102 protein-coding genes and 1 tRNA gene (2 of these 103 running past the window's edge) are annotated in these 115,343 nt (G+C 57.2%); 67 read left to right on the plus strand and 36 right to left on the minus strand.

The features are described 5' to 3' along the window. Positions 1-106 carry the beginning of an extracellular solute-binding protein gene (locus FrondiHNR_RS02030; RefSeq protein ID WP_279353582.1) on the minus strand. Its footprint begins 1,187 nt before the window's first position, so 106 of the gene's 1,293 nt are visible here — the first part of the coding sequence; the start codon lies at positions 104-106; its stop codon lies off the left edge, out of view. A 274-nt stretch (positions 107-380) separates the two neighbouring features. Here FrondiHNR_RS02030 and FrondiHNR_RS02035 point away from each other — a divergent pair, with 274 nt between their 5' ends. Next, entirely contained in the window at positions 381-1,415 is a 1,035-nt protein-coding gene (locus tag FrondiHNR_RS02035; protein WP_279353583.1) for a LacI family DNA-binding transcriptional regulator, read from the plus strand. A 49-nt stretch (positions 1,416-1,464) separates the two neighbouring features. Here the strand turns inward: FrondiHNR_RS02035 and FrondiHNR_RS02040 are convergent, their stop codons facing one another. From FrondiHNR_RS02040 to FrondiHNR_RS02075, 8 genes are all read right to left on the minus strand, one after another. After that, the gene (locus FrondiHNR_RS02040; RefSeq protein WP_279353584.1) at positions 1,465-2,292 is read right to left on the minus strand and encodes an RNA methyltransferase; all 828 of its coding nucleotides are present in this window, start codon (positions 2,290-2,292) and stop codon (positions 1,465-1,467) included. A gap of 30 nt (positions 2,293-2,322) precedes the next feature. Then, positions 2,323-3,024 (minus strand): phosphoribosylformylglycinamidine synthase subunit PurQ, encoded by a 702-nt coding sequence (gene purQ, locus FrondiHNR_RS02045; RefSeq protein ID WP_279353585.1) that lies wholly within the window; start codon positions 3,022-3,024, stop codon positions 2,323-2,325. Then, the gene (gene purS / locus FrondiHNR_RS02050) at positions 3,024-3,290 is read right to left on the minus strand and encodes a phosphoribosylformylglycinamidine synthase subunit PurS (RefSeq protein ID WP_279353586.1); all 267 of its coding nucleotides are present in this window, start codon (positions 3,288-3,290) and stop codon (positions 3,024-3,026) included. The genes purQ and purS overlap by 1 nt, the downstream gene beginning before the upstream one ends. 79 nt (positions 3,291-3,369) lie before the next feature. Further along, entirely contained in the window at positions 3,370-4,596 is a 1,227-nt protein-coding gene (locus tag FrondiHNR_RS02055; protein ID WP_279353587.1) for a hypothetical protein, read from the minus strand. Between the two features lie 217 nt (positions 4,597-4,813). Continuing rightward, positions 4,814-5,644, minus strand: coding sequence for a heme ABC transporter ATP-binding protein (locus FrondiHNR_RS02060; protein ID WP_279353588.1), 831 nt, complete (start codon positions 5,642-5,644; stop codon positions 4,814-4,816). Further along, a complete protein-coding gene (locus FrondiHNR_RS02065) occupies positions 5,641-6,669 on the minus strand; it encodes an iron ABC transporter permease (RefSeq protein WP_279353589.1) in 1,029 nt (342 codons plus the stop codon). Before FrondiHNR_RS02065 ends, FrondiHNR_RS02060 begins: the two co-directional genes overlap by 4 nt. Positions 6,670-6,716: 47 nt before the next feature. Next, positions 6,717-7,547 (minus strand): VOC family protein, encoded by an 831-nt coding sequence (locus tag FrondiHNR_RS02070; RefSeq protein WP_279354449.1) that lies wholly within the window; start codon positions 7,545-7,547, stop codon positions 6,717-6,719. A 158-nt stretch (positions 7,548-7,705) separates the two neighbouring features. Next, positions 7,706-8,584 carry a phosphoribosylaminoimidazolesuccinocarboxamide synthase gene (locus FrondiHNR_RS02075; RefSeq protein WP_279353590.1) on the minus strand — a complete coding sequence of 293 codons (879 nt, stop codon included), beginning with the start codon at positions 8,582-8,584 and terminating at the stop codon, positions 7,706-7,708. Positions 8,585-8,680: 96 nt separating this feature from the next. On the opposite strand from FrondiHNR_RS02075, the gene FrondiHNR_RS02080 reads away from it, so the two are divergent. Next, positions 8,681-9,235, plus strand: a complete 555-nt coding sequence (locus tag FrondiHNR_RS02080; RefSeq protein ID WP_279353591.1) for an SRPBCC domain-containing protein — start codon at positions 8,681-8,683, stop codon at positions 9,233-9,235. Positions 9,236-9,282: 47 nt separating this feature from the next. On the opposite strand, the gene FrondiHNR_RS02085 is transcribed toward FrondiHNR_RS02080, so the two are convergent. Together FrondiHNR_RS02085 and purD are read right to left on the minus strand one after the other, a co-directional pair. Beyond that, entirely contained in the window at positions 9,283-10,503 is a 1,221-nt protein-coding gene (locus tag FrondiHNR_RS02085; RefSeq protein ID WP_279353592.1) for a hypothetical protein, read from the minus strand. 205 nt (positions 10,504-10,708) lie between these two features. Continuing rightward, complete coding sequence (purD, locus tag FrondiHNR_RS02090; RefSeq protein ID WP_279353593.1) at positions 10,709-11,953, minus strand: phosphoribosylamine--glycine ligase; 1,245 nt, start codon at positions 11,951-11,953, stop codon at positions 10,709-10,711. Positions 11,954-12,039: 86 nt separating this feature from the next. On the opposite strand from purD, the gene FrondiHNR_RS02095 reads away from it, so the two are divergent. Together FrondiHNR_RS02095 and FrondiHNR_RS02100 are read left to right on the plus strand one after the other, a co-directional pair. Further along, the gene (locus FrondiHNR_RS02095; protein WP_279353594.1) at positions 12,040-12,414 is read left to right on the plus strand and encodes a sterol carrier family protein; all 375 of its coding nucleotides are present in this window, start codon (positions 12,040-12,042) and stop codon (positions 12,412-12,414) included. Continuing rightward, positions 12,411-12,905, plus strand: coding sequence for a hypothetical protein (locus tag FrondiHNR_RS02100; RefSeq protein ID WP_279353595.1), 495 nt, complete (start codon positions 12,411-12,413; stop codon positions 12,903-12,905). The genes FrondiHNR_RS02095 and FrondiHNR_RS02100 overlap by 4 nt, the downstream gene beginning before the upstream one ends. Here the strand turns inward: FrondiHNR_RS02100 and FrondiHNR_RS02105 are convergent. Beyond that, positions 12,902-13,951 carry an aldose 1-epimerase family protein gene (locus FrondiHNR_RS02105; RefSeq protein ID WP_279353596.1) on the minus strand — a complete coding sequence of 350 codons (1,050 nt, stop codon included), beginning with the start codon at positions 13,949-13,951 and terminating at the stop codon, positions 12,902-12,904. The two genes, FrondiHNR_RS02100 and FrondiHNR_RS02105, sit on opposite strands and share 4 nt — an antisense overlap. 11 nt (positions 13,952-13,962) lie before the next feature. Further along, entirely contained in the window at positions 13,963-15,423 is a 1,461-nt protein-coding gene (gene purF / locus FrondiHNR_RS02110) for an amidophosphoribosyltransferase (protein WP_279353597.1), read from the minus strand. A gap of 185 nt (positions 15,424-15,608) precedes the next feature. Between purF and purM the strand changes: the two genes are divergently transcribed. After that, positions 15,609-16,715, plus strand: coding sequence for a phosphoribosylformylglycinamidine cyclo-ligase (purM, locus tag FrondiHNR_RS02115; protein WP_279353598.1), 1,107 nt, complete (start codon positions 15,609-15,611; stop codon positions 16,713-16,715). A gap of 333 nt (positions 16,716-17,048) precedes the next feature. Here the strand turns inward: purM and FrondiHNR_RS02120 are convergent, their stop codons facing one another. Then, on the minus strand, positions 17,049-17,240 hold the full coding sequence (locus tag FrondiHNR_RS02120; protein ID WP_279353599.1) for a DUF3073 domain-containing protein: 192 nt from the start codon (positions 17,238-17,240) through the stop codon (positions 17,049-17,051). A 213-nt stretch (positions 17,241-17,453) separates the two neighbouring features. Between FrondiHNR_RS02120 and FrondiHNR_RS02125 the strand changes: the two genes are divergently transcribed. From FrondiHNR_RS02125 to FrondiHNR_RS02135, 3 genes are all read left to right on the plus strand, one after another. Further along, the gene (locus FrondiHNR_RS02125) at positions 17,454-18,095 is read left to right on the plus strand and encodes a hypothetical protein (RefSeq protein WP_279353600.1); all 642 of its coding nucleotides are present in this window, start codon (positions 17,454-17,456) and stop codon (positions 18,093-18,095) included. Positions 18,096-18,625: 530 nt separating this feature from the next. Continuing rightward, complete coding sequence (locus FrondiHNR_RS02130; protein ID WP_279353601.1) at positions 18,626-20,626, plus strand: Ig-like domain-containing protein; 2,001 nt, start codon at positions 18,626-18,628, stop codon at positions 20,624-20,626. A gap of 185 nt (positions 20,627-20,811) precedes the next feature. Next, complete coding sequence (locus FrondiHNR_RS02135) at positions 20,812-23,301, plus strand: Ig-like domain-containing protein (RefSeq protein WP_279353602.1); 2,490 nt, start codon at positions 20,812-20,814, stop codon at positions 23,299-23,301. Positions 23,302-23,713: 412 nt separating this feature from the next. Here the strand turns inward: FrondiHNR_RS02135 and FrondiHNR_RS02140 are convergent, their stop codons facing one another. After that, positions 23,714-25,699, minus strand: a complete 1,986-nt coding sequence (locus FrondiHNR_RS02140; protein WP_279353603.1) for a sigma-70 family RNA polymerase sigma factor — start codon at positions 25,697-25,699, stop codon at positions 23,714-23,716. Positions 25,700-25,999: 300 nt separating this feature from the next. Here FrondiHNR_RS02140 and FrondiHNR_RS02145 point away from each other — a divergent pair, with 300 nt between their 5' ends. After that, a complete protein-coding gene (locus FrondiHNR_RS02145) occupies positions 26,000-28,720 on the plus strand; it encodes a leucine-rich repeat domain-containing protein (RefSeq protein ID WP_279353604.1) in 2,721 nt (906 codons plus the stop codon). 140 nt (positions 28,721-28,860) lie between these two features. Here the strand turns inward: FrondiHNR_RS02145 and FrondiHNR_RS02150 are convergent, their stop codons facing one another. Next, on the minus strand, positions 28,861-29,103 hold the full coding sequence (locus FrondiHNR_RS02150; protein WP_279353605.1) for a LuxR C-terminal-related transcriptional regulator: 243 nt from the start codon (positions 29,101-29,103) through the stop codon (positions 28,861-28,863). A 214-nt stretch (positions 29,104-29,317) separates the two neighbouring features. Between FrondiHNR_RS02150 and hutU the strand changes: the two genes are divergently transcribed. Together hutU and hutI are read left to right on the plus strand one after the other, a co-directional pair. After that, complete coding sequence (gene hutU / locus FrondiHNR_RS02155) at positions 29,318-30,988, plus strand: urocanate hydratase (RefSeq protein ID WP_279353606.1); 1,671 nt, start codon at positions 29,318-29,320, stop codon at positions 30,986-30,988. A 139-nt stretch (positions 30,989-31,127) separates the two neighbouring features. Next, positions 31,128-32,315: an imidazolonepropionase gene (hutI, locus tag FrondiHNR_RS02160; protein WP_279353607.1), complete on the plus strand. Its 1,188-nt coding sequence runs from the start codon at positions 31,128-31,130 to the stop codon at positions 32,313-32,315. Here hutI and FrondiHNR_RS02165 read toward each other — a convergent pair. The 3 genes from FrondiHNR_RS02165 to FrondiHNR_RS02175 form a co-directional block, all read right to left on the minus strand. After that, on the minus strand, positions 32,312-33,475 hold the full coding sequence (locus tag FrondiHNR_RS02165; RefSeq protein ID WP_279353608.1) for a globin domain-containing protein: 1,164 nt from the start codon (positions 33,473-33,475) through the stop codon (positions 32,312-32,314). The genes hutI and FrondiHNR_RS02165 overlap by 4 nt on opposite strands. Before the next feature lie 309 nt (positions 33,476-33,784). Then, a complete protein-coding gene (locus FrondiHNR_RS02170; protein ID WP_279354450.1) occupies positions 33,785-34,234 on the minus strand; it encodes an Rrf2 family transcriptional regulator in 450 nt (149 codons plus the stop codon). A gap of 85 nt (positions 34,235-34,319) precedes the next feature. Then, the gene (locus FrondiHNR_RS02175) at positions 34,320-35,351 is read right to left on the minus strand and encodes an arginase family protein (RefSeq protein WP_279353609.1); all 1,032 of its coding nucleotides are present in this window, start codon (positions 35,349-35,351) and stop codon (positions 34,320-34,322) included. Between the two features lie 127 nt (positions 35,352-35,478). Between FrondiHNR_RS02175 and hutH the strand changes: the two genes are divergently transcribed. The 18 genes from hutH to FrondiHNR_RS02265 all read left to right on the plus strand — a co-directional run bounded on the left by hutH (position 35,479) and on the right by FrondiHNR_RS02265 (position 53,163). Then, positions 35,479-37,098: a histidine ammonia-lyase gene (hutH, locus tag FrondiHNR_RS02180; RefSeq protein ID WP_279353610.1), complete on the plus strand. Its 1,620-nt coding sequence runs from the start codon at positions 35,479-35,481 to the stop codon at positions 37,096-37,098. A 193-nt stretch (positions 37,099-37,291) separates the two neighbouring features. Next, positions 37,292-38,080, plus strand: coding sequence for an IclR family transcriptional regulator (locus FrondiHNR_RS02185; protein ID WP_279353611.1), 789 nt, complete (start codon positions 37,292-37,294; stop codon positions 38,078-38,080). Between the two features lie 70 nt (positions 38,081-38,150). After that, positions 38,151-38,636: a glutathione peroxidase gene (locus tag FrondiHNR_RS02190; protein WP_279353612.1), complete on the plus strand. Its 486-nt coding sequence runs from the start codon at positions 38,151-38,153 to the stop codon at positions 38,634-38,636. 54 nt (positions 38,637-38,690) lie between these two features. After that, on the plus strand, positions 38,691-39,089 hold the full coding sequence (locus tag FrondiHNR_RS02195; protein ID WP_279353613.1) for an MmcQ/YjbR family DNA-binding protein: 399 nt from the start codon (positions 38,691-38,693) through the stop codon (positions 39,087-39,089). A 106-nt stretch (positions 39,090-39,195) separates the two neighbouring features. Then, positions 39,196-39,268: transfer RNA gene (locus tag FrondiHNR_RS02200), tRNA-Trp, on the plus strand. Between the two features lie 50 nt (positions 39,269-39,318). Then, positions 39,319-39,594, plus strand: coding sequence for a preprotein translocase subunit SecE (secE, locus tag FrondiHNR_RS02205; protein ID WP_279353614.1), 276 nt, complete (start codon positions 39,319-39,321; stop codon positions 39,592-39,594). Positions 39,595-39,654: 60 nt separating this feature from the next. Beyond that, on the plus strand, positions 39,655-40,446 hold the full coding sequence (gene nusG, locus FrondiHNR_RS02210) for a transcription termination/antitermination protein NusG (protein WP_279353615.1): 792 nt from the start codon (positions 39,655-39,657) through the stop codon (positions 40,444-40,446). A gap of 126 nt (positions 40,447-40,572) precedes the next feature. Continuing rightward, entirely contained in the window at positions 40,573-41,001 is a 429-nt protein-coding gene (gene rplK / locus FrondiHNR_RS02215) for a 50S ribosomal protein L11 (RefSeq protein ID WP_279353616.1), read from the plus strand. 17 nt (positions 41,002-41,018) lie between these two features. Continuing rightward, positions 41,019-41,708: a 50S ribosomal protein L1 gene (rplA, locus tag FrondiHNR_RS02220; protein WP_279353617.1), complete on the plus strand. Its 690-nt coding sequence runs from the start codon at positions 41,019-41,021 to the stop codon at positions 41,706-41,708. Positions 41,709-42,256: 548 nt separating this feature from the next. Then, positions 42,257-42,844: a PadR family transcriptional regulator gene (locus FrondiHNR_RS02225; protein ID WP_279353618.1), complete on the plus strand. Its 588-nt coding sequence runs from the start codon at positions 42,257-42,259 to the stop codon at positions 42,842-42,844. Positions 42,845-42,894: 50 nt separating this feature from the next. Further along, on the plus strand, positions 42,895-44,409 hold the full coding sequence (locus tag FrondiHNR_RS02230; protein WP_279353619.1) for a DHA2 family efflux MFS transporter permease subunit: 1,515 nt from the start codon (positions 42,895-42,897) through the stop codon (positions 44,407-44,409). A 284-nt stretch (positions 44,410-44,693) separates the two neighbouring features. After that, positions 44,694-45,035, plus strand: a complete 342-nt coding sequence (locus FrondiHNR_RS02235; protein WP_279353620.1) for an IS3 family transposase — start codon at positions 44,694-44,696, stop codon at positions 45,033-45,035. A gap of 253 nt (positions 45,036-45,288) precedes the next feature. Next, positions 45,289-45,867, plus strand: a complete 579-nt coding sequence (locus FrondiHNR_RS02240) for a hypothetical protein (RefSeq protein WP_279353621.1) — start codon at positions 45,289-45,291, stop codon at positions 45,865-45,867. A 121-nt stretch (positions 45,868-45,988) separates the two neighbouring features. Then, positions 45,989-46,447, plus strand: a complete 459-nt coding sequence (locus FrondiHNR_RS02245; protein ID WP_279353622.1) for a hypothetical protein — start codon at positions 45,989-45,991, stop codon at positions 46,445-46,447. A gap of 660 nt (positions 46,448-47,107) precedes the next feature. Beyond that, on the plus strand, positions 47,108-47,896 hold the full coding sequence (locus FrondiHNR_RS02250) for a DeoR/GlpR family DNA-binding transcription regulator (protein WP_279353623.1): 789 nt from the start codon (positions 47,108-47,110) through the stop codon (positions 47,894-47,896). Continuing rightward, positions 47,893-48,831, plus strand: a complete 939-nt coding sequence (locus tag FrondiHNR_RS02255; RefSeq protein WP_279353624.1) for a 1-phosphofructokinase family hexose kinase — start codon at positions 47,893-47,895, stop codon at positions 48,829-48,831. The genes FrondiHNR_RS02250 and FrondiHNR_RS02255 overlap by 4 nt, the downstream gene beginning before the upstream one ends. 30 nt (positions 48,832-48,861) lie before the next feature. Further along, positions 48,862-50,934, plus strand: a complete 2,073-nt coding sequence (locus FrondiHNR_RS02260) for a fructose-specific PTS transporter subunit EIIC (protein WP_279353625.1) — start codon at positions 48,862-48,864, stop codon at positions 50,932-50,934. A gap of 252 nt (positions 50,935-51,186) precedes the next feature. Continuing rightward, the gene (locus tag FrondiHNR_RS02265) at positions 51,187-53,163 is read left to right on the plus strand and encodes a hypothetical protein (RefSeq protein WP_279353626.1); all 1,977 of its coding nucleotides are present in this window, start codon (positions 51,187-51,189) and stop codon (positions 53,161-53,163) included. Positions 53,164-53,488: 325 nt separating this feature from the next. Here FrondiHNR_RS02265 and FrondiHNR_RS02270 read toward each other — a convergent pair whose 3' ends face one another. The 5 genes from FrondiHNR_RS02270 to FrondiHNR_RS02290 form a co-directional block, all read right to left on the minus strand. After that, positions 53,489-54,874, minus strand: coding sequence for an MFS transporter (locus FrondiHNR_RS02270; RefSeq protein WP_279353627.1), 1,386 nt, complete (start codon positions 54,872-54,874; stop codon positions 53,489-53,491). Continuing rightward, a complete protein-coding gene (locus FrondiHNR_RS02275; RefSeq protein WP_279353628.1) occupies positions 54,871-55,839 on the minus strand; it encodes a nucleoside hydrolase in 969 nt (322 codons plus the stop codon). Before FrondiHNR_RS02275 ends, FrondiHNR_RS02270 begins: the two co-directional genes overlap by 4 nt. Before the next feature lie 51 nt (positions 55,840-55,890). Beyond that, positions 55,891-56,649 (minus strand): GntR family transcriptional regulator, encoded by a 759-nt coding sequence (locus FrondiHNR_RS02280; protein WP_279353629.1) that lies wholly within the window; start codon positions 56,647-56,649, stop codon positions 55,891-55,893. Positions 56,650-56,719: 70 nt separating this feature from the next. Beyond that, positions 56,720-57,421 (minus strand): deoxyribose-phosphate aldolase, encoded by a 702-nt coding sequence (deoC, locus tag FrondiHNR_RS02285; RefSeq protein ID WP_279353630.1) that lies wholly within the window; start codon positions 57,419-57,421, stop codon positions 56,720-56,722. A gap of 112 nt (positions 57,422-57,533) precedes the next feature. Then, the gene (locus tag FrondiHNR_RS02290; RefSeq protein ID WP_279353631.1) at positions 57,534-58,448 is read right to left on the minus strand and encodes a ribokinase; all 915 of its coding nucleotides are present in this window, start codon (positions 58,446-58,448) and stop codon (positions 57,534-57,536) included. Between the two features lie 404 nt (positions 58,449-58,852). Here FrondiHNR_RS02290 and FrondiHNR_RS02295 point away from each other — a divergent pair, with 404 nt between their 5' ends. Further along, complete coding sequence (locus FrondiHNR_RS02295) at positions 58,853-59,260, plus strand: hypothetical protein (RefSeq protein WP_279353632.1); 408 nt, start codon at positions 58,853-58,855, stop codon at positions 59,258-59,260. A gap of 427 nt (positions 59,261-59,687) precedes the next feature. Here FrondiHNR_RS02295 and FrondiHNR_RS02300 read toward each other — a convergent pair whose 3' ends face one another. After that, complete coding sequence (locus FrondiHNR_RS02300; RefSeq protein WP_279353633.1) at positions 59,688-59,966, minus strand: hypothetical protein; 279 nt, start codon at positions 59,964-59,966, stop codon at positions 59,688-59,690. A gap of 1,041 nt (positions 59,967-61,007) precedes the next feature. Between FrondiHNR_RS02300 and FrondiHNR_RS02305 the strand changes: the two genes are divergently transcribed. The 10 genes from FrondiHNR_RS02305 (at position 61,008) to FrondiHNR_RS02350 (ending at position 72,234) form a co-directional block, all read left to right on the plus strand. Next, positions 61,008-61,763, plus strand: a complete 756-nt coding sequence (locus FrondiHNR_RS02305) for a sugar phosphate isomerase/epimerase (RefSeq protein WP_279353634.1) — start codon at positions 61,008-61,010, stop codon at positions 61,761-61,763. Then, a complete protein-coding gene (locus FrondiHNR_RS02310) occupies positions 61,760-62,869 on the plus strand; it encodes a Gfo/Idh/MocA family oxidoreductase (RefSeq protein WP_279353635.1) in 1,110 nt (369 codons plus the stop codon). The genes FrondiHNR_RS02305 and FrondiHNR_RS02310 overlap by 4 nt, the downstream gene beginning before the upstream one ends. 151 nt (positions 62,870-63,020) lie before the next feature. After that, entirely contained in the window at positions 63,021-64,352 is a 1,332-nt protein-coding gene (locus tag FrondiHNR_RS02315; protein ID WP_279353636.1) for a sugar ABC transporter substrate-binding protein, read from the plus strand. An 83-nt stretch (positions 64,353-64,435) separates the two neighbouring features. Next, on the plus strand, positions 64,436-65,431 hold the full coding sequence (locus FrondiHNR_RS02320; RefSeq protein ID WP_279353637.1) for a sugar ABC transporter permease: 996 nt from the start codon (positions 64,436-64,438) through the stop codon (positions 65,429-65,431). Further along, entirely contained in the window at positions 65,424-66,263 is an 840-nt protein-coding gene (locus FrondiHNR_RS02325; protein ID WP_279353638.1) for a carbohydrate ABC transporter permease, read from the plus strand. Before FrondiHNR_RS02320 ends, FrondiHNR_RS02325 begins: the two co-directional genes overlap by 8 nt. Positions 66,264-66,286: 23 nt before the next feature. Then, on the plus strand, positions 66,287-67,384 hold the full coding sequence (locus tag FrondiHNR_RS02330; RefSeq protein ID WP_279353639.1) for a Gfo/Idh/MocA family oxidoreductase: 1,098 nt from the start codon (positions 66,287-66,289) through the stop codon (positions 67,382-67,384). Then, the gene (locus tag FrondiHNR_RS02335; protein WP_279353640.1) at positions 67,381-68,409 is read left to right on the plus strand and encodes a sugar phosphate isomerase/epimerase; all 1,029 of its coding nucleotides are present in this window, start codon (positions 67,381-67,383) and stop codon (positions 68,407-68,409) included. The genes FrondiHNR_RS02330 and FrondiHNR_RS02335 overlap by 4 nt, the downstream gene beginning before the upstream one ends. 610 nt (positions 68,410-69,019) lie before the next feature. After that, the gene (locus tag FrondiHNR_RS02340) at positions 69,020-69,568 is read left to right on the plus strand and encodes a YqaJ viral recombinase family protein (protein WP_279354451.1); all 549 of its coding nucleotides are present in this window, start codon (positions 69,020-69,022) and stop codon (positions 69,566-69,568) included. A 196-nt stretch (positions 69,569-69,764) separates the two neighbouring features. Further along, positions 69,765-70,517, plus strand: coding sequence for a response regulator transcription factor (locus FrondiHNR_RS02345; protein ID WP_279353641.1), 753 nt, complete (start codon positions 69,765-69,767; stop codon positions 70,515-70,517). Next, positions 70,510-72,234: a HAMP domain-containing sensor histidine kinase gene (locus FrondiHNR_RS02350; RefSeq protein WP_279353642.1), complete on the plus strand. Its 1,725-nt coding sequence runs from the start codon at positions 70,510-70,512 to the stop codon at positions 72,232-72,234. The genes FrondiHNR_RS02345 and FrondiHNR_RS02350 overlap by 8 nt, the downstream gene beginning before the upstream one ends. Positions 72,235-72,353: 119 nt before the next feature. Here the strand turns inward: FrondiHNR_RS02350 and FrondiHNR_RS02355 are convergent, their stop codons facing one another. Beyond that, a complete protein-coding gene (locus FrondiHNR_RS02355; RefSeq protein ID WP_279353643.1) occupies positions 72,354-73,994 on the minus strand; it encodes an amidohydrolase in 1,641 nt (546 codons plus the stop codon). Positions 73,995-74,188: 194 nt separating this feature from the next. On the opposite strand from FrondiHNR_RS02355, the gene FrondiHNR_RS02360 reads away from it, so the two are divergent. Both FrondiHNR_RS02360 and FrondiHNR_RS02365 read left to right on the plus strand, forming a co-directional pair. Further along, on the plus strand, positions 74,189-74,788 hold the full coding sequence (locus tag FrondiHNR_RS02360) for a TetR family transcriptional regulator (RefSeq protein WP_279353644.1): 600 nt from the start codon (positions 74,189-74,191) through the stop codon (positions 74,786-74,788). A gap of 218 nt (positions 74,789-75,006) precedes the next feature. Beyond that, on the plus strand, positions 75,007-75,768 hold the full coding sequence (locus tag FrondiHNR_RS02365) for a nuclear transport factor 2 family protein (RefSeq protein WP_279353645.1): 762 nt from the start codon (positions 75,007-75,009) through the stop codon (positions 75,766-75,768). A 388-nt stretch (positions 75,769-76,156) separates the two neighbouring features. Here the strand turns inward: FrondiHNR_RS02365 and FrondiHNR_RS02370 are convergent, their stop codons facing one another. After that, positions 76,157-76,774 carry a TetR/AcrR family transcriptional regulator gene (locus tag FrondiHNR_RS02370; RefSeq protein ID WP_279353646.1) on the minus strand — a complete coding sequence of 206 codons (618 nt, stop codon included), beginning with the start codon at positions 76,772-76,774 and terminating at the stop codon, positions 76,157-76,159. A 77-nt stretch (positions 76,775-76,851) separates the two neighbouring features. On the opposite strand from FrondiHNR_RS02370, the gene FrondiHNR_RS02375 reads away from it, so the two are divergent. The 8 genes from FrondiHNR_RS02375 to FrondiHNR_RS02410 all read left to right on the plus strand — a co-directional run bounded on the left by FrondiHNR_RS02375 (position 76,852) and on the right by FrondiHNR_RS02410 (position 84,883). Next, entirely contained in the window at positions 76,852-77,604 is a 753-nt protein-coding gene (locus FrondiHNR_RS02375) for an SDR family oxidoreductase (RefSeq protein ID WP_279353647.1), read from the plus strand. A gap of 330 nt (positions 77,605-77,934) precedes the next feature. Continuing rightward, positions 77,935-78,204 carry a hypothetical protein gene (locus FrondiHNR_RS02380; protein WP_279353648.1) on the plus strand — a complete coding sequence of 90 codons (270 nt, stop codon included), beginning with the start codon at positions 77,935-77,937 and terminating at the stop codon, positions 78,202-78,204. A 363-nt stretch (positions 78,205-78,567) separates the two neighbouring features. Continuing rightward, entirely contained in the window at positions 78,568-79,083 is a 516-nt protein-coding gene (rplJ, locus tag FrondiHNR_RS02385) for a 50S ribosomal protein L10 (RefSeq protein WP_279353649.1), read from the plus strand. Between the two features lie 86 nt (positions 79,084-79,169). After that, complete coding sequence (rplL, locus tag FrondiHNR_RS02390) at positions 79,170-79,562, plus strand: 50S ribosomal protein L7/L12 (RefSeq protein WP_279353650.1); 393 nt, start codon at positions 79,170-79,172, stop codon at positions 79,560-79,562. Positions 79,563-79,830: 268 nt separating this feature from the next. After that, a complete protein-coding gene (locus FrondiHNR_RS02395; protein WP_279353651.1) occupies positions 79,831-81,162 on the plus strand; it encodes a sigma-70 family RNA polymerase sigma factor in 1,332 nt (443 codons plus the stop codon). A 295-nt stretch (positions 81,163-81,457) separates the two neighbouring features. Next, positions 81,458-82,798, plus strand: coding sequence for an extracellular solute-binding protein (locus FrondiHNR_RS02400; RefSeq protein WP_279353652.1), 1,341 nt, complete (start codon positions 81,458-81,460; stop codon positions 82,796-82,798). A 139-nt stretch (positions 82,799-82,937) separates the two neighbouring features. Then, entirely contained in the window at positions 82,938-83,873 is a 936-nt protein-coding gene (locus FrondiHNR_RS02405; protein ID WP_279354452.1) for a sugar ABC transporter permease, read from the plus strand. Then, positions 83,870-84,883 carry a carbohydrate ABC transporter permease gene (locus FrondiHNR_RS02410; protein WP_279353653.1) on the plus strand — a complete coding sequence of 338 codons (1,014 nt, stop codon included), beginning with the start codon at positions 83,870-83,872 and terminating at the stop codon, positions 84,881-84,883. The genes FrondiHNR_RS02405 and FrondiHNR_RS02410 overlap by 4 nt, the downstream gene beginning before the upstream one ends. 18 nt (positions 84,884-84,901) lie before the next feature. Here FrondiHNR_RS02410 and FrondiHNR_RS02415 read toward each other — a convergent pair whose 3' ends face one another. From FrondiHNR_RS02415 to FrondiHNR_RS02440, 6 genes are all read right to left on the minus strand, one after another. Next, positions 84,902-87,142, minus strand: coding sequence for an ABC transporter ATP-binding protein (locus tag FrondiHNR_RS02415; protein ID WP_347567118.1), 2,241 nt, complete (start codon positions 87,140-87,142; stop codon positions 84,902-84,904). 63 nt (positions 87,143-87,205) lie between these two features. After that, positions 87,206-88,204: an ABC transporter permease gene (locus FrondiHNR_RS02420; RefSeq protein ID WP_279353655.1), complete on the minus strand. Its 999-nt coding sequence runs from the start codon at positions 88,202-88,204 to the stop codon at positions 87,206-87,208. A gap of 5 nt (positions 88,205-88,209) precedes the next feature. Beyond that, positions 88,210-89,190 carry an ABC transporter permease gene (locus tag FrondiHNR_RS02425; protein ID WP_279353656.1) on the minus strand — a complete coding sequence of 327 codons (981 nt, stop codon included), beginning with the start codon at positions 89,188-89,190 and terminating at the stop codon, positions 88,210-88,212. A gap of 30 nt (positions 89,191-89,220) precedes the next feature. Then, on the minus strand, positions 89,221-90,897 hold the full coding sequence (locus tag FrondiHNR_RS02430) for an ABC transporter family substrate-binding protein (protein ID WP_279353657.1): 1,677 nt from the start codon (positions 90,895-90,897) through the stop codon (positions 89,221-89,223). Between the two features lie 405 nt (positions 90,898-91,302). Next, a complete protein-coding gene (gene aspS / locus FrondiHNR_RS02435; RefSeq protein WP_279353658.1) occupies positions 91,303-92,643 on the minus strand; it encodes an aspartate--tRNA(Asn) ligase in 1,341 nt (446 codons plus the stop codon). Between the two features lie 191 nt (positions 92,644-92,834). After that, positions 92,835-93,764, minus strand: coding sequence for a hypothetical protein (locus FrondiHNR_RS02440; RefSeq protein WP_279353659.1), 930 nt, complete (start codon positions 93,762-93,764; stop codon positions 92,835-92,837). Between the two features lie 354 nt (positions 93,765-94,118). Between FrondiHNR_RS02440 and FrondiHNR_RS02445 the strand changes: the two genes are divergently transcribed. From FrondiHNR_RS02445 to ccsB, 5 genes are all read left to right on the plus strand, one after another. Beyond that, entirely contained in the window at positions 94,119-94,799 is a 681-nt protein-coding gene (locus tag FrondiHNR_RS02445; protein WP_279353660.1) for a histidine phosphatase family protein, read from the plus strand. Further along, complete coding sequence (locus FrondiHNR_RS02450; protein ID WP_279353661.1) at positions 94,796-95,431, plus strand: TlpA disulfide reductase family protein; 636 nt, start codon at positions 94,796-94,798, stop codon at positions 95,429-95,431. The genes FrondiHNR_RS02445 and FrondiHNR_RS02450 overlap by 4 nt, the downstream gene beginning before the upstream one ends. A 6-nt stretch (positions 95,432-95,437) precedes the next feature. Next, positions 95,438-96,193 (plus strand): cytochrome c biogenesis CcdA family protein, encoded by a 756-nt coding sequence (locus FrondiHNR_RS02455; RefSeq protein ID WP_279353662.1) that lies wholly within the window; start codon positions 95,438-95,440, stop codon positions 96,191-96,193. After that, complete coding sequence (locus FrondiHNR_RS02460; RefSeq protein ID WP_279353663.1) at positions 96,177-97,805, plus strand: cytochrome c biogenesis protein ResB; 1,629 nt, start codon at positions 96,177-96,179, stop codon at positions 97,803-97,805. The genes FrondiHNR_RS02455 and FrondiHNR_RS02460 overlap by 17 nt, the downstream gene beginning before the upstream one ends. 85 nt (positions 97,806-97,890) lie before the next feature. Next, on the plus strand, positions 97,891-99,027 hold the full coding sequence (ccsB, locus tag FrondiHNR_RS02465) for a c-type cytochrome biogenesis protein CcsB (RefSeq protein ID WP_279353664.1): 1,137 nt from the start codon (positions 97,891-97,893) through the stop codon (positions 99,025-99,027). A 61-nt stretch (positions 99,028-99,088) separates the two neighbouring features. Here ccsB and FrondiHNR_RS02470 read toward each other — a convergent pair whose 3' ends face one another. Beyond that, positions 99,089-100,075 (minus strand): o-succinylbenzoate synthase, encoded by a 987-nt coding sequence (locus FrondiHNR_RS02470; protein WP_279353665.1) that lies wholly within the window; start codon positions 100,073-100,075, stop codon positions 99,089-99,091. Between the two features lie 104 nt (positions 100,076-100,179). Between FrondiHNR_RS02470 and FrondiHNR_RS02475 the strand changes: the two genes are divergently transcribed. Together FrondiHNR_RS02475 and FrondiHNR_RS02480 are read left to right on the plus strand one after the other, a co-directional pair. Next, positions 100,180-101,085, plus strand: a complete 906-nt coding sequence (locus tag FrondiHNR_RS02475) for a 1,4-dihydroxy-2-naphthoyl-CoA synthase (protein WP_279353666.1) — start codon at positions 100,180-100,182, stop codon at positions 101,083-101,085. A gap of 43 nt (positions 101,086-101,128) precedes the next feature. Beyond that, complete coding sequence (locus FrondiHNR_RS02480; protein ID WP_279353667.1) at positions 101,129-103,408, plus strand: MMPL family transporter; 2,280 nt, start codon at positions 101,129-101,131, stop codon at positions 103,406-103,408. Between the two features lie 60 nt (positions 103,409-103,468). On the opposite strand, the gene FrondiHNR_RS02485 is transcribed toward FrondiHNR_RS02480, so the two are convergent. Further along, positions 103,469-103,690, minus strand: a complete 222-nt coding sequence (locus FrondiHNR_RS02485; protein WP_279353668.1) for a PLDc N-terminal domain-containing protein — start codon at positions 103,688-103,690, stop codon at positions 103,469-103,471. A gap of 266 nt (positions 103,691-103,956) precedes the next feature. Here FrondiHNR_RS02485 and FrondiHNR_RS02490 point away from each other — a divergent pair, with 266 nt between their 5' ends. Then, positions 103,957-105,174 carry an AMP-binding protein gene (locus FrondiHNR_RS02490; protein ID WP_279353669.1) on the plus strand — a complete coding sequence of 406 codons (1,218 nt, stop codon included), beginning with the start codon at positions 103,957-103,959 and terminating at the stop codon, positions 105,172-105,174. A 156-nt stretch (positions 105,175-105,330) separates the two neighbouring features. Then, complete coding sequence (locus tag FrondiHNR_RS02495) at positions 105,331-106,206, plus strand: 1,4-dihydroxy-2-naphthoate polyprenyltransferase (RefSeq protein WP_279354453.1); 876 nt, start codon at positions 105,331-105,333, stop codon at positions 106,204-106,206. On the opposite strand, the gene FrondiHNR_RS02500 is transcribed toward FrondiHNR_RS02495, so the two are convergent. Further along, positions 106,203-106,517 (minus strand): DUF4229 domain-containing protein, encoded by a 315-nt coding sequence (locus FrondiHNR_RS02500; protein WP_279353670.1) that lies wholly within the window; start codon positions 106,515-106,517, stop codon positions 106,203-106,205. The two genes, FrondiHNR_RS02495 and FrondiHNR_RS02500, sit on opposite strands and share 4 nt — an antisense overlap. 54 nt (positions 106,518-106,571) lie before the next feature. Between FrondiHNR_RS02500 and FrondiHNR_RS02505 the strand changes: the two genes are divergently transcribed. From FrondiHNR_RS02505 to FrondiHNR_RS02540, 8 genes are all read left to right on the plus strand, one after another. Further along, positions 106,572-107,105, plus strand: a complete 534-nt coding sequence (locus tag FrondiHNR_RS02505; RefSeq protein ID WP_279353671.1) for a PLD nuclease N-terminal domain-containing protein — start codon at positions 106,572-106,574, stop codon at positions 107,103-107,105. Between the two features lie 4 nt (positions 107,106-107,109). Further along, on the plus strand, positions 107,110-108,993 hold the full coding sequence (menD, locus tag FrondiHNR_RS02510; protein WP_279353672.1) for a 2-succinyl-5-enolpyruvyl-6-hydroxy-3-cyclohexene-1-carboxylic-acid synthase: 1,884 nt from the start codon (positions 107,110-107,112) through the stop codon (positions 108,991-108,993). Positions 108,994-109,180: 187 nt separating this feature from the next. After that, on the plus strand, positions 109,181-110,563 hold the full coding sequence (locus FrondiHNR_RS02515; RefSeq protein ID WP_279353673.1) for an amidase family protein: 1,383 nt from the start codon (positions 109,181-109,183) through the stop codon (positions 110,561-110,563). 16 nt (positions 110,564-110,579) lie between these two features. Then, positions 110,580-110,828, plus strand: coding sequence for a hypothetical protein (locus FrondiHNR_RS02520; RefSeq protein WP_279353674.1), 249 nt, complete (start codon positions 110,580-110,582; stop codon positions 110,826-110,828). After that, positions 110,825-112,294: a sodium:solute symporter family protein gene (locus FrondiHNR_RS02525; RefSeq protein ID WP_279353675.1), complete on the plus strand. Its 1,470-nt coding sequence runs from the start codon at positions 110,825-110,827 to the stop codon at positions 112,292-112,294. The genes FrondiHNR_RS02520 and FrondiHNR_RS02525 overlap by 4 nt, the downstream gene beginning before the upstream one ends. Further along, complete coding sequence (locus tag FrondiHNR_RS02530) at positions 112,291-113,493, plus strand: CoA transferase (RefSeq protein WP_279353676.1); 1,203 nt, start codon at positions 112,291-112,293, stop codon at positions 113,491-113,493. Before FrondiHNR_RS02525 ends, FrondiHNR_RS02530 begins: the two co-directional genes overlap by 4 nt. 12 nt (positions 113,494-113,505) lie before the next feature. Then, a complete protein-coding gene (locus FrondiHNR_RS02535; RefSeq protein WP_279353677.1) occupies positions 113,506-115,020 on the plus strand; it encodes a carboxyl transferase domain-containing protein in 1,515 nt (504 codons plus the stop codon). A 175-nt stretch (positions 115,021-115,195) separates the two neighbouring features. Next, positions 115,196-115,343, plus strand: the 5' portion of a protein-coding gene (locus FrondiHNR_RS02540; protein WP_279353678.1) for a hypothetical protein. 140 nt of this gene lie beyond the right edge of the window; only the first 148 of its 288 coding nucleotides appear in the window; the start codon lies at positions 115,196-115,198; its stop codon lies off the right edge, out of view.

Below are 115,343 nucleotides of genomic sequence, written 5' to 3' on the forward strand. Positions count from 1 at the left end.
TCTTTCCGCCGGTGTTTGTGTCGGTATTTGCGCCGCATCCCGTGAGGAGCAGGGTCGTGCTTGCCAATAGGCCGAGCATGGCTGCAGTGTATTTTTTCCTCTTCATTGTGGAGTCTCCTTGCGTTTCTCTCAGAATAGAAAACGATATCGATATCGTTTTCTATTCTGATTTTTGATAACGCTATCACGCATTTGTAAAAGGACACAAACGGTTGTACAGCTTTGACGCTCCCACCCTCCCGCAAAACGTTCGAAATGTGGGCTGCAGTACTGACTCTGTTAGCAACAGCGCGGCTCTATAACGTCCTGCTAATTCAGAATTGTGGGGATATCCTCGCTATACACAAATGTAGGAGACGCATCCTAGTAGTATGGGCATCATGTCCGGGCCTAGCGATCAACCTCATTCTCCGGGGCGTGTAACGATCGGTGATGTTGCTCGTCTAGCTGGGGTTTCTATACCAACCGTCTCCAAGGCGATTAACGGGCGTTACGGCGTGGCTCCGGCCACGCTCAAGCGTGTGTTGTCTGTTGTCGATGAGCTTGGTTACGAAACCTCTATTGTGGCAAGCAGTCTGCGTCGGCAGCGCACCAATGTTCTGGGGATACTGGTTGCCGAGTTTGAACCGTTCTCGGTAGAGCTTCTCAAGGGCGCGTCTACGGCTTCCTCCGAAAAAGGGTATGAGCTATTGGCCTACTCGAGCCTGTCGAGAGGAAAATCCGCTATCGGATGGGAGCGACGTTCCCTCTCCCGTTTGGCAGGGACCCTCATCGACGGGGCAATCATCGTTACTCCAACGGTGCTCGCGCCCATAGAGTCGATACCCGTTGTGATGATTGACCCGCACACGGGCCAAGAGGGATCCGCAACGATTAATTCCGATAGTTTTGGTGGCGCGCAAATTGCCACTCAACACCTTATTGACCTGGGGCACCGCAATATTGCTCATATCCGTGGCAGAGGTGACCTCATCTCCGCACGGTTACGCGAGGACGGCTACCGAGATGCTCTCCTGAGGGCGGGCTTGCAGCCTCGTCCCGAAAACGTTCGCGACGGGGGATATCAATTCCGACAGAGCGCGCAGGCCACGCAAGAGCTGCTGACACTCACAGATCGTCCCACCGCCATATTTGCCGCTAACGATATGTCAGCACTCGGAGCTATGAGTGCTGCGCAGGAGTTGGGCCTGACCGTCCCCCGGGATCTGTCTATTGTGGGTTTTGACGATATTCCTGAGGCTAGAAGCTCAACACCCCCGCTCACGACCCTGGTTCAGCCGCTCCAAGAGATTGGAGTTCGTGCAGTTCATATGCTGAGCGATTTGCTTGAGGGAGAGGATCCCCCTCAACCAACCTATCTCTCTGCCCGGTTAGTTGTGCGAGGAAGCACTGCGCCACCGCCGGATCTTTATTGAGGTGGTACCGGTGAGTTATGTGTGCACGAGTGTGAATATTTTCCCGTGATTAAGTACCCAGTGCCCAGATAGCCACTGCGCTGGCCGCCGCCACGTTGAGCGAGTCTATGCCGTGCCGCATGGGAATCTGCACAACCGAGTCCGCCGCGCCTATGGCCTCGTCGGTCAGACCGCTTCCCTCGGCACCGAGTACCAGGGCAACCCGGCGCGTGACCCCCGCCCGGGTCAGGGCCTCCTGCTCCGCCGAAAAATCGCGCAGGCTCACCGCGTCCTCCGTGAGGGCCAGGGCCGCTACATGGAAACCCGTCTCTGCGAGTAGCGCCCGCCCGCTGCCCCACTCGGGGAAACGGGTCCAGGGAACCTGGAGAACTGTTCCCATGCTCACACGAATGGAGCGACGATAAAACGGATCGGAGCATCGCTGCGTCACCAAGACGGCATCCGCCCCGATCGCCCCCACGGAGCGAAAGATAGCCCCCACATTGGTGGGATCTGCCACATTCTCAATCACCACAACCAGCCGTGCGCCGGCAAGAATATCCCGTGGGTCGGGCAGTGGTGGCCGGTGAAATGAAGCGATCAGACCGCGATGCAGTTCGTAACCGGTAAGTTCCGCCAGGAGCTCACCCGGGCCGGTAAAGATGGGTACCTCGGGGTGGTGCGCCAGGAGCCGTTCCGCCTCACGGGTTGACCCTCCGAGCGATAATACGGCCCGAGGAAGATGGCCCGCGTGAAGTGCCCGCTCCATGACGAGCGCCGACTCCGCAATGTAGATCCCGTGCCTCGTCTTTTGGTCGTGTTTCAACGCGACATCGGTGCGATGAGCAAAGTCGGTGAGCCGGGCATCTGAGAGCTCCGTGATGGGAACGATATTCACGCGTAATCTCGATACGTGAAGATGAAAGCGTTAGACCGCGGCGAGCGCGCGAAGGGCGCTTGTAAAGAAGCGCAGCCCGTCAACGCCGGAGCGCATGGCTTGCGGGGTATCCGGGCCGAATCCTGGTTCAACCGCGTGCTCGGGGTGGGGCATGAGACCCACCACATTACCGCGCTCATTGGTGAGGCCCGCGATATCGTTGAGGGAGCCGTTGGGGTTGAGCCCCGCGTAGCGGAATGCTACCAGACCCTCGCCCTCAACCCGCTTGAGCGTTTCGGCGTCGGCAATATAGCCTCCGTCGCCGTTTTTGAGCGGGATAATGATTTCTTCGCCGACCGAAAAGTCGTTTGTCCAGGATGTTGAGGTGTTCTCAACGGTGAGGGCCTGGTCGCGGCGAATAAACTGCTGGTGGTTGTTGCGGATGAGACCGCCGGGAAGCAGGTGCGCCTCAACCAGCATCTGAAAACCGTTGCAGATGCCGAGCACGGGCATGCCTCGCCCGGCCGCATCAATAATCTCGCGCATGATGGGGGAGAACGCGGCGATGGCCCCGGCGCGCAGATAATCACCGTAGCTGAATCCACCGGGTAGCACGACGGCGTCAACGTTCCGGAGATCGTGGTCGCCGTGCCAGAGCTCCACTGCCTCGGCGCCCGCCAGGTGGATGGCGCGCTGCGCATCCTGCTCATCGAGCGAGCCGGGGAAAGTAACAACACCGATTGTGAACGACACTATGCGCGCTCCCCGTCGGTGTTCTCTACGGTGATGTTCACAACATCTTCAATGATGGAGTTTGACAAGATATTGCGGGCGATATCGCGCACCTGTGCTTGTAGCTCGTCGGTGAGGTCACCCTCGATCGTAAGCTCGAAGCGCTTTCCGATGCGCACCTCGCTGATTTCGCTTTTGCCGAGTCGAGCGAGCGCACCCCCCACCGCCTTTCCCTGGGGGTCGAGCAGTTCGGCCTTGGGCATGACATCAACAACAATCTTGGGCATGAAACTATCTTAGCGGCTGAGCCAGAGAGGACTGCACCCACTGCGGTGCTCGGAACGGCACCACTCGGGGTATCATCGCCTAGATCGATTGAGGGTCTTTGGGGGTGGGTGAAACGGGGTGGGGTGCCCGTATCATCGTGCACAGTTTGACTATGGGCCACACCAGCAGAACAACAAGAAGAACGTTGCGTACGGTGAGAAGAGTCACAGCATAGAACTCTCCCGCCACAAGCGGCATGTAAAAAATGGGAAAGATCAGGGTGGTGAGCAGAGCGATAACGGCGGTGATTATGGCGGGAAAACGCCAGAATTGCACGCTGTAAACCAGACCAACCGCGATCACGGGGGTGACCCACAGCACGTATTGCGGCGATCCCACCTTGTTAAAAACGAAGAACGCCGTCACCATTCCGAGCGCTCCCACCAGGATGAGCGGGGTGCGGTCACTCTGCTTCCGCAGGGCCAGGAGCATCAGCACGAGGATCGCCCCGATGGCGGCAAACATGATGGGGTTCATCAGGGCCGAGACCAGCTCGGTTCCCGGGCCGCTCACCTCGCGGGTTGAGATCTCATGGTTGAAGTAGCTCCGTATCTGAGGAACGCCGAGTGAGTAGAGCCATACCCAGGGGGTAGTAATCGGCGCTTCGAGCTGGAGTGCACGATCCGTTTGCATGGTGGCGAAACTGGTGAGGTTGGCAGCCCCGCCGGCCAGGATGACGATTATCGAGATGAGGCCGGAGAGCGCAGCCCCCGCCGCGATAATGGCGATTCTTTTCTTGGCGGCCGTTACCACGGCGAGCATGACCGCCGCCGGCCACACCTTGATCCAGGTGGCAAGTGTGAGAACCAGGCTTGCCACGACGGGGCGCCGCGCCAGGATGATCAGACCCAGCACAACTATGGGCGAGGTGATTCCCTCCAGCCGCAGTAGGGCTACCGGGCTGAGTAGAACGTTGAGGAGCAGGAACCACCAGGCGGCCGTGAAGCCCTCTTTGTTGTGTCCTTTATTTGTCAGGGCGAGTACGCCCACCCCGTTCAGAACGGTTGTCATCACGAACCAGAGTGCGAGATAGAGGTGTGAGCCGAGGAGCTGTGCCCCGACGATAGGAATCAACGCTCCCGCCGGGTAGACCCAGGGGACGTCGATTCCCTGCCAGTGATTGTTATTGAGGGCCTGTTCCGCCCACCAGCGGTAGAGCGGGAGGTCGCCGAGCGTGTTACCGGTAATAATTGTGGGGAGCAGGGCTGCCAGAAAAACGACATGGATGATCACAAATCCAATGATGAGCGCTCGCGTGTTCAGCAATTGCTGACTCGCTCGGGAAGAAAATGTGCCCGGGGTGGTTGGTATTTGGGAGATCTTGGGAGATTTTGTGTGGGTGTCTATGAGTATGCCTTTGCAATCTGGTGCTGCGGTTCATTTTAGAGGGATTGGCTGAAGTTTGGAAGGCTAGGCACTCTGTAGCTGGTTAATATATTTGGCATCGCTTTGTGTGAAAAAACTCAGCAAGATCTTCTGAACCTCAGTGACGCAGGGGTTGTATGATGAGTTGTCCACTCACCGGATGGGGGAAAACCTCAACGGGATGGTGGTAAACGCTGGTGATCCGCTCGGCTGTGAGAACCTGCTCGGGGGTACCCGTAGCAACCACTTTTCCCTCGCTCAGGAGGGTTATCGTGTCGGCATAGGCTGCCGCAAGTCCCAGGTCGTGAAGAACCACCACCACGGCATCCCCTCGGCGTGCTCTTTCTGCCGCCAGGGTGAGAACATCTTCCTGGTGTTTAAGGTCGAGGGCGGCCGTTGGCTCATCGAGGAGCAGGATGCCCGTCCTGCCTGCAATAACGCGGGCAAACGCTGTGCGGGCTCTCTCTCCTCCCGAGAGCGACGGCACCTGTCTGCTGCGAAGATGCGTGATGTCGGTGGCCGCAATGGCGGAGGTTATGGCGTCCTTGTCATCGTTGTCGCGTGATGTTCCCTGCCAGGGTGCTCGACCCATTTCCACCACCTCCTCCACCGTAAAGGGGAAGAAAACCCCGTTGTCCTGGAGAAGAACACCGCGGCGGCGGGCAAGCTGTTTGAGTGTCCAGTCCGACAGAGGTATACCGGTTATGGTGATGTGTCCGGTGGTGATGTGGTTGTCTCCCGTGAGCGCACCAAGGAGGGTTGATTTTCCCGCGCCGTTGGGGCCGATGAGGGCCAAAATCTCACCCGCTCGAACCGTGAGATCGACGTTGCTAATGAGGTTGCGACCCGCCGTGTGCACGGTGATGTTGTGGGCCTCAACGGCCGCCTCACCCGGCGTGAGGGGTGCGGGTATGGGCGGGTGCGCGTGGTTTTTGCGGGGAATCATCATGCCCAGCCTCCCGATTTCTTGCGGGTGCGTCGGAGGAGCCAGAAGAAGAACGGGCCGCCCACGAGTGCGGTGAGCATGCCGATGGGAAGGTCGGCATTGGCCACGGCGGTGCGGGCCACAAGATCCGCCGCAAGAAGCAGCACTGCCCCGCCGACCAGGCTGGAAAAGAGTAGGGGACGGTGTGCCGGGCCGAGGATCATCCGCATCAGATGGGGAACTACCAGTCCAACAAAGCTGATGATGCCGGAGAAGGCGACCGCCGCGCAGACCAGAAGCGCAACAACAACGATGACACACATGCGCAGCAGCTCCACGTTAACCCCGAGGTGCCTGGCGGTGCGCTCGCCGAGCGAGAGGAGGTCGAGTCTGCGGGCCACAAAAGCGGCCACGAGGAGTCCCACGATCACGAGGGGAAGAACGATGACCACCTGATCCCAGCGCGAGCCGTTGAGGCTGCCTAATTGCCAGAACACAATTTGTTCGCGTGATGCGGAATCGCCCAGGAAGGTGAAGAGCGCAAGTCCCGCCCCGGCAAAGGCATTCACCGCAATACCGGTGAGGATGAGCGTGACCACCTCGGTTTTACCGTTTGCTCGGCTCATCAGGTACACCAGTAGTGTGGCAAAGAGCCCCGTGACAAACGCGGTGGCCGCGATGGTCCAGTTGCCCCAGAAAGTCCACCCAAAGACTATCGTGGCGGCTGCCCCCAGGGCTGCACCCGAGGAGATACCCACTACGCCGGGCTCCGCTAGAGGGTTGCCAAAGATGGCCTGCATGAGTAGACCCGCCGTGGCCAGGGCGGCCCCCACCAGGATGGCCATGATGATGCGGGGAAAACGCACTGTCCACAGCGCAAGTTCTGCGGTTTCGCTGGCAGGAAGCGGGCCGAGGGGGATGCCGATCCGGTGCATCACCGAGCCAAAGACCTCGGAGGGGCTAATGTTGAGCTGGCCCGCGCTGGCCGATACCAAGATGAGCACGACAAGCGCAGCGATAAGACCCAGGTTGAGAAGGGAACGGCGCACCCGACCAGCTTAGCGAACTAAACTGCTCAGGTTAGCCATACCTATCCCTAATAATCCACTCGGATGCGGACCGTGTTCTGCCAGGGGTCGTTAAAGAGGAGCTCTTGACCGTCGTAGCGGGTGGCCACGCCGCGGTCGCGGAGGCGCTGTTCCAGGGCGGTAATGTCGTCGATGCGTGGGAGGCGAACCGACACCTCGCCGAGTCCCAGGGCGGGGGTGCGGTCTCCCGCCCCTCTGCTCTGCCAGGTATTCATCGCGAGATGGTGGTGATACCCGCCCGCCGCCACAAAGAGGGCCTGTGAGCCGTAGCGGGCGGTCGCCTCAAAGCCGACGGTGTGCACATAGAATTTCTCGGCGGTGCTGATATCTCCCACTTTGAGGTGCACATGCCCCACGCTGGCTGCCGTGTCGGCAACCGTTTCGCTTCCCTCTGCTGTGAGGTTTTCGCGGAGGAAGACATTGGGGTCGAGCCGGTTTGTAGCCATGGCAATTGCGCCATTTTCCCACGTCCACTCACTACGCGGGCGATCCCAGTAAAGCTCAACACCGTTGCCCTCGGGGTCATCAAAGTAGAGCGCCTTGCTCACGAGGTGGTCGCTGCTGCCCGTGAATGATGTGTCAAAGTTGCGCGCGACTGAGAAGACAGAGGAGGCAAGTTCCGATTGTTGCGGAAAGAGGAAGGCTGTGTGGAAAAGCCCGGCTGCGCTTGCGGGAGCGTGCTTGAGTGAGGGTTTATGCTCGAGGATCAGACTGGGGACTCCCTGCCTTCCCAGAGCTGCGCTTGAGGTTCCGTGCTCCAGAACCTGGAGGCCGATTCCGCGATGGTAGTAGTCGATCATGGTGTCGAGGTTCCCTACGGAGAGGGTAACCGCTCCCATTCTGGTGTTGGCTGCGAGCAGGTCGTCGGGAGCCTGTCCGCCGTGCGCACTGGGCGTGGTGGCATTGGACTGTGTTTGGTTGGACACGGTGCGCTCTCTTTCGGCAGGAGGAGAATTTGTCAGGGATGTGTCCAGGATAACTTAACTTGAAGCTTCAATCAATAGGTGATGAGTCTGGCGAGGAGCTCGCGGTATCGCTCCTCCGTCTGTTGCACGATTGTGTCGGGCAGTGGCGGAGCCTCACCAGTTCCATCCCAGTGCGTGCTGATCCAGTCACGCACGATCTGCTTATCGAAGCTGGCGAGCCGCTCTCGCAGAGTGGCCCCGCTGCGATAGGTTTCCGCATCCCAGTAGCGGCTGGAATCGCTTGTGAGTACCTCATCTCCGAGGGTGAGGATCCCGGTAGCGGGGTGTGCTCCAAATTCAAACTTGGTGTCGGCGAGTATGATCCCGCGCGAGTAGGCAAGCTCAGACGCCCGAGAAAAAATTGCGAGCGAACTATCGCGCAGGGCCGCGGCTACGTTCGGTCCCACCAGTTGCACACTCTGTTCAAAGCTAATGTTTTCATCGTGTGCACCGAGCGGAGCCTTGTAGGCCGGTGTGTAGATCGGCTCAGGGAGGCGGTCACCATCGGTCAGACCGGAGGGGAGCGGCACGCCGCATACACTCTGCGTCCGCTGGTACTCTGCCCAACCGCTACCCGTCAGGTACCCCCGAACCACGCACTCGATCGGGTACATATTGAGTTTGACGGTGACCATCGCACGGTCAGCCACCTCCTGCGGCGGAGCGGTGTCTCTGAGATGATTGGGAAAATCACTGAGCTGCCCAAACCACCAGCGAGAAAGTTCGGTGAGTAGGGAGCCCTTGTGGGGGATACCCGGTTCGAGAACCGTATCAAATGCGCTCACCCTGTCGCTCGCCACCACAAGCAGACTGTTATCGAGCGGGTTAACTGGTTCATAGAGATCGCGTACTTTTCCCGAGTAGATGTGCTTCCATCCGGGAATGGCAGGGGTGCTGTTGGGGCTGGTCACTCGACTATTCTCGCACTCAAACTGCGTAGTGGGTGCTTGTGGTACTAATCTGGATAGTAAGAACCTGTTCACTATCTAAGATGAGGAATCGCTATCATGTCTGTTGGCCCGGTTATCGCTCACACTGTGTTGTCGGCACCGCGTGAAACGGCGTGGCAATCCCTCGTGGACCCGCAAAATACAGAGATCTGGTGGCCTGACCTGACACTTGAAGCATCAATCGGCGGTGGCATCAGTGAGATCTGGGAAGAGGAAGACACAGTTCGTCACGCAACCGGCACGGTAGACATTATGATTGCGGGCCACTCGCTGGGGTTCACCTGGCAGGATGTTCAGGACAAATACCCCACGTCGGTGCTCATTGTTCTGCGCTCCGAAGGAGATAAAACGCGAATAACTGTTACCGAGACCGGTCTCGATATGCTCGAAGATGCTGCTCACCGCGCGTTGGAATACCAGGAGGTCTGGGGTTATCATCTCGAGGATCTGCGGGCGTTTGTTGCGGGCGAACTGGTAGGGGACGAGGAACAAGGTGAGGGTCAAGAAGACCTGAATGGTGCAGATGTTCAGGCTGACGCAGATGGCGAAGACCGGGACGAGGTCGACGCTGACACCGAAGAGGGCGATAGCTCGGCAGCCAAGGGCGTGTGAAGGGTGAGCGTGGGACCCCGTGAACGTTCATGGGGTCCCACGGACGCTCACTGGTGACGATGCACATCCGAGATATCGCGTAGGAGAGCCAAGCGTCCGTCTTGTTCCTGGCGAATCACAAGTGCCTCTCCTCGGTCTTCAACCGCAAGTATCCAGACGCCCGGAGAGGCAATGAACGCCACCTCACCCGTTGTCTCATCGTATGCCTCGCGAGCCGTGGGGACCGCGATCCAGAAGGCCTGAGTGCTCTCCGAGTCGCCCCGGGTAGTTTCCACCGGGGCACCACCGTGGATGTCTTGTGATGCAGAGTTCTGGGTTGCGGGGTCGTGGACACTCTGCGCCGTAGCCTCCTGGATTGCCTGTGACGTTGTATCCGCAGCTACGGGATGCGCTGTTGTGCTGTGCGTGATATCGGGTGTTTCACCATGACCAACCGGTGTTTCATAGCCGGTCTGTTGTGCATCGTAACCGCTCGGCTGCGTACCGTAGGAGGGCGTGTGGTGCGGTGCAGGTGTGTGATGCGGTGCAGCCGTTGCGAAGCGCGCTTGCGGGTGGGCAATGGACTCCGGTCGGGACGTGAACTCGCCGCGGAAAAATGGAAGAAAGTGTGCGCACGTGGTGAGAAAAACATAACCCAGGGAGAGGAGAAGCCCAATAACCAGGGAGGGGCCGGGGGCGAAGAGCGAACCAAATGTTGAATCGGTGTTGCGTATAAAGGAACCCATCTGGGCAATGAGGGTAAAGACCTCAGAGAGCCACATCCAGATGACGATGTATATCACGAGCGTGGCAATTGAGACCACGGACGCATACTGATCAATAGAGAGCGAACCCACTCTCCACTTTATGTGCGGGGCGAGGCGGCGCAGCAGAATGAGCACAGCCGCCGAGAGAGGAAGTAGTGCACAAAAAAGCACGAGTGTAAAACCAAACAGGGGGGTGGTCCAGAAATTAATCAGGGGCGAGTAGCTCTGCATGAAGGCGGTGATCACGAGCATGGGTAAAAATGAATTGATCAGGAAGAGTATGCCCAGGAGGAGCACCAGCGACTCGCGAAGGGTGAAGGGGCCCATCATCGCAGAAGGAACAGATGGTTTCTTAGGCTCGTGTGGCGCGGCGGTTGAGTGCTGAGTGTGAGTGTGCGTCCCAGCGTGTTCTGCCGAAGAGTTATGGCCGTGTAGATATGCCCCGTTCTGTTCGGGGGTAGGGCTGTTGGCGTGGCCCTCGTGTCCGACACCGTGTGCTTCGGAGGGGGTCTGTGCTGACATGACGATAGTGCCTTTCGGTTGTCAGATCGTAAGATTCCTGGATGCTTTTACTACTGTAATCCCTGAGGTTATGTAATCGACACTACAGGGGTACAAAAACTTGTGATTAAGAAATGGGACAGCGGTAGCATTCCACAGGTAACTGTGGGTTTGTTCTTAGCCGACTCATAGGTATAAAAGACCTATGAGTCGTTGAGAGGTTACCCTACATACGTTCCGCAATATCACGGCGGTAGTGTCCGCCCTCAAGGGTGATAAGACTCATGGCGTGATACGCGCGTTTGCGGGCCTCTGTAAAGTTTTCTCCGCGGGCAACCACACTCAGTACTCGGCCGCCGGTGGCGATCATCACGCCGTTGTCTTCTGCAGTAGCGGCGTATGCGAGTTGCACTCCGGGAACGGCGGCGGCATCGTCAAGTCCTCCGAGGGGGCGGCCTGTCATGGGAGCATCCGGGTAATTTTCGCTGGCAAGAACCACCGTTACAGCAACCTCCGAAGAGAACACGGGGGAGGGGATATCCTGAAGAGTGCCGGTGGCGGTGGCATAGAGAAGGGAGCTGAGTGGTGTGTCTAGTCGGGGAAGAACCACCTGAGTTTCGGGGTCGCCAAAGCGAGCGTTGAACTCGATCACGCGAACTCCGCTGTCTGTGACGATGAGGCCGCAGTAGAGCAGGCCCACAAAAGGTGTTCCCTCCGCCTCAAGCTGCCGGATTGTGGGTAGGGCAATGTTTGAGACCACCTCGTTGACAAACGTGTCTGATAACCACGGTAGGGGTGAGTACGCCCCCATCCCTCCCGTATTGGGTCCCGTGTCACCGTCTCCGAGGCGTTTGTAATCCTGGGCGGGGGAGAGGGGAAGCACATTGTGCCCGTCGGAGAGTACGAAGAGTGATACTTCCGGTCCCGCGAGAAATTCTTCAACAAGAACATCGCCCCGACCGGCCCAGTGTTGGACATGCGCGAGGGCAGCCTCACGATCCTCCGTCACCAACACCCCCTTACCGGCGGCTAGCCCGTCGGCCTTGACCACATAGGGTGCGCCAAACTCGTCTAGCGCGGAGGACGCGGAAGCCAGGTCAGCGACCACGCGGGCCCGGCCGGTGGGAATGCTTGCCGCCTCCATGATGCGCTTGGCAAAGCCCTTACTGCCCTCGAGGGCAGCGGCGGCCTTATCCGGACCAAAAACGGGAATACGTTTGCGACGAAGCAGGTCGGCAACACCCGCCACCAGGGGGGCTTCGGGGCCAACAATGACCAAATCCACCTCTTCTGCGAGTGCAAATTCCGTGACAATCTTGGGATTACTCGCGTCGAGGGCGATAACGGTGGTGTCCTGGGCTATACCGGCATTACCGGGAGCGCAGATGATATCGTGTCCCGCATCTTCCGCAAGAAGAGCAAGAACGATAGCGTGTTCACGGGCTCCTGGGCCAAGCACTAGAATCTTCACGGTGTCTAGCCTATTGGAATTAGCTCGGGGTATCCTCCCAGGGTCATTATTTTATTGATTGCACGGGGCCGCGTAGGCTTGCCGGTATGGCTCGCAGAAATATTTCGGATGCGGATGGGGCGGCAGCCCTCCGCGCTTTTCACGAGGGGAACACAACACCATCTCTCCTGGCAACCGCCGTGCGATGGACCCTGCAGACTCTTGCCATCACTGCCCCGGGTAACACCGTCGAGGTCAGGGTGCCACCCTATGCGGCGGTACAGTGTATCGAGGGGCCCCGGCACACGAGGGGAACCCCGCCCAACGTTGTGGAAACAGACGCGGAGACGTGGTTGAGCCTGTGGCTAGGTGAACTTTCATGGACTTCCGCGCTCGTCGATGCTCGGGTGCGTGCCTCCGGGCAGCGCGCGGATCTCTCTGCGCACCTTCCCGGACAAAACCCTGAAAGAATAGAAGAATGACAGTTCCGAACCCGCATGATTCTGACGGCCTCTCTCGGGAAGCCCAAACCGGGGATAGCGAGTTTTCCTCCGAGGACCTTCCTGCGAGGGTAGAGAGCTCGGAGGAGCACGTCACAATTCGTCGTACGGTGCGGTATGTGCGGTTGATGGTGACGGGAGGAGTTGTCGGTGTGGTCATCGGCTGCACCGTGACGCTTCTTTTTCCCGTGGGTGAGGATTACACCCTAGCTCAGATTCTGGGTTTCACCGCCCTACTATCTGGCACCATTGGGTTTGCGGTCGGTGCCCTTATCGCCCTGATACTGGCTCGTGTGGTGCGCAAGAGCGAAGGGGAAGCAACGGTGATGCGGGTCATTACCCACACCGCCCCCTCGGAAGAGACCGCGACTGCCCCCGCCGTTTCGTTCCCGGATTCCTCGGGTCCCTCTTCTACTGTCCCCGAGACCCCCTCGAATCCTTCGACCGGACCTACTACCCCGCCCGTCGATTAGAAATTTGCCTCTAGCGCGTCTATCGTCCAGGAGGCCGGTGCTGATTCCCCGGGCTGTAACACTATGAGGTTTGTTCCGGAGTTGTAGGCATCGGGTGGGCAGGTCATCGGTTCGACGGCCAGCCCGATTCGGTCTGCGGGGGTTCCCGGGCGATCTGACGTATAGATGTGAACCCAGGGGCACTCCTGCCCCAGGATGAGCCGCACTCCGGTTCCCTGTGGGGCCCTGGCAACAACGGTCGTGTGCGCGTGCGAGTCCCGAGCAAGTTCAGTAAAAGCGTGGTCTATTTGTGTTGATCCGATATTTCGAGAGTGCCGAAAATCGAAGTATCCCTCACGAGCGGAGGACACTTCCTCAACTCCTGCGGGGATCAAACGCTCTCCCACCACGGTGAGTATGCGCGAGGCGGGCAGGGTGAGTTCCCACTCGTCTAGCCTTCCCGAGCCAGCGATGAGGTAGGGGTGGGCTCCGAGACCCCAGGGGGCCTCGGTATCACCAAGGTTGGTTCCCACGACTGTGGTGTGCAGGCCCGCAGTATCAACCGTGTATGTTGCCCGCACCTTCACCCGGTGAGGATAACCCGTTTGAGCAACGATCTCGGCCTCCAGGGTGACTGAGGAGTGTGATTGATCAACCACTGTAAAGTCGAGCCATGCCGCGAGACCGTGCAGTGCGTGCCGTCGAGCGGGTTCGGTGAGTGCCAGTTGTTGCGTTTGCCCGTTAAATGCGTATGCGCCATCAATCACGCGGTTAGGCCAGGGTGCAAGCAGGGCTCCGCGATAGGCGGGACGTACCTCGTCAGCCGCAAAGGGAACTATCAGGTCGCGGCCCGCGCTGTTATCGGGGGGTAAGTTCTCGTGAGGGCTTGAGTCGTGTCTGAGCTCCGTACCGTGCTGGGAACTTACGGTTTTTCTGAGGTATTGAAGACTGCGTAGTGTTGCGCCAATGCTTGCAATAGTGGCGGTGTAATCACCTCCGGAGATGGTGATGTTATGACCGGACACAGATACCGGCGATGATGTGGATGCTGAACTTGACGCGGGCATGTGATTACTCATTAGCTTTGTTGGTGGGTCTCGACCCAGCCGAGGTATTCTTCCGTGATATTCCCCGCCAGGTATTCTCCTGTGAAGCAGCTGGTTTCTAACTGCTTCACTCGGGTCTGTCCTTCAAGGATAGCCTTGGTCATATCTTCGACCTCCTGGTAGATGAGATGATCGCTGCCCATCTCCCGATTGATCTCGGGTATTTTGCGGCCGTGTGCGATCAGTTCGTATCGTGAGGGCATATTGATGCCATACACGTGAGGGTATCGCACGGGAGGCGCCGCCGAGGCAAAAGTAACTTTATTGGCCCCCGCCGCGCGCGCCATCTCGATAATCTCTTTTGAGGTGGTTCCACGCACAATCGAATCATCCACAATAAGCACGTTCTTCCCCGCGAACTCAACCCCCATGGCGTTCAGTTTTTGCCGCACGGACTTTTTCCGCACGGCCTGCCCCGGCATGATAAAGGTGCGGCCAACGTAGCGGTTTTTAAAGAACCCTTCGCGGTAGTCCACACCGAGTTTTTGTGCCACCTGCATGGCCGAGGGTCTTGCGGAGTCGGGTATTGGCATGACCACATCGATGTCGCCGAGTGGCGCGTAGCTGGCAACGGTATCCGCCAGATAATTTCCTAGCCGCAGCCGCGCGTCGTACACCGAAATTCCGTCGAGGGTAGAGTCGGGGCGGGCCAGGTAAACATACTCAAACGCGCAGGGAATGAGGCGCGGGTTTGCCGCGCACTGGCGGGAGTACATTTCGCCACCCGCGCTGATATAGACGGCCTCCCCGGGCATCAGGTCGCGGACAATCTCGTATCCGCCGGATTCGAGCACCAGGGACTCGGAAGCGACGATGTAGTCTTCGCCGATCATTCCCCGCTGCTTTTTACCGAGAACAAGCGGGCGTATACCGTGCGGATCACGGAAGGCTAGTAGCCCGTGCCCGGCGATCAAAGCGATCACCGCGTAGGAACCCTCGATGCGCTTATGCACGTTCTCAACCGCCGTAAAAACCTCATCCGGGCCGAGGTCGAGTCCCGACACCTGGGATTGGAGTTCGGTGGCGAGAACGTTGAGAAGTAGTTCCGTATCGGAGTGGGTATTGAGGTGCCGACGGTCTATTCGGAAAAGGTCGTTGGTGAGTTCACGGGTATTGGTGAGATTACCGTTGTGAACGAGGATGATGCCGTAGGGGGCGTTCACGTAGAAAGGCTGGGCCTCTTCTTCGGAGGCGGCCTGCCCGGATGTTGCGTAGCGCACGTGCCCTAAGCCTAGATTACCGGTGAGGCTCCGCATATCGCGCGTGCGATACGCCTCACGCACCTGGCCTCGCGCTTTCACGAGGTTAAAAACGCTGCCGTTCGCGGTAGCGATTCCTGTGGAGTCTTGGCCCCTGTGTTGAAGCAGCAGGAGACTGTCGTAGATTTGTTGGTTGACGGGGTCTGCTGAAACGATGCCAACGATGCCGCACATATGTACAAGAACTCCTGAGGTTGGAGGGCTGGTTAGGCATCAATCATTGCATAGTTTTGAGGCGGAAATGTGCACAACGTGGTAATCAATGGCGGGTATTCAGCAAGCTTTCACCCCGAGGTTCGGGAGGCTCTGAGAAAGTTCCCGTTATCTTTCCCGTTTCTAATACTTGATAGTCTTGTCGGGTGACTGAGAACCCCTCAATTTATGCTCGAGCCGGTGTCGATACCGTGGCCGGTGATGTGGCCGTTGAACTGATGAAAGAGTCCGTAGCGCGAACGCATGGTTCGCAAGTTATGGGCGGCGTGGGGGGATTTGCTGGCCTGTTTGATGCGTCAGAGCTCAAAAACTACCGGAGACCCCTCCTTGCCACCTCAACAGACGGGGTGGGAACCAAGGTTGCGATTGCACAGGCAATCGATAAACACGACACCATCGGGCAGGATCTGGTTGCCATGGTGGTGGACGACATCGTGGTTGTGGGAGCAAAACCGCTCGTGATGACCGACTACATTGCCTGCGGCAGGGTGGTTCCTCAGCGCATCGCCGATATCGTGCGAGGTATTGCCCTGGCCTGTGAACAGACGGGGACCGCGCTGGTTGGTGGTGAAACTGCCGAGCATCCGGGCCTGTTGGGGGAGGATGATTACGATGTGGCTGGTGCCGCCGTGGGGGTTGTCGAAGCGGAGAAGCTTCTGGGACCGCAGCGAGTACAGCACGACGATGTGGTCATTGCTCTTGGTTCTTCGGGCCTGCACTCGAACGGCTTCTCACTGGTTCGTCAGATTCTTGCCAGCAATAATATCTCGTACACAGATCACTCCGACAGTCTGGGAGGTATCTACGGCGAGGTGTTACTGGAACCAACCCGCCTCTACACTGGGCCACTGCTCGATATTGTGAATGACCCTGTCCTGGGCTCGGGGGTTCACGCTATGAGTCACGTGACGGGTGGTGGCATTGCGGCTAACCTGGCCCGCGTTTTACCGGAGGGTTACTGGAGCGAGGTTGATCGCTCGTCATGGTCGCCGCTCCCGGTGTTTCAGCACCTGGCAAACCTGGGTAGGCACAAACTTGAGGATCTTGAGGGTGCCTGGAATCTTGGAGTTGGGATGTTTGTAATCACCTCTCCTCAGGTTGCAGAAGCCGTTATTAAGCGTCTGGAAGAGCGTGGTATCGCCTCCTGGAAAACGGGATCTGTTTCCCGCCTCACCCGTGACTTTGCGGGCTTTGAGCAGGGTGCAAAGGGTGTGAGCGGTGGTGCGGTGCGCCTCGTAGACTCCTACCGTTAGGGTGTTTCGAGTTCACGCCTCGGGAAGCAACCGCCCGATTAGTAGCCGTTGTGTGCTTGTCTCCGAAAATTAGTCCGGTCAAGCCTCGATTTGTTACCCGTATGTTTTGACCGGTAGGAAGCAGAAGCTTTTGGTATTGCGTGGGGAATAAATAAGATGCTTGGCCCTGTGCTGAGACCGGCCTGAGTTTCCCACTGCCGGGTGGGCCTTACGACGCTTCGAGAGGACACGAGTAAACATTAGTAGGGTCCCGCCCAGGTGGGGGAGGGACCCTACTAATGTTTCTACCGTGCTGAGGATTTCTCAGGCTGCTAACGAGCTGATGTTGTGCTCTTAGTCTTCATCGGTGTTGTATTTGTCGTTATTGTATTTATCGGCGTACTCAGCCCACGTCTCAGAGTCGTCTCCGCTGTTTTTTTTCGCGGTGAGTTCACGCTCTAGCTCAGAGTAGTTGGTATCCGGGCTAAAGTATTTGAGTTCGCGTGCGACCTTGGTGTGTTTCGCCTTTTGACGGCCACGACCCATGCGAGACCCCCTTATAGTGTCGGGCTTTGCGGGAAATGAGCCGCAAAGCAGTTATTGCCAATGAGGGACAAAATCAACTTACAGCCTATCATGAGCAAGGGCGGGTGAGCATCATAGCTTCCTGATTAGGGGCGTCGATTGTGTTTCACAGTGTCTTTCGTCCGGTCTCTCGTAGAATTGGTACGTCGGGTAATAAACAGGGAGGCTTTGTTCATGGCTCATAAGCGCCGTATCGCTCGGTGGTTTTTGTGGGCAATCATGGGGGTGGTTGCAGTGAGCCTTATCGTTGCCTCCGCCGTTATCATTCCCATTGTGACCCATGTGGACGCGGGGCCAGCCCAGCCTATTGAGCAGGAGGCGGAACGTCCTTTTACCGCCTCTGCTGTTGGTCCTGATGGGCGAACCCGCACGCTATCGGTTTTTCAATCCGATGGTGTCACCCCGGCGGATGTGGGCTCGTTAACTCCGGGGGACAGGCTTGTGGTGAGGGGCAGCGGGTTTGATTCCCAGCAGGGAATCTATGTTGCTCTGTGTAAGAACCCCGAGGATCAGAAGGTCACCCCTTCGCCCTGTCTGGGAGGAATTCCCGAGGACGCCACGGAGGAAAAATCGGAGGGTGACGCCCAAGAGTTTATTGAGTCAACGTGGATCACGGACAATTGGGCGTGGCGAGCATTTGCAACTAGAGGATTTGAAGATTCGAATTCGGGAACTTTTACCGCCTACCTTCGTGTTCCCGAGATGAGTGACGACTCGGTTGACTGCTCGGTCGATCAGTGTGCAATCGTGACCCGAAACGACCATACAGCGCTTTCTGATCGATCACAGGACGTGCTTCTCAACGTGTCTTACTAGGGTGTCGTCCCCTGAGGCTTGCTCCGAGACTGTGTGCGCAGGGGTGAGTTCGTGGTAGAGCTGTGGTGGGTGTTGCTGCTGGCGAAGTGTTGCCGGTATTCGCCACGCATAATCCAGTGGTTTTGAGGCTTATCCCTGTTCGTAACCTCCCTGAATTCCGGTTGAGGGCACCATTATGTTGGTGCGCCCTCTTATATAACTTGTCATACTACTGTACTGTGATTTGTCGAAAATATATTGCACTGTGTTACACGCACAAAAAATAGGGCAAAAAAGCCATTTTAAAAAATTGTTTTTTACACTTATAACCTTTATTTATCAGGGAAAAAGAAGATTTATGGATGTTTTTCAGCCGAATTTTAAATTATTTTTTGCTAAGAGAAAATGAGAAGGCCCTCTATGATCTCTTAATATGTGTGGGGGTTTTCGTTATCTGTAATCTTCCACGCATGGAATACAGATACTCAATAATTGCCGGTAGCCAACGGGGGAAGCTCAGGCAATGTAACTAACAGTTAGGGGAAAGATAAATGACTATTGATCATAAGGATCGAGTGAGAGTGCGAGGGAAATCATCCCTTCGTGCTCTGGCGCTAGCCGCAATTGGAGCGGTGTTCGCTTCCGGGCTTGTTATCGGCACGGGTGGCAGCGATGCTGAGGCCGTGGACTGGCAGAATGACCCGACCGTATCGCCACGTTACGAGGTGGTTGATGTTCTCGGTGCAAATGAGCGTGTTGCGTACGGAACCGCCGAGATGAGGGCTGACTTTGTTGTGAGGGTTCCGCGCGGCGAAAGACCTACCGGGGTGAGATACAACCTTTACCTGGAGAAAGGCGGGACACAGGTCTCAACGGTTCTTACGCCAGTGACCAATATCCAGGCAGTTGTCGGACAAAACTATCAGGTTGTTGGTAGTCGGGTCGTTGGTAGTGACGAATTCCTGGCCATTAGTGCACGAGGAGACTCGATTACTCAGGAGTACAGGGCAGACGCGATAAAGGTTCAAGCCTTTTACCTGAATTTCCCCTCGGGAGTTATTTCCTTCCACTACAAGGTAAACTCAATGACCCGTTACGGCAATGGGGGACGTCCTCATGCCCTGAACGTTTGGGACTACACGACAAAGCATCGCTTTGGTTATGTGGGTCCAAACAGCCAGACGGGTTGGGGTAATGTGACCACTTCGCCGACCCAAACCCTGCACGGTGGACTCTTCTCCATTGATGCCCTGACCTCAGGACGAACCGCCGCTGCGGGTTGTGACATCACGGACTCGCTCTACTATCAGTTTGTGCGTGGCGACAACGGTAAGCCGGCATCCGTTACGCCTGAGCCTCGTCACCTGTCCATTACCAGTCACGCGAGCGGTGTGATTGGCGAAACTCTTGCGGCACACCTGGGGCAGTTCCAGCTGGATGACCCCGGATACTACAAATTGCTGGTGTGGCCTCAGGCCCGCAGCTCGCGCTCACCTTTTGTAGGCTGTGAAGGAATCTCCTGGAACCCTGCGGACCCTGCTCAGGGGACCCAAGTTGGTTCGGTCTTTTGGCAGTATGACTTCGGTGCCAGCACGGTTGCCCCGAAGGAAAGCAGCTTTGCCGTGACCACGGGAACTCGCCTCGCAAACGGAACGGATGCCCATCAGGCAACCGTCACGCTGCGTAACTCTTCCGGTCAACCGATTGCCGGAAAAACGGTTGACTTCTCAGCATCTGATCCCGCACGGGTAAGTGTGCCCGCAACCGCTGTGACTAACGCTAACGGTCAGGCTCAGGTAAATGTCACAAGCAGAGAGCCTGGAACGTATAACATAAAGGCATCTGTAGCCGGTGTCACCATAGGTAATGCGGCAGGTTTGCCCGTGAGCTTTATTGCGGATGGGCCGCGGATAGACTTTACCCAGACCGCGCTGCGTACAACCGCAGGAAACCGGGTTCCCGACGGGGTCGACTTCCACCGGGTAACAGTGACCGTTATCGATCAGAATGGTGCCCCGATTCCAGGCGTCGACGTTGCGTTTGCGGCGGTGGGTGATCCAGTGAGCCTGAACACCACCACGGCACGCTCGAACGCAAACGGTGTTGCTGCGGTGAGGGTAACCTCGACCGCGGACGCAACCGCCAGGATAAGTGCCACCATTGGTGGGGTGCCGGTGACGCAGCCTAGCCCGACGGTGACCGTTTCTTTTGCTCGGGTGATTGATTTTAACGCGACTCGTCTCTCCGTCACGAAGGATTTTGCTCTCTCAGACGGAATCGATAGCCAGACAATCAACGTGCAGGTGCTTGATACCAGTGGAAATCCAATGCCCGGTGTTGAGGTTCAATTCACAGGTCAGGCGGGATTGCGCCCCGTCAGTGGACGGATCATAACCGATGTAAACGGTGATGCCGATTGGTTGGTAACAGCGCGTACCCCGGGAGACTACGAGGTGCGAGCCACGATTAACGGAACTGCCGTGAGGGTTACCGGCGGAACGGGAACCGTGGGTATCGCTACTTTCTTGGAACGCGATCCGCGATCCAACTAGTTAATCGCTAGTTTCCCCCTGGGCGGCGGTCAGCTGCGATGACTTGAAAAAAGTTTTGGTATAAGGCACCTGCTGACCGCTGCTCTTTACGTATCGAGCACATAGGTTTTCAATACTTGCATTCGAGTATTGAAAGGTTTCAGTACTCATCTCGGGGTATTGAAAGTCAGAAAAGAAAGAAAAAGATGACGAGTATTAGAAGACAAATCTGGAAACAGGCTGTCGCGGTGGGTGTTCTCTCCGCCAGTATGTTTGCACTATCCGGGGTGACGGCGGCAACAGCATATGGTGGTGCCGCGGTAGAGACACAGCGTGTCAATACCAAGGTCAAGGCGGCCGCTACTATTTCCGTTGCAAATTCCTCTGTAACAACAACAGAGGGTGTGGTCCGCTCATACAATAACCAGGGGGCTTTCCCCGGCCCGGAGGATGGGGTTCATGCGGTCACCTTGAACCTTAAAGACAGCAATAATAACCCGGTTGTGGGTCTTGCAGGTGCCTTGTCGGGTAGCAACTCCCCGGTAAAGGTGTGGGCTACACTTGACCAGGTTGATGCGGGAATCACCCCTCCTCGGGCCTATTTCGACCGTTTCCTTGAGTTGGCTCCGGGGCAATACCGGGCAGAAATCCAGGTTCCCTATTCCGGAACCTATACGGTCCAGGCCAAAATAAATGATGTTGACATTCCGGGAGCTCCGAGCACCGGTAGGATCACCTTCATCAAGTCTTATGTTGAGGTTGTCAAGAATGATGCGTTGGCAGACGGCACGGACAGTAACATCGTTCGTGTTTATCCCATGTATCTTGATGGAAGGCCAATTCCCGGCTATCGCGCAAATCTGACAAGTGCCTATCCCTTTGAAATTCAAGGTGCCACACTGGGGCGCTCTACAGAACGTACCGACTTGGGAGTGGGAGTCTACGATGTTCCCGTGCGGTCTAACCTAGTGGGAACCCATAATCTCACGGTCAAGCTACCCGCAAACTCTCAGCTGAGTGGTGTTCCGCTTGCTGGTGGAACGAACATTGCCCTCAACTTTAGAGGGGATGTTTCTTTCGACGAGACAACTCTGAGTGTTACTCAGGGAACACGCTTTGCAGACGGGACAGATTTCCACACCGCAACGGTCACGGTTCGTGACCCTGACGGTGAACCCATACCCAACGTTCGTGTGGATTTCTCTGCAAGCACACCCAGCCGTCTCAATTTCTCCTCCACGGATACGATTAGTGACAGCAACGGTGTGGCTTCGGTTGACATTACTACTTTACGTGCGGGTGAATACCGTATTGGGGCCAGCATCAGTGGAACCTTTGTATCCCAGCCGAGCCCCGTGCAAACTATCCGATTCATCAATCCGATTAGCTTTGCTACGACAGACTGGAGCGTAACTGCTGGCGATAAGGTAGCGAACGGAAACGACAAGCATACAGCCACCGTGACCGTACGGGATAGCAGCAACAACCCGATTCCGGGTGCAACGGTTGTCGTCTCCAGCACGTCTAGTGATGTGGCGCTGTCGCCGACAAGCGCAACGTCTAATGCCAACGGTGTTGCCACCGTGGATGTCACAACCAGGGTTCCGGGAACCTACACACTGAGCGCAACTGTGAACGGAACGGCCGTGACCGTCCCCAGCAGTACCCTTGATGTGAACTTCATTCCTGAAACTCCGCCGGTTTCCTTCACTGAGACCACGCTACTTGCATCAACGGGTGACCGTTTTGCAGACGGTGTTGATTCACACGAGGCAACAGTGACGGTTCGCGATGCCCAGGGCAATCCGATTTCCGGTGTTGAGGTAGCATTTGCCTCAACAAACCAGTCAGCGGTTGACTTCTCCGCTCCAACAGCTGTTTCCGGTGCTGACGGTACTGCACGTATCACCATCACCTCAACAACAATAGGAAGCTACGATATCTCCGCTACGATTGGTGGACAGGCCGTCACCAGGCCAGCCGCAAGCCAGCAAATCAGGTTTGTTGCTCCTATCGACTACAGCCGAACCACGCTCAGCGCCACTACCGGTCCGAAGATTGCAAACGGAGTTGCCGCACATCAGGCAACCGTGACCGTCGTGAACACCCTGGGTCTTCCCGTGGTGGGCACACCGGTATCCTTCGCAAGCACCCCGGCCGGAGCAACGCTTTCGCCCGCGGTTGCAACGACGGACTCCGCCGGAGTAGCTGTCATCAATATCACCAGCTCCACCGTAAACGACTACGCAATTAGCGCAACCGTTGGTGGAAACCCCGTGACACAACCGAACCCGACCGTAACGGTGTCGTTTGTGAGCTCGACCTCTGTTGATAAAGATGCTAGCGTCATCGTCATTTCGGATAACTACGCTTTGGCTAACGGTCGAGACATCTTGACGGCAACGGTTTACGTTGTTGACATGACTGGCGCTCCTGCACCCGGTGTAACGGTGGACTTCACACGGATACCCGGTCTTGACCTGATTGGTGCAACCAGGCTCGTTACGGATGCTAACGGTGTTGTCGTATACAGTGCGACATCAACCCAGTCGGGAACATACACCCTCGACATAAAGGTTGATACCAACGGTGACGGCATTGGCGACGCGACGCTTGATACCGCTCAAGGTGAACCGGACGTGATGTTCTACGGTGAGTCTGATCCGCGATCTCTGCGTCCCCGTCCCAGAGGATAACTCTTAAAGAAAGGTAAAGCATAAGGGCCGGGTGGACTCTGCGTGAGTTCACCCGGCCCTTGTGTTCCCTGTGTGTTTGTGTGACCCGAGTTGGCTCGGGGCTTCAGATGTTTATGCGGTGTGCACGGTCTTGAAGCGGGGTTTATGCAGGATCGTGTTTTGCTGTGGTTGAGGTGGCACAAAGAACGTTCTGGGTGAACAAAGAGCAGTTAGGGTGTGTCTCCTCTATCTGTACACACTGCGGTGCGCCAGAAAGTCGCGCTCGCTGCTGTTATCCTCGACTTTGCCACCAGCGAAGCCTTTCTCTTTACGCCTTGCGATCACGAGTTTCTGACACATCCTCGCTATGCACAGATAGAGGAGGCACACCCTAGTGAGAGCACTTCGTCGTTAACAAAAATGAGGAGTGCGACTAGAGCGGGTCAATACGAACGGTATGCTTCGCGCCCACTCGTGAACCGTCTCCGGAAAGATACCTTACGGTTGTAGAAAACGGCAAGAGTGGGTCGAAGCCCAGGTTGCCGGATTTAACGGTGATGAGATCCTGTCCGGTGCTCTGCCTGAGGTGATGGCTGAGAGAGCGGGGACCAATAAGGATCTCGACCCCGCTTCCCGGTAGCGAGCTCACCTCAAACGTGAGTGTTTGTGCTCCCGTGCTCTGTGAGACTCCCGGTACGGACAGGATAAATTCTTGTTCGGGAGTCGGCTGAGACTCGGCGCGACTTGCCCTATTCCTCTGAATTGCGGTGAGGATGTTTGTGCCGGGGAGTATCCCCTCACTGGTCACGATTCGCCACTCGCCCAGCTCAGAGACGGATGTTTTGTGAGGGATTCCGTTAATCATTACGGTAACCCGGTATCCAGGCTCTCCTGTTCCCGTAACGATGGGTGAATAAATACCGTTCTCGGTGTCTACTGCCCGGATAGAGGGGAGAGGGACCACCGTGGTGCTGTCGATTGAAAACTGGGTACTTGCCAAATTCGACCGAAGATTACCATGATCAATCTGATAAGCGTGGGCGCTGTAGCTGCTGTTTTGCAACTCTTTTAACTGTACTTTCCAGCCTCCCGCGGCATTGGCAGTTGTGCTGTAAATGGTGGGGGTGGTGCGTGCGGTTTCAGATCCGGAGACTATGAGGGTCACGAGAGCATTGGGCAGAGCTTGACCACTCAGCACGGGGGCGGCAACGTGAAATGAGGTTCCGTTGACAAAATTGAAAGTGGGAGCGTCGGGGAAAAGCATCGGTAGCAGAAGGCTGTTCTGCGTGAGTGTTGGTGGTAAAAACGGTGGTTGAGCGGGAAGCAAGAGCATTGTCTCGGCGTTGTCAACGGTGTTGCTCTCGGCATCGGCGTCGGTGCCGTTTGGTGCTGACGCGCGAGTGGGGGTCTGAGGTTTGGGGGAGGGTGTAGATCCTGCTGCTTCGGGCTGTGATGGAGGTGGAGTTTCCTGCTGCGGGAGCAAGAAAGGGGTAACCGCAATCGCGATCACGGCAAGCCCACCGAGGACTGGGGCGATAAAGGATGGCGCACTCACCGCAGAGGCGGTTGTGCCGCCGGAGGATGCACTGATCGCTCCAGCCGCCGAGGCTAAAGGCTTGCCCGCGAGGAGGGCAGCAGCGGAGGCTCCGGAGACAACCGTCAGCGGTATTAAGAAGCTATTGAGGTTTGTCGCGACATTTTTTGCTTCCCGGAGGATTGACGGACAGCTGGGGCAAGTCTCCAGGTGTTGGAGAATTTTTTGATGGTCTCTTTTACGGTGTTTCCCGCGAGAGAAGGCTCCTAAACGCGCAATAGTCCACGTACACTCCGGGGACCTCTTGTGGTCTCTCAGGTGTGCCTGGATCCAGGCTTGCCGCAGTGATTCACGTGCACGAAATGTGGCGCCGCTTGCCGCATTGGGAGTAAGACCAAGTTTTGTTCCCAATTCCGAGGGGGTGAGCCCTTCAACCTCTGAGGCCCAGAGAACCTGTCTTTCAACTGGTGTGAGAGATTCAAATGCGTTTTTCATGAGGATTCTGTTGGCGAGGCGGGTTTCAGGCGCCTCCTCATCAAACTCGAGCATCTGATCGTCAAAAATTGTGTGGCCGCCGTCGTTCTCTGTAACATCAACCGGTATCTCAAGATTTTTACGGCCCCAGGTTCGAGCCGTGTTGCGAATCGTTGCAACCAGGTAGGGGCGGAAATCAACCGTTGGTCCCTTTCCTCCCTGGATGGCAGATAAAATTCTGAGGTATGATTCGGCTACTAAATCCTCAGGATCAAAGTCTTTTGTGAATGTGCGGGCATGGTTCAAGCCGTCCTCCGCGTGGCGCAGCCACAGGGCAGCGTACGACGCTGAGTCTCCGTTACGAGTTGCCTGTATGAGTTCTTCATCGCTGAGTTCTGCGTAAGCGTTCATGGTTCCCCTTCCCCATTTGGGTTTCCGTACACGATGGATCACTGATCTGTGTGGTGAATAACCCCTGTTTAACTTAAATAACCCTTTAAATAAAGAGTCATTTAGTGTGAATCTATTTTTCGCTCATCAGATTTTTTGTTTTATTTTCAGGAACTATCAAGGTCGAGACTTTTTTAGCTCTTTTCTCCGCAGCACAAAAGCCATCGGGGCAAAGCTGTTCTTTATATATGGGAGACGTCAAATTCTTTGATGTTTTATTTTGTCTCAATTGATGCTATCTACTTAGTAAGGGGTATTCTTATGTCTCAAGTTTCTCGTGTGGGGGGCGCTGAGTTCCCGAGAGATAGGAAGGGATGGGGGGTTCGTATGTTTGCGTTGGCAACCGCGGGACTCCTGTTCTTCTCGGGGCTGATCGGCGGGGGTGGTAGTCCTGCAAGTGCAGCGCCGGAAGATTCTGTGGTGATTACCGATCCGCTCATGGCTCAGTGCATTGCAGGTACCAATGACGGTTCGTCTTTCGCCCCGGGTGACCCAATAGCTCCCAATACCTATAGAGAAGAGCAGCTTGCACGTATTTATTCACTTTCGTGTTCTTTACCCGTCACGGATCTGAGCCCCCTGCAGTACATGAGTGGGTTGCGGGAGCTGACTCTTGACGATAGCTCACAGATCGGCGATTACTCTCCGCTCGCATCAGTGCCCCAAATGCGGGGTTTATACCTCAAGAACACTAGCATTCAAGATTTGTCCGCTCTTCAGGGTTATACAAATATGTCGCGGCTTCATCTGAACGGTGCCCCCCAACTCACTGATATCTCCGCCATGAGCAGTTTTACATCGCTCAGCATACTCAGGTTGCGGGACGCCCCTCAGATTACGGATTACTCGGCGCTATCAGACGTGACCAACATCACTCAGATCACTGTGACAAACTCTGGGATGACGGTGTTTCCAGACATGAGTAGGCTTACTCAGTTAGCCAGTCTTGATGTGAGCAACAACAATCTCGCCAGTGTTGACTCTCTGCAGAATATATCGGGGCTGCTTCAGTTTGATGCGATGCACAATAGGATAACCGACATTTCGCCCTTATCTACGCATCCTAATATTAGGACAATTAATATTAATGATAATCAGATAGTTAACCTGAATGCTCTCCGCTCGCTTCCTAAGTTAGAGATTTTGCGAGCCTATAATAATCAGATAAATGATATGAGTGGGATGGCCAATCTCCCCAGCCTTCGTACCCTTTCCATCAATAACAACAGAGCGGCTAATATCCCGGCCACGACTGACCTGCCGAATCTCCAGGTGCTTGAAGCTCAAAATACCAATATGAGCGATCTATCATTTCTGAGGAACAGCACAAGCCTCTATCGCATTCTGATTATGGAGAACAGTATTACAAGTCTCGAGCCGTTGAGAAACCTGTCGAACCTGACTTTTATCTCGGCACGTGACAATCAGATCACAGACACCTCACCCCTGGCCGGGCATACAAAACTAGAGGTGCTTTGGCTGAAGGATAACCAGGTTAGCGATGTATCTTCGCTTTCTGCTCTCACTAATCTGGTGGAGCTTAACCTGGCTGGCAACCACGTGAGAGACCTCTCCGCTCTTCCCCAATATGACATTACCGATGTGCTCCAGTTTGAGGGACAGACGCTTCAATCGCCGGTGAACGCGACTAGGCTTGAGGGTAGTGACGTTGCGACTGCCCCGCTGAACACTCCGCTCAATCGTGATGGTACCCCCGCCACGATCACTGCAAGCTCCGACTACACGGTTGATACCGTGAACAACACCATTGAGTGGACCGGCCTCAACGCGGGAACGAGCAGCGTTTCCTACACCTTCAGCGGCAATGAGACCTTCAGCGGAACGGTGACCTACAACGTGAACACCACCGCTCCGCCGGTTCGTGAGATTGTTCCACCCGTCCTCGAGGTGAGCAATGGAACAAAGGTTGTGGGCACCCCACTGCACCCGGACGATACTCTCACCCTCGTGGATAAAGACGATAACGAGATCGCCGGTGTGGTTATCCGAGACGGTAACGGCGGGTTTACGTTTACCCCGGACACCCCTCTCACCGAGGATGACCAGGTTTACATTAAGGTAACCGCGCCCGAGGGTCACTCCGTGCGTGTGCCGGTGGTTGTGGACACCACCAAACCGGCACCTCCTCAGTTGGACCCCACCGATGGAAATATCGTCACGGGTTGTGCGGAAGTTGGAAGCACCGTGACCGTTCGTGATCCCAGCGGAAAGGTTATCGGAGTTGGCACCGTTGGGCCCGATTGCCGCTTCTCCATAACCCTTACCGAGCCGCAGGAGTTAGGAACTGTTCTTGAGGTCGATGTGACGGATGCGGCCGGTAATGTTTCTGACCCCGCCACGGTTACCGTGGGCCCCGCCCTTCTGCTCGATGCTTCCCACCTCCAGCCCGGCGAGGTCCAGATTGCTCGTGGCTTTGGGTTCGAGCCGGGTGAGGAAGTCTCAGCAGACTTTGTCGAAGCCTTACCGGGCGGAGAGGCCGCTGCTAAAGCCTCTCGGAGAATGGAACGAGCTAACACGCAATCCTCCGGTGATGTGTCGGGAGTAGCTGCCGCAAGCTTTACGCAAGCTTCTCAGATCAAGGCCGTCAGCTCCCAGAGTGCTAGCAACACAAATGGGGCTGTCATGTCGAGTAGACAGGTAGCGGCTCTTGATCTGGGAACCCAGATCGCCAACGAACGTGGAGAGGTTGTGTTCCAGTTCACGGTTCCGCAGGATGCTTCGCACACTCGCCACACGGTAACGTTGAACGCCTCCTTCAGCGGAACGGCTACAGGAGACTTCGACGTAGTTGTGTTGGGTAGCGGACAGGGAGGAGACTCCAGGCTGGTCAATACGGGTATGGAAACACCCGCGCTAGCTCTAGGGCTTGGTGTCCTGCTCCTGCTGCTGGGCGCAGCCACCGCTGTGTTTCGTCACCGTCAGGCCGCAACAACGTTCTCGTCTCGGTTTGATAAAAACTAGATAAGAGCGCGTAAGTTGTGACTGGGTGGGGTGATCCTTAGGGATCACCCCACCCAGCTATTTGCTGCCGTCGCTTCTTGCTCAAGCTCCCTCTGTGTACGAGGCCTTTACGCTGCCTCGAAAACATCAGACGCGGGTGGTTAGAGCAATCCCATGCGCGAGGCCTTCTCAATTGCATCATTTTTGCATGAGACCCCGAGTTTTCTATAGGCGCTACGCAATTGCGACTTAATCGTGTTTGTTGAAACGAATAGTGTTTTTGCGATGTGCCTCGTTGTTTCGCATGTTGCGAGATGCCTGAGCACAATAATTTCGCGCTCGGTTAGTGCGGGCTTGACATGGTATGTCGGCTTTTTTTGCAGGTCAGAAAAGTGTTGGTTCACGTTATATCCCCCGAAATATTGAACATCTTTTTAAGACTTTCACCAATTATTCTAGGGTGTGAACCTGGGCGTGCACGTCTGAATGCTCGAGAAAGTTCCCATAATATCCAGATCCTGTCTGAAATAACAGACAGTGGGTGTGTATTTTGCGTTGTTTGCCCTTACCCATCGCGGTTGGATAGCAGGAGACACATCAAGGGAAAGGCATAAGACAATGGTGTTACCAGGAGCACGGCCCGTTCGCGCGGCACGGGGCAGCGATATCTCTGCAAAGAACTGGCAGACCGAGGCAGCATTGAGGATGCTGTATAACAACCTGGATCCCGAGGTTGCCGAGCGTCCCGATGACCTGGTTGTTTATGGAGGAACCGGACGCGCAGCTCGAGACTGGGCAAGCTTTGACGCGATATCGCAAACTTTGAAAGGTCTTGAGGCAGACGAGACACTTCTTGTTCAATCAGGCAAGCCCGTGGGTGTTTTTCGTACAAGCGTGTGGGCTCCCAGGGTGCTCATTGCAAACTCCAACCTGGTCGGAGACTGGGCTAATTGGCCAGAGTTTCGACGGCTTGAAGCCGAAGGTCTCACGATGTACGGTCAGATGACCGCCGGGTCGTGGATCTACATTGGTACGCAGGGAATTCTGCAGGGAACCTACGAGACCTTCGCGGCTATAGCTCGCAAAAGGTTCGACGGAACCCTGGCGGGAACCCTTACCCTCACGGGAGGGTGTGGTGGTATGGGAGGGGCGCAACCCCTCGCGGTTACGCTCAACGGTGGTGCTGTGCTTATTGTGGATATTGACAAGACGCGCCTTGATCGTCGTGCGGGTAAACGTTACCTCGACGTTGTTGAGACGGATTTGGATGTCGCCCTTGCCCGGGTTCTGAGTGCAAAAGAGACAAAGACAGCCCTTTCTGTAGGGTTGGTGGGCAACGCCGCAGAGGTTTTCCCGGAGCTGTTGAAGCGCGGTGTGAATGTTGACATTGTGACAGATCAGACCTCTGCCCATGACCCACTCTGCTATCTGCCCCTGGGGGTGCCGTTTGCGGAGTGGCGTGAACGGGCGCAGGCTGACCCCGAGGAATTCACCCGGTTGGCCCGTGAATCAATGGCGGCTCAGGTAGACGCCATGATCGGTTTTCAGGATGCCGGCTCTGAGGTCTTTGACTACGGAAATTCGATTCGTGACGAGGCGCGGGCGGGCGGTTGCGACCGGGCGTTTGACTTTCCCGGTTTTGTACCGGCCTATATTCGTCCGCTTTTCTGTGAGGGGCTGGGGCCCTTCCGCTGGGTGGCTCTTTCCGGGGACCCCGAAGATATTGCGGTGACAGACCGTGCGCTTCTTGAGCTTTTTCCCGAAAACGAACACCTCAAGCGATGGATTCACGCGGCTCAGGAGCACGTGGAATATGAGGGTCTTCCCGCTCGTATTTGCTGGTTGGGTTACGGCGATCGGGCGAGGGCGGGCGTGCTCTTTAACGATCTAGTTGCCCAGGGTAAGGTTTCTGCACCCATCGTGATCGGACGAGACCATCTGGATTCGGGTTCCGTTGCCTCTCCCTACCGTGAGACCGAGTCAATGCTCGACGGCTCCGACGCGATTGCCGACTGGCCGCTACTCAACGCCCTCACGGCTGCCTCTTCGGGTGCAACCTGGGTGTCGATTCATCACGGAGGCGGAGTGGGGATTGGCCGTTCTATTCACTCGGGTCAGGTGGGGGTGGCAGACGGTACTCCTCTTGCCGCCGAAAAGCTGACCCGTCTGCTCACGAACGATCCGGGCATGGGGGTGATCCGTCACGTGGATGCCGGATACTCGCGAGCTGTCGAGGTAGCGGAGGAGCGGGGAGTGCGGATTCCCATGCAACCGCGTTTGCGGGGCTAGGCGACGGCGATAGCGCCCGCGGAGCCGGGCGGATGGTGACTGCGGTTGTGACAGGCAAGGATGGATCGCGCCAGAGGAGGCCGGGCATACTGAGGCGTGAGTTTTGTTCGAATATATAAGATAACGATTAGAGAAGGTTATGAGCGTCCTTATCACGAATATTGGTGAGCTAACCACCCAAGATCCCTTACGCGAGTCGTCTCGGCTGCGTGACGCCGCGGTTGTCCTGGAGGGTGATCGTATCGCCTGGATCGGGTCGGCTGATCGTCCTCCAGCAGCCGATGAGAGAGTGGATGCCGGGGGAAGAGCTGTTCTTCCCGGTTGGGTAGACTCTCACACACACCTGATCTTTGCGGGAGATCGCACCGCCGAGTTCGAGGCCCGCATGGCTGGAGAAGCCTACGCTGCGGGCGGGATCAATGTGACGGTTAACGCAACCCGGGAGGCGAGCGACCAAGGACTCAGGGACAATCTGCTGCGTCTGGTCGGCGAGGCCAGGCGTGGTGGAACCACGACCATCGAGACCAAGACCGGATACGGGCTGACGGTTGAGGATGAGTTACGGGCGGCCCGGATCGCCGGAGAGATCGTTGACGAGGTGACGTTTCTGGGAGCCCATGTTGTCCCGGAAGGGTCTGCCCGGGAGGAGTATCTCCGTCTGGTCACGGGCGAAATGCTGGATACTGTGGCGCCGCATGTCTCCGCCGTCGACGTGTTCTGCGAAACCGGGGCCTTTGACGCTGGGGAGACGGCCCGGGTTCTCCAATCGGCGAGGGAGCGCTCGCTCGCGACCCACGTGCATGGTAACCAGCTGGGCCCGGGGCCAGGGGTTCAGCTTGCGGTGGAGTATAGGTCGTTGAGCGTTGATCACCTGGGGTTCCTGAGCGCGGCGGATATTGACGCGCTTGCCGCAGCAGCAACCCTGGAGCATCCCACCGTGGCGACCGTTCTACCCGCCTGCGATCTTTCCACGCGGATGCCCCTGGCTCCCGCCCGTGAGCTTGTGGATGCCGGTGCGATTGTTGCTATCGCGAGCAACTGTAACCCCGGTACCTCATATACCTCTTCTATGGGGTTTGCCGTGGCTACGGCGGTACTCCAGATGCGTCTCACGGTTGAGGAGGCCGTTTACGCTGCAACCTATGGAGGTGCCCGGGCACTCGGGCGACACGTTGCGTCCGCCGATAAGCCCGCGGTAGGTCATATCTCGGTGGGAGCGCGCGCCGACATTCAGATGCTCGACGCGCCCTCCGTCACCCACCTGGCTTATCGCCCGGGGATGCCGCTCACCGCTGCTGTATGGGCTGCTGGCCGTCGGGTGGTTTAGCTTACCTGCCACACATCCGGGCCAAAGATTTCGTAGTGAACCCTGTGAGCGGGGATTCCCGCGGCCAGGGCTTCCTCTCGAATCTTTTTCATGAAGGGAAGCGGCCCGCAAATATAAACTGAGGCATCATCCGGAAGGGTGATATCGCTGAGTGACATGTGCCCGCTGTGCGATTGCTCTCCGGTGTCCTCTCCCAGCCACGTGTGTAGCGTGGCGTTGGAGAGGCGTTCGAGGTCGCTCCTGATCTGTTCGCTGAGCGCCCACTCTTCGGGTCGATGATCCGCGTGGAGCACCACGACGTCCCGTTTGGAGTCGCTATCGGCCAGCGTTCGAATCATGGCAGCGGTGGGGGTGCAGCCGATTCCCGCCGAGGCAAAGACAACGGGGTGTTCGCCGCTGTCGAGAACAACGTCACCGTAGGGGTTGGACACCTGAACGACGTCTCCCACCTGGATATCGTTGTGCAGTAGGGGGGAAACCTCCCCCTCATCATCGCGCTTGGTGGTGAAGGAGCGCTCGTTCGCGCCGTTGGCGGTGAGCGTGTATTGACGCGCTTGGTGAATACCGGAGGGCAGCTTAACCTTGACGCTCACGTACTGTCCGGGAAGTGATGGTGTGACGGGGGTGTCGTCGGCGGGTTCCAAAACAAATGAGTGGGTGTGTTTTGTTGTGGCGGTTTTTGAGACGACGCGCCAGGGGGCCCAGATCTTGTTGTTGGCCTGTTGGGCGTAAAGATCACGTTCCAGTTTGATGAGGGCGTCTGCCATGAGCCAGTAAACCTCGGTCCAGGCCTCGGCAACCTCCGGGGTGATGGCGTCGCCGAGATCCTCGACGATGGCCGCAAAGAGGTTCTCGTAGACAATGTTGTATTGCTCCGGCAGAATGCCGAGCGAAGTGTGTTTGTGGGCGATGCGCGAGAGCAGTGCTTCGGGCAGGGTCCCGGGATTCTGTACGAGGTGGCTGGCAAACACGGCGATGCTTCCGGCGAGAGCCTTGGGTTGATACCCGGTTTTCTGGTTATTGGTACTGAAGATACCGTCAAGCAGTTCTGGATGCGCGTCAAACATTCGTTTATAGAAGCGGGGTGTGATGTGTCCGATGCGCTCTCCAATGATGGGGAGAGTCGCTTCGATGGTGGGGCGAGATTTTTCTGACAGCAAGATTACCTCCTGTTGTAGGGGAAACGTCTGACGTGATGCCGACGTAATATACGCATTTTAAATACGTATATAACCGGTATACACCTGTTCTCGCGATACTTCAAATCGAAGAAATTGGAGTGTTGAATTCTTTGTATACAGAAAATTGGTTGTTGATATTCCGGTTTTCTCTAACCCCTGAATTTCTGATCGGAGGGCGGGGTGTAGGTCGGTACCGTATAAGGATTGTCCTGTTCTGGGACGTGGCTTGGTGCCGTATAAAATTTCTCGGGGTCTCGGGTGTGCAGCCCGCGTTATTGCAGATCTCTTTTAGTCTGCGGTGTGCAGGCCGATCGTGGCAAAGATGGCTTTGGCCTGGGTACGCGTGGGGAGCTCTGCAACCACGATGTCGTCAAGCTCACGTAGAAAAGCCTCGCGCGCCTGGTTGAGTGCGTGTCGGAGACGGCAATCACCGGCGAGAGGGCAATCACCTCGGGGTGACATACAATCAGCGACATCTTCCCGAGTGCTGAGCAGGCGTATCACCTGCCCCACGGTGGCCGCGCGCCCCGCCTCGTTGAGGCGCGCCCCGCCGTGGCGACCGCGGGTGACGCTCACAAAGCCCAAACGACTCAAACCGGATACGGTTTTACTGACGTGGTTGAACGGTGTCCCTACCGCAGCGGCAATCTCTCTGCTGGAGAGCATTTCACCCTCTTTGAGGGTTGCGAGAACCAGCATTGCGCGGAGGCTTACATCCGTATAGGCGCTGATTTTCATTACTTCAAGTATGAGCATGAAGTGAGCATCAGGTCAATTTTTTTCGTGCCTGGGACCTGGTTTTTGTCCCGTCGGGAGTGCGGTGCTAGCGTGCGGGTGTGGTGATTGGCATACGCTCTACTAGACCTGCCGCGGACTCCAGCACGAGCAGCGCGGCGAGGCGAACGGTGCGGGCATCGGGGGTATCAGCCGTCGCATCAATCTCGGTGAGGTCGATTGATCGCACGCGAGGGTCGCGCGCGATAAAACGGGTGGCGATTCGAAGCTCGTGGGCGGTGAGACCACCCGGTAGTGATGCGGGGCAGGCGGGCGCAACCGAGCGGTCACACACATCAACATCAATGTCTACGTGCACGGGACCACCCGCAGAGCCGGCAATTTTTAGAGCCTCCCGAACGGCATCCGTTATCGAAGCGGGGGAGAGGTCGTTTCTGTGGATAACTGTGATGCCCAGATCCGCGGCCCGGCGGGTATATTCCAGGGAGTTTGCAAAGTCAGCGATGCCGATCTGTACGACGCGTGTGCCGCTGAGCCCGGCCTCAATAAGCCGTCGCACGGGAGAACCGTTGCTGATACCGTCACGCAGGTCGTGGTGCGCGTCAAAGGTGATGAGGCCGGCCGTGGTGATGTCCGTTCCCCAGGTTCCTAGGGCTGCCGGAACCGTCGCGGCGTTATCGCCGCCAAGGGCGAGCATAAGTTGAACATCGCGTGTGATCTTTGTGATGCGCGTGATGGCATCGGCCTCGCTCCATCCCGCATCCGGTTCTTCGAGGTTGCCGCAGTCAACTACTGTGAGGGCATCCTCAATCACCAGATCGCCGCGGGTGACCCTGCTCGGCTGGCTGGTGGTTCGGGTCTCGCCTCGTGATCCCACAGACGAATTGCCACTGTGTGGTGCCGGCGTGAACCCCGTTGCGGCATAACCCGAGTAGCGGCGCAGCGCGTCACGAATCGCGTCCGGGGTGGTGTGCGCTTGCGTTGGTGAGAGTGAGGTGCGCCAGGTAGGAACCCCGATGATCGCCAGGTCGACCCGTTTTTCAGGAGGGAGAGAGCCGGGCGCGGGCCAGCTTCCCGTGCGGGGCCAGAGCGGATCGTGCGACAGCTGTGCTGATGTCATGCTTCCGACGGTATCAATGATTTATCACCCAGCGGAACGGCCGCCACAGGCCCGCTATCTGTAATCCCAGACACTTGAGGAGGGTTGGGGATGGTCAAGAAGTGCAATCTACAGTCGAATCGTAGGTATGAAAGAAGAGACACCCGCAGCACGCCCCACCGCAGCACAGCGCCACCCCGAGGGCACCCACAATGATCACTCTCCCGTAGCCGTGGGACCGGGCCTCCTGCAGTTTGGAGACGTGATTGCGGTTGCCCGTGGCGGCGCCCTCGTTTTCATTCCCGAGGACGCAGAACGAGGCATCGTCGCCAGTCGCAAAATTATCGAGGAACTAGCCAACGACGTCCGGCCACACTACGGGGTCTCAACAGGTTTTGGGGCACTCGCCACGGTTCAGATCCCTCCGGAAAAACGGGCGCAGCTCCAGCGCAGCCTCATTCGCTCCCACGCCGCCGGGGCCGGGCAGGAGGTCGAGCGAGAGGTGGTTCGTGCCCTGATGCTGCTGCGGCTGAACACCCTGGCCAGCGGTCGCACCGGGGTTCGCCTCGAAACGGTGCAGGCCTATGTGCGGGTGCTTAACGCGGGTATTACCCCCGTGGTTCACGAGTACGGATCCCTGGGTTGCTCGGGCGATCTTTCCCCGCTTGCCCACTGCGCGCTCGCGGTGATGGGCGAAGGGCAGGTGCGTGATGCCTCCGGTGCACTGCGTGATGCCTCTGAAGCGCTCGAAGAGGCTGGAATTACGCCGATTGTCCTCGCCGAAAAAGAGGGTCTGGCGCTGATTAACGGAACGGACGGCATGCTCGGCATGCTCATTCTTGCGCTCGACGATCTTGACCGCCTCCTCCGGATTGCTGATATTGCGGCTGCGGGCAGCGTGGAGGCTCTTTTGGGAACCGACTCCGTGTTTGCGGCCGACCTCCAGGAGCTTCGCCCACATCCGGGCCAAGCAAAATCTGCGGCAAATATGAGCAGGATTCTTGCCGATTCCGGCCTGATCGCGCGCCGGGTGAGCGGCGAGTTTACACGAGTGCAGGATGCTTACTCGCTGCGCTGCTCACCCCAGGTGCACGGAGCCGCACGCGACACTGTGGCGCACGCTGCGCAGGTGGCACGCATTGAGTTGGGATCGACCGTTGATAACCCCGTTGTTACCCGGGACGGTCGGGTGGAGTCTAATGGGAATTTCCACGGCGCACCTGTTGGGTACGTTCTCGATTTTTTGGCGATTGCCGTTGCCGATGTTGCGAGCATATCGGAGCGTCGCACCGACCGTTTCCTCGATACCGCCCGCAACCACGGTCTACCACCCTTCCTCGCAGCCGACCCGGGCTTGGACTCCGGGTTGATGATCGCGCAGTACACGGCGGCAGGAATCGTCTCAGAGCTGAAGCGCCTGGCCGCTCCGGCCTCCGTGGACTCTATTCCGTCGTCTGCCATGCAGGAGGACCACGTGTCGATGGGGTGGGCCGCTGCCCGCAAGCTCCGTAAATCAGTCGACGGTCTTTCCCGAGTGTTGGCAATCGAGCTTTTAGCGTCCACCCGGGCCCTCGATTTTCGCGCGGTGGACGGATCAGCGGGTGCCCCGGGGGCGGCAACTACTGCCGTTCATGCGCTCCTGCGGCAAAAAATCGCGCGACCAAACACCGACGAATTTCTTTCTCCCACCATCACGAGCGCCACCGAGTATGTGCAGTCGGGAGCTATATTGGATGCGGTTGAGGGAGCGATCGGGGCGCTGAGTTAGTAGTACTCTGTGGTGTTGTTCCATCGCGTGGCACCTCCCCCGCGATGCGCGGGGTGGCCCTGCACTTGTGACGCAACCTTATAAAACCTTATTGAGAGGTTCTGTTATTGCGATTGCCGCATACAGCAATAATTGACGAGAAGATGGGATACTGAATCGACCACGATATCTCTAGGGAGTGAGGATACGTTACGTGGCCGAGTCATCACGGGTTCCGGCAGCAGAGAACACGCTGCGTATCTTGAGCCTGCTCGCGTCGTCGCGAGGGCCCCTTCCAGCCTCCATGATTGCGACTCGGCTTGCGTTGCCACGATCAACCGTTTACCACCTTCTGAACGTTCTTGAGCGTAACGGATATGTGATGCACCTGGCCGAGGAAAGGCGTTTCGGCTTGGGGATTGCCGCTGTTGAGCTCAGTTCCGCTTACGCGCGTCAGGAACCCCTCTCCCGCCTGGGACGGCCGATCTTGGCCGCCCTGGTGGATCGGGTGGGTGTGAGTGCCCATTTGGCGGTCCTGCACGGAAGAGACGTGCTTTACGTTGTGGAGGAGAGGGCCCTTAATGCACCCTCCCTCGTGACCGATGTTGATGTGCGTCTGCCCGCACACCTCACGGCCAGCGGGAGGGCTATCCTCGCGGCTCTCCCGAAGGCGCAGGTAAGGGCGCTATTTCCTCACTCAGACTCTTTTGTGCAGATTCATGACGGAGCCCAAAACATCGATCGTTACTCCAAGCTGCGCAGCGTGCTCAGCCGAGTAGAGTTACGCGGCTACGCAGAGGAGCAGGGGGAGGTAACGCCCGGATTTGCCTCGGTTGCCGTTGCGGTGCGAGACCACAGGGGATGGCCCGCAGCCGGGCTTGCGGTTACGTTCCAAGCGAGTGAGGTTCCGCCTGAAACGTGGTTGGAGTACGCGGATAGTGTGCGCATCGCAGCGGATGAGCTTTCGAAACGCCTCTACGGGCGTGCAATCGTGGGGGAGTGACCTCCTCGTTCGCGGGTGCCCCCGCGTCGCAGTGCTGGAACTTCACCCCGGGTGAGCGTAGACTCGGGCCATGCAGATACGAGACATCCCCCTCACTACCATCAACGGCGAGACCACCTCTCTCGCGCACTATGCAGACAAATCCGTGATGGTTGTTAACGTGGCTTCGCGGTGTGGGCTCACCCCTCAGTACACCGCACTGGAGGCTCTTCAAAAAGAGTATGGGGATCGCGGATTCACGGTTCTGGGTTTCCCCTGCAACCAATTTGCTTTTCAGGAGCCGGGCAGCGCTGAGACCATTCAGGAGTTCTGCTCGATCACTTACGGTGTTACTTTTCCTCTGATGGAGAAGGTCAAGGTAAACGGGCGATCCGCGCATCCTCTTTACGTGGAACTCACAAAAACTGACGACTCTGAAGGACGCGCGGGTCGGGTCAAGTGGAATTTTGAAAAGTTTTTGATTACCCCGAGTAATGATATCTATCGCTTCCGACCCACCACGGTGCCGGACGACCCCGCCATCATTGCTGCGATTGAATCTTCACTCCCGGCGTAAACTTGCGCTCTTTGTTGCTTGCTGTACAGCGCGGGAGAGGCTAGTGAGGAATAGATGAACGCCACGTTTTTCCTGAACTCCTACGATGCCCTCGACTCGTTTCTGCTGGGACTCACAGCCGCCGAGGTTGACTACCCCTTCGGCCCGAATGCTCGGGTGTACCGGGTGCTGGGTAAAATGTTTGCGCTCGTGGGGGAGGGTGGTCCGGTGCTGACGGTTAATCTCAAGGGGCCTCCCGAAATGAATCAGATGTTGGTGCGGGACTTTGAGGCGATCACCCCCGGGTATCACATGAATAAGCAACACTGGATCACCGTCACGCTCGACGGAAGCGTTGAGGATGCCCTGTTGGAGGAGCTTGCCGCGCAATCACATGAGATAGTTGTAGCTTCCTTGCCGCGCAAACAGCGTGAGGCGTATCGCGAACTTTACACGGAGCGTGATCTCCCCTAAACTTGCCGAGGTGGTTGATTTCCTCCATACTTTTTTGTGCCTATTTCACCGATGTAATTCGGATGTTGAGGTTCGAATGAGAATTCGAGAGAATTGATCTAGTTGAAGGGCGGTGGCTCAATTGGTAGAGCAGCGGTCTCCAAAACCGCAGGTTGCAGGTTCGAGTCCTGTCCGCCCTGCGAATCCCTTCGAGAAATAAACCCCTCAGGGGACAGAAAGGTTGGTGGCTATGGCTGACGAAGTAGTAGATGAACCGGGCGAAGAGCTGGTGGCTACTGCCAAGAAGAAGCGCGCCGAAAAGAAGACCTGGTTTGGTCGTATCATTCTGTTTTTCCAGCAGGTTGTTGCCGAGCTGAAAAAGGTTGTTACACCCACTCGTAAAGAACTCTTCAACTTCACGGCGGTTGTTCTTATATTCGTGATCATCATGATGGCGATTGTGTGGGTTCTTGATCAGCTCTTCGGCTGGGTAGTCGTTGTTATTTTTGGAAATCCCACTTTCTAAGTCGGTGTGCGCAAGTTTTACGCGTCGCACCCAACCACAGAGGTATAGAGACTAAAGGTTATGCAGAACGAAGAAACAAATTCTAACCCCGAAGCGGAGCTTGATGCGGCGCTGGATGCCCTGATCGACTCGGTTGATACCGACGGGAAGGTTGCTGACGCTGAAGAGCCTGTTGCGGCCGAGGGCGTTGCCGAGGTCCCTGCTGAAGAGGTTGTTGTTACTGAACCCGAGGTAGACCCCTACGCGGAATTTAAGCGTGACCTGCGTACTCGTCGTGGTAAGTGGTACGTTATCCACTCCTATGCGGGATACGAGCGCAAGGTTAAGTCAAACCTGGAAAACCGCCGTGAAACCATGGGCGCCATCGACTACATCCACGAGATCCAGGTTCCCATGGAAGACGTTGTTGAGATCAAAAATGGCCAGCGCAAGATGGTGACGCGCGTGCGTATTCCCGGATACGTGCTGGTTCGCATGGAACTCAATGAGAATTCCTGGTCTGTTGTTCGTCACACTCCCGGTGTCACCGGTTTTGTGGGTAATGCTCACAACCCGGTTCCGCTGCGCTTCAACGAGGTGTTTGACATGCTCAAGTCCACTGTTGAACTGGCAGATGCCGCGGGCGAGGGCGCCGCAAGCCAAGGCAAAGCTTCAGCTTCGCAGGCTGCCGCTCAGGCAGAGATTGATTTTGAGGTTGGCGAGACCATCACCATCAAAGAGGGATCGTTTGCGGGTCTGCCCGGATCGATCAGCGAAATCAATACCGCGAGCGGTAAGCTCACCGTTTTGGTGTCGCTCTTTGAGCGTGAAACCCCGGTTGAACTCAGCTTTGACCAGGTAACAAAGCTCTAGTAGCTGGTACTATATAAACTTCTGTCGATATCAATCGACGGATACCGGGGCACAGAAATACTGTGTCCACGGGAGAGACGATTGGCTGCACGGCCATGAATTTCGTCATAGTAAAGGAAAACATCAATGGCACCCAAGAAGAAGGTTACGGGTCTGATTAAACTTCAGATCCAGGCCGGCGCCGCTAACCCCGCACCCCCCGTGGGTCCTGCGCTGGGTCAGCACGGCGTGAACATCATGGAATTCTGCAAGGCGTACAACGCCGCAACCGAGTCACAGCGCGGAAACGTTGTGCCGGTTGAGATCACCGTGTACGAGGATCGCTCGTTCACCTTTATCCTCAAGACCCCTCCCGCCCCCGAGCTGATTAAGAAGGCTGCGGGAGTTGCAAAGGGTTCCGGTACGCCGCACACCGCAAAGGTGGGCAAGATTACTATGGATCAGGTTCGCCAGATCGCAGAGACCAAGCAGGCCGATCTGAATGCAAACGACATTGAGGCCGCATCCAAGATTATTGCCGGTACCGCTCGTTCCATGGGCATCACGGTCGAGTAGGGCTGAGGAGAAAAAACATGGCACAGAAGTCAAAGGCATATCGCGCTGCCGCAGAGAAGATCGAAGACGGCAGACTGTACAGCCCATCCGAGGCGGTTGCTCTCGCTAAAGAAACCGGATCGGCAAAGTTTGATTCAACCGTTGAGGTCGCCCTCAAGCTGGGCGTAGACCCCCGCAAGGCAGACCAGATGGTTCGTGGCACCGTGAGCCTCCCACACGGTACGGGTAAGGTTGCACGCGTTCTGGTGTTTGCCACCGGTGCTGCTGCCGAGGCTGCTCTGGCCGCCGGTGCTGACGAGGTTGGTGGAGACGAGCTGATCGAGAAGGTTGCCGGTGGATACACCGCGTTCGACTCGGCGGTATCAACTCCCGAGCTCATGGGCAAGGTTGGTCGTCTGGGTAAGGTGCTGGGTCCCCGTGGACTCATGCCCAACCCCAAGACCGGAACGGTTACTCCCGACCCGGCCAAAGCGGTTACGGATATCAAAGGCGGAAAGATTGAGTTCCGCGTCGACAAGCACGCAAACGTTCACTTTATCGTAGGCAAAGCCTCCTTCACCAAGGAGCAGCTCGACGAAAACCTGACGGCCGCTCTTGATGAGGTTATTCGTTTGAAGCCCTCCAGCTCGAAGGGACGCTACGTTCAGAAGGGTGCCGTGTCGACCACCTTTGGTCCCGGTATTCCCCTCGACGTAAACGCCTTCTAGGCTACTCATCAAAAGACCTCCGGTGCATCCGTGCATCGGAGGCCTTTTTGTTCTAGCGTCTCAGCTCCCGTGCCACTGGACGTAAGCGACCCTAGCGGGTAGCCTCGGATTCCTGCGGTCTCGCAAGGAGGCAATCGTGAACACCCCGGCTCGCCGGACAGAGGACTGGCTCTTTGTGGGTATTGTTGGGCTCGATAGCAGTCCTTTTCAGCGGAACTGTGCTTTTTATCGCTTCTCTTTATGGGTGAGGAGATGGATGAAACTGCGCTTCCCACTGTTGTCTCGGGGGATTTGGGAGCATAATAGTTTTTTCGATACTCACAACTTCGGTGGCTAATCGGGGTGCGCGAGAGGTCGAAAATCTGATGCACAATAAAGTTAAAGCCTCTGTAAACGTGCTTTTTTTGGGGGTCATTTTGGGGTGAGCGGGCCATGTGCAGCCCGTGGTTAAAGCATTTGACACGGTGCCGTAATAACTACTAATATTCCAAATGGAATAATTCATATGGGGCATTCTGAATTATGTGTCACGAGAGGATGAATGGGGTATGGCGTCTGAGTGTAAGCTCACTCCGTTAGCGGTTGCGGTACTTGCCCTGCTACTGGAGAGGCCGATGCATCCGTATGAGGTGTATCAGCTGCTTATGCAGCGATCTATGGACAGCTTTGTAAAGGTTCGTCCGGGATCGCTCTACCACACGTTTGAACGCCTGCTGAAGGGTGGGACTGTTCGGGCGGTTGGTACAGAGCGGGAGGGCAACCGCCCGGAGCGTACAACCTATGAGATCACCTCAGAGGGGCGTGAAGCGATGGAGAGAAAGGTGCGCGAGATGCTGGCGGAGTCGGATCACGAGTATCCGAACTTTCCGTTAGCGGTGGGGGAAGCACACAATATTCCGCGCGAAACTGCGGTGATGTTGCTGAGCGAGAGGCTTGAACGCAAGCGTGCCGAGGTGGCGGTTCTTGACACAAAGATTACCTCTGCTGAGGAGCGGGAGATTCCCAAGAGATACTGGCTGGCCGCAGATTTCTGCCGTGCCATGACCACGGCAGAGATTGGGTGGTTAAAAAGCCTCATCGCTGATATAGAAACGGGAGACATCCCCTGGGGGCAGAATGTCACGAAAACTTCGTAGACAATCATTTATTCCAAACTTAAAATTTTAATACAACCTGAAGGAAAACTATGGAAAAGGTAGTTAAGCCGTGGCCAGCCCTCTGGGCTCTTGTCTTCGGCTTCTTTATGATTCTGGTGGACAGCACAATCGTGTCGGTCGCTAACCCCTCGATCATGCGTGGGCTGGGGGCGGATATTAACTCGGTGATCTGGGTGACGAGCGCCTACCTGCTGGCCTATGCGGTCCCCCTGCTCATCACGGGTCGATTGGGTGATCGCTTTGGCCCCAAAAAGCTCTATCTGATAGGCCTGGTTGTTTTTACAATCGCGTCGGCCTGGTGTGGTTTTTCAACCAGCGTTGAGATGCTGATCATCGCCCGCGTATTCCAGGGTCTCGGTGCGGCTATGATGACCCCGCAGACCATGGCCGTTATTACACGGCTGTTTCCCCCGGACAAGCGCGGACCCGCCATGGGTCTGTGGGGGTCGGTTGCGGGCATCGCAACCCTGGTTGGTCCCATCCTGGGTGGAGTGCTGGTGGATAGCCTGGGCTGGGAGTGGATCTTCTTTGTCAACGTTCCCGTGGGTGTGGTTGCGTTTGTTCTTGCGTGGCGTCTGGTTCCCTCGCTTAAGACAAATCGTCACCGGATGGATATCCCGGGCATTATCCTGAGCGCGGTTGGTATGTTCCTGCTCGTCTTTGGTATTCAGGAGGGTGAAAGCTATAACTGGGGAACCATTTGGGGACCGATCTCCGTGTGGAGCTTAATCATCGCGGGAATCGTGGTGCTGATCGGTTTTGTGGTGTGGCAGGCGTTTAATAAGGCTGAGCCTCTGCTTTCGCTTTCGCTGTTCCGCGACCGTAACTTCTCCCTCGCAAACGCCGGAATCACAACCGTCGGGTTTACCATCACGAGCATGGCTCTCCCGCTTGTTTTCTTCTTCCAGCTGGTGCGGGGAATGACCCCCACCCAATCCGCGCTCATGCTCGCGCCGATGGCGATTATCTCGGGGGTTCTTGCTCCGTTTATCGGTCGCCTCATTGATCGTACCAACCCGCGAAACGTGGCGCTCTTCGGGCTGGTTCTGCTGGGACTCTCGCTCGCCCTGTACTCGCGCCTCCTCGCTCCAGACACGGAGGTGTGGGTACTGCTCATCCCGAGTGCGCTCTTAGGTCTGGCGAGTGCCGCGGTGTGGGCGCCCATGTCGAGCACCGCCACGCGCAACCTTCCCCCGCAGCAGGCGGGAGCCGGTTCGGGAGTCTACAACACCACGCGTCAGGTTGGTGCGGTGCTGGGTAGTGCGTCGATAGCCGCGCTTATCCAGGCGCGTCTCGCGGCGGAGCTTCCCAGCGCGCCCGGTTCGCAACCGTCGGGTGATTTCTCGCTGGGCGGTCAGCTTCCCGAGATGCTACACAGCGGTTTCTCTGCGGCCATGGGGCAGGCTCTTCTCTTGCCCGCAGCCGCGGCTATCCTGGGCGCGATCCTGGTGGCGTTCTTTGAGAAGCCCCGGCCTGTGGGAGAGGGCTGGGGTGCAGGCCCTAAGACCGCTGCGCAGCCGGTTGTCTCTCCCTCCGCCAAGTAGGGGTGCCGTTGAACGGTTTTTCTACAAAGCGGGGGAATCGGTTTCTCGCGAGACTCTGATCCCGTGATATGCGGGTCGGTCGTGAAGCTTCGGTTAGGCAACAGTGCCCGGGTGATGCGCTCTCTTCTCGGGAGCGGCATCACCCGGGCACTGTGCTGTGTGGGCTGCCTTGGTTCTGCACAAATGGGCACAGGGCGTAATGAAAACTTTGTAGACAACTGGTTGTTCAAAATCAAAGATTTTAAACAAACCTTAAGGAAGCCTATGGAAAAAGTAGTGAGGCCGTGGCCAGTCGTCTGGGCTCTTGTCCTTGGTTTCCTTATGATTCTGGTGAACCGGTTGAATTCACTCAATATGGACACCCCCTCTGGCAAGAGACTCTGCGCGAAGCAGGTCTGACACAATCAATGTCTCGGAAGGGCAACTGTTTAGATTATGCCGTTATCGAGGGGTTCTTCAGCCATATGAAGGAGGAATGGTTCCGAATCCAGCAGCCGCAGACGCTGCCAGAGTTCTATGCCGGGTTTAATGAATATCTAGGGTGGTGGAACACCACACAGATCCAAGCCAGACTCGGGCACCTCAGCCCAGACCAATACCGAAATCAACTGTCCACCACCGGATAGTGTTTACGAACAGCGTCCAACTTTCGGGGACCAGTCCAGGTTAGGCTTAGGCTTCTATAAATAAGCTTAGAGGATTATCAATAAAGCTAAATGCAAGGATTGCTAACTCTCTGAATGAGAATGATTTTCAATTTATAATGTAAGCTGATATGGCTTTCTATAAAATATAGAAGAGTGAGCTCAAAGAAGCGCATCATGAAAACAAAGAAGTGAGAGTAAAATCATTAAGAAGTATTTTCTTTTAGCAACCGCTTTGGTCTTCGCTCTTGGTTTAAGTACGCCACCGGCCAGTGCAAATTCTCCTGAAGAAGCATCAGTAGATCTAACCGATCCAGATAAAGTTCTTGAGAGCTTCTTTCCAGACGAGCGATTAGGGGAATCGCAGGCTGAGTGGCTTTCAGGGGACACAAATAATGAAACTAAAGTAGCCGTCGAAGTCTCACAAGATGCCGATGATAATTTCAACATAGTGCCACAGTCGCCTCCTCTGCAGGAAACAAATTTTTCCGCAGAGACAATAATTTCTGAAGAGGCTAGGCTTCTTACTTTTTCAGTATCAGATTATGATGACCACGTGAAAGCAGATTCGGAGATACAGGCCCTTATTGCAAACGACGGCAAAGGCGCTCAATATATCGAACCTCACAATCAGGGTATGCGCATTCTGAATGTCGTAACAGAAAAGCCAGGGGTTGACTACGTGGAATGGAACTTATCGACTGACAGTGGCAGTTTTCCTGTGGTGGAGATGAATGAGGATGGGTCAGCCTGGGTGAGAGACCACAACGGTGAACCTCTCGGGACAATCTCCTCCCCTTGGGCACTAAGATAGCAAGGGGAAAAGCCTTCCCACCGAGTACTCATACGAGAACGGAACCCTTCGTCAATGGGTGGATTACTCGCGTTCGGATATTGTTTACCCCATTATTTCTGACCCAAACTGGAATTACTCTATGTCGTGGGCAATGGGTCCCGCGAATAAAATTAATGCCTCACATGTCCGCGCATATTTTCATAACTGCTTTAGCTGTTTTTTCGGCGATCTTGCGACAACCGGTGTCCCAAAGAAGATGCCATCCGAGGGTACTGTTGTGCCGTTACGCGTAGGAGTGGTAGGGACTTTCACGGTCCGAAAAGGTAAGGAATGGTACTTTCCGACGCGTAATAACTTCGGATGGGTTTTCATTGCCGAGCCTGGCCACCTTGACGGTGCCGGATCAACAATTAGTTTTGACTATTATGATCGAGTTGACGGTCAATTCGTTCAAACAGTAAGCGCCTTTATTAAAAATGATTTTTGGGCTGGGAATGAAGTGTATAAGTTTGGTGCAGCCAACACCTGGAACTATATGGCTAATAGGCTAGGTCAAATGATCATCGCGCTACAAGGTTCGCTGCCATTCCCCAGATAATTATTCCACCTCTCACATATGTTTCCATTGCTTTAGGGGTGTCAGATCAAGGATTTGACTCAATCTCTGGATTTTATGGATACGTTCTGATCACAGTAATTACATCTCTTCTTTCTGTGTTTTTCTTTCTCATTGCGGCGATAGTTAATACTTCTATTTTGGATAAATTTCAATTCAAAAAAATCGTAATTATTTACGTCTCTAAAATAATGCTCACTGTGCTGCTCACAGCAATTTATTTGTGGATATTCACGCTACCCACTTTTAAGCTTCAGACGTACTTCGTTGCTCTCTTCGCCGGCCTTATGGCTCTGCTTGTGCGCCCAAAGTTTTATGACCCCCATGAAATTCATCCTATTCTTCGATGGCTAAGATGGTTAAGAGGAGAGTGATTCCTTGAGGCTGCAAAGCTTCTATAGGGACTGGGCAGACCCCGCTTTTGAGGACCAACCGCTATGCGAGTCCATAACTCTCCTGCGAGTGCTAGCGGTCTGTGAGTCTTGGGAACATATTTGAGCATGTCATTCGGGACCTGCCGGGTCCGCGTGAGACTGACCCAATTCTCTGATTCTGTGTTTGCATTTGTTTGATTGACTTATTTATATAAACAAAGGTAAGATTGGAGTAAACGCAGAAAAGCACAGGAGATCAGGAGTCGCAGTGTTTGCCGAGGAACGTCAATCACGCATAGCCGAGATGGTCACAGCAAACGGGCGGGTAACTGTCACCGAACTGGCCGCTCGATTCGACATTACGGCAGAAACGGTCAGGCGCGATCTTGACGTGCTTGAGGCTGCACGCCAGCTGCGTAGGGTGCACGGCGGAGCGGTAACCCTCGATCGGCTCAGCATGGCGGAGCCGAGCCTCGACGAACGTCTCACCCAGCGCTATGACGAGAAACGCCGCATCGCGGCCGTGGCTCAGACGCTCGTGCCGAGCGGCAAAACGGCATCCGTTATTCTTGATGCCGGGTCAAGCACCGAACTCCTCGCGCATCTGCTTGCGCAGTGGACACCTGTCACCCCCGGCGATGAACTGCTCGTGATCACCAACGCCGTGCCGATCGTGGCTCAGCTCTCCGCGCACCCCGAGCTACAGCTCCACGTTCTTGGCGGGCGTGTTCGCGGACTCACCCGCGCCATTGTCGGCTCGGTAACAGAGCAGCAACTGGCTTCTCTTCGTCCCGATATCGCGTTTATCGGCACCAACGGCATCGACTCCCAGTTTGGGCTGAGCACGCCCGACCCCGTGGAAGCGGCGGTGAAAACGGCGATCGTTAAATCAGCCCGGCGCACCGTTGTCCTTGCCGATTCCAGCAAGCTTGGCAAGGCGGCGCTTGTTAAATTTGCCGACCTGGGCGAGATCGATACGCTCATCACCGATGCCGCACCCGCGGGTTCCCTGAGCGGTGCCCTCATTACAGCTGATGTTGAGGTGGTCGTAGCGTGATTATTACCCTCACTCCCAACCCCAGCCTCGACCGAACGTTCGAACTCGGCGGTGCCCTGGCGCGCGGCCGGGTGCAGAGAACGATCTCCTCGCATCAGGAACCCGGTGGTAAGGGCATTAACATCACCCGTGCGCTCAGCGCGGTTGATGGTAACAGCATTGCGCTGTTTCCCGGTGACAAGACAGATCCGCTTGTTCGGATGCTTCACCAGGCTGGAATCCGACACGGTACGGTGCCCCTCGGCGAGGCGATCCGCAACAATATCACCATCACCGAACCCGACGGAACAACAACAAAACTTAACGAACCCGGTCCCACGTTATCCGCCATCCAGCAGCGTGAATTGGTGACTCTTGTGCTCGATACCGCACGCGGGGCGCGCTGGATGGTGCTCGCCGGATCGCTTCCACCCGGGGTCCCCCACGATTTTTACGCCACCATCATCACGAAGATTCGTGAACGGTACGGTGCGGAGGCTCCACTGATTGCCGTTGATTCCTCGGGAGAACCCCTGGCGCGGGCCGTTGCTGCCAGCCCCGATCTGATCAAGCCCAACGCTGAAGAGTTAGCCGAGCTGGTCAGCGTGAAGAGCGACAACCTTGAGGCTGACCCGGAGACGGTCACCGCGCTGGCCCGCAATCTGGTCTCTCGCGGTGTGGGTGCCGTGCTCGCCACCCTCGGATCGCAGGGCGCGATTCTGGTGACCGGCGACGGAAGCTGGCACGCAACCACCCCTCCAATTGTCGCTCGAAGCACCGTGGGAGCCGGCGACTCGGCACTCGCCGGGTACCTTCTCAGCCACGTGGCTGGGCAGGCTGCCCCCGACCGTCTGCGACAGGCCGTTGCACACGGAACAGCCGCGGCCTCGCTTCCTGGAACTACCGTTCCAACCATCACCCACCCTGAGACTGTTGTGGTTAACCACCGTGACTAGGCTCCAGCATCACCACTAGAAAGGATGCTCGTGAATACCATCATCACCCCCGCTCTCGTCTCTCTCGACGTTGACCTGGGTACCTCAGCGCCCGAGGTGATCCAGCGCCTCACCGACCTCGTTGTGGCCTCCGGGCGCGCAACCGCACCAGAGGATCTCTATGCCGACGCGATAGCCCGTGAAGAACAGGCCAGCACCGGGTTTCCCGGGGGCTTAGCCATTCCGCACTGCCGGTCATCCGCCGTTCTTGAACCGACCCTCGCGATGGCGCGCCTGCAACCACCCGCCGACTTTGGTGCCCCCGACGGCCCCGCCGACATCGTCTTCTTTATTGCGGCACCCGCCGGGGCAAATCAGGAACACCTGAAAATTCTGTCGACCCTGGCCCGCTCGCTGCTCAAAACCGACTTTACGGATGCCCTGAGGGGAGCGGCGTCCGCGGAGGAGATCGTTGCGATTGTGAACGCCGCGGTGGAGGCACCCGACGGTGAGGCCGCGGTTGGTGCAGCCGGTGCGAGCGCGGGTGCCGGTTCGGGTGCAACGGACCCCGCAGCCGCCGCTGCCGGAACGGGAGTTGCGGCCGGTGCCGGTGCAAAAGCTGCCGGTACTGCTGCCCCCGCGGCCCGCCGCATTGTCGCTGTCACAGCCTGCGTCACCGGAATCGCCCACACCTACATGGCGGCGGACGCGCTTGTAGCGGCCGCGGCGGAGACCGGTGTTGACCTTCAGGTCGAAACGCAGGGATCATCCGGCTCCACCCCGCTCGATCCCTCGGTTATCGCGGCGGCTGAGGCGGTGATCTTTGCAGTTGACGTGGACGTTCGGGGTCGCGAACGCTTTGTCGGAAAACCTCTCGTCTCGGCACCCGTGAAGCGCGGTATCGACGAGCCCGCTGCCATGATTTCGGAGGCCATAGCGGCGGCCGATAACCCCGCAGCAAAACGCGTAACGGGGACAGACGAACCATCGGCGGGAACAACCGTCACGGGCGACGGTTCCCGCGAGAGCTTTGGTCAGATGCTCAAGCGTTCGCTGCTCACCGGCGTGAGCTACATGATCCCGTTTGTTGCGGGCGGTGGTCTCCTCATCGCCCTGGGGTTCCTCCTCGGCGGCTACAACATCACGGATCACGCCGACACGATCGTGTTGGATAACAGCCTCGCCAACCTACCCGACGGGGGACTCGGCCAGTATCTCGGGGCGGTTGCCTTCAAAATCGGTGCCCTCTCCATGGCCTTCCTTGTTCCCGCGCTTGCCGGATTTATCGCGTTTGGCATCGCGGATAGGCCGGGTATCGCCCCCGGATTCACCGCCGGTGCCGTATCGGGTTTTATGGGAGCCGGATTCCTCGGAGGAATCGTGGGTGGTCTGCTGGCCGGTTTTGTGGCCCTGTGGATCGGGCGCCTCCCCGCGCCGCGCTGGTTGCGCGGTTTGATGCCCGTTGTGGTTATCCCGCTGGTGGCGTCAATTGTGGCCTCGGGGCTTATGTTCCTGGTGCTTGGTGGACCCATCGCGGCCCTCACCGCGGCCCTCAATGACTGGCTCTCCGGAATGACCGGCGTCTCCGCGATTCTTCTCGGCATTATTCTCGGATTGATGATGGCGTTTGACCTTGGTGGTCCCGTGAATAAGGTGGCCTACTCGTTTGCCGTTGCCGGTCTGGGAGCCGCGAGCCTCACCAATCAGGGACCCTGGCACATTATGGCCGCCGTGATGGCGGCGGGAATGGTACCGCCCCTCGCGATGGCGCTGGCCACCACCCTTCGCCGCGGGCTCTTTAGCGAGCCGGAGCGTGAGAACGGCAAGGCGGCGTGGTTGCTCGGGCTGTCCTTCATTTCGGAGGGTGCAATCCCCTTTGCGGCGGCCGATCCGTTCCGCGTCATCCCGGCGGGTATGCTCGGGGCCGCGGTGACGGGTGCAATGAGCATGGGCTTTGCGGTCACCTCAAAAGCACCACACGGTGGTATTTTCGTGTTCTTTGCGATCGATAACTTTTGGCTCTTCCTGCTCTCGATTGCGGTGGGAGTTGTTGTCTCTGCGCTGGCGGTCATCCTGCTCAAGCAGTACGCGGTGCGTAAGAAGCCCGTTGCGGTAGCCGTCTAAACGGCGACGCTACTCGTGAGAGAGGAGTTTGGTTTCTCTCGCGAGTAGCGCCGGGGATATTCGTGCAGTGGGTTTTCTTTTCTAGTTCTAAAAGCCTTAAATATTCAAAAGTAAATTGTGGTGTACTCGTCACAAGCCCAAGACTCTTGGCTCCAACAAAACGAGATTTGGCAGCCGTCACTCGCTACACAGTGGTGCAGTATCATTGCGTCAGGATGGGATCGTTCTAAACTTGCGAGGGAAGGGCCGCTCATGAGTGGGGAAGATGACGAATTGTTGCGGGTTAAGTTCTATGGAGTGCATGACCTGGCCGTTGTTGTGTATGCTCCGCGTGCGGTCGAACTTGCTGCACAGTTTGATGCTACGAATCCTTTGACGAGTGTCATGGACGTTCTTGAGCTTCACAACGTGCAGCAGTATCTTGAGCATCGATTGATTCCGAGCTCTTGCACTGAGGAAGAAGGAGATCAACTTGTGGCACGGGTTCCGCAGATTCGCAGTGCTGTTGCGCGATTCTTTACTGGGGTGGACCATTCAAATTTTCCCACTATCGTGAACGGGGTCGACTACGATTTTCACAGAGATCTTCTTGATCTTCTCGATCGTAACAAGGCCTTCGAGCGTTGCGATAGCACGATAGAGCTTCCCGCGTTGAAGGCCGCAGATGTTCATCTTGGCGAGATGCTTGCGAGCAGGAGCCTCGTGCGTGCGTATGACACCGAAATACGGGATGAGTTACTCGTCTCACCTCGAAACGCCGAGCACCTAGTTCGCAAGTACTTGGAGAAGACTGAGAGGAGCGAGATATATCTTCCACACAGTTTTACATCGAAGGACGCTCGCAACTTGCTTGAGCGTTACATCGATGATGACGATGCAAACTGGAACTATGTGCAGTTGATCTCAACTGCGAATGATGATGCTCGGATCGGTATCGACGGCAAGCTTAGATTGCGGGTGAGGCGACGCATCGAAGAATTAAACACGAAGTTTTTCGAGCAAAACGAGGGATTTAAGTTCGGCTGTGATATTAACATCTCTGACGATCAGGATGAACCAGTGGTTTTTGAGATGGACTCCTCGGATGGCTCGGTATGGCGACAAACATACAGTAGACGCTGGCTGGAGGAAACCTCCGATAACCCGAGTATTCTCAATAACTTTCAGCACCTATTTGAATTCGTTGATCGCCAAGTACTTCTAACGCTCCCGTCTTACCCGGCGCGCTTAAGTGTGGTTGAGCGGTTTATGGGGCTTACCGGGAACACTGAGTACAAGGTCGGCGTTGCTTTTCGAGCTCTGGACATGAATTCGTTGTTGCAGATGCGCATGTACTGTCAATTCCTAGAAGAACAGGATAGCAACTTGGAGAAAGTTGTCTCTTGGTTTTTCGAAACGTATCTTATTGAGGAATTTGGAATCTCAAACTTCTCGTTCACCCCGTCAGTCAGCGGTACGTCGTATCTCCAGAGAGTTCGGCATCTTTTTGCTGAGATGGAAAGCGTAGTAAACCAATTTGGCCTGTTTGCCGAGAACGGTGATCTTGATCGAGATTTGCTCACCATGGTCTCGGGTCAGGTGCGATACAAGGAGATACCAAGTCTTCTTAACGGCAAGTATGTCTACCCGGTAGATGGTCAAGAGATTGTCGATATTCTTAATGTATTATTCTCTGATCAATCGAAATTGAAATACATCAACGAGGGGTTGCAAGGTAATGATGTCGCTGAACTTCTTTTAGAGAATCGAGTTGCCTACACGGACTTCCGTGACTATCAGAAAGCGATTGTCGATCATCTGATTAATCTCGGAGTTCTTGAAGACACGGGCGAGCGGGTTCGGTTCGCGAGCACGGAGCAGCGATTGATTCTTAGAGCGTTGTTTAATACCCAAGCGGCGAACTATTATCACCTCTCGGAGGCTGGGCGCGTGGAAATAGACCATATGGTGGAAAGGGGTTGGGTTGAGCGTCGATCCTCACTGTTGACTGACGCTGAGGGGGACTATTTTAACTACTTTCTTAATAAAGTGGGATTTAGTAACGGACCCAACTTACGTAATAGATACCTGCACGGGTCGCAGCCCCACACCGACAATGAGGAGGAGCATGTCCGTACGTACCTCATTGCGCTGCGTCTGATTGTTGCACTGGTCATCAAGATGAATGACGATCTTTGTCTCTCGGCGAGTGAGGGTGCGATTTCTGCGGGCACCAGAAGCAAATTGTGATTCACTTGTATATGTTCAGAGAACCGTGCTACTGACGAACATCACCGAGATAGGTTCTCTGACATATATGAAGTGAAGCGCCCTGGTTTTCTTGGAGATTGATGTGCCCTGGCTTTAACGGAGTCGTGCAGTTAGAGCCCTGATCGCAGTATCTGGTTTTGTTCGTACAGTTTCTCGTACTCGACGGGGGTGCGCATTCCGAGCCTGGAGTAGCGTCAAATACGGATTACCCGTTCGCGGGTAGCGCCAGGCCCGGGTCACTGCGCCAACGAGCAATGCCGGGCCTGGTCACCGCGTTAACGAGTAGCGCCGGGCCCCGCGTCAATTAGACCCGTTCCCCCTCAACCTGTTTTGCGGGAAGCGCAAAGGACACGGAGAGCGCGATCACCGCCAGAACGCCAGCCACTATCAGGGCCTGCTTAAAGCCCGCGGTATCCGGTGTCGCCGCTATGGTGGCGGCGAGCATCCCGATTCCGATCGAGGCACCAAAGTTGAACATGGTGGAGTTGAGCCCGGGTAGAATTCCGGGCTTAGAGGCGGGGGCGTAGATTATCCCGAGTCCGTTGAGCGCGGTGGCGCTCGCGGCCGAGTAGGTGGCTCCCATGAGGAAGACCAGCACAAACGCAACCCACTGGTGTTCGATTCCCGCTATGAGGCCCAGGATCAGGGCAGCGCTCCCCGCGAGGCCGATCCGTAAGACCAAGCGGTAGCCCACGCGAGGAGCGAAGTGTCCCGCAAACGGGGCGACGGCCCAGCCGAGCAGCGAGAACGGCAGGAGGAAGAGCAGCGCCGATACCGTTCCGTTCATACCAAACCCCACGTTGACGTCTTGCGACCAGGCGGGGATCAGGAAGAGTAGCACGGCGAAGCTTGACGACATTGTAAAGAATGTGGTGGCGAGTAGTCCCCACACGCCGCGCTGCCGCAGAACCTTCATGGGGAGGAGCGGCTGCTTCACGCGGTTTTCGATCAGGCCAAACGTTATCAAGAGGATGGCTCCGGCGCCGAGGCAAGCCCAGGTGTAGCCGTGGGTCCAGCCCGCTTCGCCAAACGCAAGCGTGAGTCCGCCGTTGATGGCGAGCAGGGCGAGGGCGAGGGTTATGGTTCCCGGCCAGTCCATGCGTGAGCCGACCACAGCATCCGATTCTGGAGTCCATAAGCGAATCAGCACGATCGCGAGGAGCTCGAGCACAAGGGTGAGCGCAAAGATTCCGCGGAATCCGAGGGTGTCTGCGATGATTCCACCGAGCAGCGTGTCAACGCCACCCACTCCGCTGTTGACGGCGGTAAGAATTCCGAGGTACTTGCCAAATTGGCGCTTGTTTAAGAGGTCACGCAGCATGAGGATGCTGAGCGAGATGGTGGCTCCGCAGGCTCCCTGTAGGGCTCGCCCAATCATGAGCATGGGAACGTTAACCGCGATTGTGGCGATGAGGCTACCCGCGGCCATGACCGAAATTGAGTAGACCAGCGCTCGGCGGCGTCCGATAATGTCGCTCAGCGGGGGCAGCACAATTCCCGCAATTGCCGCCATAAAGAGGAACACGGTGGAGGAAAGACCTACCACGGTGGGGGTGGTGTTGAGCTCGGTGCTGATTGAGGTGATGGCCGGGGCCAGCATGGTGGCGTTGAGTTGGAAGCTGGCCACCGCGATGAGGAGGGCGGTGAGGACGAGGGGAGGTCTCACCGTGTTCGTGGGTGTGACGCTCACAGGTTTCCTCCAAACTCACGGCTGGGCGTGATCTCTTGTGCGAGGAGGCTTGTGATCAGCTTGTAGAAGGCATCCGAGTCGATTCGTTCCACCACCATAGCGTTGTTTGTGAGTCCGTGAACACCCCACGACATAGCCGAGTATCCGCGGGTTAACTCCGATGAGGTTTCAACGGCGACGTTGTAGGGACTCTGCTCCAGGATGAGCTCGGGGTGCAGCAGGATCGCCACGGAGAGCGAGTCGGGGTGGGTGGTTCCTGCTATGCCCACAGACTCGTCAAAGGCGAGGGTGGCGGCGCAGATCCGGGTGAAGAAACGAGCGAGGGGAGTGTCGATGGCCTTGATCTCGGCCAGGCGTTGGTGACCAAACACGGCATCGTTCAGGGTGAGGGGCGCCCACGGCACAACAACGATATTGAAGCCCGCCTCAAATACCGTCTGTGCAGCCTCCGGGTCGACGTAAAAGTTGAACTCGCCCGCCGCCGTAATATTGCCTCGGGCATTGTTTGAGCCACCCATGATCACGAGCGAGCGCACGTTTTCTGCAAAGGTGGGGTCTTTGACCGCGGCCATCGCGATGTTGGTCAGGGGCCCAATTGCCACGATGTTGACCTCTCCCGGGCTCTCGTTGACGATGCGAATCAGGGCGTCGACCCCGTGCTCCGTTTCTGCCGCCTGGTCGGACATGTCCATGCTGAGACCGCCGCTGCCGTCGCCGTGAACGTTCTCTGCGGAGACCCACTCGCGCATGAGAGGACGTGTGCAACCCAGGTATACAGGAACTTCACCGAGCCTTCCGGCGACGTTCAGCGTCATGAAGGCGTTTTGTACCTGGCTGTCAAAGCCCACGTTCCCGGCGACCATGGTGATGGCCTCTAGCTGAGCGGCATTGTCAAGCAGACCAACAAGCAGGGCAATACAGTCGTCCTGAGCGGTGTCGGTATCAATAATGAGTCGAGTGGTCATGGTGTTTCTTTCTTTTGGGGGTGTGTAATAAAAGCTGGAGGGAGCAATATTCTATGTGCGTCCGACAACGGAGGTCACGCGAATCTTGGCGGAATCAAGCCATACATCGGAGTATTCAACGGGGCGGCCGTCCTCAAGATAGGTCACCTGTTCCAGGTGTTGAACAGGGGTGGATTCGCTGAGGCTCAGGGATTCCACCACCTCGGCGGGTGCTAAAACCGCGGTGAACGTGCGGCGTCCCGAACCGATTGTGAGGCCGTAGCGGTGTTCAAGCACTCCAAAGAGGCTCACGGTGTTAAAATCGATTTCTTCGATACCGGGGGCCAGGTCGGTGCGAACAAAGTTGATGAGGTGGGCAACGGGTCCCTTGTCGGTGACACCTCGCCGGACCAGGCGCAGAATGCGCTCTCCCGCCCGAACATCCAGCAGCGAAGAAACCGGCCGTGGAGCTTCAATGAGGGATGTTTCGATCACCTCGGTGCGCCACGAAATATTTTGCGCGGCAAAGTCCTCCGATAGGGTGCTGAGCTTCTGTGCGATAGCGGGTTCCAGGACCGTGGAGGTGACAAAGGTGCCGCGCCCGCGAATCTGGACGAGCATCCCTTCGTTGATGAGCGTGGTGAGGGCGCGTCGCAGCGTGCCGCGGCTCACACCGAGTTCCGCTGCGAGGTCGGGTTCGGGCTTGAGCCGGTAGTGAGGGGCCCAGTCTCCGCTTGATATTCTCGAACGGATGTCGTCGGAGATCTGCGCGTGAAGGGGTGCGGGGAAGCTGCGGTCGGGCGGGGAACCAAACGATCCGGACTCATCCATGTGCTGTTTTCCTCATCTCTTGTGCACATCGGCGTGCGGTCCGCACCGGGGTTGGTGCGGACCCCTGGGTCTAGTAGCTCGCGGTGTTGGCGTCCGCGGTTTGCGTGACGATCTGGATACCGGCGCTCGTTCCGACGCAGACGGCACCCGCCTCAAGCAGGCTAATCGTCTGCTCAAATCCCTTGATCGATCCGGAGGCCTTCACCAGCACACCCTCGGGCGCGCGCTCCACCAGGTAGCGAACGCTTGCCGGGTTGGCCGTCTCGATCTGGCCGCTGCTGGCGTTTTTGAGATAGGTGGCTCCCGCTTCGATCGCAAGCTGCACGGCGGTTTCCTTCTCGACGTCTGTGAGCAGGGGGAGCTCCAGCATCACTTTAATGGGCACGCCCGCCGCTCGCACAACCCCGGCAATGTCCTCGCGGAAACCGTCGAAGTCGCCGCTTTTGAGCCACCCGATCTGCACCCCAATATCAATCTGGGTTGCCCCCAGGCGCACCAGTTCGGCGGCCTCGGCAGCCTTACCGGCGCTGGTCATCACACCTACCGTGGGAAAGTCGAGAGCCGACGCAACCTCAATGCCGGTTCCCCGCAGGACCTCGGCGGTGAGCGGAACCCACGATCCCGGAACCATGGCCGCGTTAAAACCGAAGGACGCAGCCTCCTCCGCGTGGCGCGTCATATCTTCGCGGGTGGAACCCACCTCTATTTTGGTGTGCTGAATGTACGGGGCGAGCTGCGCGGGGGTGAGTGAGCGAAAGTCAACGGTGGTCATGGTTCTCCTTGGGGGTGTCTGTGGATGTGGTGTGTCTGTGGGGTGTGTTTTGTTTGTGTGGGGGTTGGTGTTTGTTCGGGGTTTCTGTCTGCGAAATGATGTGGTGAGCGGGTTAGCGTGTGCCGGGTTCTGGAACCTGATCACGACGTGGAAGCGCGGGAATTACCTCGGCAATCGACACCGCGTGGGCACCAACGTGCGCAGCAAAACGGGCTGCGTGGTGCAGGCTGTGTCCCTCGGTGAGGGCAACCGCGAGGGCTGCGGTAAACGAGTCGCCCGCTCCGGTTGTGTCGACGATTTGCTTGGGGGCGACAGGAGTCACGTGCTGAATCCCAGAGTGGGTTGCGAGCACAGCGCCGTCTGCGCCGAGGGTGATCACCACATCTGTCCCCGTTATTGAGTGGAGTTGTTTAGCCAGGTGTTCGGGGTTTTGGTGGGTGTTGTCGAGATCGTTGCCGAGCAGAACCTCGGCCTCGGTTCGATTGGGGGTGACCACGTCGATCCAGGCCCACGCCTCCCGGGGGATGGGCGCGGCCGGGGCGGGATTGAGCAGGGTGCGGGTTCCGTGTTCGTGGGCGATTCTGAGCGCCTCAAGAGCAACGGGAACCGGAATCTCCAGCGAAACAATAACCATATCGGCGCTTGCGAGTACCTCGGTGAAGTTGTGAACATGTTCGGCGGTGAGCTGTTCGAGGGCACCCGGCGCGATGATGATGCGATTTTCACCGCTTTCCTCCACCAGGATAAACCCGGCCATGGTTGGTTCCTGCACGGTCACAACGTGGGAGGCATCGATGCCCTCTGTGGCCCAGAGCTCGTGAGCGCTTCGAGAGTATTCATCGTTACCAACCGCGGTGAGAAAAGTGACGTCGGCACCGAGCCTGCTGGCCGCGACAGCCTGATTGGACCCTTTTCCCCCGTGCCCCGACGCGAATACGCCGCCGCTGAGGGTTTCCCCCGCGCGCGGAACCTGGCTGACGCGCATGGTGAGACCCACACCATAACTGCCAACAATAGCGATCTTCATTGTTCCTGCTTGCCGTTCTTGTTCATGGACATATATGAACATAGTTACCGTAGCACATCCGGTGGGTCGTGGGATTTCAGGGCGGGTTCTGTGGGTGTTCTATTCGATTGCTGCCCTAGGTTCTGCTTGCTCGCTGCCCGACTTCGAGCCAAATGCGTACAGTGTAGAAACATATCTCATCGATAGGCGAAATTTAGTGAGACTCCCGAACAAGCTTTTGTGGAGTTCGCTGGACAGAGCGGTTCATTCAGGTTTTAAGTCAAGCAGAGCGCTAAAATTAGACAGTGGAACCCACTGTTCTCAGCTAGAATAGGGTGTCAGGTTTCTGTGTTGAATCTCGTGTGAGGGAGCCTGCTGACGCTAATTGACAGCTGTATGCTGGACATATGCTTGAGACGAGCTATGTGATTGATCCAATTTCACAGATAGAAATCCCCGTGCCTCCGTTTGCCACGCCAGAACGAGCAATTAAACGTGCGGAGCGAGAACGCGCGGGGCAGCTACGGCAGATTCGCTTTTACCCTGATGGCACAAATCCCTGGTCGCTCTGGGAAAACACGGAAACGAACCCCCTGCCAACACCGCACGATCTCGGTTTGAGCAGTCAGCTCGCTGCTGACCTTCAAGCCTGGTATGAGGACTGGAGTGTCAACTTTCGATATGACGGGCCTCAGGATGAGGATTTTTCTCGTCGATGGCTCACAGAAGGAGCCCGCCTGGCCGCCCAGTTGCGAGAGGAAGTCTGGGACTTCGCGGAGATCATCCCCGGGGGAAGTGGGTGGGACGCGAAAGGTGGCAGGTGGGACTACTAGCACCTGCCACCTTTCAATCAGCAAACTTGTCTGCTTGTTGGGAAAGAAGTGATGAGTCGATCACTGTCAGATGCCCATGCAACTTCCACCCGGAATGAATACAACTCCTTCCCCGTCTTGACATCTTGCAAATATAACTGATTATTTGCACACCACTTATTGCTCAATGAGTCTCTGCGAAGATAGTCAGGGTAAAGGATAACCATCCCTGTTACACCGGACATGAGGTCATCCCATGAATCAACCCCCAGTGCAGATGCCTGCCACCCCACGGCCCTGGCACTGTTAAGCTTCGACTGCCAATCCAGTTCCTTACCTGCCCGGATATGTTTATATCCCCATAAGTTATTACCGCATTTCAGTCGCACATCTCGGCCTCTTCCGTCGTACCAGAACATGTAGTTTGCGAAGACGTCGTTCTCGTTGTTCAAGGAGAAGCACCCAAACCATTGATTCCAGTCGATGAGTCTTGGGGCGATCTCGTTTGGTCAGTATTTGCTGTTTTGTCTGTCAGATCGAGCGTATGTGACTCAATATAGCTATCTGTAATTTGAATGGCTTTGCCATTGACCTTTGTGAAAAGGGCTACAGTTTGCGGCTCACGGAATTCTTCTGCAAACGCGGGTGCCACCCCGGACGTGAAAAGTAAAATGGATGCGGCAGCACCAGTTACAAATACCGAAGCCCGACGAGTTAGTTTCTTCATGATGATTCCTCTTCGATGTTCTGATCGAAAACTTCATGAGCATTTCGCCCCCATGCGAGATGAGTGTGTATAACGCAGAGCGTCATTGCCCATATTTGTATGTAATAGTCACACGTTTATTCGTCTAATACAAATTAGATGATACTTAGAGATCTCACCAATAGGCAGTGTCTACTGCGGTGCACTGGGTGATCGGCAGGCTGAGTTGTCGTCGTCGATCTCACATGATCCAGTGAGACCTTCTTCCTCCGCCTTGCCCACCGAGCACCCAGCACATCCTCGCTACGGCACCGCCTATCGGAGGGACCTCTTATATCACTATCTATTTTTCATTTACTTCCGAGCAAAACTGTTATGGGGCTAGTTGAATCTGAGGCTCTCCTTGTTATGTTTTCAAAAAGAGGTTTCAAGTCAGCGGCGATATTAATTTCAGCAAATAAGATGGTCGATGAGATTTTCTGTGTGCCCATAGGCATGGATCTGAGTCGAGCGTGGTTCTATCTGACTTTCTAAGGCTTCATAGGATTTCGGTTATATTAGTGGAATTGTGTCGATAATATGATCGGATGGCTATCTATGTTAATTAATCGTGTCAATGCAGATTTGTGCATCCATTAGCAGCAAGTGATCTATTTTTGCAAAAGGATAAGCGTCACTTTCATTCTTTCGGATCTCATTTCATGCACCAGGCCCTCTGGAGTGCTTGCGAACCCGGCTAGGTCGAGTGTTGACTGATGAGGGGGCGCTGTTAGACGGCGATAGACCTTGCGGGCTGCTAACGGTTATTTTCATCGCGGCGTTTGTTGTAGTAGCTGTCCCTGCGCTGAGGCATAAAAAGCCACGTAATCATTGGTGTTGTGGCTGTGCGCCCTGACTTTTAACTCTCGACAGATTGAAATCTTATGATTCCACAAATTAGAAATACACGCAAAATCGCCTAGTTTTAATTTCTATTGTTTATCTTTTGCTTGACTTAAAACAAAAGTCATAATAGCGTAAACCTAAATCAGACCCGTTCGTTCTTTACTCAAGGGAGAGTTTGTGGCTCGTCCTCTCACTTCGATTCAGCTCTATACGCTGCGTGACCACCTAGAAAATGACCTTGCGAGTACCGTCGCGAAGATTGCCACGATAGGCTTTCGGGCGGTTGAACCCTATAACTTTGCGGTTCGCGCTCACGAGTTGGCAGAGGCCCTTACGGCTCATGGCCTCGTCGCTCCCAGCGGGCACGCGCCACTCCTGTCATCCGACCGGGACGAAATATTTCGTGCCGCGCGGGTGCTCGGCATCACAACGATTATCGACCCGCACGTTCCCGAGGAGCGCTGGGCCTCAGAAGAACTCATACGGCAGACGGCCGCGGAGCTCAACGCTGCGGCAGCCACCGGCCGGGAATGGGGCATCCGCGTGGGCTACCACAACCACTGGTGGGAAGTGGCCACCCGCATCGGCGATCGCACGGCCCTTGAGGTTCTCACCGACTACCTCGAGCCCGATGTTGTGCTCGAGGTCGACACCTACTGGGCCGCGGTGGCCGGGGCAGACGTTCCCGCGCTTCTTGAGCGGCTGGGCTCCCGCGTCACACTCATTCACGTGAAGGATGGCCCCGCCACCCGGGAACCAAAAGATCAGGTGGCGGTGGGCAGCGGAGTTCTCGATATTGAGGCCATTGTGCGGGCCGCCCAGCACCTGGAGGCACGCGTGGTAGAACTCGACGCCACGCGGGGCGACATGTTTGAGGCGGTGGCCCAGAGCTTCGCCTACCTTCAGAGTCTGGAACAGGAGACCGCACGATGACGACAACACAGCAACCGGTTCGCGTGGGAATCATCGGGGCGGGTGTGATCTCGCAGACCTACATTAACAATCTGCGTTCCTTCCCCGATACTCAGGTGGTTGCGGTGGGAGACCTTTTCCCCGAGGCGGCCCACGCCCGTGCGCAGGAGTTTGATATTCCCCACAGTGGTGACGCCGACAGCGTGCTCAACAATCCCGAGGTCGACCTGGTGATCAACCTCACCATTCCCGCCGCGCACGTGGAGGTGGCGCTCCGGGCTATCGAGCGGGGAAAGCACGTGTGGAGCGAGAAGCCGTTCTCCCTGGACCGCGCGAGCGGGCAGCAATTGCTCGCAGCCGCCAGCGACGCCGGGGTGCGGCTGGGCTGTGCCCCCGACACGTTTCTGGGGGAGGGCATCCAAGAAGCGCTTCGCGTGATCGAGAGGGGAGACATCGGAGTGCCCCTCACCGCCGTCACCGTGATGCAGAATCCCGGTCCCGAGCTGTGGCACCCCAACCCCGCCTTTCTTTTTCAGGAGGGGGCCGGGCCGCTCTTTGACATTGGGCCCTACTACCTCACCACGCTGGTGCAAACCTTCGGTTCGATATCCCGGGTTGCCGCGTTGGCGTCCACGGCTCGGAAGCAGCGCACCATCGCGTCGGGTCCCCGGGCGGGAACCGTTTTTGACGTTACGGTTCCCACCCACGTGTCCGCGCTGATCCAGTTTGAGGGCGGTGGTAGCGCGCAGAGCATCCTGAGTTTTGAATCCCCACGCGTGACCCACGGGGTGTTTGAGGTAACGGGTTCCGAGGCCACGCTGTCTTTCCCCGATCCCAATAACTTTGACGGCGAGATTAAAATTTGCCGCACGGGTAGCGATGAGTGGGAATCCCTCATCACCGTCACCGAGAAATCTAGCCGGGGAACCGGGGCGCTTGAGATGGCCCGGGCGATTCGAGAGAACCGCCCGCACCGGGCAACGGGAGAGCTCGCCTTTCACGTGGTTGATGCCATGACGGCGATTGCGGAGTCCGCACGCACACACGAGTTTGTCTCGGTGCACAGCCGGGTGGAGCGAAGCGACCTGTTGCCCACCGATTGGGATCCTCACGCGGCGGAGTTGTAGCCGGGGCGTAATATCGCTTTGAAAAAAATATCGCTTTGAAAAAAATACCGCTTTGAAAACAATACCGCTTCGAAAAACAATACCGCGTCGAGACACATCGCCGGAATAACCGGCACATCACATCCAGTTCACCGTAGAAAATAGGAAAAACATGACACCAACACTCAGAAGACGATTCGCTCCGTTGGCCGCTCTTGCGACAGTTTCGCTTATTCTTGCCGGATGCTCCGGGGGAGACGATAACTCCGGCGGGACTTCCGAGATCACCTATTGGGCCTCAAACCAGGGCACCTCTCTTGAAGACGATAGGGCACGCCTGGAACCCACGCTCAAGCGTTTTGAAGAGAAGACGGGGGTGAAGGTGAACCTGGAGGTGATCCCGTGGACCGACCTCTACACCCGTATCCTCACCGCGGTCTCGAGCGGTGACGGACCCGATGTGCTCAACATCGGCAACACCTGGGCCACCACGCTACAAGAAACTGGCGCGTTTGAACCGGTGGAAGGCAAGCTGCTCGAGGCGGTTGGTGGCGAGGAACGGTTCATTAAGAACTCGTGGGCTACCGGTGGAAAACCCGGTGAGACTCACACCTCTGTTCCCCTCTACGCGCTTGCCTACAACATGTACTACAACACCAAGCTTTTTGAGGAGGCCGGGATCACCGAGCCTCCCGCCACCTGGGACGAGTTTATCGAGGTGGGGCAGCAACTCACCAAAGACACCGACGGTGACGGCACGATAGATCAGTGGGGATTCAGTACCGCGGGAGCGTCGGTACCAAACAACGCGCACTACGTGTTTGCGCTCGGGCTGCAAAACGGTAGCCCGCTCTTTGACAAGGACAACAAACCCCAGTTTGAGGATGACGGTGTTGTTGCCGCAATGACCGCGTGGGTGGGTCTCATGTCCGACGCAAAAATTGTGTCGCCGAGTGATGCCGAAAACACGGATCAGCTCAACAGCGTCACCAACCTGGTCGACGGTAGGGCGGCCATGGTTTTTAATCAGAGCCCTATCAAGGTCTTTAACGCCCGAGACTTTAGCGATTGGGGAGTGGCTATGGTTCCCATGATTGATCCCCTTCCCTCGGGTGGGGAACCAATCGTGAGCCACGTGGCGGGGATAAACCTTTCCGTGTTCAAAAACGCCAAAAACAAAGACGCCGCGATCGACTTTGTGGGCTTTATGACCAGCGATGAGGAGCAGATTGCGCTCAACAAGGCCTTTACCTCGCTCCCGGTGATCCTTGACGGCTACTCCGATCCCGCCTTCCAAACGGAGGAGGTCCAGCTGAAACAGGAGACGCTTGCGAATAACGCGGCACCCATGCCCCTCATCGCTCAAGAGGGCCAGATGGAAACCCTCATTGGGACTGCCTCAAGAGAACTCTTTGCGCAGGCCGCCGCCGGAAAGCTCACGGCGGCGAGTATCCGCTCCGCGCTGTCCGACGCCAACAGCCAGATGTCTGCGGCCCTGCAATAGAGACGGGGTGGGGGCACCCCGGGGCGGTGTGTGATCATCGCGCGCACCGTCCACCCCCTATCCTCCATCGAGAAGGAACAATCGTGACCACTCACGCTCAACCCCCGACAGTCTCCAGAAACGGCACTCAAATCCGCCAGAACCCCAAAGCAACCCCGCCGTCGCGCAAGCGTAAACACTCAAAGCTGGGGTATTTTTTGGTGGCTCCCGCCGCCTTCATGGAGCTTTTTATCCACATCATTCCCATGCTTCTGGGGGTGTGGATAGCCTTTATCGCGCTCAACCAGCTCAATATTGTTAATTGGACTTCGGCGCCGTTTGTAGGCTTTCAAAACTTCATTAACGGGCTCGATCCGAACAGCACCATCGGCCAGCAATTCTTCGAATCGCTCGGGCGCACCGTCCTCTACACCGTTATCGTGGTGGGGGTCTCCTGGGTGCTGGGTATGGCGGGTGCGATATTTCTCAACTCGGCATTTCGCGGGCGAGCTTTTCTTCGCACCTTCTTCCTGGTTCCCTACGCGCTCCCGCACTTTGTGACCACCATCGCCTGGGCGTTTATGCTCAACCAGCGCGACGGCGCGGTCAACCAGTTCCTGGTGGATACCCTCGGTCTCTTTGACGGGGATCGCCCCTTCTGGTTACTGGGCAGCAACGCGCTCATCTCTATGATCGTGGTTAATATTTGGCAGCTGTGGCCGTTTGCGTTCCTCATGCTCATGGCCTCGCTCCAGACCATACCCAACGACATCTACGAGGCGGCGGCGCTCGACGGGGCCTCGCTCTGGAAACAGTTTCGCCGCATCACGCTCCCCCTGATCAGGCCCTCAAACGCCGTGCTGCTCTTGGTGTTATCGCTCTGGACGTTTAACCAGTTCAACGTTCCCTACGTGCTCTTTGGGCAGACCTCGCCCCGGGAAGCCACACTGCTCTCGCCGCTTATCTACCAGAACTCCTTTGTGAGCTGGAACTTCGGGTTGGGAGGTGCGATGAGCGTGCTGCTGCTCGTGGTGCTGCTCGGGGCGTCCCTCGTTTATATTCGCCTGGTGCTCAGAAACAGGGAGGAAGACCATGATTGAAACCCGCGGTTTTAGGATTGCTCGGGCAATCGTGCTGAGCGTGCTCTCGCTCTTTATCGTGGTGCCCCTCTATGTGATCGTGACCACCTCGGTTAAATCACTGCGTGATGTCTCCGGGGTATTTGAGTGGATTCCGCAGTCGATCACCTTCGAACCCTATATCGATATGTGGTCAACCGTGCCGCTGGCCCGCTACTTTATGAACAGCATCATTGTCACCACGAGCGCCACAGTGTTCTCGGTGGTGATCGCGGTGATGGCGGCCTACGCGGTGGCCCGGCTGAGCTTTAGGGGTAAGCGGCCCTTTACCCTCATAGTGCTCTCCACCCAGATGTTCCCCGGTATCCTCTTTCTGCTGCCCCTCTTCCTCATGTTTACGCAGATCAGAAACGTCACCGGCATCCAATTGCAGGGATCATACGGTGGGCTTATTATTACCTACCTCACCTTTACGCTCCCCTTCGCGATCTGGATGCTCTCGGGATACTTTGCCGCTATCCCCGCCGCGCTTGAGGAAGCCGCGATGATTGACGGCACCTCGCGGCTTGGCGCGCTGTGGCACGTTGTCCTCCCCGTGGCTAAACCCGGCATTGTTGCGGTTGCGGTGTACTCCTTTATTAGCGCGTGGAGCGAGGTGCTCTTTGCCTCGGTGCTCACCAACGAATCTACCAAAACCCTCGCGGTGGGGTTGCGGGCCTACGCTAGTCAAACAGACGTGTACTGGAACGAACTCATGGCGGCCTCGGTTGCGGTATCGTTGCCCGTGCTCATCGCCTTTATTCTGGTACAGAAACACCTGGTCGCCGGCCTGTCAGCCGGGGCCGTGAAATGATCGATTGGGAAAGGCTAGTTGCATTGAGAAATCTTCGTGTTGCAATAGTGGGTGCTGGAATGATCGGCGAGGTTCACCGGCGAAGCGCGCTCGCGGCTGGGGCAACTGTCATCGGGGTGATGGCCTCCACACCCCAGCGTGGTACCCAGGTTGCTGGCGAGTGGGGTGTAGAGCACGCGTTTGAGGACATCGACGCTGTGGCGCAATCCGATGCCGAGGTGGTGCACATCTGCTCGCCCAATAATACTCACGTGCCTTTTGCTGAGCGCCTGGCCGAGGCGGGCAAACACGTGATCGTGGAAAAACCCGTGGGCCTCACCGCCCAGCAGGGCGAACACCTCCGCGAGGTGGCGGAGCGTACCGATCGCATCATGACGGTTCCCTTTGTGTACCGTTACCACCCGCTCGTGCGTGAGATTCGTGACCGCTATCGGGCGGGCGAACTTGGAGACCTCAACCTCATCCACGGCTCCTACCTACAAGACTGGCTCCTGGGACAAAAGGCAACAAGCTGGAGGGTCGACCCTCGGGTGGGTGGGGCCTCCCGGGCCTTTGGCGACATTGGCTCACACTGGTGCGATCTAGTGGAGTGGGTAACGGGGGAACGGTTTGTGAGCCTCACCGCCGCCACCTCAATTGCGGTGCCACAGAGGGATACCGCCCAGCCCGTCGAGACGGAAGACTCGGCCCTCGCCCTGCTGCGTTCGGCTAGCGGTGTGCTCGCATCGGTCACGGTGTCGCAGGTGGCCGCCGGGCGCAAAAATCGACTCTGGTTTGAGCTTGATGGTTCCCGGGGCAGCGCGGTTTTTGATCAGGAACACCCGGAACGGGTCTGGCTGGGAGGACCCGAAGAATCGCGGCTGATCTCGCGTGGGGTTTCCGCAGGCTCCGCGATCTCTGCGGACACCCGTCGACTTTCGTTCCTGCCTCCCGGTCACGCTCAGGGATACCAGGACTGCTTTAACGCATTTGTGCACGATAGCTACCGGGCCGTGCGCGGCGAGAGCGTGGAGGGGCTACCGACGCTGGCCGACGGTGTACGGACTTCCCATATTATTGATGCCCTTCTCTCTTCCGCACGGAGCGGCCAGTGGACCAACATAGAAACGGAACAACCATGAGCACACACGCAGAAACTCACAAACAACCGGTCACGCTGTTTACCGGACAGTGGGCAGACCTTCCTCTAGAAGAGGTGGCACGCCTTGCTAGCGGATGGGGGTACGACGGGCTTGAGATTGCCTGCTCGGGAGAGCACCTCGATGTGTGGCGCGCGGTGGAGGATCCCGCTTATCTGCGGGGTCGCCTCGATATTCTTGAGCGGCACGGGCTGGGGGTGTGGGCGATCTCTAATCATCTGAAGGGCCAGGCGGTGTGTGACGATCCCATCGATTTCCGGCACCGCTCCATTGTGGGTAGTCGGGTGTGGGGAGACGGAGACGCCGAGGGGGTGCGGCAGCGCGCTGCCGAGGAGATGAAGCTCACGGCCCGGGTGGCTCGGGCGATGGGGGTAAACACGGTTGTGGGATTCACCGGCTCCAAGATTTGGCAGTACATCGCGATGTTCCCGCCCGTGGGTGCCGACGTTATTGAGGCAGGATTTGACGACTTTGCGCGTCGTTGGAACCCCATCCTCGATGTGTTTGATGCCGAGGGGGTGCGGTTTGCTCACGAGGTGCACCCCAGTGAGATCGCTTACGACTACTGGTCGTCAGTGCGGACGCTCGAGGCTATCGCGCATCGGCCCGCGTTTGGGTTTAACTGGGATCCGAGCCACATGATGTGGCAGAACATCGATCCTGTGGGTTTCATCTGGGATTTTCAGGATCGCATTTATCACGTCGATTGCAAAGATACCCGGATGCGTCCGTCTCAGGGGAGAGCCGGGGTGCTGGGTTCTCATCTGCCGTGGGGCGACCCGCGACGCGGCTGGGACTTTGTATCCACGGGCCGCGGTGACGTTCCCTGGGAAGACGCGTTTCGGGCGCTGCGGTCTATCGGGTATCGAGGGCCGATCTCGGTGGAGTGGGAAGACGCCGGAATGGACAGGCTCCACGGCGCCGAAGAGGCGCTGGAGTTTGTGCGGTCTCTGCTGTGGAAGCAGCCCGAGGCGTCGTTTGACGCGGCGTTTAGTCAGCAGGACTAGACAGGGTATCCAAGGAAGCCGTTGAAACACTAAAACGATTCCTCTCAACCCGAGGCTACAGGGCGCGCCGAGGAGAGCGCCACCTCTAGTCAGCTGCCTCTGAGATACAGGTTTCCGGCTGCACTGTTGTGTCTCGCTCTTGCGGTCGCGCTTGTTGTGATGCGTTTACCCTGGACCGCTTTGCCCGGTCTGGTTCCGGTACACCGGGCTGCAAATGGTCAGGTTGATGGCTATATGAACCCTATTGAAGCGTTTTGGTTTTCGCTGGTGGAGCGTTCCTGTTTGGTGTGTTACCCCTTGCCCTTATGGCTTCGGTGCTGATGATTCAACATCGGCACCCGATGTAACCCGCGGTATCTTCTGTCGCGCCCCGTGGGTCGTTTCGCGATTCGTCTTCATTGTGGCGCAGAATAGAGGGGTGCCTCAATTTGTTCCTGTTCCCCCGCAAGAAGCCGAAAGAGTTCTCGGAGGATCACCTGAACCCCGGGTAGCAGGGCACGCATCCACCACCGGCAGCGGCACGCTGGGGCTTGATATTCCCGCCGATCCTCCGGTGATCACTCTTGCGCCGCACGAGAAATCCTTTGCGCAGCTACGACAGCAGGTTGTTGTGAGCGGGCATGACAGGATCGAGTGGTTGCGGGCCCGGGCCCGCGGTGTGACTGCTACGGACGTTGCAAAGCTCACCTCCCCGCAGTCGGTGAAGAGCGCCGCCTACTCGAAGCTTAACGGTACCGGTTTTAGCGGCAATGTCTACACGGAGCACGGCAAGGCTCGCGAACCTCACATCGCCTCGTGGGTTCGCGGCGAGTACGCGATTCATCCCAGCAATGCGCTCTTTCGCTCAGAGGGCGACGCCCGCCACCTTGCTACTCCCGATGGTGTAGCGGTGCGACATAGCGGCGCAATTGAGCTTGCTGAGATCAAAACCACCAACAAGAATTGGCGCAGTATTCCTCGCAACTATCTGCGTCAGGTATGGTGGCAGCAATACGTTTTGGGGGCGGAACGCACCCTGATGGTGTGGGAGGAGCATCGGGATTTTGTTCCGGTGGGGGAGCCTCAGTGCCGGTGGGTTGATCGTGACGATAACGAAATTCATAAGCTGGTAGATCTTGCGAACCAGCTCATCGCGCAGATTGCGCGGGGGAGCAAATAGGGGCCTTCTGCCCCCTTGGTTCGGTACCCCGGAACCACAGTGTCTGGTCTGTTGAGAAAGCTCATTGCCGTGGTGGTGGGCTCGGTTATTCCGGCTTGGGGGGTCTTCCGTACAGGATGTTTTGCAGGAGATTTTAGGCTCGTATCAGGAGGCCTTTCAAAGGATACACATAGGATAGGCCTATAGCTTTGGAGGAATGAGCATGAGCCCCACACCCAAACCCACAGAGAATGTCACGCTGCGCAAGGCAGATGGGCAGCCCGTTCGGGCACTGGTTGTTGATGATGAGAATTCTCTGTCAGACCTGCTCACAATGGCGTTACGATACGAGGGGTGGGAGGTGCGATCTGCGGCAGACGGTGGAGGTGCCCTTACACTTGCCCGGGAGTTCTATCCCGACGTTATCGTTTTGGACATCATGCTCCCCGACATTGACGGGATGACCGTGCTCTCGCGCCTGCGGGCGGAGGGCAATGAGGTTCCCGTGCTTTTCCTCACGGCTAAAGACGCTCTCGATGACAGGATCGCGGGTCTCACCGCCGGTGGTGACGACTACGTCACCAAGCCCTTTAGCCTGGAGGAGGTTGTAGCCAGGCTGCGGGGGCTGGTGCGCCGCTCCATCCTCACGATGCCTGCTGATGACCCCGTGATTCGCCTGGGAGACCTCACCCTTGACGAAGACAGCTACGAGGTGACCCGTGCTGGTACACTCATCGAGCTCACCAGTACGGAGTTTGAGCTTCTGCGCTACCTGATGCGCAACCCTAGGCGTGTGGTGAGTAAGGCGCAGATCCTTGATCGCGTGTGGAACTATGATTTTGGCGGCAAGGCTAGCGTCGTGGAGCTGTACATTTCGTATCTGCGGAAGAAGATTGACGCGGGACGCAAACCGATGATTCACACCGTTCGTGGGGTTGGTTACATACTGAAGGTTCCCGTCGATGACTAGCCGAGAGGTGCCCGATGCCTCCGACGAGACCGCGTTGCCCGATGCCTCTAACCTCCCTGCGGTGTCCAATACGTCTGCATCTGTGGCACCTGGTGCTTCTGAGGCTTCTGTGGCACCTGGTGCTTCGGGCACGTCTGAAACAACCGGTGTTGCGGATGCGTCTGAAACGACCGGTGTCCCCGAAAGCTCCTCGGCGTCTCAGCGGGGTTCCGGCCTGATTGCCCGGCTGTTCTCCCCCACAACGCTGCGCCGCAAGTTAGTGCTTGTTGTTGTGGCTGTGGTGGCGGGAATCAGCGTGGTAATCGGGGCGGTGAGTATTCTTGCGTTGCGCAACTCGCTGCTTGGACAGCTAGATAACGAATTGGAGTCCAGTTTTAGCCGGGCTCAGGGGCAGGTTTTGGGAACCGGACCCGCCGGTGGGTTTGGACAGTTTGACGTGGGGTATGTGCCGGACGCCTGGCGCATCCTGAACGGTCCGGGGCAGGCATCAGGAACCCTCGCCCTGGTGATCAACGGGCAGGATAGAACGGCGGGCTACCTTGCGGACGACGGGAGCATTTCGCAATTGACCGTGCCGCAGCTTACCTCGCTGGCCTCCCTCGCCATTGATGGTGCCCCGCATATTATTAACCTGGGATCTGGGCTGGGTAACTACAAGCTTATGGGCGGACACGAGAACGGCGTTGCCTTTGTTGTGGGTCTTCCGCTGGAGCCTGTTAATACAACGGTCTCCCGTCTGGCCTGGATAATTGTGCTTATCTCTATTCTGGGGGCATCGATTGTTGCTCTGGTGGCCACCGCGTTTGTGCGCTCCTCCCTGCGGCCACTTGAGCGGGTGTCGGCCGCGGCCTCGCGGGTGTCGGAGAGTGAACTTGATCGCGGTGCGGTAGAGAGTTTTGAGGGGGTCTCTACCGAGGGTATTGATGCTGAATCCGAAGTGGGGCACGTTGTTACGGCTTTTAACACCATGCTTGATAGCGTAGGAAACGCCCTCACTGTGCGTGAGCAGAGCGAAAATAAGGTTCGTCGTTTTGTGGCGGATGCCAGCCATGAGCTTCGCACGCCCCTGGCATCTATCCGGGGATACTCTGAGTTGATCAAGCGTATTGATAGGGAGAACAGTAACCCCGATGTTACCCGCTCTCTTGAACGCATCGAGTCCGAATCGATTCGGATGACCGGATTGGTGGAGGACCTTCTCCTGCTCGCTCGTTTGGATGAGGGGAAAGAACTCGTGACGGGTGCGGTTGATCTCTCCGAGATTGTCACTAACACGGTGTCAGACGCTCGAGTGACTCATCCGGAACACGAGTGGGAGATGAGTGTTCCCGAGAATCCCCTCACTGTTTTGGGAGACGCGGCCAAGCTCAATCAGGTTGTTCTGAATCTCATTACCAACGCACACATCCACACACCGCCGGGGACTCGGGTAACCGTGACCCTCGACAGCGTGGCGGGTAAGGAGAAAAAGCCTACGGCCCAGATTACCGTGGCGGATAACGGTCCGGGTATCCCTCCGGAGCAGTTGTCACACATTTTCGAGCGCTTTGTGCGAGGGGATGAGTCACGGGTGCGCAGCACCGGGAGTACGGGACTGGGGCTCTCGATCGTGCAGGCCCTGGTGGTGGCGCACGGAGGCACGATTCATGTGACGAGTAGTCCCGGTGACACCCGATTTATCGTGCAGCTTCCCCTCGCTCCGCCGCAGTCGAGTTGAGTGCCTCTCTCAGGAGATCGTGTATCGGGGGAAGAGCGTCGAGTGGGCTCAATCACCCCTCCCCGCAACTCAAGGCTGCTAACCGATGGCATCTTCAATGGCTTTGCCGCTGAAAGATGCTAGCCGATCGCGTGTGTGGTGTGGGCGATCTTGCCCGCCACGAGGGTGAGATCGGCGCGGTGAGCGAGCAGCTCCTCTGGAGAATTCTGTAGATCGTAGAGGTTTGTGGACCACACCGCGAGATCGGCGTGGGCTCCCAGCGCAATAACCCCCAGATCGTGTTCGCGATGCCAGGCTGCTGCTCCCACTCGAGTGTAGCCCGCGAGGGCCTGATCGAGCGTGATGATTTCGTTTGTAGTCCAGGCATCCTGTCCGTTGAGCCGGGCGCGTGTCATGCCCGAATACACACCGATTAGCGGATCCATTTCGCCAACCTGCCAATCGCTTGAGAATGCAACACGGGCACCCGACTCGATGAGGCTGCGGTAGCGCCAGGCGCGATCCCAGCGTGACTCTCCCACATTGGCCTGCCAAGTTCCCGCCAGGAGATCGGGTGAGCAGTGTCGAGGCTGCATTGCGGCTGTCACGCCCAGTGCTGCAAAGCGCGGCAGGTCATCCGGGTGGATGCACTCAACGTGTACGATTCCGTGGCGGCGATCCACGGTTTTGTTGGTGACAGTGGCCGCTTCGATTGCGTCGAGAGCGAGGCGGATGCCTCCGTCGCCCGTCGCATGCGTGTGGGTTTGGAAGCCTAGACGGTCAAGTTCGGTGATGACACGGGCCAGCTCGCCCGAGGGGTAGCTGGGGCGTCCGCGCTCTCCCTGGCGGTTGGCGTAGTCCTCGAGCATCAGTGCGGTGTGCGGTTCAATAACGTCGTCGGCGTAGAGTTTGATCGGGCCGAGTGAGAGCACCTCATCGGCAGGGGCATCGTCAACGGCTTCCCTGAGCTGGCTGCGAAATTCACCGTCTGCTCCTACGGGATGAAACAGAGCTGCGATAACTCGGGACGACATGCGCCCCTCGCGTCGGGCGCGATACATGAGGTCAAGTTCGGCAAGTGGCACCTGGGGCTCTACAACCGTTGTGATTCCGGTTGCCGTTGCCATCTCAAGGCTCGACAGTACTTTTCGGTAGCGGCGGTCGGGTGAGTACATGGGAATGTCGCGCTGTAACTGAGCGAGTCCCGCGGTTGTCATGGCGCTGGTGTAAAAATCCGTTACCCAGCCGGTGGGTGTGCCGTTCGAATCTTGCTCGGGCTTACCCCAGAAAATGTCGCTGCCGGTGGTGATCCCTAGTCTGTGCAGGGCGGCGTTATTGAGCCACACAGAATGCTGATCGTAGGTGGTGATAAACACGGGACGGTCGGTGAGTCCCTCAAGGTCGCTCGCGCGCGGGCGGCGTCCGCTCACCACCGAGTAGACGGCGTTTTCGGCACAGATCCAGTCAAGGTCGGGGCGTTGCCGGGCGAACTCGGCTATGCGGATGCGTGCTTCCGCCAGGGTTTCGGCTCCTTCGAGGCTGACCGCGTCGGGGTCAAAGCCGAGTAGTAGGTGGTTGTGCCCGTCGACGATTCCGGGAGTGACGAGCCGTCCTTCCAGGTGTATCGTGCGGGCCGCGGCGGGTGCGTCCTCTGCGGAACCCACGTAGGCGATGTGCCCGTTTTGAATTCCCACCGCTTCGGCCCAGGGCCGTTCGGGTGCAAACGTGCGTACAGTTCCCCCGGTGAGGAGGGTGTCTAGCGTGCGTGTGATGGTTGTCATGAGGGGTCTCCCAGTGGCTGTCCGGTTTTCAACCGAATTCTTTGACACCGACGTCAAAGAATGCATCCAGTGTGGCAGGTCACACGGATCGTGTCAATACGCGGTGCAATGCGAGTGTCGCGGTCAATTCGAGGGTGTGACATACTGTGTGTTCCGGTATCCCTCAGCGATACAGAGGACAGAGGTACTTATACATGGCTAGGCAGCGTAATCAGGAGGAACGTCGCGCTGCCCTCATCGACGCCACCCTCGCCGCCGGTTCGCACCTGGGACTGCGCACCCTCTCACTCTCCGCGGTGGCGGAGGAGGCCGGTATTACTCGCGGCGCCATCCTCTACTACTATGACGACCTTGACGATCTGCTGCGCGAGGCGCATCGTGCTGGGCTGCAACGATTCTCCGACGAGAGGGATGCCCATATTGCCTCGCTCGCAGAGCCCCGGGCCCAGCTTGCCGCTGCCATCGAGCGGGGTCTTCCCACTGGGCCGGATGACGTGCTCATGCGGGTGCTCTATGAGTTTGACGTGCTGGCGGGAACCTCCGCACTGCACAATGAGCTGGTGCAGCAGCTCTATAGGCGTCAACTTGCGACCTATCATCGTGTTATTGCGGCCGGTGAAGCCTCCGGTGACTTCGCCCCAACCCTGAGCCGCGATGACCTGGCCATGACTCTGGTAGCGCTGGAAGACGCCTACGGTCTTCATATTGTGGCGGGGAACGCCCTGATGACGGTGGATAAGGCTCGACGGGCCATGTTTGCTGTGGCGGATCGTCTGGGGTGCTCGATTGAATAACCCGGTGTTGGAGAATCACTGAAGGCTAAAGCGGCAATTCTGGCCGGTGTTTAAGCATTCTCTAGGTGTGGCCTGGGTATGCGCCGTATAGTGCCCAATTTCCAGAGGGAAACGAGCCTTCCCGGAGTAAATTACGTAAGGGCAGTTCCGATGAAAACAGTCGCTACCGCATCAAACGAAATAACCATAATATTTAACGTTTTATGAAGGAGAACAGCATGTTGTCAAAAGAGGTTGTTATTGCTGCAACAACAAAACTCTTTATCGATCGTGAAGAGTCAGCAATAGATGAGTTCTTTGGTCCCACCTACATCCAACACTCGGCCTTGGCGAGCGATGGTCTTGAGGGACTACGTGCACTCGTTTCGAGTATTCCCGAGGGTTTTAGGTACGAGCCGGTACGCGCCTTCTCCGAAGGTAACCTGGTCGTAACTCACGGGATTTATCACGGCTTTGGTGAACAATCCCTAGTGAGTTTTGACGTTTGGCGAGTTGACAACGGGCGTATTGTGGAACACTGGGATGCGCTCGCCCCCGTGGTACCTAACACCCTCTCTGGCCGCACTCAAACCGATGGGCCAACCATAGTCTCCGAGCACGAGAGGACCGACACAAATCGCGCGATCGTTCAGGAGTTCGCCGAGAGGGTACTTGTGGGTGCAGACTATTCCGCGGTTGCACGTTATATTTCAACCGATAACTATGCTCAGCATAATCCCGAGGCTGCGGACGGACTTCAGGGCTTTGGCGTTGCGTCGCAAGCATGGGCCGAGGCGGGTAAACGACTGGACTATAAGAAGGTGCATCAGATTATCGCTGAGGGTGACTTTGTCTTTTTGCGCTCGGAGGGCGAGTTTGGAGAACCCGTTATCTACAACGATCTTTTTCGCCTGCACGATGGGAAAATAGTTGAGCACTGGGACGTGATTGCACCGCTTCCCGCTCCGCGTACCGTGCATCACGGCAACGGGGTTTTCTAGCTCGTTTCAGGAGGTGGACCATACACCTGCCATTTTTAGGAGCAGGGGCTGCCGGGATCGTCATCGCGTGGTTGCGCAGTGTTCGAGAATTATGAGCCACCAGGGTGCACATGGGGCATGTTTTTCGATGATTCAGGTGTGGTTTTTGCGAAGTAAAGCTGGGACGCAGCAGGTCAAGTCATGGTGACCTGTGTGGTATCGGTGTGCATGTAGGTGAGCGAACCTTCTAAGCTCATGACGGCTTTCGCCCCCTATGTGAGGTTCGCCCTTGCAGCTGTTAGATCGACGATCTAGGCGAATGCGAGGTTGTATTCTGGTCGGTTTTGTCGCGGCTGCCAGTGCGTTGCGGATGGCTCTCGCTGGCTGTATCGATTGCGCCGCACTTCGGCTAAGACATCGTCTCTGGAAGCGCTTTAGCTGCGATGTTTGCGATGTTTGCAATTTCTTTTGGTGTAGCGCCGTCACACGCACGCTGCGCGAGTCCGCTGAGTACTGACATTACGTAGCCTGCTAATCCTGCTGCATCGAGACCATCCGCTAAGTTTCCTGCGGTGATGTCGGATTCAAGCTTGTGCCTGAGGCGGGTTGTCTTGTTCTCGCGGATACGTGACATCATCGCGCGCACCTCTAGGTTGTCGCTGCCGGCGTCGCCACTGGCAACAAGGCAGCCGCGCGGTAATCCGCGTCGGGTGTACCTTGCAGGGGCTTCGGCTAGGATACGTTGCATCGCCAGCACCGCGGTGGTTTCTTCGTTCAATGCGGTATCGATGAACTCGCCGTACTTGAGTTCGTAGGCTTTTAATACCTCGTCGAAGAGGGTTCGCTTGTTACCAAAGGCATTGTAGAGACTGGGCTGTCCGATTCCGAGTTCCTCGCTGAGGTCACGCATGCTGGTTGTTTCGTATCCCTTGCGCCAGAACAGGCGGATTGCTCGATCTAAGGCAACGTCTCGGTCGAAACCACGAGGCCTTCCCGGTGTCGCTTTGCCTGTCGTCGTGGAAATCATGCCTTTATTTTATATCGATCGCTAGATAAACTACTAAAGTCAATTTATCTAGCAGTTGATACAAAAAGGAGAATGGGATGGCGAGACTTGATGGGAAGACTGCGCTGATTACGGGTGCAGGGCGAGGGATTGGTCGTGCTATCGCCATAAACCTCGCAATCGAGGGTGCTCGGGTGGCGGTGCATTACAACACCAGCGCCGACGCCGCACATCGGTTAGTTGAGGAACTTGAGGCACAGGGCGGTCAGGCGTTCGCGTTCCGGGCAAGTCTCGGAACGCCGGGCGATGCGGCATCTCTCTGGGCTGCCTTCGACCGCTACGCTGACGGAGTGGACATCATTGTCAACAACGCGGGTATACTCGGCGGACGAGTGCGATATTCAGAGGTGACTGAGACCGACTACGACGAGGTATTTGCTGTCAACACCAAAGCTCCTTTCTTTATTGTCCAGCACGGACTGACCCGCCTGCGCGACGGCGGGCGAATCATTAACGTTTCTACCTCTTTTACCCATGGCTCACGTAACCCCGACCTGTTGGCTTACTCAATGTCCAAGGCTGCGATCGACGCTTTTACGGAGGCGCTGGCAAAACATCTTGGCCCACGCGGCATTACCGTCAACGCTGTAGGTCCCGGTGCGACTGATACCGACATGAATGCATCCCGACTCGCCACACCTGAGGGACGCGAAGCCATCGCATCGCGCTCCCCTTTGGGTCGCATCGCGCAACCGGAGGATATCGCCAGTATCGTCACATTTCTCGCCTCTGACGATGCCCGCTGGGTTACCGGGCAATGGATCGATGCTACCGGAGGTGCGCTGCTCTGAGCGGATGACTTCAGGTGTGGCCGAGTGCGGATCGCTCCCTTCTCGGACGTTGAGGATAGTGATTGGTCTGGGTGTACGCCCGAACCGTGTCCGGTCTCTAATACTGCGTGGTGTCCGTCGAGGATATGTCGATGATGATTGTTTTGGGATAGCGGTTGCGCGAGGACGACGATCGTTCACACAACGGGTGGGGAACGACAGGCGCTCGTGTACTGGGCTGTCGGGCCGCTGGATGCACAGTCGGCGTAGTAGTACACGGGCGCTGTCAGGAGGGTTAACAGCCCTAAGAATCTCTAGATTTGCTATGATTTTTGGGTTTATTATGAACTTATGACTAAGCATAATGAGGGAAACCATAAGGGGGTTCCTGGTGAGGATCCGGCGGTGGATCATTTCGCCTGGTGGAACAAACTCCCTGTTGCAACACAAACCTGGTTGCGGGATCATCCCATGCAGCCGGTCCCTAAAAGCCACTGGAGCAGCCACGCTGAGTTTTCAAATGCTGTGTGGAGGGATCATCCTGACGCGCAGACCGACCCACACAGTTTCTTCCTGACAAACGAAGCATGGGACTTTGTCACCGACCTGCCGCTGCACTAGTACAAACACGGATAGCGTGCTGAATAAGAAGACCGTTTTTCGGTACTGTTCATCTTCCCTGTGAAGTGGCGGTCGGGGACCCCTTCTGCGGTGTGGGCGCCTGCGACGGGGACCGGCTGTTTGACAGTCTCTGTTGCAGTGCGATAGCATTTTCCTTGGCCAAAGACCGCTGGTTGCTTCCCCGCCGTGGGCAGCACGAAGAATCGCAAAGCGAAGCCCGCGCAGGTGTATTGAAACGAAAGAACGGATGTTAGTGCATCCCGACCCAGCTCCAGTGCCCCGCACCGGAGCTTTTTTATTGCGAGGACTTTGGTATCGCTCCACAACCGTGGAGCGGCAAGAAGACTAAGCATAGGGAGCATCATGGCTACAAAGGAAGCCGCGGTCGCTGACCTTCAAAAGAGCTTTGAAGAGTCAACTGCCGTATTGCTAACCGAGTACCGCGGTCTCACGGTTGCACAGCTCAAGGAGCTGCGCGTTTCCATTCGTGAGCACGCAACATATGCCGTGTCGAAGAACACGCTCACCAAGATTGCGGCCAATAACGCGGGAATCACGTCGTTTGATGCCGATCTTGTTGGACCCACCGCTATTGCATTTGTACACGGAGACCCCGTCGCCGTTGCAAAGGGTCTGCGCGACTTCGCCAAGGCAAACCCGCTTTTGGTGATCAAGGGAGGCTACTTTGACGGTAAGCCCCTCACCGCGGAAGAGGTGGGCAAGCTCGCCAACCTCGAATCTCGTGAAGTTCTGCTCGGCAAGCTTGCCGGCGCCTTCAAGGCTTCGCTGTTCGGAGCCGCATATCTGTTCAACGCACCGCTTGCCGGAGCCGCTCGTGCGGTCGGCGCGTTGCGCGACAAGCAGGAGTCTGCAAGCTAGTCACTTCGTGGCCGGTATAAATCGCAGACAGAAACCCCGCTCGTCTCGCACACGCGGATCGGGCAAAAATCACAAGGAGAAATATTATGGCAAAGCTGTCAACCGAAGAACTGCTTGAGCAGTTCAAGGAACTGACCCTTATCGAGCTTTCCGAGTTCGTTAAAGCGTTTGAGGAAACCTTCGAGGTTTCTGCCGCTGCCCCCGTGGCCGTTGCTGCCGCTCCCGCCGCTGGCGGTGCCGGTGGAGACGCTGCTGCCGCTGAGGAGAAGGACTCGTTTGACGTTGTTCTCGAGTCGGCAGGCGACAAGAAGATCCAGGTTATCAAGGTTGTGCGTGAACTCACCAGCCTGGGACTGGGCGAGGCAAAGGCTCTTGTAGAGTCGGCTCCCGCTCCCATCCTGGAGGGCGTCGCCAAGGATGCCGCTGACGCGGCAAAGGCCAAGCTTGAAGAGGCTGGTGCTGGCGTAAAGCTTGCGTAAGTAAGTAACTCCCAGAAGCGGCTCGCATGTGTGCGGGCCGCTTTTGGCTTTTAACTGAGACTTTCATGTGTAAGGATAGCGAAGTAAGCAGATTTTTATACACTTATAAAGGCACTGTCTTGCTGAGGCTTGAGCGGGGAATATAAAAGTAGCCAGGGGCAGATCGAGCAGAGACAGTGAGTCTATGTTTGCTCGTAGGGGCTCTGCGTGTTGTATTTCATGGGTTGAGCTCTGGGGCTGAGTAAATAAATTTGCGGGGTGAATTAGGGTGGAAGAAGAACTGACGGCGCGCCGGGGCGAGGAGATCAAGGATAGTGGCGGGGACTATCTTCCCAGCGAGGATAACACTCAGGAGTTTCACGATGATGCCGAACTTATTAGGGGTTGGCGTCGGGGAGAACAGGCAGCGGCAAAAGCTCTCTATCAGAATCACTACGGACGAGGAATTCGCATAGCCTACCGTCTTGTGGGTGAGCGTGACGTGGCCGAAGAGGTAACGAGTGAGGCCTTCACTAAGGTATTTGAAGCGCTTAACCGGGGGAAGGGTCCGACTCTCTCATTCGGTCTATATCTTGCGACGACGATCCGATCAATCATCAGTGATCGATCGCGAAACAGAGAAAACCCGGTTGACGAAACCACCATGGCCACCCTCATTGAGGGCACGGGTGATCAGTATCACGAGGATAATAGCCCGGGTGAGGTGATAGACGCTTTTAATAGCCTGAGCGAGAAGAACCAGAAAATAATTTGGTACCGAGACGTTGAGCAGATGCCCATCAGGGAGGTAGCAGAACTTCTCGATATTCCTCCAAAGAATTTGAGCGTCATGTACCAGCGGGCACGAGCTCAGCTCCGTGCACGTTACCTGGAGCAGCTTTCGCGCGCTCTGGTTCGTCCAGAGTGTCGAGAGTACGCGGCATCCTATGGCGACTATGCCGCGGGCTTGCTGAGCAAAAGCAAGAGGAAAGCCGTTGAGGAGCACCTGAAGACGTGCGATACCTGTCCCGCTATCGTCGAAGAGGTGAGCCACGTGGCGCAGCGTTTTCTCGCAGCGCTGCCCTTTGCGGGTGCGGGCGCGCTTGTGGCGGGGCGAACACTTATCGCCACCGAAGAGACTAAACTTTCCGGAGGGCTTCTGCACCTGGGTGCTGGTAGGTCGGTGCCCGCAATAGCTGGCGTAACTGCTGCGGTAGTCGGTGTAGCGGTGGCCGCTGCGGTTTTCTTTATGCCGGGTCAGGAGGTGGAGCAGGATGCGGGAGCTCCCAGAGAGCCATCCGCGGCAGCGGAGCCGGTGGAGGAACCCCAGACTCAGCAAGAGCCCGGGCCCACGGCGGAGAGTGTTGTTCCTGTTGTCTCAGGTGCGGCTGGAAGCGGTAGCTGTAACGTCTCCTACAAAACGAGTGCTCAAGAAAACATTTTTAGTGCGGTGAACACTAGTGGTTCGTCCTGTGTGGTGACATATGAGTGGGACGGGAAAGTTCTTCACAAGACTGAGGTTCAGGGGAGTCAGGTTTTTGATGCTGCCCGTGTCGGTCTGTACAGTATCACGGTTGCTACTGACGACGGTGTGTGGAGTGAGAGCTTCCAGCGTCGCTAACTTACCTGTTCAACACGGTTGCCGGGTGCATTAGATTACGATTTTTAAGGAGCACATCGGCTGTGCCGGGTGCGGTTTTGGTGAACGTGTCGGGTGATTCTTGCCTGGACGCCCCTGGGAATCCTTGCTTTTCTTGCGGGAGATGCGTAGCGTACTTCATAAGGTTCCGTTGAATTAGTGTATTGAATTAATGTACTGAGTTGCCCGTACCTGCGTGCATGAGGGGTACTATACTCACGGAACATCGCTCGACGAAGAGGAGAGGTGAGCGCGAGTGATACCAACGCGTAGGCGTTTGTGGATAGTTTCGACTGCGTTAGTGAGCGCGGCGGGTCTGGTATTAACCGGGTGTGCCAATAATGCACCGTCGGATTCCGGGGATGCGGCAGAGGTAGACTGCGCCCCGTACGAACAGTTTGGGAGCTTTGAGGGTTCAACGGTAGAGGTATACGCCAGTATCGTTGACGTTGAGGCCGATCAGCTTCAGCGGAGCTGGGCCGACTTTGAGAAGTGTACGGGAATTACGGTGCAGTACACCGGTGATCAAGACTTTGAGACTCAAATCAATGTGCGCGTGGCGGGTGGGAGTCCACCCGACCTGGCCATTGTTCCGCAACCCGGTTTGTTGCAGCGCCTGGTCGAAACAGGAGGGGTTGTGAACCCACCGCAGGCTGTGGCCGATAACGTAGCCGAGTGGTGGTCGGAAAGCTGGAAAACCTACGGTAGCGTAGACGGCACATTTTATGCCGCACCCCTTATGGCCAGTGTGAAGGGATGGGTCTGGTACTCGCCCGCAGACTTTGAGGAGCGTGGCGTAGAGGTTCCCACAACCCTTGCTGAGCTTCAGAAGATCACCACAGAGCTTTCGCGGAACACCCCCGGCCCAACCTACCGACCCTGGTGCGTCGGGTTTGAGTCTGGGACGGGAACAGGGTGGCCTGGAACCGACTGGATTGAGGACTACGTTCTCCGTCAATCAGGACCGGAGGTATACGACGCCTGGGTTGCCGGTGACATCAAGTTTGACTCCCCGGAGATCAGGGCGGCTTTTGACGCTGTGGGGGAGATTCTTCTTAATCCCGACTATGTCAATGGTGGATTTGGGGATGTGCAGAGCATCAACTCTGTTTCGTTCCAGGAGGCGGGACTGCCGATCCTCGACGGGGAGTGCTCACTGCACCACCAGGCATCGTTTTATGAGGCGCAGTGGCCGGAGGGTACAAACGTTGCCGAGGATGGAGATGTGTGGGCTTTCCTGCTCCCCAACACCACCGCAGACGAGGGTGACGCCGTTGTGGGTGGTGGCGAATTTGTCGCGGCGTTTAATAGCGATGAGGCGACTCAAGCGTTACAAACCTATCTTTCCACCGATCTGTGGGCAAATAACCGAGTGAAACTGGGCGGTGTAGTGAGTGCTAACAGGGGTCTCGATCCGCAAAACGCGCAGAGCGCCATAGGCCGGGAGGCGATACGCATACTGCAGGATGACAACACCGTCTTCCGTTTTGACGGCTCGGATCTGATGCCCGCGGCGGTGGGAACCGCCTCATTTTTCACGGGAATGGTCGACTGGGTCAACGGTGACAGCACCGAGAGCGTTCTCCGGAGAATAGATGCGTCATGGCCCGGCCGGTAGTCGCAGCCTAGGGCGGGGAGGTCAGTAGTTGTTTGTTTCCCAGTTTTCCGTGGCGGGTGCTGCCCTGTACAGGAGTGAGGAGCTAGCACGCACGGCTCAGGGGGGTGTTGTCCAGGACATCTCGAACAAGTTCGGTGTGATGTTTGTGGCGCTGTTCATCTTCCTGGCGGTGATCGGACTCCTCCTGTTTTTTGTGGATCGGGCGCCCAAACGGGGCCGCGATATCGTGCAATTGGCAGCTTTTGTGGCCCCGGCCCTGATCTTGCTCACGATTGGCCTGGTGTACCCGGCGATCCGCACTATTCTGCAGTCAACCACGGATAGCGTGGGCAACTTTGTCGGGCTTGAAAATTTTGCCTGGATATTCACTAACGAAGAATCGCTTATCAGTCTCCGTAACACCGTGCTGTGGGTTGTGCTGACCCCGCTGCTCTCCACGGTTTTTGGGCTGGCCTACGCTATCTTTATTGATCGGTCGCGGGGAGAAAAGATCCTCAAATCGTTGGTTTTTATGCCCATGGCAATTTCATTTGTGGGTGCGGGAATCATCTGGAGCTTTATGTATGCGTATCGCTCCCCCGGGTTTAGCCAGACGGGTCTTCTTAACCAGATACTGGTGTGGCTTGGGTTTGAACCCGTGCAATTTCTCAACTCCGCGCCGCTGAACACCGTGTTTCTTATTGTGGTCTTGGTGTGGATTCAAACGGGGTTTGCGATGGTGGTGCTTTCCGCATCCATTAAAGCAATTCCCGCAGAGCAGGTAGAGGCCGCCCGCATAGACGGGGCTAGCGGTTGGCAGGTGTTTCGCAACGTCACGCTTCCGGGTATCCGAAGCTCCCTGGTGGTGGTGGTCACCACCATCACCATCGCCACCCTCAAGGTCTTTGACATCGTGCGGACTATGACAAACGGGAACAACAGCACCAGCGTGGTTGCGCTTGATATGTATAACCAGGCTTTCCGATTTAACGAGTGGGGACGTGGTGCTGCACTGGCCGTTGTCATATTTGTCCTAGTGCTTCCCATTGTGATCTATAACGTGCGTGTGCTGCGGCAGCAGAGGGAGATCCGATGAGCGCAAACTCGGCGGTGGGGCGAGGAGCCCCCATGAACTCGGTACCGAAGGGCGAGAACGCGATGAGTTCGGCGGCCCGAGGTGAGGAATCGGTGAGTTCAGCGGTGAAGAGCAGCGGATCCGCAAAAATACGTGGTCGAAACCCCGGTCGTGCCGATCGGGTAAAGCGCGGGCTCACCTCGCGGTGGGCAACTGTGGCCGCAATTATTATTGCGGTGCTGTGGACCGTTCCCACTTTTGGTCTTTTTGTCGCCTCGTTCCGACCTCAGGCAGATAGGCGCGAGGGCTGGTGGACCATCTTTAGCGAGTGGATGCCAACCCTTGATAACTACACCACCGTCCTGGGGAACGCAACCATCTCCAACGACAATCTCGCCCTGTATTTTGTGAACTCCTTTATTATCACGATCCCGGGCACAATCTTCCCCCTCACCCTGGCCCTCATGGCGGCCTACGCCTTTGCGTGGATACCGTTTCGCGGGAGGGGAGTTCTTTTTGTTATGGTGTTTGCTCTGCAGATTGTTCCACTACAGATGGCACTCATTCCGCTGCTGCAATTTTTCAACGGTGTGGATATCGGTGGCACCTACCTAGCCGTGTGGATAGCACACACCATTTTTGGGCTGCCGCTGGCCACGTTTTTGCTGCATAATTTTGTCTCACAGATTCCGCACGAGCTGGTTGAGGCCGCACGCGTGGACGGTGCTTCTCACGCTCAAATCTTTCGGAAGCTTATCGTTCCGCTTTCGGTTCCTGCGATTGCCAGTATTGCCATTTTTCAGTTCCTTTGGGTCTGGAACGATCTGCTTGTGGCCCTGGTTTTTTCGGGTGGAACGGCCGAGGTTGCTCCACTTACCGCAAAACTCGCCAACATGGCAGGGGCTTTTGGTCGTAATGAGCACCTTCTGCCCGCCGGAGCCTTTGTCTCGATCATAGTTCCGCTGATCGTGTTCTTTGCGTTGCAGCGCTACTTCGTCAGGGGACTCCTCGCCGGAGCTACCAAGGGGTAACAAGGAGCGAGGCGTTACCTATAGGGGTTCTGAAGCTGTAAGGCCGAGTGGAAAGTGACAGGCCGCAGTGTGGTCGTCAGCTTGCTCTTGCGCCCCCGCAGCCGGCCGCTCTAAGCCGGTTTTTGACGGCCCAGCATCGGGTACCTCGTTACGAAGGGGGATCGTATCGGAGAGTTTTCTGGGCAGAGGAGAGGGAACCTCGGTGGCGCAGCGTTTCTTGTCGTCGTTGGGGAGGGCGCTAAAAACGCGGCAGCGGGTGCGGAAACGGCACCCCACCTGCTTTTCGGTGGGATTGGGAGGGTCACCCTCAAGAAGAATATGCTCACGCTGGCGTTCTTTTATCGGATCCGGGATGGGAACAGCGGAGAGCAGAGCCTGTGTATAGGGGTGCATAGGGTTTTCAAAAACCTTGGATACGGGCCCCGTTTCCATGGTGCGTCCCAGATACATGATGGATACCCGATCCGCGATGTGTCTGATCACGGAAAGGTCGTGTGAGACAAAGAGGTAGGAGAGTCCCAGGGTGGTCTTGAGTTCAGAGAGGAGGTTAAGCACCCCCGCCTGAATCGACACGTCAAGAGCAGAAACCGGCTCATCGAGCACAAGTAGTTTGGGATTAACCGCCAGTGAGCGGGCAATCGAGATGCGTTGACGCTGCCCGCCCGAGAACTCGTGTGGGTAACGCGAGGCATCGCTGGGGTTGAGGCCCACCAGACGAAGCAACTCGGGAACGCGGGTACGGACCTTATCCCCGGGCCACTTGTGGGCGCGGAGCGGTTCCGCTAACACATCGTAGATGGGCATTCGTGGGTCGAGGCTGGCCATAGGATCTTGGAACACCATGGCGATTTCCTGGCGTAGGTTGGCGATCGTTTTTTTATCTCTGGAGGAGTCACTAATAGACTGCCCCAGCATGTCAATCTGACCGCCCTCGGGAGCTGTGAGATCGAGAATTTGATGCAGGGTAGTGCTCTTCCCGGATCCCGATTCCCCCACTAAACCGAGGGTTTCGCCAGCGCGGATATCAAGATCAACACCGTCAACCGCGTAAATACTTCCGACCTGTCGTTTAAACGCTCCTCCCTTGACCAGGGGGAAGGTTTTAATAAGTCCCTCAACCGTGAGAACCGGTGCGAGGGTGTTGCGATCGGTGTGGTTTGCGGGAGAGTCGGCAATGTGGGGGAGGGGGAAGATGTCTTCCGGTTGTAAGTTTTGTTTCACCACATCGATCACGCGATGGCAGGCCACGAGGTGTTCAGCAAACCCGGCGGCGTTGGTCGAGCCGGCGGGATCGGCAGTGCCGCTTGGGTCCGTGATGTCGGTGGATGTGCCTGGATTGCCCGGAACATCGTTGAGCGCGGGTTCGGTCGCGTGGCACTCCGTGTATGCGAGCGGACAGCGGGTGGCAAAGGGGCAGCCTCCCGCAAAATCCAGCATGAGGGGCGGGGCACCGGGAATGGGGATAAGGGCCGTGTGCGCTTTGTTATCGATGCGGGGAACGGCCCCGATGAGCCCGAGTGTGTAAGGCATGCGAGGCTGCGTGAGTACCTGCTCTACCGTGCCTGTCTCAACAATTCGTCCCGCGTACATCACGGCAACTCGATCGGCGATACCCGCGATTACGCCGAGGTCGTGGCTGACAAATACCAGTGCGGCACCGGTCTCCCGTTGAGCGGTGCGAAGCACATCGATGATCTGTGCCTGGATGGTAACATCAAGCGCCGTTGTTGGCTCGTCGGCCAGGATAATATCGGGATCGTTGGCGATTGCCATGGCAATCATTGCGCGCTGGCGCATACCTCCGGAATACTGGTGTGGAAAAGAGTGAGCCTGGCGTTCCGGGTCGGGGATACCCACTATCTTGAGCAGCTCAACCGCGCGTTCCCAAGCCTCGGCCTTGGTGACCCGGCGGTGAGCTCGTACGGCCTCCGCTATCTGCTGGCCGATCTTGTAGACGGGGGTAAACGCCGAGAGCGGATCTTGAAAAATCATGGAGATCTTTGCCCCGCGGATTTTACTCATCTGGTTGTCGTTGGAGCCCAGTACCTCCTGGCCATCGATTTGAATGGAGCCGGTAATGACGGTGGTATCGGGGAGGAGCCCGAGGGAGGCCAGGGAGGTGACCGATTTTCCGGATCCGGACTCACCCACGATGCCAAAGACCTCGCCGCGACGAAGCTCAAAGCTTACCCCGCGGACGGCGTGAACCAGACCCTTGGGGGTGGGGAAACTCACGTGGAGATCCTGCACCTTCAGCACGGATTCGTTTTGCTCGGGGGAAGGAGAAATTGAGGGTGTGTGTTTCAGCTGCTGTCCCAATTTTTAGTCCTGTTCCTGGAGTTTCCGTGCTTTTTTAGGCTTCTTTTTACCCGCCGAGGAGGTGGGGTCAAAGGCATCGCGCAGGCCGTCTCCCAGGAGGTTGGCGGACAGCACAAATATCACGAGCGCGCAGAGTGCGAAGCCCCACAGCCACGGTGCTTGGATGCCTCCTGTCTGTCCTGCGGAGATAATGTTTCCGATGGAGACGTCGGGGGGCTGCACTCCGAAACCAAAATAGGAGAGGCCCGTTTCGGTCATCACGGCGGCCCCCGCCGCGATGGTAGCGTCAATGATGATAAAAGAGGTGACCTGCGGGATAATATGGCGGCGAATAATTGTGAGGTGGCCGATTCCCATATAGCGAGCCGCCCTGACGTACTCTTGATCACGCAGCGACATCGTCATCGAGCGAACCACGCGGGCGGTAATCATCCAGCCAAAAGCGGCGATCATGATCACGAGCATTAACCAGCCGTATTCGCGGAGTCGAGGAGACAGTATCGCGATGAACAAGAAGGCGGGCAGCGTGAGCAGCAAATCGATGAGGAACATGATCACCCGTCCGATCGCTCCCCCAAAGTATCCCGCCGCAGCGCCGAGAAAACCGGCAAGAACAGCCGAGAGCAGAGCCACAAGAATACCGATCATCAGGGACTTTTGCAGGCCCAAAGCGGTCCGAACCAGCATGTCCTGGCCAATGTTGTTTGTTCCAAACGGATGCTCGAGGGAGGGTGGCTGGTTAAGGGCCGCGTAGTCGATATCGTTGTACTGCCACGGGCTGATGAGGGGGGTGAGAAAGGCAAAGAGAAACAGAAACAGGATAACGGATAATCCGATGGTTGTTCCCTTATTTGCAAAGAGACGCCGTAGCACGACACGACCACGAGACGAGCCGGAAGAAGCTGCGGTATCTAAGCTAGCCTCCGCCGTGTGAGCCGAATTCTCCCCGGCATCCGGTGTGGGTGCATCTGCAATCGACGATGTTTTCTGTGGAACTGTCATATTTTTTACACCCTCACTCGGGGATCCAGCGTTGCGTGCAGCACATCGGCGAGGAAGCCGGAGAGCAACACAATAACGGCGGCAAAGGCACAATAAGCGGTTACCGAGTTGATGTCATTGCTATTAACCGAGTCGATAAACCACTTGCCGAGACCGTTCCACCCGTAGATCTGCTCGGTCATGGTGGCTCCCGTAATCACACCGATCATGCCAAAGGAAAAAAGTGTTGTCATGGGGATGATCGCCATGCGAAGGGCGTGGCGGAAGGTTGCTTTTGATCGGGTGAGCCCCTTGGCTCGGGCGGTTCGCAGATAGTCGGCTCCCAGCGTATCCAGCATGGTGGCACGCTGGTATCGGCTATAAAACGCGATACCGCCCAGGGCTATTGCGATGGTTGGCAGGAGCAAATGGTTGAGGGTGTCCCACAGGTGTGTCCAGAACCCGCCGACGAGGCCCGGGGTTGACGAACCTGTGAAGTTAATGAGCTGTGTTCCGGTGACGGTGTTGAGCCAGGTTGCTCCCATCTTGAGCAGAATGGCCAGAATGAAGACCGGCATCGACATGACAAGAAACGACAGGGCGGAGACGGTTCGATCCGAGAGCTTGTACTGTCGCAGCGCGTTCCACACCCCGATGAGCACTCCCAGGAGGATACCGAGTATCGACCCCAGGAGGAGTAACTGCAGGCTGGACCCCACCCTCTCGGCGAACTGGGCGTTCACCGAGAGGTTGTTGATCGTCTGGCCAAAGTCGCCCTGTAACACCTTGCCCAACCACGCAAAATACCTGACGAAGAGCGGATCGTTATCGTTGACGCCCAGATTGGTGAGTGTGGCCTCAATCGAAGACTGTGGGGGCCTGGGGTTTCGCTGCTCGAAGTTCCCTCGGGGATTCATGGCCGCGGAAGCCAGGATATACGCGAGCGAGGTTCCAATAAAGATGAGCGCGATGTAGTAACCCAGCCGCTTGGTCAAGTATTTGAACATGGTATTCCTCAGTGTGGTGCGGCAGTATGGCTACTTCATCCAGCCCACCTGAGTCCAATTTGGTTCAGCATTTCCCGAGAAAGCTCCGTAGTTGGCAATACCCGGACGTATTGCAAGGAGCATGGGCTGCTGAGCGATCGGGAGGGAGTGACCCTCCTGCCACACGAGCTTGTCTGCCTCGTTTGTGAGCTGAGCCAGCGTCTCGGGATTGAGTTCTGCGTTTGCCTGGTCGAGAAGGGTATTGATCTCGTCGGTGCTGATTTTGCCGTAGTTCTGGGTGTTCTCACCCGTTTGGTAGATGCTCACCCCGTCGGCGAGGAAACCGGTTCCCCCCCAGACAAATAGGGTCATGTCGAAGTTGCCCGGGGTAATATTGTCGCGGAAAAATGTGTCGGTGGGAACGGCCACAATGTCAAGCTTGACCTGCACGCCAGCTAATTGGGCTTGAATCAACTCGGCGATTTGCTGAGAGACGGGAGTTCCCGAGGGGATCACCATGCGCGGGGCAAGGGTGACGCCGTCTTTGACACGCACGTCCCCGGAAACCTGCCAGCCAGCGGCATCAAGTGCTGCGGCCGCGGCTGCGGGGTCAAAGTCAACTATGCCCGTTGCGTTGTCCTGATAGTTCGGATCTGTGCTGAGGTACATGTGGTTGTTGAGTAGCTCAAACTTGTAGGGGGTTCCGTTGTAGATCGTTTGCCCCAGCGATTCGCGATTAATCGCTTGCTGGACCGCAAGGCGAGTGTCTTTGTCCGCCAGTACTCCGCCCGACCCGAAGGTGAGATGGTTGTATCGGCTGGATGGCGCAAGCCGGATATCGGTATTGGCGGCGTCTTTGACACGCGAGTAACGGTCGGTGTTTCCCGCAGCAACGACATCAATCTCGTTGTTGAGGTATGCGTCAATATCCGCTGTGCTCTCGAGCGCGCGGAAGGTGATGGTGTCGAGCTTGGGCTTTTCACCCCACCAGGCTTCATTCTGTACGAGGGTAACGGTTTGGGCGGTGGTATTAATGCTGTCTGTGGTGAGTTTAAAGGGCCCCGCGGTGACGGGAACGTTCTGCAGCCAGCCGGTGTTGAAGTTGTCTACCGTGGCGTAGTGCTGGGCCGGGTAGAGGAACATGAAAAGCTTTTGCCAATCAGCAAAATCTGTGTTGAAAACAACGGTAAAGTCTTTGTCGGTTGCACCCGGGGTGAGCGACTCGATGTTTTGATATCCGGTGGGGTCTCCCACAAGAGCCCCCGCATCGGCGCTGTTGAGGGCTTTCCATACTGCCTCGTAGTCTTTCCAGGTGATGGGGGTTCCATCGCTCCAGACAGCCTGGTCGTTGATCTGATACTCGATGGTCTGCGGGCTGCTATTTACCAGCTCTGCTTTGGTAAGGAAATCGGTGTTGAGGGCGATTTCGCTGTTCTCATCGAAGATAAAGCTCCTGGGCATTACAGCCTTGAGAATGGTTGAGGTGTCTACCAGTGCGCCGTCGGTGTGATAATAGTTCCACTGCTCGGGAAGCTTGCTGAGAACGAGTCGCAGGTCGCCGCCGTCTTGGAGCTCTGATGCTGGCTGAGGATTTATCTGGCTGCCCTGCGAACTCAGGTCGGTTGCGGACTGTCCCTCATTGCTAGTGGTGGATGTGGCGCAGCCTGTGACAACGAGGCTGAGAGCCGTGACAAGTACGGCTGCTGTGGAAAACTTTTTACGGGACAACGTTACCTCTCTCCATTGAAAGCGTCCTTTATAATCAGAAGGGTTAACGCTTTATTATACTGGATAATTTATGAATGTTTATTAATTTTGTTTTTCCTACTATACGCCAGCGGGCCCTCCAGTGTAGCGCAATTATGTTGCGCATATCTTGAAAATTAGCTAGCTGATAGATTCAATTTATAATACTAGCCTTTAGAAATTGTTTGGTCTGTAACAATTTCACTGGAGATTGCTGTGATTGTCAAATCTTGTGGGGAATAAAGAGTTGGCAGGGCCGTTGGTTTTGCCGTCAGCAAAGCCTTCCTTGCTCTGTTTCGCAATCATCAGTTTCTGATGGGTCCTCGCTAGGCACAGTGGTCAGGAGACGCGTTCTAGTCTCGACGGGACTTTAAAAATTATCGCACCCTACGGGGTGAGGCGGGTAGGTCCGCGGAAAAGATAGATAACCTCACGAATAGAAGTCTGCTGTAGCATGAGCATGATTACGCGGGAGAGCCCCATACCAAAACCACCGTGGGTGGGCACGCCATAGCGGAAGAAATCAAGATAGAAGTCAAGCTCCGCGGGATCCATCCCCTTCTCGGTAGCCTGGGCGATGAGCGTGTCGATGCGGTGTTCCCGCTGTGCGCCGGTGGCTATCTCCACGCCGTTGTAGATGAGATCGTAGCTCTTGGTGAGGGTGGGGTCGTCCTCGTGGCGCATGTGGTAAAAGGGACGGATGCTTGAGGCGTAGTCGGTGAGGAACACAAAGTCGTGACCGTAGGTTTCCTTAACATAGGCCGAGATCTGGCGCTCGCCCTCGGGATCCATGTCTGCATCACTGCGGGGGATCTCGTAGCCGCGTTCCGCCACGATACGTTTAGCCTCTTCTAAGGGGATACGTGGGAAGGGGAGAGGGGGAACCTCGATATTGATGCCAAAAAGCTCCTTGATGGCCTCGCCGTGCTTGTCGCGAACCGCGGTAATACCCGCCGCCATGAGCTCTTCGTGTAGGCGCATCACGTCTTCGTGGCTGTCGATCCAACTGATCTCGGTATCCACACTCGTGAACTCCGTGGCGTGGCGTGAGGTAAAAGAGGGATCGGCGCGGAAAGCCGGGGCAATCTCAAAAATCTTGCCAAAGCCGGCGGCCTGAGCCATCTGCTTGTAGAACTGAGGGCTCTGCGCGAGGTAGGCTTTGCCCTCAAAGTAGTCGAGCTCGAAAAGCTCGGCTCGGGATTCACTGGGGCTAGCCATCAGCTTGGGAGTGTGCACCTCAATGAAATCACGCTCAATCCAGTAGGTGCGTAGCGCGTGCACAAAAGTGCTTTGAATGCGGAAGATGAGGTTCTGCTCGGGTCGGCGAAGATCGAGAAAACGCCAGTCCATGCGCTTGTCCAGGCTGGAATCATGGGTGATAGGTGTCTCGGGGATAGCCTCGGAGACCACCGTGAGGGTCTCGATCAACACCTCAAGACCGCCAAGCTTGACCCGCTCATCCTTCTTGAGCTGGCCCGTGACGGTGATGAAGCTACCGTGGGCAAGGCCGGAGATGGCCTCGGTGATGGCAAGCTTTGCGGCTGAATCGGGCTCCTCTTCGTTGAGTTCGCGCGTTGCGACGTTAACCAGCTGGAGCGCGGCGGTTTCGTCGCGAAGAACGATGAACTGTACACGTTTCTGATCGCGCACGGTTTCTACCCATCCGGATACGGTGACGGGGCCATCGCTCCGCGCGGACAAGTTCTTGATGAGGATACGTTCAGTCACGCGCCTAATCTTACATCCTTCGGGCCTCGAAGGCTTGTTCGGCTACTGTTTGTGCGCTTCTGGGGTGGTGCTGAGGGTGAAATGGATACCGCCCCCGGTGGGTAGTGCTCAATAAAAGCAACTTTTTACCGGAGGCAGTATACGGTCTATGACAGCAAATTCTGCCGATAATACCGAGAAGGTGCGTTGGGCTACTTCACCAGGCTAAAGCTCAGTGGGCTGTCTCCCGTAGTCGAGAGCCATCCCGGTGTGCTCGCGTCGACCGTGATGCTGTTTCCCGAGAGGAGCGAGGTGAATACATAGGAACCATCGGACTGCTCGCTGACCTGGAAGCGCTGTGCTTCCTGGGCATCTTGCGGAAGGCTTCGCATCGTGCTGAGCGTGTCCGCAGTGGTTGCCCAGGGGTTAGTGTCCGATGTGGTGGTCAGATAGATGCTGGGGTTCGAAAAAGCCGATGCCTGGAGGCGGTAGCTATCCGTTGCGGCATCGTAGTCAACGAGGCTCCACACAAGCGTGGGAGCCCAACCGCCCTGTGAGAGCGAGCCAGCCGTGTACAGGTTCCAACCGGCAAAGTTTGCCGGTCCGTTCTTCACCACAAACTTCACGTCACTCACCGCAACCGTAAAGGAGGTAGCTTTTTCCTTCTCCTGAAGAGAGACACTTCGCGCGGCTGTGTTATTGCTGAGCCAGGAGTTCTCCTGCGCCGATTGAACCTGATAGGTTCCGTTGCTTTGCTTGACGAAGGTCCAGCGGGCTCCATCGGCAACAGAAGAGGTGACTACGTCACCATCCGACGGCGCGAGATAGGAGCTATCGGAGGCTGAGCGTACGACGTAGGAGTTCGAAGAGCTGTCGTAGTCAGAGAGATCCCAGCGCTGTTCAACGCTGGTGGAGGGCTCAAATAGCGCTCCCGGATTTCCCAGGCCGACCGATCCTGAGCCTTTGTTCTGAAGTACGGCGGAACCACTGACCAGCGAAATGTTCTCCGTGATCGGGCCGAGCGGGCCCTGGGTCGTTTCCGCGGAGGCAGCGTGTGGGGTGAGGGAGGCGGCAACGACAAGCGCTGCGCCGGCTACAGCGAGAAGGGGCAGGCGCCCCCGATCGGCAGACAGATTAGACATGTGTATCCTCATTTCTTTGTTTCATGAGGGTCAGCTAGGACCCGGTTTAGTGGGGGGTTAGCTAAAACCCGGGTTGGTGTTGCATTGAAATAAAGATGACGAACTCTTGCAAATATATTTAATGCCACAAGAGACATCACACATATATCATATTGCACACTAATCTGCTATTAAATTTTTATTATGTATATTCGCAGGAACCTCGCGTGTAAGTCTGGTAATGAATGGAGCGTGAGACTGTCTTAACCTTCCGTGTGACCAACACGCAGCGCTGCCGATAAAAGAAACAAGCCGTTTTATCCCCCACGGCCCGGGGCCAGCAAATCTCCAGTCAAAGGTCTCTAGAATAGGGGGGTGGCAGAAAAACAGCTCCATCTTGTGCGTCACGGCGAGGTACACAACCCCCATGGCGTGCTTTATGGTCGCATCCCCGGATATCGCCTCTCCGAGCTGGGGGCCGAGATGGCCGCCGCAGCTGCCGACGATCTACAGCAGCGCGACCGTCGTATCGCACGGCTCTACGCCTCGCCGCTTCAGCGTACCCAAGAGTCAGCCGAACCAATTGCGCGCTTCACCGGGCTTCCGATCATCACGGAGCACCGTATTATTGAACCCACCAACTTCTTTGAGGGGCTGCCGAACCATGGAAAACATGCGGCTTTTCGCCAGATAAGATACTGGCACAAACTCTGGAACCCGTTTCGACCGAGCTGGGGAGAACCCTACAGCGACATTGCGGCTCGCGTGCGCGAGGCCATGGACGAGGCCTGGGATGAGGTTGAGGCGAGTGTTGCAGACGGAACTGACAAGAACGCCTTTGAGGGCGATATTGTGATGGTCAGCCACCAGTCTCCCATCTGGATTACGCACCGTAGTGTTGCCGGAGAACGACTTTTCCATGATCCGCGTACTCGCCGCTGCGAACTCAGCAGCATAACCTCCTTTACGAGGCGTAACGGCGAGTGGTTTGAGGTGGGCTATTCACACCCGGCGGAACCGCTCATGGCAAATGCTACAGACATAGGGGCGGTATGAGCAGCTTCGGGGGTAATATGAAGGGCCTTGGGACACAGAAATTTCAACGCATTCGCAGGGTCGGCGCCATTCTTTTGGTAGCGGGGGTGCTTGCGGGGTGTAGTAACGATCCTCTCGCCGAGCAGTGGAGTGCGGGCGATAACAAGGGCTACATTTCCGGAGACGGAACCACCACCGAGGTTCCCGTAGAGGAGCGGGAAGCGGCGGTTGTTTTCAGCGGAACCATTGAGGACGGCAGTACCGTCTCCTCCGAAGAATTTCTGGGTTCCGTGACGGTGGTGAACTTCTGGTACGCGGGATGCGCACCCTGCCGGGTGGAAGCCCCCGATCTGCAGGCTCTCAACACGGAGTTTGCCGATCAGGGCGTCAAATTTCTCGGTGTCAACACTCGTGATCAGGCGGCTCAGGCCACCCAATTTGCCGAAGAATTTGGCATCACCTATCCGTCGATTATCGATACTCCCAACGGGCGCGCTGTGCAGCGTGCCTTTGCGAGTTCCATTCCTCTCAACGCGGTTCCCACCACCCTGGTTGTTGATCGGGAGGGGCGGGTCGCCTCAAGAATTCTGGGACAGCTTCCCGACGCGGCCATCCTCTCCACCCTGATCTCTGACACCCTCGCGGAAAAGTAGCGTCCGTTGGGGGTTGGCGAACTTATCCGAAACGGCGACCTATGGGTGGCCGTGCCCATAGCGGTTCTCGCCGGATTACTCTCTTTTGCCTCGCCCTGCGTTCTACCGCTTGTCCCGGGATATCTTGCTTACGTGGGTGGCTTCAGCGGCGAGGTAACTGACGATGCTGCGGAGGCGCGTCGCGCCCGCCGCCGATTGGTGTTGGGGGTTGCACTTTTTGTGCTCGGATTCACCCTGATCTTTGTGGTGATCATGGCTCTGGCGGGAACCGTTGGTTCCTGGCTCCTGGAGTGGGAAAACCTCATTACCCGCCTCCTCGGGGTTGTGGTGATAGCGATGGGTCTCGTGTTTATGGGCAGTTTTACCCTCGCACAGAAAACGGTGAGAGCACGCTGGCAGCCCAAAACGGGTCTGCTGGGCGCGCCCCTGCTCGGCGCGGTTTTTGCCATCGGATGGACTCCCTGCCTGGGGCCAACACTCCTCGCTATTTTCTCGCTCAGTGTGCAGGGCGGGTCGCCGATGCGCGGCACAGTGCTGGGCTTCTTCTACTGCCTGGGGTTGGGGATTCCCTTTCTTTTAGTGGCCCTCGGATTCGGCTGGGTCACGTCCTCTGTTAAATTCCTTCGTAAGCATATACGCGTCGTCAACGTTATCGGCGGGTTGATGTTGGTGATTATTGGTGTGCTCATGGTGACGGGAGTGTGGTCAAATATGATGTTTGCTCTTCAGGCGGTGATGAGAAGCTATGTCGCGCCCCTCTGATCACATTGAGAGCGAAGACTCTCCCGTCAAAGATCCCGTGGGTCTTGGTATCTCCGGTTATCTGCGCTGGTTTTGGCGACAGCTCACCAGCATGCGCGTGGCCATCATCCTGCTCTTATTGCTGGCCGTGGCAGCAATTCCCGGCTCCATCCTGCCGCAGCGAAGCTCTGACCCTAACGGGGTTGTCGAGTACAGCCGAGCAAACCCGGAGCTCTTTGAGTTCCTGGATGCTTTTCCCATCCAGGGCTTTGACGTCTATAGCTCCGTGTGGTTTTCCAGCATCTATCTTTTGCTATTTGTCTCGCTTATTGGCTGTGTGATACCCCGAATTAAGCACCACTGGACGGCCATGCGTTCCCGACCACCGCGCACCCCCGTTCGGTTGCGACGTATGGCGGGATACTTAGAAACAGAACTCCTGAACGAGGCGGCCTCTCTCGAGGACGCCACCGCAATGGCCAAGGATGTCACCCTTTCGGCTCAGACAATCCTCAAGAAACAGCACTATCGAACAGAGATATACCACAGGGGGAATGAGTGGTCGGTATCGGCCGAGAGAGGATATCTGCGCGAAACGGGAAACCTGCTTTTTCACGCGGCCCTCCTGGGTGTTCTGGTGGCGATGGGCTTTGGGGGAGGCTACGGCTATCAGGGGCAGAAGCTTCTTCTAGAGGGTGAAACCGGGGTGAACTCCCTGATCGACTACGACTCTTTTAACCCTGGACGTTTCTTTGATGATGCCTCACTTGATCCCTTCGGCATACGACTCGACAGCTTTGACGTGAAATACGTTGAGCCAGGCACACAAAACAACACCGCCCTGGGCCAGGCCATCGATTACACCGCACACGTCACGGTTACGGAGACCGACGGAACCCAGCGGCAGGACACCGTCAAAGTGAACCATCCGCTGCGCCTCTACGGCACAAATGTGTACCTCTTGGGTAACGGCTATGCCCCCAAAATCACGGTGAAAAATGCCGAGGGCGCCGTTGTCTTTGAGGAGGCCGTACCCTTTATGCCACAGGACACCAACCTCTCCTCGCTGGGAATCATTAAAATCCCCTACGGTCTGGGGGAGCAGGTTGGAATGATTGGTTTTATCTATCCCACCCAGGTGGAGCTTGAGAGCGGAGCCTACGCTTCCAACTATCCAGACCTGATTAACCCGGTTCTCACACTCGAGGTTTATTCGGGTGATCTGGGTATCAATGATGGAATCCCGCGCTCGGTGTACGCGCTTGACACCGACGAGATGACCAAGATCGCCGGTCGAGACGTGGAGGGAACACCCACACTGGAGATCCGCCCGGGCGAAACCACCGAGCTCCCGAACGGTATGGGAACGGTTACCCTCGATGCGATTCCGCGTTTTGTGTCCTTTGACCTGCACCACAATCCGGGACAGATCTGGGTGCTCATCTTTGCCATCCTGGCAACGCTTGGACTGCTCAGCTCCCTCTTTATCCCGCGCCGCAGGGTGTGGGTGAAGGTTATTCCACGCGAGGGTGGAATCCGAATCGAGTACGCCGCCCTCGCTCGCGGTGACGACCCCACGCTTGACGGTGCTGTTGCCGCGCTTGCCGAGAAGCACCGTGTGGCCATCGAATAAATTGTTGCGGGTAATTTGGCGATCGGGTGCCGAGACGGCCGAAATTACCCGCGATGACCCGCAAAAGAGTAAGTAGGATATAACCGTGATAGAAATTGTCGAGCAGTATTCACAATTGTCGCTGTTCTCAGCGCTACTCATCTATGCGCTGTCATTTATTTTCTTTGCGGTTGATCTTGCAAACCGTGCGGGCGAAGACGGCGTTTCGATTACCGCGGCTACACGCGACGGTGTTCGCCGCAACTCGAAATCTGCGCGAATCGGTTTTTCTCTCCTTGTGCTGGGCTGGGTTTTTCAGCTGGCCGCCACCGTTCTGCGGGGACTTGAGGGGGGCCGGGTGCCCTGGGCGAATATGTACGAGTTTGCCCTCACGGCAACCCTAGCGATTGTCACGATCTTTATCGTGGTGCAGTTCTTTGTTGATCTGCGCTTTTTAGGAACCCTCATCTCGGGCCTCACCCTGGTTTTTCTGGGGATTGCCCGGATGAACTTTTATGTCCCCTCGGTTCCTCTGCCTCCCGCTCTGGACTCGTACTGGCTGGTCATCCACATTATTGTGGCTGTTTTGGCGGTTGCCTTTCTCACGCTCAGCTTTGGTCTATCAATTGTGCAGCTCCTGCAGTCTCGCCGTGAGCGCCTTCTCAAAGAGGCCGACAGTACCGTCCGCGCGCAACAGCGGGAGGCCGGTCGGAGCGCGGGTCCCGGCAATGCTGTTTCCGACAGCGCTGTTTCCACGGATTCTACCGCTGAGACTTCGGGGTCTAGCTTTGGGAGTACCGCAGCCGCGGGCATGGCAGCAACCGCAACACTCTCCGAGACACAGTCGCCCGCAGCCTCGGGCGCTCCCTTTGTAGATCCGTCCGCCCCGGACACCGGCAAACAACCCCTACGGTTTCTCCGCAGCTTCCCCAACGCGGACACCCTAGAAAACCTCAGCTACCGCATGGTGGTGATCGGCTTTGTGTTCTGGACCTTTACCCTGATCGCCGGTTCCATCTGGGCCGAGCACGCCTGGGGTCGCTACTGGGGTTGGGACACCAAAGAGGTGTGGACCTTTATCATCTGGGTTCTCTACGCCGGGTTTATCCACGCGCGGGCAACCAAGGGGTGGCGCGGATCGCGCTCCGCCTGGCTCTCGATCATCGCCTACTCCGCCGTGATTTTTAACTTCACGATTGTGAACCTGTTTTTCAAGGGCCTGCACGCCTATTCTGGCCTCTAGAACGCACCTTGAAGTTTCTAAAACCTACCCCAATTCACCTTCACCCTCACTCCCGGGATTCCTAAATTTTATCCTCAAGGTGTTTATAGCAGCGGGTAATCCGCTCTTCCCACCACCGTGTGCGGTCGCTGGGGGCCGCATAGCGAGAGAGTAACGATTCCGAGGGGGTTACCCGCCGTACCTCGATCTGACCGTTCACGGGAAGAAGCGGAGCCTCGGTAACATCGCCGCCCAGGAGCGCGGCGGTTCCCAGGCCCGCCGCAAAGGGTTGAGCAGGAAGCGCTCCCGCCAGGTGCAACCCCATCGAGAGTCCCACCGAGGTGTCCAGGGCGCTCGAAACCACGGTGGGAAGCCCGGCCGCATCCGAAATCGATAGTGCCGAGCGGATACCCCCCAGCGGTTGCGCCTTAATCACGACGATGTCTGCCGCTCCCTGGCGGGCAACCTCGATGGGGTCTTGTGCCTTGCGCACGCTCTCGTCCGCCGCAATGAGTACTCGAGAGTGAGCAAGGCGCTGTCGCAGAATTGTGAGTTCAGCCACGGTTGCACAGGGTTGCTCCGCGTACTCAAGACCGTAGGGCAACAGGGCGAGGAGCGCCTCTTCTGCCTCTTTTACCGACCATCCTCCATTGGCATCCACTCGGATTTTTCCGTCTTCCCCCAGATACTCCCGTACAGCCCGCACCCGCTCCATATCGTCTCTGAGCGTCTGGTTTTCCTCTGCAACCTTTACCTTTGCGGTGTTACAGCCGGGAAATCGATCAAGGACGCCCGCAATCTCGTGCGCCGCAATCGCCGGAACAGTGGCATTGACGTTGATTGCGGAGCGAAGGATCGGAGGAGTCTGTTCATGCCCAAACTCGATTGCAGCGGATAGCCACTGGGCGGCTTCCTCGTCCCTATATTCCGGGAAGGGCGAGAATTCTGTCCACCCCTCGGGGCCCTGCCAGAGGGCGGCCTCTCTGACACTAATACCGCGAAAGCGGGTTCGGGTGGGAATTGCCACGACTCGCAGGGAGTCGAGAATATCGTTACGAGTTGCACGCATGGTTCTATTCTTGTCCATCTCGGGGTGCCTTCAGAATTGAATCGCGTTCGGGTTTTGTGCCGAGAAGGATAGGGTCGATACGATTCAGGCCATAAGCTAGAGCTATGGTTTTTGTCTCAGAAATTTTTGATCCGAGCGTGTGGGTTGAGGCGTCCGGAGCGAGTCTCACCGATATCACCTACCACCACGATGTTTCCGGGCGTATTGCTCGCATCGCGTTTAATCGCCCGGAGGTTCGCAACGCTTTTCGCCCCCACACGGTTGATGAGCTTTATCGTGCTCTCGATGATGTCCGCACCAACCCGCGCATCGGTGCCGTGTTGCTCACGGGTAACGGCCCCAGCCCCAAAGACGGCGGGTGGGCGTTTTGCAGTGGCGGTGACCAGCGCATCCGGGGGCGCGACGGATATAAGTATTCGAGCGAGGCAACGGCATCGGGGATCGATCAGGCCCGCAGCGGGCGGCTTCATATTCTTGAGGTGCAGAGGCTCATCCGCTTTATGCCCAAGGTGGTCATCGCGCTTGTTCCCGGCTGGGCGGCGGGTGGGGGGCACTCGCTGAACGTTGTGTGTGATCTCAGCATCGCGAGCAGTGAGCACGCTCGTTTTAAACAGACGGACGCCGACGTGGGATCGTTTGACGCGGGATACGGTAGCGCGTATTTTGCCCGACAGATTGGTCAAAAGAACGCGCGGGAAATTTTCTTTCTTGCTCGCGAGTACAGCGCGCAGCGAGCATACGAGATGGGTGCTGTCAACGCCGTGGTACCGCACGCGGAGCTGGAGGTCACCGGAATTGAGTGGGCACGGGAAATTCTGGGGAAGTCTCCCACCGCTATTCGGATGCTCAAATACGCATTTAATGCGGTGGACGACGGCCTGGTGGGGCAGCAGATTTTTGCGGGAGAGGCAACACGTTTGGCCTACGGTACAGATGAGGCTGTCGAGGGTAGAGACTCTTTCCTTGAAAAACGCGACCCCGACTGGAGCGATTTTCCGTACCACTACTAGGGGAATTTTCCACGCAGCATGATCACATTTGGAGTATCGCACTATGACCGACAATCGTCGCACTAAATCGCCCGCTCACGCTGAACACACCGCGTCGCCCGGCAACGCCGCTCAATCCGGTAGTGTCGCGCCGCCAGTCCGTACCGATCCGCCACCCCACCACACGTTTCGAAGTCGCGTACCGCGGTGGCTGAGGGTGCTGCTGCCCGCCGCGCTGATTCTCGTGTGGCTTACGGCAGCCAGCATCGGTGGACCCTACTTCGGCAAGGTGGGTGAGGCCTCAACCAACGACCCGACCACGTACCTCCCCGAGTCCGCCGATGCAACACGGGTGCAGAAAGCTCTCGGAGGCTTTAGCGACTCAAACGTGATCCCCGCGGTTGCTGTGTTTGTTGCCAAAGAGCAGCCCACGGATGCCCAGATTGAGAGCCTGAAGGCCGCCACCCTTGATCTCCCCAAAATCAAGGGAGTTGTTGACGAAGTCTCGCCGCTGATCGCTTCGGAAAACGGTCTTGCGTTTGAGGTGTTTATTCCGATTAACAATGAGGCTAACCTGGGGGACACCACCTCCGCGATTTCCTCACAGTTGGGTCAGGCTGCACCGCCCGGTGTGGAGGTTTTTGTGACCGGGCCCGCCGGGTTTACCGCTGACCTGGTGAAAGCATTCTCGGGTATCGACGGGCTGCTGTTGGCGGTGGCACTGTTTGCGGTGTTTATTATCCTCATCGTTGTTTATCGGTCTTTTCTGCTGCCGATTGCTGTGCTGTCAACCAGTTTTTTTGCGCTCACCGTAGCGTTGCTTGTTGTGTGGTGGCTCGCAAAGGACGGTGTGCTGCTACTCAGCGGCCAGACCCAGGGTATCCTCTTTATCCTCGTGATTGGTGCCGCTACCGACTATTCGCTGCTCTACGTCTCTCGCTATCGAGAGGAGCTGCGTGTGCAGCAGGATAAGTGGGCGGCCAGCATGCGGGCGCTCCGAGGGGCTTTTGAACCTATTCTGGCTTCTGGCGGTACGGTGATTGCCGGGTTGATGTGTCTGCTTCTCAGTGACCTCAAGTCGAATAGCACCCTCGGTCCGATCGCGTCGATCGGTATCATCTTTGCCATGCTCTCGGCGCTCACGTTGTTGCCCGCGATTCTCTTTGCTTTTGGACGTGTGGCGTTTTGGCCGAGACGCCCGAAATATGAGCCTAGTGTTGTTGCTGCCGAGGGAGGAGTACCGTCGAAGGGGCTCTGGGCCTGGACGGGAAAGCTGATTCGGCGCCACTCGCGTGTTGTCTGGGTTGTTGCCACCCTTGTGCTTCTGGTGGGAGCCACCGGGGTGACCCAACTGCGGGCGCACGGTATTGCCGAGTCTGATCTGGTGCTCGGGGCCTCCGAGGCCCGTGACGGTCAGCAGGCGCTGGCCGAGCACTTTCCCAGTGGATCGGGCAGCCCGGTCTACGTTCTGGTTCCCGAGAATAGGATGCAGGATGCTGCTAATGTGCTGCTGGGTAACCCGGGATTGAGCGATGTTGCGGTGCTGAGCCACGACACCGTAGCTGGGGCGGTACCGGTTGGTGCGGACGGCATTACCGCGTTCGGTCCTCCCGGCACGCCAGCCCCCAAACCCACCGTGAGCGACGGCAGTGTGATGTTGCAGGCAACCCTGACCAACGCGTCCGAGTCCGATGCGGCTCAGAAGACGGTGCGCGACCTGCGAAAAAAGTTTGCGGGCGACAATACGGGTGCCCTAGTTGGGGGAGTCACCGCGACGGACATCGATACAAACGATGCCTCGATCCGTGATCGCACCCTCATCATCCCCGTGGTGCTTGTGGTGATTCTTGTGATCCTGATGCTTCTGTTGCGCTCGATTCTTGCGCCGGCGCTGCTGGTTCTCACGACTCTCCTGTCGTTTGGAACGGCTCTCGGTGTCTCGGCGCTCGTGTTCAACGGCATCTTTCATTTTCCGGGAGCAGATCCTGCGGTTCCGCTCTACGGCTTTGTGTTCCTCGTGGCGCTAGGCATTGACTACAATATTTTTCTCTCCACGCGGGTGCGTGAGGAGTCGCGTCGTCACGGTACGAGGGAGGGTATCATCCGCGGGCTGTCGGCTACGGGCGGGGTGATCACCTCGGCGGGTCTGGTGCTTGCCTCTACCTTTGCTGCGCTATCGGTTATTCCGGTGCTGTTCCTTGTGCAGATTGCGTTTATCGTTGCCTTTGGCGTGCTGATCGATACCTTCCTGGTGCGTGCACTGCTCGTTCCGTCTCTCCTATACGACATCGGCCCCGCCGTGTGGTGGCCGTCGAAGCTTGCCCGTGTGAAGGAGGGGCGCTGACCCCCCGGGGGGCATGCTTGAGGTATTTGCTTCTGCCGACCTGCGTGCCGACAGAGTCTATTATTCTTGCGCGAGCTGGTTTCGAGGGGTCACCAAAAACCAAGTGACCGTGCTCAGCAGAGGAAAAAGGATGACGATCACTATCCAGATGGCGCGTTGTCCCGTAGAGAGCGACCGAGCCTTGATTGCGGTGACGGCGCCCCAGACGATAAGCCCGACCCAGAACAGAGCGACAAACATAAAACCGAGACCCGACAGCGGGATGTTTGGCTCTGTAGGCATGGGTCTCCTCGTCGATAAGAGTTGCGGGTGCAGCGCAGCGCGTTGTAGTGGCTTTGCGCTGCACCCATGGTAGTTGGTCCTTACCTTTTCCCGCATCTTTTACTCCCTGTTGGTGATCCGACGGAGAATTTAACTATCTTTCACGATCACCGTACAGATGTGATAAACCACCGTTCCGACACGGGTAGGTGTCCTCGGAGTTGTCGCGGGATATCTGTGCTTCGTGATTGGCGCGCACAGTGCGAGAGCAGCGTAGGCTTAGTGGGGTGAGTCTTCCCCTGCATCTTGTTTCTACCGAGAACCCTCACGGGTTATTGACCGCGCTTGAGGGTGTGCTCAACAGAGAACACGCGATTGTGCCCGTGGCCGATATCACCGGGGTTTCTCACCGTTCTCGTGCTGAGCTCTTTCCCGAGCGTGTGCCCGACGACGTCGCCCTGGTTATCCGCACCTCCGGTTCTACCGGTGTGCCAAAGAATGTGGCGCTCAGTGCCGAGGCGCTACGGGCGAGCGCGAGCGCAGCCGAGGTTGCGCTCGGCGGTGCGGGGCAGTGGGTTTCGGTGTTGCCGACCCACCTGATCTCCGGAGTTAACACGTATCTACGCTCGCTTGTCGCGGGGTATGCGCCGGTGGAGGGTTATACCGGGCCCTTCACGGCCCGCACGTTTTTGGATGACCTGGAACGGGCATCCGCCAATCGAGTTTATGCTTCCCTGGTGCCCGCGCAGCTACACCGCCTTCTTGAACACCTGGAGGAGCATCCGCAAGAGCGCAAACGGGCGCAACGCCTAGACGCGATTCTTGTGGGTGGCCAGGGCGTGCCGTACAGCTGGCGGGAGAGGGCTGCAAAGCTCGAGATTCCGCTGCGCCGCAGTTACGGTTCCACCGAAACCTGTGGAGGATGCGTGTACGACGGGGTGGAAATTGGTGATACTCGGGTGCGGATTCGTGCGGGACAGGTGCAGATTGCGGGTCCTACCCTTGCGCAGGGGTATCTCGGTGACTCCGAGCAGACGGAGCGCGTTTTTGTGACGGAGGGGGAGACTCGCTGGTATCACACTGGTGACACCGGCGAGATTCTGGGTGGTGTACTCCGTGTGACGGGGCGCCTCGACAGCGTAATCATTAGCGGTGGTATCAACGTGTCTCTGGACGCCGTCGAAAATGTGGTGAGGGATGTTCCCGGCTGGTCAGACGCCATCGTTGTGGGGCAGCATGATGAGCGGTGGGGGCAGGTGCCCGTTGTGATTATGAGTGAGGCCGACGCCCAGCGTGAATTGTTGAGCGCGGATGCCTCGTCGTGGGACACGGAGGGTCGATCGCGGGGTGCGGAGGCTCTGTCCCGGATTGCGGAGGTGGTGAGGGAAGCCCTCGGTGCTGCGGCTGTTCCCCGAGCATTGCGAGTTGTGCCCGCCATACACTACCTCCCCGGCGGCAAGCCCGATCGCGGGTTCCGATACGAGAATGAGGGCTACCTCGTTTAGGATTATGAGAGATTTGTAACTTATCGTCCCCATTGGTCAGTGAGAAAGGATATCGTGGCACGGTCAGCACCCCACAAAAAGGGCAAAGCATCCGGCAAACAGGGATCGGGTGGCGCTGGGCGCTCGGGCAACCCCGCGCGTAAAAAAGAGGAGGTCGTGCACCCGGCAACTCCGCGTGACTGGATCTCCGGGATGCGCGTACGCACACTCCCCTTGGCCGTTGCGCCGGTGCTTTTGGGCGCCGGATTTGCACAGCTTCTCAGGGCGTTTGATCTTACCCTGAGTCTCCTAGCGCTTGCAGTGGCCGTTTTCTTGCAGATCGGTGTGAACTTTGCCAACGACTACTCCGACGGGGTGAGAGGAACCGATGCGTTCCGTGTGGGACCGCAGCGCCTGGTGGCATCGGGCAAAGCCTCACCGCGATCCGTCTTACGAGTGGCGCTTGCGAGTTTTGCGCTTGCTGCCCTGGCCGGATTGGTCATCGTGATTCTGAGCGGCCTGTGGTGGTTGCTTGCCGTGGGCGCTCTTGCCCTGGTAGCGGCCTGGTTTTATACGGGAGGCAAGAAACCCTACGGGTATATGGGCCTGGGTGAGGTGATGGTCTTCATCTTTTTTGGTCCCGTCGCCACGGTGGGAACCGTCTATATTCAAACACCAAATGTTTCCCAGGACGCCTGGGTTGCGAGCGTCGCAATCGGTTTTCTTGCGGTGGCTACTCTTATTGCAAACAACACGAGAGATATTCCTACCGACAAGCTTGCGGGTAAGAAGACCCTCTCGGTTCGAATCGGCGATAGGGCCTCTCGTGTGCTCTACTGTGTGTTCACGCTGTTACCGTTTGCTATTGCCGGTGTCTTTGTGCTGTTTTACCCGCTCACGCTCTTTGTCTTTTTTGTCCTGTTGCTCGCTGTACCGGCCTGCATCATCATGCTCACTGCAAAGACCCCGCGGGAGCTTATTCTCGTGCTCAAGCTGACAACCTTTACCTCGCTGCTCTATGCGGGGTTGCTGGCTGTAGCCGTCGCTTTCTAGCGTTTGTTTGCTTCCGGGTTTTCCGCTGGCGGTTGTGTCTTGGTGTCAGCCGGTGCAAGGGCATCATCCAGAATCTCATCTTCCGCGATATCGTCGGCGGTCCGGTCACGGTTGCGCCACTCGTATACGCTCTGGGAAGTATTGTCGCGAGCATTGCGCAGAAAAATAATCGAGAGTGACACGGCGATCAGGGTTGAGACGATCGCAGAGAGCCAGAGTTGAAAGCCCAGTGCGTCAAGGATAAGCAGTGGGACAATAAAAAAGGCTAAACGGATGACGGTGTAGAGAAGCCAGCTTTTTCGCGCAGTCACCGTCCTAGTGTATCCCCATGTTTTGCTTTTAGATAAGACGGGTAGAATAGAGACATGATTCGCTTCCTGCTGATTTTTGTAGTGGTTGCGGCGGTTTTTGTGCTGTACTCACTGGTAGATGCAGTCGTGTCTGATCCCCGCCGTGCCCGTGGGGTGAGCAAGCCCGTGTGGATCATCGTGATACTGCTCCTCCCGGTGATAGGAGGGGTGCTATGGTTCACGCTCGGTCGTGGAAAGGTAGCGCCGCAGAGGGCGCAATCGCCCGATGACGACCCCGATTTTCTCAAGAATCTGGTCACGAGTGGTGAGTTTGAGCAGCGTATTCAAGATATCGAAGATGAGTTGGCTAGCCTGGACTCCGATGTGTCTCCGTCAGGTTCTGATTCACAGACTCCCGGATCTCACGCGCAAAAAACTGATGCGGAGGGGCGGGTAGGTCGTCACGAGGCAGGTGCAGGCGAAACACACCCAGACGACAAAAACTCAAACGGGCCACGCTCAAACGGGACGGGGTCGGACGCGGGTCGCCCCGACGAGAACGGACAGGGTCCCGCCCCCAAAAACGATCAATCCAAGGGTCTTCTCTAATCAGATGGTTGGGTCAAACGCGCCCGCAATGACTTTTGCGGCTACCCTGATGAGCGCTCTTGTGGCGGGCGGAGTGCGCGATATCGTGGTGTGTCCCGGCTCGCGTTCACAGGCTCTTGCGCTTGCCGCTGCCGCGCTCGAAGAACACGGTCTGGTCCGTCTGCACGTGCGCCTTGATGAGCGTTCGGCGGGGTTCTTCGCTCTGGGTGCGGCGAGAGAATCGGGTGCCCCCGTCGTCATTATTACTTCGAGCGGTACGGCTGTTGCAAACCTCCATCCTGCGGTTCTCGAGGCGCATCACTCTTTTGTGCCGCTGATCCTATTGACAGCTGACCGTCCCGACGAGCTCCGGGGTATCCGCAGTAATCAGACCACGGAACAGGCTCATCTGTACGGGGGTGCCGTGAGGTGGAGCCTGGATCAGCCTGCCCCCCCGGGGGGAGAATCGCTCGGCGCAACGGTCGCAGAGGAAGGTAAAGCCCGTGGTATAGCACATAGGGCTATTCGCTTTGCGAACGGTATCGAGACGCAAACCCCCGGGCCTGTTCAGCTCAATCTGGCTTTTCGCGAGCCGCTGTCCGGTGTGATACCGGATATGAGCGAGCTGGTTGCGAGGGAGAGTTCGGGTCCAGACACAATTGAGGGGCAGGGAACGGGTGAAGCCTTAGCCTCGGTTGAAAGCTCGGTTGAAAGCTCGGTTGAAAGCTCGGCTTGGGGCGAAGTTTTAGGGGACGACAAAGGCTCAGCCTCGGGTGAAAAGGTTGTTTCACCCGAGAATCAAGACTTGACCAAAAACCCGCTGTGCGATCGTGAACACACATTTGTCCTGAGCGGTGTGGCCCGAACGGTTGTCGTTGCGGGTGCGGATGCCGGTGCCGCGGCGGAGAAGTTTGCGAGGGCGGCCGGAGTCCCACTGCTGGCAGAGGTTTCAAGTGGTGCGCGCTTTGGCCGTGAGGTGGTGGTGAACTACCGTGACCTGCTTCGTGAGCCGGGGTTTGGCGATCAGATTGAGCGGGTGATTGTGTTTGGCCACCCCACCCTGAGCCGTGAGGTTCCCCAATTGATTCAGCGGGACGGGGTGACAACCGTGGTGGTTGCGCCCGTGGGGATGGAGGTCTACAACCCCGGTCACCGAGTATCCACTGTTGTGCGGGAGGTGCGCGTGGGAGAATCCCACAGTACTGCCGACGGTCGTGCGTGGCTGGGTCACTGGCTTGTGGCTGATCGTGCTCTGCTTGCGGATCGTACGACCGTGCACGAACCTGATCTGCGAGCGGCCCGAGAAACCGGTTACAAGGAGCGGTCTCACTACGCGCGGGGTGAGTTAGCTGTTATGCGCGAGCGGATCTCTCGTGAACTGCTCTGCGAGTCGGTATGGCGGGCAAGCTGGCCTCACGATCGGCTGGTTGTGGGGGCATCGCGGCTTGTAAGAGTGCTGGACGGGATTGTTCCCGGGCGTAATATTCGGGTGATTTCCAATCGTGGCCTGGCCGGAATCGACGGGACCACCGCCACTGCTTTGGGGGTTGCGAGCGTGAGCCAAGCGGCGGATGCGCCGGGGGTGACGCGTGTGATTATGGGTGACCTCACGTTTCTGCACGACGCGGGGTCGCTCATGCTTACCCCGGGAGAGGCCCGTCCGCGCATTCAAATTTTTGTGGGTAACGACGGTGGTGGAACCATCTTTGATGGTCTTGAGGTGGGGGAGAGTGCTCCCCGTGGGCTTTTTGATCGGGTGATGTATACCCCGCAAAATGTATCAATTTCTGCGCTTGCGGAGGCATACGGGTGGCAGTACGCTCGCATCACAACGCGGGGAGAGCTCGGCACCCTTTTGACGGTGCCGGTGACCGGGCCCTCCATCGTTGAGGTTCCCCTCTCACGCTAGAGGATGCGCTACGCGAGACGGGCTCTCCCTCCGCGGCGGTGAGAAATTTTTATGACCATCTTGAGCCGCAGACTTGCTTTTTTTGGCTTTATTGTAAATACTGGGGTAATAATTTGGCTCAAAGGGGAATCAAAAACGAAAGCTGAGGCCTTAAGTGAAGAACCTAGTTTTTCTAAGTGCTGACGAAATGACGTCTCATATTCGTGCAAAAGATATTAGTGTTGCAGAATTATTAGAGGCGCATTTGCATCGGGTAGAGCAGATTAACCCTCTGATCAACGCAGTGGTTTCGCTAGACGAAGACCGTGCCCGTTCACGGGCTCGTGAGCTTGATAGGGCCCTGGCAGCGGAGGAACCTCGCTCTCGGCAACCGCTTTTTGGTCTGCCCATAGCGATTAAAGATACTCACAACACCGCCGGTATGCTCACCACCTGGGGCTCTCCCGCCAAAAAAGATCACGTGCCCACCAGCAACGATTTGCATGTGCAGCGCATCGAAGATGCCGGGGCAATTATCTTCGGTAAAACCAATGTTCCCGAATACGCCGCCGGTTCCCACACCTTTAACCGGCTATTTGGTGCCACCCGCAACCCCTACAACACTGAACGCTCGGCCGGAGGAAGCAGCGGGGGAGCCGCCGCTGCATTAGCCTCGGGATTCAACCCCGTTGCCGATGGCAGCGATATGGGTGGTTCCCTCCGCAACCCGGCCTCCTTCTGTAACGTCGTGGGGTTGCGACCCACCCCGGGGCTTGTGCCCAATGCGGAGGGCCCAAACATCTTTAACCCTCTGGTGACGGCGGGTCCCATGGCTCGAACGGTGCGTGATGCCGGCCTGCTCCTCTCCGTGATAGCACAACCCTCCGCGCTGCACCCCACGGGCTTTCCCACCGAAACATCTCGGTTTATCGACATACAGTCCGCCGAGCTGGCCGGACTGCGGGTGGCGTGGGCACCAACCTTGGGGGGCATGGTCCCGGTTGCACCGGAGGTTCTTCGGGTGCTTGAAGCGCAGCTGCGGGTGTTTGAAGCGGCCGGGGCCCACATTGAGGAGGCCTGCATGGATCTCAATGGTTCGCAGGAAGCCTTCACCACCATCCGTGCCGCCGAGTTCTACACGGCCTGGGCCGAGGAACAGTCGATCAACCCCGACGCTTTTAACAGCTTTGTCACCTGGAACATCCACCAGGGCAAAAACCTCACCGCCGCAGACCAGACCCGAGCCTACAACGAGATGACCCGGCTCGTTCGACAAACGGCACGTTTTTTCGACAGCTACGATGTGCTCCTGGCACCCGTCGCGCAGGTTGCGCCCTTCCCCGTAGAGTGGGACTATCCTCGGGAGATCAACGGCGAAAAGCAAGAAAACTATCTTGAGTGGATGCGCGCCGCTTACCTCTTTACCCCGCTGGGAATCCCGGGCATCTCGGTTCCTGCGGGATTCACCGAGTCAGGACTGCCCGTGGGGGTACAGATGCTCACGGCGCACAACACCGATGCCCGCCTGCTGTCCATAGCACGAGCTTACGAAGAGCGAACCAACTACGCCCAGATTCATCCCGCCTTTTAACACCTAGGAGACTTTCATGACAGTGCGACTTGCGAGCAGGGGAAGGGTCGCTATTGCTGCGATCCCCATCGCCGGATTTTTTTCTACCCCGTTTTTTCCGTTTGCGCAGGAACCCACACTGTGGTTTGGGCTTCCCGCGGTGATGGTGTGGTTCACCGGGATGATCGTTCTTTCCGTGGCCAGCCTGCAGGTTATTGAGCGCAGCTACATGCGTGACGGTGGCGGAGAGCTCGACCGCCTTGAAAAGGAAGGGAAAGTACCGTGATTCTCACAATCATCATTGTTGTCGGGATCATCGGAATCGGGGCGCTGGGGGTCGCCAGCAGTCGCCGTCAGAAAAACATGTCAACCTGGACCGTGGGCAAGCGCGATTTCCCCAAGTGGACGGCGTGGTTTCTGCAGGCGGGAGAATCTCTTACCACCTTTAGCTTTCTCGGTCTTGCGGGTATCGCTTTTGCCGGAGGGGTGAGCGCCGTTTTTGCCCTGGGCTACCTCACCATGAGCTGCATTTGCATGTACTTTGTGGCTCCGCGCATCCGCGCGTTAGGTGCGAGCCGAGGCTATCTCACCATGGCCGATTTCTTCCGTGACCGTTACAAAAGCGTTCCCCTGGCAAAAATCATTGCCCTGGTCGGGGCGCTTTTTTTGATTCCCTACCTACAATTGCAGATTACTGGATTAGGGCTCATCGTTGAGCTGGCAACGGGAAGCTCCGCAGCACGCGGATTCAGCATGATCATGGCGAGTATCCTGGTCATTATCTTTGTCGCCTGGTCGGGTATTCGCGGTATCGCCAAAGTGGCGATCCTCAAGGACATTCTGATGGCGGTTGCTCTCGTGATTGTTTTTGTCGGTGTGGCCGTGGGAGTGTCCGGTATCCCCGACGTTTTCGCACAGGTTGCTGAAGAGGCCCCCGTGCTCCTCACCCTGCGGGCTGAAGGATACGACACCACCTTCTTTATCACGGCGATGCTCGTCACCACGATCGGTGCCGGATTTGCGACGTTCCCGCACCTGTGGTCACCGATACTCGCCGCCGAGAGTGGAGCCGTGCTGCGAAGCAACTATAAGTGGCTGGCTGTTTATCAACTACTGCTTTTTATTCCCATCACGGTAGGGCTTGCCGCGGTTCTAGTACTCAGCCCGGATACCACGGGCAACGCCGTCCTCCTCACGCTCACGCAAAACACACTTCCGGAGTGGCTGGTCGGTATTGTGGCTGTTGCCGGGGCGTCCGCAGCTATGGTGCCCGCGGGTGGCATAGCCATGGGAATCTCGGCCCTAGTGTCGAACAACCTCTTAAAACCCAAAAAAGAGTCCCAGCAGATGTTTGTGACGTACGCTGTGATCATTGTTGCGGTGGGTATGGCACTTCTTTTTGGGCTGGTTCGCTCTGATATCGGTGCGCTACTCCTGCTCACCTACGGCGGCCTCACCCAGATGGCCCCGGCGGTTGCGCTTGCTCTACCCACCCGGGTGCGGGTCGGTGGTGTCCCCGTCATGCTGGGTATCATTACCGGGGCGCTCAGCGTAGCGGTCATCACGTTTGCAAATATCCCCATCGGGAATTGGGACTCGGGACTCATCTCGCTGGCCCCCAACCTGCTTGTAGTTGCTGTGGCCGAGGCGGTGCGCAGAATCCGGCCCCGGTCGTCGGTGGCGAGCGAGACACCTGTGGGCACAAATCCGGACCCCGATCCGCGCGAGGTTTCCATCGGGGTCAGGTCATGACCGTGAACGAAGAAACAGGTGGCCCGCTGGCGGGCATCCTCGTGATTGACCTGAGCCGGGCGCTCGCCGGTCCCCACGCCGCGATGATGCTGGGTGACCTGGGCGCTCGGGTCATCAAGATTGAGACGCCGCGGGGTGGCGACGATACGCGAGGGTGGGGTCCGCCTTTTGTGGGACCCGAGGACGCCCCCCAGGCCACCTATTTTTTGTCGTGTAATCGCAACAAGGAATCCCTCGCCCTGGACCTCAAGTCCGAGGAGGGTATTTCCTCTCTGCGTGCGCTCCTTGCACGTGCCGACGTTGTGATCGAAAATTTTCGCACGGGGGTAATGGATCGACTGGGTCTCTCCACTGCCGACCTGCTCACCCTTAATCCGCGATTGATTGTGCTCTCCATCACCGGTTTTGGCCACGATGGACCGGAGGCCGGAAGGGCCGGATACGATCAGATCGTCCAGGGCGAAGCTGGCCTGATGTCGATGACGGGGGCGGGGCCCGAGAGTGTGCAGCGGGTGGGGGTTCCCATTGCCGACCTGCTCTCGGGAATGTATGGTGCCTATGGGGTTTTGGGGGCGCTACACGAGAGAGACACCCGGACGGGCCGCGGTAAGGTCGTGAGAACGTCTCTCCTGGCGTCGGTGGTGGGGGTTCACGCTTTTCAGGGGACACGTTACACCGTAGCCGGTGAGGTTCCCGTGGCACAGGGAAACCACCACCCCTCGATCGCGCCCTACGGATTATTTCGCTGCGCAGACGGGTTTGTGCAGATCAGCGTGGGAAGTGAGGGTCTCTGGCAGAGATTCTGTGAGAGGTTTGGCATCGACCCCAACACGTCGGAGCTGGCCACCAACAAGGAGCGGGTTATCAACAGAGACGAGACAATCCGGGTTGTGGAGAGGGCTTTTGCCGAGTACACGGCGGAGAAGCTGCTAGAAATTCTTGAGGAGGCGGGCATCCCTGCGGGTAAGGTTCGGAGCCTTGATGAGGTGTACGGGTGGGAGCAAGCTCGTTCTCAGGGGCTTCTGGTTGATGTTGAGCATTCTGTTCTGGGGAATATTTCCCTTCCCGGCCCCCCCTTGCGTTTTTTCGACTGGGAAGGTGGTGCAGAGGTCGAGTCGACCCGCACCGCGCATCTACCGCCACCCACCCTGAACCAGCACGAAGAGAGCATCCGATCCTGGCTCGAAGGCGGTGAGTGAGGAATGTCTGGCGTGACACCCTCCCCCGCTCGTCTCAGCGCACACGAGCTTATCGACCTGCTCACTGATGAGGACAGCTTCGTTTCTTGGGACAGTACCCCTGTGGAGGTGACGACCACCGAGAAGTATGCCGCGGAGCTTGCGGCTGCGAGGGAACGCTCGGGTGTTGACGAGTCGGTGCTGACGGGGGAGGGACTTATCCGTGGGAGGCGCGTGGCCATTATCGTCTCGGAATTTGCCTTTCTTGCGGGGTCAATCGGTGTTGCTGCCGCCCAGCGCCTGGTGGAAGCGATTGAGAAGGCTACTTTAGAGGGACTTCCTCTGCTCGCGGGCCCGGCCTCGGGTGGAACCCGGATGCAGGAGGGCACGCTTGCTTTCCTCTCGATGGTTAAAATCTCGGCCGCCCTTTCCAAACACAAGGCGGCAAAGCTGCCCTACCTGGTGTACCTCCGTCACCCCACGACCGGGGGTGTTATGGCGTCGTGGGCGTCACTCGGCCACGTGACGGTGGCGGAGCCGGGCGCGCTCGTGGGCTTCTTGGGTCCGCGCGTGTTCGAAGCGATCTACGGGGAAAAATTTCCTGAGGGCGTTCAGGTATCTGAAAATCTCTATAGCAATGGCCTCATTGACGGGGTGATTCCGCCGCGTAAGTTGCCCGGTATCATTAGTCGGATACTGCGGGTGTTGGACGCTCCCGTCGCAAAGACCCCGCCACCGCAGCCCGAGCCGTGGACCGGACGTGAGACCGATACCTGGGAGTCAATCGTGCGCTCTCGTGATCCTGAGCGTCCCGGTATTCGGGCCTTATTGCGGCAGGGAGCTCACAATGTGCTACCGCTTAACGGTACGGGACAGGGCGAAAAAGATCCCGGTCTCGTGTTGGCTCTTGCGCAATTTGGTAGGGTCTCGTGTGTTGTGATGGGGCAAGATCGCCAGGCGCAGCGGGTGCGGGAACCCATGGGGCCCGCCGCGTTGCGCGAGGCTAGGCGGGGTATGCGCCTGGCAGAAGAACTCGGCCTTCCACTCGTAACGGTGATTGACACCCCCGGTGCGGCGCTGTCGCAGAAGGCAGAGGAGGGCGGGTTGGCGGGGGAGATTGCGCGCTGTCTTCTTGAATTGGTGACGCTTCCCAGCCCCTCAATCTCATTGATCTTGGGTGAGGGAACGGGTGGGGGTGCACTTGCCCTGCTGCCCGCAGATCGTACTTTGGCGGCAGAAAACGCTTGGTTATCACCGCTGCCGCCGGAGGGCGCGAGCGCGATTGTGTATCGTGACACGGAGCACGCCGCCCAGATGGCACAGGAACAGGGTGTGAGTTCGTTTGCGCTGCGGGAAAGTGGGATTGTCGACTGGGTGATTCCCGAGCGTCCCGACGCGGTGCAGGAACCCGAGGCGTTTTGTGCGCGAGTGGCCGAATCGCTTGAATTTCACCTGTGGCAGTTGCGCGGGCAAAGCTCCGAGGCCAGGCTCAGTGTGCGATTTGACAGGTATCGCCGATTGGGGCTGTCCTCGACACGGCACGGATGATGGGACTTGTGGGACTGCTCACGTGTGGGCGAAGACCGTAATAGCGGTAGTGACGCGAGTGCAACGGTAGATGGGGTTGGTGGCTTAGAACTTGCTCTAGACTCTGGTTCTTGCAGACCAGGGTGTTAAGCTGAATAGGTTTTGTTTATATCAACTTTTTTTTGGGGGGGATTCGATGCGGCAGAGGGCTAAAATAGCGGCCGTTGTTTCCCTCGCGAGTGTTGTTGTGGGGATTCTAGGGTCGGGTCCTGTGGGGGCGCTGTGGTCTGTTCCGGGAAGCGTGGACGCTTCGGTGCGGAGTGATCGATTGCTGGCTCCTCCTG

This window comes from Lysinibacter sp. HNR (genome assembly GCF_029760935.1).
GTDB lineage: Bacteria > Actinomycetota > Actinomycetes > Actinomycetales > Microbacteriaceae > HNR.

What these genes read in the sequence shown, in the direction of transcription:
- rplJ (WP_279353649.1), top strand. Translation starts at nt 78,568, where the DNA reads ATGGCTACAAAGGAAGCCGCGGTCGCTGACCTTCAAAAGAGCTTTGAA.
- FrondiHNR_RS02105 (WP_279353596.1), bottom strand. Translation starts at nt 13,951, where the DNA reads ATGCCCGCGTCAAGTTCAGCATCCACATCATCGCCGGTATCTGTGTCC.
- FrondiHNR_RS02450 (WP_279353661.1), top strand. Translation starts at nt 94,796, where the DNA reads ATGAGCAGCTTCGGGGGTAATATGAAGGGCCTTGGGACACAGAAATTT.
- FrondiHNR_RS02350 (WP_279353642.1), top strand. Translation starts at nt 70,510, where the DNA reads ATGACTAGCCGAGAGGTGCCCGATGCCTCCGACGAGACCGCGTTGCCC.
- FrondiHNR_RS02405 (WP_279354452.1), top strand. Translation starts at nt 82,938, where the DNA reads ATGTTTGTGGCGCTGTTCATCTTCCTGGCGGTGATCGGACTCCTCCTG.
- FrondiHNR_RS02425 (WP_279353656.1), bottom strand. Translation starts at nt 89,190, where the DNA reads ATGTTCAAATACTTGACCAAGCGGCTGGGTTACTACATCGCGCTCATC.
- menD (WP_279353672.1), top strand. Translation starts at nt 107,110, where the DNA reads ATGGTTGGGTCAAACGCGCCCGCAATGACTTTTGCGGCTACCCTGATG.
- FrondiHNR_RS02130 (WP_279353601.1), top strand. Translation starts at nt 18,626, where the DNA reads ATGACTATTGATCATAAGGATCGAGTGAGAGTGCGAGGGAAATCATCC.
- FrondiHNR_RS02290 (WP_279353631.1), bottom strand. Translation starts at nt 58,448, where the DNA reads ATGAAGATCGCTATTGTTGGCAGTTATGGTGTGGGTCTCACCATGCGC.
- FrondiHNR_RS02345 (WP_279353641.1), top strand. Translation starts at nt 69,765, where the DNA reads ATGAGCATGAGCCCCACACCCAAACCCACAGAGAATGTCACGCTGCGC.
- FrondiHNR_RS02060 (WP_279353588.1), bottom strand. Translation starts at nt 5,644, where the DNA reads ATGATGATTCCCCGCAAAAACCACGCGCACCCGCCCATACCCGCACCC.
- FrondiHNR_RS02095 (WP_279353594.1), top strand. Translation starts at nt 12,040, where the DNA reads ATGGCTCGCAGAAATATTTCGGATGCGGATGGGGCGGCAGCCCTCCGC.
- FrondiHNR_RS02440 (WP_279353659.1), bottom strand. Translation starts at nt 93,764, where the DNA reads ATGTCTAATCTGTCTGCCGATCGGGGGCGCCTGCCCCTTCTCGCTGTA.
- FrondiHNR_RS02475 (WP_279353666.1), top strand. Translation starts at nt 100,180, where the DNA reads ATGGTTTTTGTCTCAGAAATTTTTGATCCGAGCGTGTGGGTTGAGGCG.
- FrondiHNR_RS02485 (WP_279353668.1), bottom strand. Translation starts at nt 103,690, where the DNA reads ATGCCTACAGAGCCAAACATCCCGCTGTCGGGTCTCGGTTTTATGTTT.
- FrondiHNR_RS02470 (WP_279353665.1), bottom strand. Translation starts at nt 100,075, where the DNA reads ATGCGTGCAACTCGTAACGATATTCTCGACTCCCTGCGAGTCGTGGCA.
- FrondiHNR_RS02310 (WP_279353635.1), top strand. Translation starts at nt 61,760, where the DNA reads ATGACGACAACACAGCAACCGGTTCGCGTGGGAATCATCGGGGCGGGT.
- hutH (WP_279353610.1), top strand. Translation starts at nt 35,479, where the DNA reads ATGAAAGAAGAGACACCCGCAGCACGCCCCACCGCAGCACAGCGCCAC.
- FrondiHNR_RS02325 (WP_279353638.1), top strand. Translation starts at nt 65,424, where the DNA reads ATGATTGAAACCCGCGGTTTTAGGATTGCTCGGGCAATCGTGCTGAGC.
- secE (WP_279353614.1), top strand. Translation starts at nt 39,319, where the DNA reads ATGGCTGACGAAGTAGTAGATGAACCGGGCGAAGAGCTGGTGGCTACT.
- FrondiHNR_RS02315 (WP_279353636.1), top strand. Translation starts at nt 63,021, where the DNA reads ATGACACCAACACTCAGAAGACGATTCGCTCCGTTGGCCGCTCTTGCG.
- FrondiHNR_RS02380 (WP_279353648.1), top strand. Translation starts at nt 77,935, where the DNA reads ATGACTAAGCATAATGAGGGAAACCATAAGGGGGTTCCTGGTGAGGAT.
- FrondiHNR_RS02070 (WP_279354449.1), bottom strand. Translation starts at nt 7,547, where the DNA reads ATGGGAGCGGTTACCCTCTCCGTAGGGAACCTCGACACCATGATCGAC.
- FrondiHNR_RS02195 (WP_279353613.1), top strand. Translation starts at nt 38,691, where the DNA reads ATGAACGCCACGTTTTTCCTGAACTCCTACGATGCCCTCGACTCGTTT.
- FrondiHNR_RS02375 (WP_279353647.1), top strand. Translation starts at nt 76,852, where the DNA reads ATGGCGAGACTTGATGGGAAGACTGCGCTGATTACGGGTGCAGGGCGA.
- FrondiHNR_RS02135 (WP_279353602.1), top strand. Translation starts at nt 20,812, where the DNA reads ATGACGAGTATTAGAAGACAAATCTGGAAACAGGCTGTCGCGGTGGGT.
- FrondiHNR_RS02335 (WP_279353640.1), top strand. Translation starts at nt 67,381, where the DNA reads ATGAGCACACACGCAGAAACTCACAAACAACCGGTCACGCTGTTTACC.
- FrondiHNR_RS02080 (WP_279353591.1), top strand. Translation starts at nt 8,681, where the DNA reads ATGTCTGTTGGCCCGGTTATCGCTCACACTGTGTTGTCGGCACCGCGT.
- FrondiHNR_RS02300 (WP_279353633.1), bottom strand. Translation starts at nt 59,966, where the DNA reads ATGAAGAAACTAACTCGTCGGGCTTCGGTATTTGTAACTGGTGCTGCC.
- FrondiHNR_RS02035 (WP_279353583.1), top strand. Translation starts at nt 381, where the DNA reads ATGTCCGGGCCTAGCGATCAACCTCATTCTCCGGGGCGTGTAACGATC.
- FrondiHNR_RS02515 (WP_279353673.1), top strand. Translation starts at nt 109,181, where the DNA reads ATGACGTCTCATATTCGTGCAAAAGATATTAGTGTTGCAGAATTATTA.
- FrondiHNR_RS02230 (WP_279353619.1), top strand. Translation starts at nt 42,895, where the DNA reads ATGGAAAAGGTAGTTAAGCCGTGGCCAGCCCTCTGGGCTCTTGTCTTC.
- FrondiHNR_RS02505 (WP_279353671.1), top strand. Translation starts at nt 106,572, where the DNA reads ATGATTCGCTTCCTGCTGATTTTTGTAGTGGTTGCGGCGGTTTTTGTG.
- FrondiHNR_RS02120 (WP_279353599.1), bottom strand. Translation starts at nt 17,240, where the DNA reads ATGGGTCGTGGCCGTCAAAAGGCGAAACACACCAAGGTCGCACGCGAA.
- FrondiHNR_RS02275 (WP_279353628.1), bottom strand. Translation starts at nt 55,839, where the DNA reads ATGACCACTCGACTCATTATTGATACCGACACCGCTCAGGACGACTGT.
- purS (WP_279353586.1), bottom strand. Translation starts at nt 3,290, where the DNA reads ATGCCCAAGATTGTTGTTGATGTCATGCCCAAGGCCGAACTGCTCGAC.
- FrondiHNR_RS02530 (WP_279353676.1), top strand. Translation starts at nt 112,291, where the DNA reads ATGACCGTGAACGAAGAAACAGGTGGCCCGCTGGCGGGCATCCTCGTG.
- FrondiHNR_RS02280 (WP_279353629.1), bottom strand. Translation starts at nt 56,649, where the DNA reads ATGGATGAGTCCGGATCGTTTGGTTCCCCGCCCGACCGCAGCTTCCCC.
- FrondiHNR_RS02365 (WP_279353645.1), top strand. Translation starts at nt 75,007, where the DNA reads ATGTTGTCAAAAGAGGTTGTTATTGCTGCAACAACAAAACTCTTTATC.
- FrondiHNR_RS02370 (WP_279353646.1), bottom strand. Translation starts at nt 76,774, where the DNA reads ATGATTTCCACGACGACAGGCAAAGCGACACCGGGAAGGCCTCGTGGT.
- FrondiHNR_RS02170 (WP_279354450.1), bottom strand. Translation starts at nt 34,234, where the DNA reads ATGAAAATCAGCGCCTATACGGATGTAAGCCTCCGCGCAATGCTGGTT.
- rplK (WP_279353616.1), top strand. Translation starts at nt 40,573, where the DNA reads ATGGCACCCAAGAAGAAGGTTACGGGTCTGATTAAACTTCAGATCCAG.
- FrondiHNR_RS02520 (WP_279353674.1), top strand. Translation starts at nt 110,580, where the DNA reads ATGACAGTGCGACTTGCGAGCAGGGGAAGGGTCGCTATTGCTGCGATC.
- FrondiHNR_RS02265 (WP_279353626.1), top strand. Translation starts at nt 51,187, where the DNA reads ATGAGTGGGGAAGATGACGAATTGTTGCGGGTTAAGTTCTATGGAGTG.
- FrondiHNR_RS02410 (WP_279353653.1), top strand. Translation starts at nt 83,870, where the DNA reads ATGAGCGCAAACTCGGCGGTGGGGCGAGGAGCCCCCATGAACTCGGTA.
- FrondiHNR_RS02225 (WP_279353618.1), top strand. Translation starts at nt 42,257, where the DNA reads ATGGCGTCTGAGTGTAAGCTCACTCCGTTAGCGGTTGCGGTACTTGCC.
- FrondiHNR_RS02175 (WP_279353609.1), bottom strand. Translation starts at nt 35,351, where the DNA reads ATGACATCAGCACAGCTGTCGCACGATCCGCTCTGGCCCCGCACGGGA.
- FrondiHNR_RS02460 (WP_279353663.1), top strand. Translation starts at nt 96,177, where the DNA reads ATGTCGCGCCCCTCTGATCACATTGAGAGCGAAGACTCTCCCGTCAAA.
- FrondiHNR_RS02355 (WP_279353643.1), bottom strand. Translation starts at nt 73,994, where the DNA reads ATGACAACCATCACACGCACGCTAGACACCCTCCTCACCGGGGGAACT.
- FrondiHNR_RS02480 (WP_279353667.1), top strand. Translation starts at nt 101,129, where the DNA reads ATGACCGACAATCGTCGCACTAAATCGCCCGCTCACGCTGAACACACC.
- FrondiHNR_RS02245 (WP_279353622.1), top strand. Translation starts at nt 45,989, where the DNA reads ATGTCGTGGGCAATGGGTCCCGCGAATAAAATTAATGCCTCACATGTC.
- rplA (WP_279353617.1), top strand. Translation starts at nt 41,019, where the DNA reads ATGGCACAGAAGTCAAAGGCATATCGCGCTGCCGCAGAGAAGATCGAA.
- FrondiHNR_RS02420 (WP_279353655.1), bottom strand. Translation starts at nt 88,204, where the DNA reads ATGACAGTTCCACAGAAAACATCGTCGATTGCAGATGCACCCACACCG.
- FrondiHNR_RS02085 (WP_279353592.1), bottom strand. Translation starts at nt 10,503, where the DNA reads ATGTCAGCACAGACCCCCTCCGAAGCACACGGTGTCGGACACGAGGGC.
- deoC (WP_279353630.1), bottom strand. Translation starts at nt 57,421, where the DNA reads ATGACCACCGTTGACTTTCGCTCACTCACCCCCGCGCAGCTCGCCCCG.
- FrondiHNR_RS02125 (WP_279353600.1), top strand. Translation starts at nt 17,454, where the DNA reads ATGGCTCATAAGCGCCGTATCGCTCGGTGGTTTTTGTGGGCAATCATG.
- hutI (WP_279353607.1), top strand. Translation starts at nt 31,128, where the DNA reads ATGAGCGTCCTTATCACGAATATTGGTGAGCTAACCACCCAAGATCCC.
- hutU (WP_279353606.1), top strand. Translation starts at nt 29,318, where the DNA reads ATGGTGTTACCAGGAGCACGGCCCGTTCGCGCGGCACGGGGCAGCGAT.
- FrondiHNR_RS02140 (WP_279353603.1), bottom strand. Translation starts at nt 25,699, where the DNA reads ATGAACGCTTACGCAGAACTCAGCGATGAAGAACTCATACAGGCAACT.
- FrondiHNR_RS02100 (WP_279353595.1), top strand. Translation starts at nt 12,411, where the DNA reads ATGACAGTTCCGAACCCGCATGATTCTGACGGCCTCTCTCGGGAAGCC.
- FrondiHNR_RS02190 (WP_279353612.1), top strand. Translation starts at nt 38,151, where the DNA reads ATGCAGATACGAGACATCCCCCTCACTACCATCAACGGCGAGACCACC.
- purF (WP_279353597.1), bottom strand. Translation starts at nt 15,423, where the DNA reads ATGTGCGGCATCGTTGGCATCGTTTCAGCAGACCCCGTCAACCAACAA.
- FrondiHNR_RS02145 (WP_279353604.1), top strand. Translation starts at nt 26,000, where the DNA reads ATGTCTCAAGTTTCTCGTGTGGGGGGCGCTGAGTTCCCGAGAGATAGG.
- nusG (WP_279353615.1), top strand. Translation starts at nt 39,655, where the DNA reads ATGCAGAACGAAGAAACAAATTCTAACCCCGAAGCGGAGCTTGATGCG.
- rplL (WP_279353650.1), top strand. Translation starts at nt 79,170, where the DNA reads ATGGCAAAGCTGTCAACCGAAGAACTGCTTGAGCAGTTCAAGGAACTG.
- FrondiHNR_RS02360 (WP_279353644.1), top strand. Translation starts at nt 74,189, where the DNA reads ATGGCTAGGCAGCGTAATCAGGAGGAACGTCGCGCTGCCCTCATCGAC.